The 115,343-nt window shown below is 70.5% G+C and carries 98 protein-coding genes, 2 tRNA genes and 2 pseudogenes (2 of these 102 cut by a window edge); 49 read left to right on the forward strand and 53 right to left on the reverse strand.

The window, feature by feature from the left end:
* Positions 1–312 carry the 3' portion of a hypothetical protein gene (locus tag JAV51_RS12520; protein WP_307845869.1) on the forward strand. It extends 108 nt beyond the left edge of the window, so 312 of the gene's 420 nt are visible here — the last part of the coding sequence; its start codon lies beyond the left edge, outside the window; the stop codon is at positions 310–312.
* Here the strand turns inward: JAV51_RS12520 and JAV51_RS20460 are convergent.
* Positions 270–1,622: an FAD-binding protein gene (locus JAV51_RS20460; RefSeq protein WP_197320876.1), complete on the reverse strand. Its 1,353-nt coding sequence runs from the start codon at positions 1,620–1,622 to the stop codon at positions 270–272. The genes JAV51_RS12520 and JAV51_RS20460 overlap by 43 nt on opposite strands.
* A 218-nt stretch (positions 1,623–1,840) precedes the next feature.
* Here JAV51_RS20460 and JAV51_RS12530 point away from each other — a divergent pair, with 218 nt between their 5' ends.
* The gene (locus JAV51_RS12530; protein WP_197320877.1) at positions 1,841–1,984 is read left to right on the forward strand and encodes a hypothetical protein; all 144 of its coding nucleotides are present in this window, start codon (positions 1,841–1,843) and stop codon (positions 1,982–1,984) included.
* Between the two features lie 83 nt (positions 1,985–2,067).
* Here JAV51_RS12530 and JAV51_RS12535 read toward each other — a convergent pair whose 3' ends face one another.
* Complete coding sequence (locus JAV51_RS12535) at positions 2,068–2,286, reverse strand: hypothetical protein (RefSeq protein ID WP_197320878.1); 219 nt, start codon at positions 2,284–2,286, stop codon at positions 2,068–2,070.
* A 123-nt stretch (positions 2,287–2,409) separates the two neighbouring features.
* On the opposite strand from JAV51_RS12535, the gene JAV51_RS12540 reads away from it, so the two are divergent.
* The 3 genes and pseudogenes from JAV51_RS12540 to JAV51_RS12550 form a co-directional block, all read left to right on the forward strand.
* On the forward strand, positions 2,410–2,643 hold the full coding sequence (locus JAV51_RS12540) for a DUF6480 family protein (protein WP_197320879.1): 234 nt from the start codon (positions 2,410–2,412) through the stop codon (positions 2,641–2,643).
* 31 nt (positions 2,644–2,674) lie between these two features.
* Positions 2,675–3,967: an NAD(P)/FAD-dependent oxidoreductase gene (locus JAV51_RS12545; protein WP_197320880.1), complete on the forward strand. Its 1,293-nt coding sequence runs from the start codon at positions 2,675–2,677 to the stop codon at positions 3,965–3,967.
* Between the two features lie 159 nt (positions 3,968–4,126).
* Positions 4,127–4,330 (forward strand): annotated as a pseudogene (locus JAV51_RS12550) (DUF664 domain-containing protein); the annotation flags it as partial.
* Positions 4,331–4,616: 286 nt separating this feature from the next.
* Here the strand turns inward: JAV51_RS12550 and JAV51_RS12555 are convergent.
* On the reverse strand, positions 4,617–5,081 hold the full coding sequence (locus JAV51_RS12555) for a GreA/GreB family elongation factor (protein WP_197320881.1): 465 nt from the start codon (positions 5,079–5,081) through the stop codon (positions 4,617–4,619).
* A gap of 142 nt (positions 5,082–5,223) precedes the next feature.
* Positions 5,224–7,569: a Tex family protein gene (locus tag JAV51_RS12560; RefSeq protein ID WP_197320882.1), complete on the reverse strand. Its 2,346-nt coding sequence runs from the start codon at positions 7,567–7,569 to the stop codon at positions 5,224–5,226.
* Between the two features lie 44 nt (positions 7,570–7,613).
* Between JAV51_RS12560 and ilvD (JAV51_RS12565) the strand changes: the two genes are divergently transcribed.
* Positions 7,614–9,302 (forward strand): dihydroxy-acid dehydratase, encoded by a 1,689-nt coding sequence (gene ilvD / locus JAV51_RS12565; protein ID WP_197320883.1) that lies wholly within the window; start codon positions 7,614–7,616, stop codon positions 9,300–9,302.
* A 6-nt stretch (positions 9,303–9,308) separates the two neighbouring features.
* Here the strand turns inward: ilvD (JAV51_RS12565) and aac(3) are convergent, their stop codons facing one another.
* On the reverse strand, positions 9,309–10,157 hold the full coding sequence (gene aac(3) / locus JAV51_RS12570; RefSeq protein ID WP_197320884.1) for an aminoglycoside 3-N-acetyltransferase: 849 nt from the start codon (positions 10,155–10,157) through the stop codon (positions 9,309–9,311).
* Positions 10,158–10,295: 138 nt separating this feature from the next.
* Between aac(3) and JAV51_RS12575 the strand changes: the two genes are divergently transcribed.
* Positions 10,296–10,682 carry a hypothetical protein gene (locus JAV51_RS12575; protein ID WP_197320885.1) on the forward strand — a complete coding sequence of 129 codons (387 nt, stop codon included), beginning with the start codon at positions 10,296–10,298 and terminating at the stop codon, positions 10,680–10,682.
* A gap of 37 nt (positions 10,683–10,719) precedes the next feature.
* On the opposite strand, the gene JAV51_RS12580 is transcribed toward JAV51_RS12575, so the two are convergent.
* The 6 genes from JAV51_RS12580 to gltB form a co-directional block, all read right to left on the reverse strand.
* On the reverse strand, positions 10,720–13,800 hold the full coding sequence (locus JAV51_RS12580; RefSeq protein ID WP_197320886.1) for an arabinosyltransferase domain-containing protein: 3,081 nt from the start codon (positions 13,798–13,800) through the stop codon (positions 10,720–10,722).
* Positions 13,801–13,861: 61 nt separating this feature from the next.
* A complete protein-coding gene (locus JAV51_RS12585; RefSeq protein WP_307845870.1) occupies positions 13,862–14,635 on the reverse strand; it encodes an adenosylcobinamide-GDP ribazoletransferase in 774 nt (257 codons plus the stop codon).
* On the reverse strand, positions 14,632–15,687 hold the full coding sequence (gene cobT / locus JAV51_RS12590; RefSeq protein WP_374059034.1) for a nicotinate-nucleotide--dimethylbenzimidazole phosphoribosyltransferase: 1,056 nt from the start codon (positions 15,685–15,687) through the stop codon (positions 14,632–14,634). The genes JAV51_RS12585 and cobT overlap by 4 nt, the downstream gene beginning before the upstream one ends.
* Complete coding sequence (locus JAV51_RS12595) at positions 15,684–16,310, reverse strand: bifunctional adenosylcobinamide kinase/adenosylcobinamide-phosphate guanylyltransferase (RefSeq protein ID WP_197320887.1); 627 nt, start codon at positions 16,308–16,310, stop codon at positions 15,684–15,686. The genes cobT and JAV51_RS12595 overlap by 4 nt, the downstream gene beginning before the upstream one ends.
* A gap of 98 nt (positions 16,311–16,408) precedes the next feature.
* Positions 16,409–17,860, reverse strand: coding sequence for a glutamate synthase subunit beta (locus JAV51_RS12600; protein WP_197320888.1), 1,452 nt, complete (start codon positions 17,858–17,860; stop codon positions 16,409–16,411).
* Positions 17,861–17,925: 65 nt separating this feature from the next.
* Positions 17,926–22,458 carry a glutamate synthase large subunit gene (gene gltB, locus JAV51_RS12605; protein WP_197320889.1) on the reverse strand — a complete coding sequence of 1,511 codons (4,533 nt, stop codon included), beginning with the start codon at positions 22,456–22,458 and terminating at the stop codon, positions 17,926–17,928.
* A gap of 426 nt (positions 22,459–22,884) precedes the next feature.
* On the opposite strand from gltB, the gene JAV51_RS12610 reads away from it, so the two are divergent.
* Positions 22,885–24,063: an acyl-CoA dehydrogenase family protein gene (locus tag JAV51_RS12610; protein WP_197320890.1), complete on the forward strand. Its 1,179-nt coding sequence runs from the start codon at positions 22,885–22,887 to the stop codon at positions 24,061–24,063.
* A gap of 98 nt (positions 24,064–24,161) precedes the next feature.
* On the opposite strand, the gene JAV51_RS12615 is transcribed toward JAV51_RS12610, so the two are convergent.
* The 6 genes from JAV51_RS12615 to JAV51_RS12640 form a co-directional block, all read right to left on the reverse strand.
* Positions 24,162–24,734, reverse strand: coding sequence for a DUF3558 family protein (locus JAV51_RS12615; RefSeq protein ID WP_197320891.1), 573 nt, complete (start codon positions 24,732–24,734; stop codon positions 24,162–24,164).
* Between the two features lie 18 nt (positions 24,735–24,752).
* Positions 24,753–25,133, reverse strand: coding sequence for a hypothetical protein (locus JAV51_RS12620; protein ID WP_197320892.1), 381 nt, complete (start codon positions 25,131–25,133; stop codon positions 24,753–24,755).
* 239 nt (positions 25,134–25,372) lie between these two features.
* Positions 25,373–25,648 carry a hypothetical protein gene (locus JAV51_RS12625; protein ID WP_197320893.1) on the reverse strand — a complete coding sequence of 92 codons (276 nt, stop codon included), beginning with the start codon at positions 25,646–25,648 and terminating at the stop codon, positions 25,373–25,375.
* A 174-nt stretch (positions 25,649–25,822) separates the two neighbouring features.
* A complete protein-coding gene (locus JAV51_RS12630) occupies positions 25,823–28,657 on the reverse strand; it encodes an FAD-binding and (Fe-S)-binding domain-containing protein (RefSeq protein WP_197320894.1) in 2,835 nt (944 codons plus the stop codon).
* Positions 28,654–29,931 (reverse strand): hydroxyacid-oxoacid transhydrogenase, encoded by a 1,278-nt coding sequence (locus JAV51_RS12635; RefSeq protein ID WP_197320895.1) that lies wholly within the window; start codon positions 29,929–29,931, stop codon positions 28,654–28,656. The genes JAV51_RS12630 and JAV51_RS12635 overlap by 4 nt, the downstream gene beginning before the upstream one ends.
* A gap of 118 nt (positions 29,932–30,049) precedes the next feature.
* The gene (locus JAV51_RS12640; RefSeq protein ID WP_197320896.1) at positions 30,050–30,754 is read right to left on the reverse strand and encodes a GntR family transcriptional regulator; all 705 of its coding nucleotides are present in this window, start codon (positions 30,752–30,754) and stop codon (positions 30,050–30,052) included.
* Positions 30,755–30,892: 138 nt separating this feature from the next.
* Between JAV51_RS12640 and JAV51_RS12645 the strand changes: the two genes are divergently transcribed.
* From JAV51_RS12645 to mnmA, 3 genes are read left to right on the forward strand one after another with little or no spacing between them, the layout of a single operon-like run.
* Positions 30,893–32,269: an MFS transporter gene (locus JAV51_RS12645; protein ID WP_197320897.1), complete on the forward strand. Its 1,377-nt coding sequence runs from the start codon at positions 30,893–30,895 to the stop codon at positions 32,267–32,269.
* Positions 32,270–32,326: 57 nt separating this feature from the next.
* Positions 32,327–33,532, forward strand: a complete 1,206-nt coding sequence (locus tag JAV51_RS12650; protein ID WP_197320898.1) for a cysteine desulfurase family protein — start codon at positions 32,327–32,329, stop codon at positions 33,530–33,532.
* A 2-nt stretch (positions 33,533–33,534) separates the two neighbouring features.
* Positions 33,535–34,626, forward strand: coding sequence for a tRNA 2-thiouridine(34) synthase MnmA (gene mnmA / locus JAV51_RS12655; protein ID WP_197320899.1), 1,092 nt, complete (start codon positions 33,535–33,537; stop codon positions 34,624–34,626).
* A 12-nt stretch (positions 34,627–34,638) separates the two neighbouring features.
* Here the strand turns inward: mnmA and JAV51_RS12660 are convergent, their stop codons facing one another.
* Together JAV51_RS12660 and JAV51_RS12665 are read right to left on the reverse strand one after the other, a co-directional pair.
* On the reverse strand, positions 34,639–34,848 hold the full coding sequence (locus tag JAV51_RS12660; RefSeq protein ID WP_197320900.1) for a hypothetical protein: 210 nt from the start codon (positions 34,846–34,848) through the stop codon (positions 34,639–34,641).
* Positions 34,849–34,996: 148 nt separating this feature from the next.
* On the reverse strand, positions 34,997–36,097 hold the full coding sequence (locus tag JAV51_RS12665) for a helix-turn-helix domain-containing protein (RefSeq protein WP_307845871.1): 1,101 nt from the start codon (positions 36,095–36,097) through the stop codon (positions 34,997–34,999).
* 160 nt (positions 36,098–36,257) lie between these two features.
* On the opposite strand from JAV51_RS12665, the gene JAV51_RS12670 reads away from it, so the two are divergent.
* A complete protein-coding gene (locus JAV51_RS12670) occupies positions 36,258–37,772 on the forward strand; it encodes an acyl-CoA synthetase (protein WP_197320901.1) in 1,515 nt (504 codons plus the stop codon).
* 7 nt (positions 37,773–37,779) lie between these two features.
* Here the strand turns inward: JAV51_RS12670 and JAV51_RS12675 are convergent, their stop codons facing one another.
* Positions 37,780–38,811, reverse strand: coding sequence for an MBL fold metallo-hydrolase (locus JAV51_RS12675; protein ID WP_197320902.1), 1,032 nt, complete (start codon positions 38,809–38,811; stop codon positions 37,780–37,782).
* 67 nt (positions 38,812–38,878) lie between these two features.
* On the reverse strand, positions 38,879–39,712 hold the full coding sequence (locus JAV51_RS12680) for a nitrilase-related carbon-nitrogen hydrolase (RefSeq protein ID WP_197320903.1): 834 nt from the start codon (positions 39,710–39,712) through the stop codon (positions 38,879–38,881).
* 189 nt (positions 39,713–39,901) lie between these two features.
* Here JAV51_RS12680 and JAV51_RS12685 point away from each other — a divergent pair, with 189 nt between their 5' ends.
* The 4 genes from JAV51_RS12685 (at position 39,902) to JAV51_RS12700 (ending at position 44,779) form a co-directional block, all read left to right on the forward strand.
* On the forward strand, positions 39,902–40,987 hold the full coding sequence (locus tag JAV51_RS12685; protein ID WP_197321041.1) for a methionine synthase: 1,086 nt from the start codon (positions 39,902–39,904) through the stop codon (positions 40,985–40,987).
* 11 nt (positions 40,988–40,998) lie between these two features.
* On the forward strand, positions 40,999–41,709 hold the full coding sequence (locus JAV51_RS12690) for a hypothetical protein (RefSeq protein ID WP_231642052.1): 711 nt from the start codon (positions 40,999–41,001) through the stop codon (positions 41,707–41,709).
* Positions 41,710–41,718: 9 nt separating this feature from the next.
* Positions 41,719–43,893 carry an NAD-dependent DNA ligase LigA gene (ligA, locus tag JAV51_RS12695; RefSeq protein ID WP_197320905.1) on the forward strand — a complete coding sequence of 725 codons (2,175 nt, stop codon included), beginning with the start codon at positions 41,719–41,721 and terminating at the stop codon, positions 43,891–43,893.
* 385 nt (positions 43,894–44,278) lie between these two features.
* Complete coding sequence (locus tag JAV51_RS12700) at positions 44,279–44,779, forward strand: GNAT family N-acetyltransferase (RefSeq protein WP_197320906.1); 501 nt, start codon at positions 44,279–44,281, stop codon at positions 44,777–44,779.
* Between the two features lie 241 nt (positions 44,780–45,020).
* Here JAV51_RS12700 and JAV51_RS12705 read toward each other — a convergent pair whose 3' ends face one another.
* Both JAV51_RS12705 and JAV51_RS12710 read right to left on the reverse strand, forming a co-directional pair.
* A complete protein-coding gene (locus JAV51_RS12705; RefSeq protein WP_197320907.1) occupies positions 45,021–45,638 on the reverse strand; it encodes a hypothetical protein in 618 nt (205 codons plus the stop codon).
* A gap of 299 nt (positions 45,639–45,937) precedes the next feature.
* Positions 45,938–46,591: an amino acid-binding protein gene (locus JAV51_RS12710; RefSeq protein WP_197320908.1), complete on the reverse strand. Its 654-nt coding sequence runs from the start codon at positions 46,589–46,591 to the stop codon at positions 45,938–45,940.
* 203 nt (positions 46,592–46,794) lie between these two features.
* Between JAV51_RS12710 and gatC the strand changes: the two genes are divergently transcribed.
* The 4 genes from gatC to JAV51_RS12730 are packed head-to-tail and all read left to right on the forward strand — an operon-like array spanning position 46,795 to position 50,646.
* Positions 46,795–47,094, forward strand: a complete 300-nt coding sequence (gene gatC, locus JAV51_RS12715) for an Asp-tRNA(Asn)/Glu-tRNA(Gln) amidotransferase subunit GatC (protein ID WP_197320909.1) — start codon at positions 46,795–46,797, stop codon at positions 47,092–47,094.
* Complete coding sequence (gene gatA, locus JAV51_RS12720) at positions 47,091–48,599, forward strand: Asp-tRNA(Asn)/Glu-tRNA(Gln) amidotransferase subunit GatA (protein ID WP_197320910.1); 1,509 nt, start codon at positions 47,091–47,093, stop codon at positions 48,597–48,599. Before gatC ends, gatA begins: the two co-directional genes overlap by 4 nt.
* On the forward strand, positions 48,596–50,101 hold the full coding sequence (gene gatB / locus JAV51_RS12725) for an Asp-tRNA(Asn)/Glu-tRNA(Gln) amidotransferase subunit GatB (protein WP_197320911.1): 1,506 nt from the start codon (positions 48,596–48,598) through the stop codon (positions 50,099–50,101). Before gatA ends, gatB begins: the two co-directional genes overlap by 4 nt.
* Before the next feature lie 2 nt (positions 50,102–50,103).
* Positions 50,104–50,646, forward strand: a complete 543-nt coding sequence (locus tag JAV51_RS12730; RefSeq protein ID WP_197320912.1) for a hypothetical protein — start codon at positions 50,104–50,106, stop codon at positions 50,644–50,646.
* On the opposite strand, the gene JAV51_RS12735 is transcribed toward JAV51_RS12730, so the two are convergent.
* Entirely contained in the window at positions 50,606–51,793 is a 1,188-nt protein-coding gene (locus JAV51_RS12735) for a sorbosone dehydrogenase family protein (protein WP_197320913.1), read from the reverse strand. The two genes, JAV51_RS12730 and JAV51_RS12735, sit on opposite strands and share 41 nt — an antisense overlap.
* 71 nt (positions 51,794–51,864) lie before the next feature.
* On the opposite strand from JAV51_RS12735, the gene JAV51_RS12740 reads away from it, so the two are divergent.
* Positions 51,865–52,785 carry a 2-hydroxyacid dehydrogenase gene (locus JAV51_RS12740; protein WP_197320914.1) on the forward strand — a complete coding sequence of 307 codons (921 nt, stop codon included), beginning with the start codon at positions 51,865–51,867 and terminating at the stop codon, positions 52,783–52,785.
* A 36-nt stretch (positions 52,786–52,821) separates the two neighbouring features.
* On the opposite strand, the gene JAV51_RS12745 is transcribed toward JAV51_RS12740, so the two are convergent.
* From JAV51_RS12745 to JAV51_RS12760, 4 genes are all read right to left on the reverse strand, one after another.
* Positions 52,822–53,304 (reverse strand): hypothetical protein, encoded by a 483-nt coding sequence (locus JAV51_RS12745; protein WP_197320915.1) that lies wholly within the window; start codon positions 53,302–53,304, stop codon positions 52,822–52,824.
* A 73-nt stretch (positions 53,305–53,377) separates the two neighbouring features.
* Positions 53,378–53,851 (reverse strand): hypothetical protein, encoded by a 474-nt coding sequence (locus JAV51_RS12750; protein WP_197320916.1) that lies wholly within the window; start codon positions 53,849–53,851, stop codon positions 53,378–53,380.
* A gap of 20 nt (positions 53,852–53,871) precedes the next feature.
* The gene (locus JAV51_RS12755; RefSeq protein WP_197320917.1) at positions 53,872–58,398 is read right to left on the reverse strand and encodes a DUF6531 domain-containing protein; all 4,527 of its coding nucleotides are present in this window, start codon (positions 58,396–58,398) and stop codon (positions 53,872–53,874) included.
* Positions 58,398–58,751 carry a type VII secretion target gene (locus JAV51_RS12760; protein WP_197320918.1) on the reverse strand — a complete coding sequence of 118 codons (354 nt, stop codon included), beginning with the start codon at positions 58,749–58,751 and terminating at the stop codon, positions 58,398–58,400. The genes JAV51_RS12755 and JAV51_RS12760 overlap by 1 nt, the downstream gene beginning before the upstream one ends.
* A gap of 111 nt (positions 58,752–58,862) precedes the next feature.
* On the opposite strand from JAV51_RS12760, the gene JAV51_RS12765 reads away from it, so the two are divergent.
* On the forward strand, positions 58,863–59,486 hold the full coding sequence (locus JAV51_RS12765) for a DoxX family protein (RefSeq protein ID WP_197320919.1): 624 nt from the start codon (positions 58,863–58,865) through the stop codon (positions 59,484–59,486).
* Between the two features lie 45 nt (positions 59,487–59,531).
* On the opposite strand, the gene ilvD (JAV51_RS12770) is transcribed toward JAV51_RS12765, so the two are convergent.
* Together ilvD (JAV51_RS12770) and JAV51_RS12775 are read right to left on the reverse strand one after the other, a co-directional pair.
* Positions 59,532–61,376, reverse strand: a complete 1,845-nt coding sequence (gene ilvD / locus JAV51_RS12770; RefSeq protein ID WP_197320920.1) for a dihydroxy-acid dehydratase — start codon at positions 61,374–61,376, stop codon at positions 59,532–59,534.
* A gap of 49 nt (positions 61,377–61,425) precedes the next feature.
* On the reverse strand, positions 61,426–61,989 hold the full coding sequence (locus tag JAV51_RS12775; protein WP_197320921.1) for a PH domain-containing protein: 564 nt from the start codon (positions 61,987–61,989) through the stop codon (positions 61,426–61,428).
* A 372-nt stretch (positions 61,990–62,361) separates the two neighbouring features.
* Between JAV51_RS12775 and JAV51_RS12780 the strand changes: the two genes are divergently transcribed.
* From JAV51_RS12780 to JAV51_RS12810, 7 genes are all read left to right on the forward strand, one after another.
* Positions 62,362–64,215 (forward strand): acetolactate synthase large subunit, encoded by a 1,854-nt coding sequence (locus JAV51_RS12780; RefSeq protein WP_197320922.1) that lies wholly within the window; start codon positions 62,362–62,364, stop codon positions 64,213–64,215.
* A 40-nt stretch (positions 64,216–64,255) separates the two neighbouring features.
* Complete coding sequence (gene ilvN / locus JAV51_RS12785; RefSeq protein ID WP_197320923.1) at positions 64,256–64,762, forward strand: acetolactate synthase small subunit; 507 nt, start codon at positions 64,256–64,258, stop codon at positions 64,760–64,762.
* Between the two features lie 42 nt (positions 64,763–64,804).
* Positions 64,805–65,818: a ketol-acid reductoisomerase gene (ilvC, locus tag JAV51_RS12790; protein ID WP_197320924.1), complete on the forward strand. Its 1,014-nt coding sequence runs from the start codon at positions 64,805–64,807 to the stop codon at positions 65,816–65,818.
* Positions 65,819–65,932: 114 nt separating this feature from the next.
* The gene (locus JAV51_RS12795; RefSeq protein ID WP_197320925.1) at positions 65,933–66,211 is read left to right on the forward strand and encodes a DUF397 domain-containing protein; all 279 of its coding nucleotides are present in this window, start codon (positions 65,933–65,935) and stop codon (positions 66,209–66,211) included.
* Between the two features lie 254 nt (positions 66,212–66,465).
* On the forward strand, positions 66,466–68,061 hold the full coding sequence (serA, locus tag JAV51_RS12800) for a phosphoglycerate dehydrogenase (protein ID WP_197320926.1): 1,596 nt from the start codon (positions 66,466–66,468) through the stop codon (positions 68,059–68,061).
* 369 nt (positions 68,062–68,430) lie between these two features.
* Positions 68,431–69,474, forward strand: coding sequence for a 3-isopropylmalate dehydrogenase (locus JAV51_RS12805; protein ID WP_197320927.1), 1,044 nt, complete (start codon positions 68,431–68,433; stop codon positions 69,472–69,474).
* A gap of 43 nt (positions 69,475–69,517) precedes the next feature.
* On the forward strand, positions 69,518–69,766 hold the full coding sequence (locus tag JAV51_RS12810; RefSeq protein WP_197320928.1) for a hypothetical protein: 249 nt from the start codon (positions 69,518–69,520) through the stop codon (positions 69,764–69,766).
* Positions 69,767–69,778: 12 nt separating this feature from the next.
* Here JAV51_RS12810 and JAV51_RS12815 read toward each other — a convergent pair whose 3' ends face one another.
* Complete coding sequence (locus tag JAV51_RS12815; protein WP_307845872.1) at positions 69,779–70,552, reverse strand: GNAT family N-acetyltransferase; 774 nt, start codon at positions 70,550–70,552, stop codon at positions 69,779–69,781.
* 219 nt (positions 70,553–70,771) lie between these two features.
* On the opposite strand from JAV51_RS12815, the gene cimA reads away from it, so the two are divergent.
* Both cimA and JAV51_RS12825 read left to right on the forward strand, forming a co-directional pair.
* Complete coding sequence (gene cimA / locus JAV51_RS12820) at positions 70,772–72,376, forward strand: citramalate synthase (RefSeq protein ID WP_197320929.1); 1,605 nt, start codon at positions 70,772–70,774, stop codon at positions 72,374–72,376.
* Positions 72,377–72,683: 307 nt separating this feature from the next.
* Positions 72,684–73,469, forward strand: coding sequence for a fumarylacetoacetate hydrolase family protein (locus tag JAV51_RS12825; RefSeq protein ID WP_197320930.1), 786 nt, complete (start codon positions 72,684–72,686; stop codon positions 73,467–73,469).
* Between the two features lie 9 nt (positions 73,470–73,478).
* Here the strand turns inward: JAV51_RS12825 and JAV51_RS12830 are convergent, their stop codons facing one another.
* The gene (locus tag JAV51_RS12830; RefSeq protein WP_197320931.1) at positions 73,479–74,711 is read right to left on the reverse strand and encodes an FAD-dependent oxidoreductase; all 1,233 of its coding nucleotides are present in this window, start codon (positions 74,709–74,711) and stop codon (positions 73,479–73,481) included.
* 86 nt (positions 74,712–74,797) lie between these two features.
* Here JAV51_RS12830 and gltX point away from each other — a divergent pair, with 86 nt between their 5' ends.
* The 4 genes from gltX to JAV51_RS12850 all read left to right on the forward strand — a co-directional run bounded on the left by gltX (position 74,798) and on the right by JAV51_RS12850 (position 77,435).
* Positions 74,798–76,279 carry a glutamate--tRNA ligase gene (gene gltX / locus JAV51_RS12835; protein WP_197320932.1) on the forward strand — a complete coding sequence of 494 codons (1,482 nt, stop codon included), beginning with the start codon at positions 74,798–74,800 and terminating at the stop codon, positions 76,277–76,279.
* Between the two features lie 175 nt (positions 76,280–76,454).
* A complete protein-coding gene (locus JAV51_RS12840) occupies positions 76,455–77,147 on the forward strand; it encodes an HAD family hydrolase (protein WP_197321043.1) in 693 nt (230 codons plus the stop codon).
* A 90-nt stretch (positions 77,148–77,237) separates the two neighbouring features.
* Positions 77,238–77,309: transfer RNA gene (locus JAV51_RS12845), tRNA-Gln, on the forward strand.
* 53 nt (positions 77,310–77,362) lie between these two features.
* Positions 77,363–77,435: transfer RNA gene (locus tag JAV51_RS12850), tRNA-Glu, on the forward strand.
* A gap of 302 nt (positions 77,436–77,737) precedes the next feature.
* Here the strand turns inward: JAV51_RS12850 and JAV51_RS12855 are convergent.
* On the reverse strand, positions 77,738–78,475 hold the full coding sequence (locus JAV51_RS12855; protein WP_197320933.1) for an IclR family transcriptional regulator: 738 nt from the start codon (positions 78,473–78,475) through the stop codon (positions 77,738–77,740).
* 94 nt (positions 78,476–78,569) lie between these two features.
* On the opposite strand from JAV51_RS12855, the gene leuC reads away from it, so the two are divergent.
* The 3 genes from leuC to JAV51_RS12870 all read left to right on the forward strand — a co-directional run bounded on the left by leuC (position 78,570) and on the right by JAV51_RS12870 (position 81,893).
* Complete coding sequence (gene leuC, locus JAV51_RS12860; protein ID WP_197320934.1) at positions 78,570–79,985, forward strand: 3-isopropylmalate dehydratase large subunit; 1,416 nt, start codon at positions 78,570–78,572, stop codon at positions 79,983–79,985.
* 40 nt (positions 79,986–80,025) lie between these two features.
* Positions 80,026–80,619, forward strand: a complete 594-nt coding sequence (gene leuD, locus JAV51_RS12865) for a 3-isopropylmalate dehydratase small subunit (RefSeq protein ID WP_197320935.1) — start codon at positions 80,026–80,028, stop codon at positions 80,617–80,619.
* 260 nt (positions 80,620–80,879) lie between these two features.
* Positions 80,880–81,893, forward strand: coding sequence for an HU family DNA-binding protein (locus JAV51_RS12870; protein WP_197320936.1), 1,014 nt, complete (start codon positions 80,880–80,882; stop codon positions 81,891–81,893).
* Positions 81,894–81,948: 55 nt separating this feature from the next.
* On the opposite strand, the gene JAV51_RS12875 is transcribed toward JAV51_RS12870, so the two are convergent.
* From JAV51_RS12875 to cofC, 3 genes are all read right to left on the reverse strand, one after another.
* A complete protein-coding gene (locus JAV51_RS12875; RefSeq protein ID WP_197320937.1) occupies positions 81,949–82,869 on the reverse strand; it encodes an NUDIX hydrolase in 921 nt (306 codons plus the stop codon).
* The gene (locus JAV51_RS12880) at positions 82,866–85,151 is read right to left on the reverse strand and encodes an RNA degradosome polyphosphate kinase (RefSeq protein ID WP_197320938.1); all 2,286 of its coding nucleotides are present in this window, start codon (positions 85,149–85,151) and stop codon (positions 82,866–82,868) included. Before JAV51_RS12880 ends, JAV51_RS12875 begins: the two co-directional genes overlap by 4 nt.
* A 153-nt stretch (positions 85,152–85,304) precedes the next feature.
* Positions 85,305–85,991 carry a 2-phospho-L-lactate guanylyltransferase gene (gene cofC / locus JAV51_RS12885; RefSeq protein ID WP_197320939.1) on the reverse strand — a complete coding sequence of 229 codons (687 nt, stop codon included), beginning with the start codon at positions 85,989–85,991 and terminating at the stop codon, positions 85,305–85,307.
* A gap of 85 nt (positions 85,992–86,076) precedes the next feature.
* On the opposite strand from cofC, the gene JAV51_RS12890 reads away from it, so the two are divergent.
* From JAV51_RS12890 to JAV51_RS12900, 3 genes are all read left to right on the forward strand, one after another.
* Positions 86,077–86,784 carry a 1-acyl-sn-glycerol-3-phosphate acyltransferase gene (locus JAV51_RS12890; RefSeq protein ID WP_197320940.1) on the forward strand — a complete coding sequence of 236 codons (708 nt, stop codon included), beginning with the start codon at positions 86,077–86,079 and terminating at the stop codon, positions 86,782–86,784.
* Between the two features lie 2 nt (positions 86,785–86,786).
* Positions 86,787–87,797, forward strand: coding sequence for an NAD(P)H-dependent glycerol-3-phosphate dehydrogenase (locus JAV51_RS12895; RefSeq protein WP_197320941.1), 1,011 nt, complete (start codon positions 86,787–86,789; stop codon positions 87,795–87,797).
* A gap of 275 nt (positions 87,798–88,072) precedes the next feature.
* Complete coding sequence (locus JAV51_RS12900; protein ID WP_197320942.1) at positions 88,073–88,528, forward strand: cysteine dioxygenase family protein; 456 nt, start codon at positions 88,073–88,075, stop codon at positions 88,526–88,528.
* Here the strand turns inward: JAV51_RS12900 and JAV51_RS12905 are convergent.
* Positions 88,473–89,196 (reverse strand): annotated as a pseudogene (locus tag JAV51_RS12905) (pyridoxamine 5'-phosphate oxidase family protein). The gene JAV51_RS12900 and the pseudogene JAV51_RS12905 overlap by 56 nt on opposite strands.
* Before the next feature lie 82 nt (positions 89,197–89,278).
* Between JAV51_RS12905 and JAV51_RS12910 the strand changes: the two are divergent.
* Together JAV51_RS12910 and JAV51_RS12915 are read left to right on the forward strand one after the other, a co-directional pair.
* A complete protein-coding gene (locus JAV51_RS12910) occupies positions 89,279–90,664 on the forward strand; it encodes a PLP-dependent aminotransferase family protein (RefSeq protein WP_197320943.1) in 1,386 nt (461 codons plus the stop codon).
* 10 nt (positions 90,665–90,674) lie between these two features.
* Positions 90,675–91,772, forward strand: coding sequence for a D-alanine--D-alanine ligase family protein (locus JAV51_RS12915; protein WP_197320944.1), 1,098 nt, complete (start codon positions 90,675–90,677; stop codon positions 91,770–91,772).
* 18 nt (positions 91,773–91,790) lie between these two features.
* Here JAV51_RS12915 and JAV51_RS12920 read toward each other — a convergent pair whose 3' ends face one another.
* Together JAV51_RS12920 and JAV51_RS12925 are read right to left on the reverse strand one after the other, a co-directional pair.
* A complete protein-coding gene (locus tag JAV51_RS12920; protein ID WP_197320945.1) occupies positions 91,791–92,357 on the reverse strand; it encodes a DUF3515 domain-containing protein in 567 nt (188 codons plus the stop codon).
* A gap of 19 nt (positions 92,358–92,376) precedes the next feature.
* Positions 92,377–92,610 carry an Lrp/AsnC ligand binding domain-containing protein gene (locus JAV51_RS12925; protein ID WP_197320946.1) on the reverse strand — a complete coding sequence of 78 codons (234 nt, stop codon included), beginning with the start codon at positions 92,608–92,610 and terminating at the stop codon, positions 92,377–92,379.
* Positions 92,611–92,740: 130 nt separating this feature from the next.
* Here JAV51_RS12925 and JAV51_RS12930 point away from each other — a divergent pair, with 130 nt between their 5' ends.
* From JAV51_RS12930 to JAV51_RS12940, 3 genes are all read left to right on the forward strand, one after another.
* A complete protein-coding gene (locus JAV51_RS12930; RefSeq protein ID WP_197320947.1) occupies positions 92,741–93,709 on the forward strand; it encodes a thiamine-phosphate kinase in 969 nt (322 codons plus the stop codon).
* 94 nt (positions 93,710–93,803) lie between these two features.
* Positions 93,804–94,274 carry a GNAT family N-acetyltransferase gene (locus tag JAV51_RS12935; RefSeq protein WP_197320948.1) on the forward strand — a complete coding sequence of 157 codons (471 nt, stop codon included), beginning with the start codon at positions 93,804–93,806 and terminating at the stop codon, positions 94,272–94,274.
* A 132-nt stretch (positions 94,275–94,406) separates the two neighbouring features.
* Complete coding sequence (locus tag JAV51_RS12940) at positions 94,407–95,084, forward strand: uracil-DNA glycosylase (RefSeq protein ID WP_197320949.1); 678 nt, start codon at positions 94,407–94,409, stop codon at positions 95,082–95,084.
* Positions 95,085–95,150: 66 nt separating this feature from the next.
* Here the strand turns inward: JAV51_RS12940 and rpmB are convergent, their stop codons facing one another.
* On the reverse strand, positions 95,151–95,342 hold the full coding sequence (gene rpmB / locus JAV51_RS12945; protein ID WP_005444116.1) for a 50S ribosomal protein L28: 192 nt from the start codon (positions 95,340–95,342) through the stop codon (positions 95,151–95,153).
* A gap of 116 nt (positions 95,343–95,458) precedes the next feature.
* Here rpmB and JAV51_RS12950 point away from each other — a divergent pair, with 116 nt between their 5' ends.
* The 3 genes from JAV51_RS12950 (at position 95,459) to JAV51_RS12960 (ending at position 102,888) form a co-directional block, all read left to right on the forward strand.
* Entirely contained in the window at positions 95,459–97,102 is a 1,644-nt protein-coding gene (locus JAV51_RS12950; RefSeq protein ID WP_197320950.1) for a DAK2 domain-containing protein, read from the forward strand.
* Between the two features lies 1 nt (position 97,103).
* Positions 97,104–99,257, forward strand: coding sequence for an ATP-dependent DNA helicase RecG (recG, locus tag JAV51_RS12955; RefSeq protein ID WP_197320951.1), 2,154 nt, complete (start codon positions 97,104–97,106; stop codon positions 99,255–99,257).
* Positions 99,258–99,504: 247 nt separating this feature from the next.
* Positions 99,505–102,888, forward strand: coding sequence for a pyruvate carboxylase (locus JAV51_RS12960; RefSeq protein ID WP_197320952.1), 3,384 nt, complete (start codon positions 99,505–99,507; stop codon positions 102,886–102,888).
* 382 nt (positions 102,889–103,270) lie between these two features.
* Here the strand turns inward: JAV51_RS12960 and JAV51_RS12965 are convergent, their stop codons facing one another.
* The 13 genes from JAV51_RS12965 to JAV51_RS13025 form a co-directional block, all read right to left on the reverse strand.
* Positions 103,271–104,503 carry a CdaR family transcriptional regulator gene (locus tag JAV51_RS12965; protein WP_197320953.1) on the reverse strand — a complete coding sequence of 411 codons (1,233 nt, stop codon included), beginning with the start codon at positions 104,501–104,503 and terminating at the stop codon, positions 103,271–103,273.
* Positions 104,504–104,659: 156 nt separating this feature from the next.
* Entirely contained in the window at positions 104,660–105,487 is an 828-nt protein-coding gene (locus JAV51_RS12970) for an arginase family protein (protein ID WP_197320954.1), read from the reverse strand.
* A 90-nt stretch (positions 105,488–105,577) separates the two neighbouring features.
* Positions 105,578–106,363 carry an arginase family protein gene (locus JAV51_RS12975; RefSeq protein WP_197320955.1) on the reverse strand — a complete coding sequence of 262 codons (786 nt, stop codon included), beginning with the start codon at positions 106,361–106,363 and terminating at the stop codon, positions 105,578–105,580.
* A 224-nt stretch (positions 106,364–106,587) separates the two neighbouring features.
* Positions 106,588–107,088 carry a hypothetical protein gene (locus JAV51_RS12980; protein WP_197320956.1) on the reverse strand — a complete coding sequence of 167 codons (501 nt, stop codon included), beginning with the start codon at positions 107,086–107,088 and terminating at the stop codon, positions 106,588–106,590.
* Positions 107,089–107,098: 10 nt separating this feature from the next.
* The gene (locus JAV51_RS12985; RefSeq protein WP_307845874.1) at positions 107,099–107,623 is read right to left on the reverse strand and encodes a hypothetical protein; all 525 of its coding nucleotides are present in this window, start codon (positions 107,621–107,623) and stop codon (positions 107,099–107,101) included.
* Positions 107,605–108,789 carry an MCE family protein gene (locus JAV51_RS12990; protein ID WP_197320957.1) on the reverse strand — a complete coding sequence of 395 codons (1,185 nt, stop codon included), beginning with the start codon at positions 108,787–108,789 and terminating at the stop codon, positions 107,605–107,607. The genes JAV51_RS12985 and JAV51_RS12990 overlap by 19 nt, the downstream gene beginning before the upstream one ends.
* Positions 108,789–109,844, reverse strand: coding sequence for an MCE family protein (locus tag JAV51_RS12995; RefSeq protein ID WP_197320958.1), 1,056 nt, complete (start codon positions 109,842–109,844; stop codon positions 108,789–108,791). The genes JAV51_RS12990 and JAV51_RS12995 overlap by 1 nt, the downstream gene beginning before the upstream one ends.
* On the reverse strand, positions 109,841–110,827 hold the full coding sequence (locus JAV51_RS13000; RefSeq protein WP_197320959.1) for an MCE family protein: 987 nt from the start codon (positions 110,825–110,827) through the stop codon (positions 109,841–109,843). Before JAV51_RS13000 ends, JAV51_RS12995 begins: the two co-directional genes overlap by 4 nt.
* A 5-nt stretch (positions 110,828–110,832) precedes the next feature.
* Positions 110,833–111,813 carry an MCE family protein gene (locus JAV51_RS13005; RefSeq protein ID WP_197320960.1) on the reverse strand — a complete coding sequence of 327 codons (981 nt, stop codon included), beginning with the start codon at positions 111,811–111,813 and terminating at the stop codon, positions 110,833–110,835.
* Positions 111,810–112,820 carry an MCE family protein gene (locus tag JAV51_RS13010; protein ID WP_197320961.1) on the reverse strand — a complete coding sequence of 337 codons (1,011 nt, stop codon included), beginning with the start codon at positions 112,818–112,820 and terminating at the stop codon, positions 111,810–111,812. The genes JAV51_RS13005 and JAV51_RS13010 overlap by 4 nt, the downstream gene beginning before the upstream one ends.
* A complete protein-coding gene (locus JAV51_RS13015) occupies positions 112,817–114,103 on the reverse strand; it encodes an MCE family protein (RefSeq protein ID WP_197320962.1) in 1,287 nt (428 codons plus the stop codon). The genes JAV51_RS13010 and JAV51_RS13015 overlap by 4 nt, the downstream gene beginning before the upstream one ends.
* Entirely contained in the window at positions 114,100–114,954 is an 855-nt protein-coding gene (locus JAV51_RS13020) for an ABC transporter permease (RefSeq protein WP_197320963.1), read from the reverse strand. The genes JAV51_RS13015 and JAV51_RS13020 overlap by 4 nt, the downstream gene beginning before the upstream one ends.
* A 4-nt stretch (positions 114,955–114,958) precedes the next feature.
* Positions 114,959–115,343, reverse strand: partial view of an ABC transporter permease gene (locus tag JAV51_RS13025; RefSeq protein ID WP_231642138.1) — the 3' portion only. It continues 347 nt past the right edge of the window; only the last 385 of its 732 coding nucleotides appear in the window; its start codon lies off the right edge, out of view — the gene reads right to left on this strand; it ends in the stop codon at positions 114,959–114,961.

Raw genomic sequence — 115,343 nt, forward strand, 5'->3', positions numbered from 1 at the left:
TCCGCGCTCGCGCGGCGCACCGACGACGTGCAGGCTCTCCGGGACGCCGTGCGCAGCGCCGCCCGACTCACCCGCGCGCTGGCCACGGCCGTGGACGGCATCGCCGAGCATGCCCGTGACATCGGGGAGCCGACCGCCACCGACGACCTCGTGGCCGACCTCGCGGCGCTTCGCAACTGTCTCGCCACGGGTGCTGCCGTGGTGGACCCGGCGCTCGATGATCTCCGCGAATGGACCACCCCCGACGCCGACCGCGAGTTCGCGCGGCGCTACCAGGAGTGGGCGGCCGCGAGCACCCCCGCCGGGTCGTAGCGCCGACGCGCGGTCTCCAGCGCCGACCCGGCGTCCCCGAGCTGACGCGCCCAGTCGACGCAGCCCTTCGGCACCGCACTGCCGGGATACACCGTTCCTCCGGCCGCCGTGACGAGGTCGGCCAGCATCGCGTTGCGTTCGAGTCGGCGCGCCAGATCGATCGGGTCGTGCGGGTCGGCGACGGTCAACAGCCCGAACAACCACACCGGTTCCCCCGACGTCGAGGTCGGCAGGCGCAGCAGGGGAGTGGTGACGCGGTCGGGTCGCAGCGGGTAGAGCAGCACCGTGTCCGAATCGGACACCTTCCACGTGTCGCGCACCTGCCCGACGATCTCGGCCACCTCGGTGCCGGGCAGGAACACCGTGAGCCACGGGTGCGGCCGGTACCACTCGCCGTTGTCCCGCAGTCGACGTTCCCCGTCGGCCATCCGGTCGCAGAACTCGCCGTAGCCGTACTCGGTCACCTCGGTGAGTGACGGGTCGAACGACAGGTCGGCCAACAGCTTCTCGTCGTCCACATCGGACGGCAACAGGTAGTACGTGGTCGCGTCGAGCCGGTACAGCCACGACCCGTCCACTCGGAGCACGCGGCCCTCCACGTGATCGAACCGGTCCTGCTCGACCACCGTGCGTTGGTCGGCGAGGAACGTGTCGAGCTCGCGGTAGTACAGCTTGCGGCGGCGAGCGCTGCGAGCCGCGGTGCCGAGTGACACCGTCGCGCGGGTGATCACTCCACACCGGCCCGAACCCGCCCGGACCGCGTCGAAGAGGTCGCGGTTCTGCTCCGCCGAACACCGCACGACCTCGCCGGCGCCGGTCACCACCTCCAGCTCCCGGACGGTGTCCGTCTGAGCCCCGTGCCGGTGGCTCGCCCCGCCGAGCCCGCCGACCGAGAGCGTGCCGCCCACCGAGAGACCGAGATGGTCGGGCAGCACTCTCGGCGTCAGACCGCGTGCGAGCGCCGATTCCGTGACTCGCCGCCAGGAAGCGCCCGCGTCGGCCACCACTTCCCGGCCGACCCCGGGATGAACCCGGGCCAGGCCGCTCAGGTCCATCACCAGGCCACCCTCGACGAGACTCTGGCCGAAGCACGAGTGGCCGGTGCCACGCAGCGCCACGGGAGTGCCGGTGTCCGACGCGAAGGTGAGCACAGCGGCGACCTCGGACGCGTGGGCCGGGCGGACCACCGTGCCAGGCCGGGCGTGCACGAGCCCGCCCCAGTCGCGGGAGAACCGGGCAAGGGTTGCGTCGTCGTCGACGACGTGGAGGTGGCCGGGGACAGTGCGGGAAAGGTGAGCGGCGAGCGACACGGCGTGACTGTAGCGGCCCCTGCCCGGGCGGCCCCGGGACGTGCCCGGGAACGCCGCATGGCTCGATCCGACGTCCTGGCGCGCATTCACACGGATGCAGGCTGAAACCCCGGCGGAGGCGAACCGATCTTCACCAGATCAGGACGTCCGGTCGGTGTGTTTTTCCTCTCTCCGGCCGGGTATCTCCTGCAAGATCAACCGTGCGAGAGGAGCGAGCGATGCGCGACGTCGACCCCCACCGGACCGATTCCACCGAATCCTCGGACAACGCGGCGACCGGGCAGTCCAGCGGCGGAGTCGTTGCCACCGCCGGGTTCGACGACGACGACCTGGAGCCGACCATCGTGCGAGGCCGCGAGTAACGACACATCGGCCCACCAGCGTGCCACCGCTCGCGGTGTCCGTGGTGGGCCGAACGGCGACGTTTCCGAACGTGCTCGCTCAGTCAGGCTCCCGACTCGCCGGAGGGTTCGTCGCCGACGCTCTCGACCGGTTCCTCGACGGAGCTGCCGAAGGGCGGAGCCGCGGGGTCGTCGTCGGCGGGTGGTTCCGGGTCCCGCCACTCCTCGGCGCGGGTCGGCCGGTTGCCCTTGAGCATCCCCTGCATTTCGGCCTTCAGTTCCTCGTCCTCCCGCGGACCGTGGGTGTCGCTCTCACGGTGCATGTGCGCCTCCCTTCGGTCTCTCGACTTCCCGTGCCACGCCGACGGGAAACGCCGGGTTGATCTCGGCGCCCTCGGGTATCCGGTGGCCGTCCGCCGACGATCCGCGAGGAGGGACACGGGCAGATGACGTCGCAAAACCCGGACCCCGATCCGCGCAGCACTCCCGGACTCGAACCCGGTGGTGGTGTCAGCCCCGGCGACACGCCGCCCGACTCCGGTCAGACCTCCGGTCTCTCCCATCCGCAGCCGCGTCCCAGCCGGAAGATGTCGATCGCGTGGCTCGTCACGATCGTCGTGGTCGTGGCGCTCATCGCCGGGTTCTTCCTGACCTACCTGATCGTCTACCTGACGCGGTGACCCGTTCACGCCGACCGGCGAGGAGGTCCGTGTGCCCACACGCATTCTGATCATCGGGGGCGGCTACGTCGGCCTCTACACCGCGCTCAAGCTCCAGCGGGGACTACGGTCCGGCGAGGCCGAGGTCACGGTGGTCAATCCCGAGAACTACATGATCTACCGACCGCTGCTGCCCGAGGTGGCGTCCGGCACGCTCGAACCCCGACACGCGGTCGTGCCCCTGCGGGCGGTGCTGCGGAAGGCGCGCTTCGTCTCCGGTGCCCTGACCGGGCTCGACACCGCCGCGAGGACCGCCACCGTGCAGCCCATCGCCGGACCGGACCTGACGCTGGGCTACGACGAACTCGTGCTCGCGTTGGGCGCCAGATCCAAGCTGCTGCCGGTGCCCGGGCTCGTCGAGAACGGCATCGGGTTCAACTCGCTGGAAGAGGCCGCCCACCTGCGCGACCACGTGCTGCGGCAGTTGGAGATCGCGTCGGCGACCACCGATCACGAGCTACGGCGACGCGCGTTGACCTTCGTGTTCGTCGGTGGCGGCTACACCGGTGTCGAGGCGATCGCCGAGCTGCAGGACATGGCAGTCGACGTGCTGGAGGGTTACCCGGAACTCGACCGATCGGAGATGCGCTGGATCCTCGTCGAGGCGATGGACCGCATCCTCGGCACCGTCAGCGCCGACCTCGCCGACCTCGCGACCACCGAACTCACCGGGCGCGGCATCGACATCCGCACCGGGACGCTGTTGGAGTCGGCGGAGAACGGCGTGCTGCAGTTGTCCGACGGCACGAAACTCGCGTCCGACACGCTGGTGTGGGTCGCCGGCACCCGACCCCAACCGATCCTCGGCGAGCTGGGGCTGCCCGTGGACGACCGAGGCAGACTCGTCGTCGACGGCACCATGCGGGTCGACGGGTACGCCGACATCTGGTCGGCGGGCGACTGCGCGGCTGTGCCCGACCCGGAGCAGGGCGGCACCTGCCCGCCCACGGCCCAGCACGCGGTGCGGCAGGCACAACAGCTCGGCGAGAACCTGCTGCTGACGTTGCGAGGGCACGCCCCCAAGCCGTTCCAGTACAACAGCCGGGGCGAGTTCGTGACGCTCGGCAAGAACAAGGCCGTGGGCGAGGTGGGCGGTCACAAGGTGAACGGCACGTTGGCGTGGACACTGCGCCGCGCGTACTACGCCACGCAGATCCCGACGTGGAACCGCACGGCGCGGGTGCTGTGCGACTGGGCGGTCGGCATGCCCTTCGGCCACGACGTCGTGAACTTCGGCTCCCGTGAAGAACCCCGAGGAGCCTTCCGGCAAGCCGCGAAAAAGTAACCGTGTCCGCGAGTTGCGCGCGCGTGTCCGCACTTCCCGCACACGTGTCCGCGAGTTGCGTACTCGTGTCCTCGCTTGACGCACGCGTGTCCGGTCTCCCCGGACGCGAGATCGCACGTCCCGGACCCGTCTCAACGGCGTGCGTCGCGCCCGGTGTGTGCGTTCGCGGCGTGGGAGGCGGAGGTCGAGCACTCACGGCGCCTCGAGCGTGAGGCACCGTCGCTCGACGTCACCGGGTACGACTCACGCTCGGGCGAGCAGGTGTCGCTGCGGCTCGTGCTGCACCTGATCCACGAGTACGCGCGTCACAACGGGCACGCCGACTTCCTGCGGGAGGGCCTCGACGGCACCGTTGGCGCCTGACAACGGTGTCGAACGGCGCCGGTCTCGACCTCGGGGCTGCGCGTTGAGGCTGCGTGGCCTGTTCCGGTTCTGGGGAACGGGCACGCGGGTGGGCCGATCTTCGGCAGAGGTGCCTCTCATCTGGCACGTGCAGATGTGCGCGCGAGGTGGGGACATCCGTGCGCAGCTCGCGGACACGCGTACAGGAGATGGGGACACGGCGGCGCGAGGTGCCGACTCGGGTGCACAAACTGCGGACACGCGTGCCGGAATTGGGGACACGCGTGCGCAGCTCGCGGACACGGCGTCAGTTGGGGAGAGTGAGTTTCACCAGTTGGGCCGTGGCTTCGCCTCGCGGGGTGCGGTAGGTGACGGTGTCGCCCTCCGACGCGCCCGCGAGCGCGTGGCCCAGCGGGCTGTCCGCCGTCAACGACGACGTGTCGTCGTCCTCCGCCTCGTCGGCGAAGCCGACCACCACCATGTCCTCGGTGCTGCCGTCGTCGAAGCGCAACGTGACCCGCGTTCCCGACGGCAGCCCCTGCTCCTGCTCGGCGCTCGGTCCGCCGTACAGCAGGTCGGTGATCTCGGCGATGCGTCGGTCGAGCCGCGACACCACTTCGGCGCGCTCCAGCAGGTCGGCCTGGTCGGCGCTGTCGCCGAGCGGGTCCTCACCGAGCTTCGGCGCCAGGGACTCGCGTTGCGTGCGCAGCGAGTCGAGCTCGCGCTCCAGACGGGCGCGGGTGGCCTGGCTCAAACCTGGGGTCGACGTCATGGACCCCATTGTCCGGCCAGGCCGCCCGCCTCGCCACGCGTCTGCGATCAAACGCCCGCGACCGGCTTCGTGCTGTCCTCCTGCCGTGGAGTCGGTCGAACGCCGCGACCGGCCCCGCGCCGTCCTCCTGCCGTGGGGCCGATCAGACGCCGTAACCGGCCTTCCGCAGTGCCTCCGCCATGGCGCCGCCGCCGGACTGCCTGCCCTGCCTGCCTTGCCGACCCTGCTTGCCGCGTTGCGTGTTCCGGCCGTCCTTGCGGCCCTGCCCTCGGTCGGCCTGCTTGCCCTGCCTGCGCCCGTCCTGGCCCGCCGTGGGTTCGTCGTCGAGTCGGAGGGTCAGCGAGATGCGCTTGCGGGCGACGTCCACGTCGAGCACCTTCACCGTCACCACGTCGCCCGACTTGACCACGTCGCGCGGGTCGGAGACGTACTGGTGCGACATGGCCGACACGTGGACGAGACCGTCCTGGTGGACGCCGATGTCGACGAACGCGCCGAACGCGGCCACGTTGGTGACGACGCCTTCCAGCCGCATCCCCGGCTTGAGGTCCGCCATCGTGTCGACGCCGTCGGCGAAGGTCGCCGTCTTGAACTCCGGCCGCGGGTCACGCCCGGGCTTCTCCAGTTCGGCGAGGATGTCGGTGACCGTCGGGACACCGAACTTGTCGTCGGCGAACGTCTCGGGCTTCAGCGACCGCAGGGTGCGGGACGCGCCGATGAGTTCGCGGATTCCCACGCCCGCGTGGTCGAGGATGCGCCGCACCACCGGGTAGGACTCGGGGTGCACGGCGGAGGCGTCGAGGGGGTCGTCGCCGTCGGGGATGCGGAGGAACCCGGCGCACTGTTCGAACGCCTTGGGGCCGAGTCGGGCGACGTCCTTGAGCGCGGTGCGGGTCCGGAAGGGACCGTGGGCGTCGCGGTGGGCGACGATGTTCTCCGCCAGGCCCGTGCCGATGCCCGACACCCGTGCGAGCAGGGGAGCGGACGCGGTGTTGAGGTCGACTCCCACCGCGTTGACGCAGTCCTCGACGACGGCGTCGAGCGAGCGCGACAGCTTGGTCTCGGCGACGTCGTGCTGGTACTGGCCGACGCCGATGGACTTCGGGTCGATCTTGACCAGTTCGGCCAGCGGGTCCTGGAGCCGTCGTGCGATGGACACGGCCCCACGCAGTGACACGTCGAGGTCGGGCAGTTCCTGCGCCGCGTAGGCGGACGCCGAGTACACCGAGGCGCCGGCCTCCGACACGACGATCTTCGTGACGCCGAGGTCGGAGAGCCGCTTGGTGAGTTCACCGGCGAGCTTGTCCGTCTCGCGCGAGGCGGTGCCGTTGCCGATGGCGATCAGTTCGACGCCGTGCGCGCGGACGAGCCGTTCGAGCGTGGCCAGGGCTTCGTCCCAGCGGGCCTGCGGCTTGTGCGGGTAGACGGTGTCGGTGGCGACCACCTTGCCCGTGCCGTCCACGACCGCCACCTTCACGCCGGTGCGGTAGCCGGGGTCGAGGCCCATGGTCGGGCGGGTGCCTGCCGGGGCGGCGAGCAGCAGGTCGCGCAGGTTGGCGGCGAAGACGCGCACGGCCTCGTCCTCGGCGGCCTGGCGCAGCCGCATACGCAGGTCGATGCCCAGGTGCAGCAGGATCTTCGTCCGCCACGCCCACCGCACGGTGTCGCGCAGCCAGCGGTCGGCGGGGCGGCCCTGGTCGGCGATGCCGTGACGTTCGGCGATGCGGGTCTCGTAGTGGTCGGCGTCGGCGCCCGGTTCGACGGGTTCGGTGGTGAGGTCGAGGATCTCCTCCTTCTCACCGCGGAACAGCGCCAGGATGCGGTGCGAGGGCAGCTTCGAGAGCGGTTCGGCGAACTCGAAGTAGTCGGCGAACTTCGCGCCCTCGGTCTCCTTGCCCTCGCGGACCTTGGAGGTGAGCCACCCCTGCTTCCACATGGTCTCGCGCAGTTCGCCGATGAGGTCGGCGTCCTCGGCGAAGCGCTCCACGAGGATCGCGCGGGCACCCGCGAGCGCGGCGGCGGCGTCGGCGACGCCCGCGTCGGCGTTCACGTACGCCTCGGCCGTCGTGGTCGGGTCCTGGGTGGGGTCGGCGAGCAGGCCGTCAGCCAGCGGTTCGAGGCCGGCCTCGCGCGCGATCTGGGCCTTGGTGCGCCGCTTGGGCTTGTAGGGGAGGTAGATGTCTTCGAGGCGGGCCTTCTCCTCGGCGGCCATGATCCGGGCTTCGAGCTCCTCGGTGAGCTTGCCCTGGGAACGAATGGATTCGAGGATCACCGTGCGCCGGTCCTCGAGCTCCCGCAGGTACCGCAGGCGCTCCTCGAGGGTGCGGAGCTGGGTGTCGTCGAGGCCGCCCGTCACCTCCTTGCGGTAACGCGCGATGAACGGCACCGTCGAGCCGTCGTCCAGCAGGGCCACGGCGGCGTGGACCTGCTCGGGGCGGACGCCGAGCTCGTCGGCGATCTTGTCGTGTAGGGACGTCCTGTCAGCCACGAGACCGAATTGTGCCTGCTGCGCTCCGCGCTCATGATGGCCCCATGACCGAAACCGGCGCGGTCGGCCGGGTCGATCCGAAGCCGCGCAGCCGCGACGTCACCGACGGACTGGAGCGCACGGCCGCGAGAGCGATGTTGCGGGCCGTGGGCATGGGTGACGCGGACTTCGCGAAGCCCCAGGTCGGCATCGCCTCGTCGTGGAACGAGATCACCCCGTGCAACCTGTCGCTGCGCAGGCTGGCGGAAGCGAGCAAGCAGGGCGTGCACGCGGGAGGCGGGTATCCGCTGGAGTTCGGCACGTTGTCGGTGTCGGACGGGATCAGCATGGGGCACCGGGGCATGCACTTCTCGTTGGTGTCGCGGGAGGTCATCGCCGACTCGGTGGAGACGGTGCTGGAGGCGGAACGGCTCGACGGCGCCGTGTTGCTGGCCGGGTGTGACAAGAGCCTGCCCGGCATGCTGATGGCCGCCGCGCGCACCGACGTGGCCGCCGTGTTCGTGTACGCGGGGTCGACGCTGCCGGGCCGACTCGACGGCCGCGAGGTCACCATCATCGACGCGTTCGAGGCGGTGGGGGCGTGTCGGCGTGGGTTGATCGGCGAGGACGACGTCGACCGGGTCGAACGTGCCGTGTGTCCCGGGGAGGGAGCGTGCGGCGGCATGTACACGGCCAACACGATGGCGTGCGCGGCCGAGGCGTTGGGGATGTCGTTGCCCGGGTCGGCCAGCCCGCCGTCGGTGGACCGCCGTCGCGACGGGTTCGCGCGCGCGAGCGGGGAGGCGGTGGTGGGGATGTTGCGTCGCGGCCTCACCGCGCGCGACGTCCTCACCCGGGAGGCGTTCGAGAACGCCATCGCGGTGGTGATGGCGCTCGGTGGCTCGACCAACGCGGTACTGCACCTGCTGGCCATCGCCCACGAGGCCGAGGTGCCGTTGGAGTTGGACGACTTCGCGCGGGTGGGCGACCGGGTCCCGCACCTCGCGGACGTCAAACCGTTCGGCGAGTACGTGATGACGGCCGTCGACCGCGTGGGTGGCGTGCCGGTGGTGATGCAGGCGTTGCTGGACGCGGGACTCGTGCACGGCGACTGCCTGACGGTCACCGGGCGGACGGTGGCGGAGAACCTGGCCGAGCTGCGGCCGGGGGAGCTGGACGGCACGGTGGTGCGCTCCCTGGCCGACCCGATCCACGCCTCGGGCGGCATCACGATCCTGCACGGCAGCCTCGCGCCGGAGGGCGCGGTGGTGAAGAGCGCGGGATTCGACCGGCCCCGCTTCGAGGGGCGGGCCCGGGTGTTCGACGGCGAGCAGGCGGCGATGGCGGCGTTGCCGGAGCTCGTGGCGGGCGACGTCGTGGTCATCCGTCACGAGGGGCCGCGTGGTGGCCCGGGCATGCGGGAGATGCTGGCCGTCACGGGGGCGATCAAGGGTGCGGGGCTGGGGCGTGACGTCCTGCTGCTCACCGACGGTCGGTTCTCGGGCGGCACTACCGGCCTGTGCATCGGGCACGTCGCGCCCGAGGCCGCGCACGGCGGTCCGATCGCGTTCGTCCGGGACGGTGACCGGATCGTCGTCGACCTGGAGAGCCGGACGTTGGACCTGCTCGTCGACGACGCCGAGCTCGCCCGGCGCCGGGAGGGCTGGCGGGCGCCGGAGGTGGAGCACCGAGGCGTGCTGGGCAAGTACGCGCGGCTCGTGGGGTCGGCGTCGCGGGGAGCGGTGTGCTCGTGAGGGCCGTCAGCGGCCCAGCTTGTCCTCGATCCAGCTCACCCCGAACTCGACCACGTCGGCCGCCTCGAACAGGTGGCTCGGCGCGGCGCCGACCCGGCGGCTGTGTCCGACGCCCGCCGCCAGCAGGTCACGGCCGATGACGCCGAACGGGTCGTCGTCCGGTCCGACGACGGGCGAGTAGTCGAACGCCCCGTTCTCGGAGTCGATGTCGGTGAACGTGCGCCACACGCGTTCGCCGTCCACCCGGATCGGCATCTCGTACGAGATGTGGATCTTGCCGGGTGCGTCGGCGATGGCCTCCGCGTGGTGCAGCAACGTGAGGGTGTCCAGCGGCGCGCCGAGCAACAGCACCCGACCACCGACCTCGGTCAGTCGAGCGAGCGGGCTGCCCGGCCCGTGCGGGTCGTCCCAGGGGTGGTCGGCCATCAGCTCCTCGGCGCGACGGCCGAGCGCGGCGAAGCTGACGTCGGGGTGCCTGCTGCGGACGGCACCGGGCCAGCGACGCAACGCCTCGGGCAGCCGACCGTTGTCGTGGTCGGCCTCGCTGAGCTGCGGGTCGAAGGCGGGATGCTCCGCCCGCACCCGCTCCTGCCATTCCGGCGGCCACGTGACGAAGTCGTACGGTGGAGCGTCGTTCCAGCCACACGTGACCATGAGCGTCCCACGTGGACCGACCACGTCCTGCAGCGCCTGGATGAGCGTGGTGGGGCCGCCCGCGACGTAGCCGATCGCGGACATCCGGGTGTGGAACATGACCGTGTCGCCCTCCCGCAGCCCGAGCGCGGTGAGGTCGGCGCGAAGCCTGCTGCGGGTGACGGGACCGTCGCTGCGTCGCAGCAGCGCGAAGGTGTCCATGGCTCGAAGTCTAGGTCCGCTGCCCCGACCGGATGAATCCGAAATCGGAGTTTCGGACACGCCCTCACGGAGCCCGATTCTGTCGGCGCCCGCTGATAGTCAAAAGAGATATCGAGCATGACCCCGGGGAGGCGGCACATGGTGAAGGCACTGGTGGCCACATCGGCGACGCAGGGCTATCGCGACAACGATTACCACTGGTGTGTCGAGGGCGAGTTGGTGTGGATCGCGCCGACGTGTGCGCAGGACCGCTACGACCCGGACGGCGGATGCGGTTGCGGGCGGGGCTTCGCCGGGTTGTCGTCGCACCGTGCCACCACCACCGCCATGGTGCGCACCCTGCACGGCATCACCCGCGCGGACTACATCATGGTGCTGCGGTCCAGTGTGGAGGAACAGGGCTACGAGATCGACGACGTGGAGGCACTGGCCGACTCGTTGCTCGACCTCGTGGCCGACCTGCCCGACGGTGCGGTGCTGGAACACCGCCTCGACTACGTGCAGGTGCGGCAGCGCGTGCCGTGACGGCAGGTCGAGGGTGGCCGGGAGCGAGGGCTCTCGCTCAGGGTTGCGGGCCGGGGCCGGGGGACCACCAGCCGGGTCGGACGTCGCGTTCCCGCTGGATCGTGGGCGGGTCTCCCGCCTCGTACGGTTCGACGGCGTACAGCGCGCCCCACGGCTGGTCCACCTCACCCGCGAGGTAGCTCGGGATCTCGGGCTTCGCGGCGACCTCGTCGAGGTTGCCCAGCATGCCTCCCGCGGTGGCGCTCGCCCAGCCCGCTTCGTCGGCGAGTGATCCCGCCGTGAGGTGGTAGCCGGGCAGGCGCAGAACGCCGTCGGCGATGGTCGTGGGGGTGAGACACGGGTAGACGAACGACGCGGGCCAGTCGACGTAGACGGGAGTGTCGCCGACCGCTTCCGTGAGGGTTGTGAACGTCGGTGCGCGGGGCGCGGTCGCGGCCACCCAGCCGTCGGTGGTGAGGTCGTCGTCGACGAGAACGAGCCGGACCGCGTCGGCGTCGGCCGGGACGTCGGCCGCCCACAGGCGCGCGTCCTCCCACTCTCCGGTGCCCGCGCCCGGAGCCAACGCCGTGCGGGTGCCGAGCGCCTGCACGCCGTCCGGGGTCCGGCGTCCGAACTCGACGTCCACATGGGTGGCGGTGCCCGACGGCGATGCGACCGAGACGACGACGCGTGGGGCGTCCTGTGCGCCGTCGTCGCCCGCGTCGGCGGGCAGCACGTGCCACGGGGTGTCGACCCGACCGGTGGTCGGAGTCCTCGCGTCGTGGCTGCTCCACATCGGGACGGTGTCGGCGTCGAAGCCGTGCGGTGGGCCGTCGAGCGGGTCGGTGACCGAGGTCGGGGCGGTGTGGAAGCCGGTACCGCTGCCCGGGTCGGTCGACAGCGGTGACAGGACGTGGTTCGCCGGGTCGCGCTCGACCATGACGTGGTCGCCGAGGCCACAGTGACTGCCGGTGAGGTGGGCGAGGTTCGCGGTCCCGAGACTGTAGGTGCCGCGCTGCTCCACCATGGCCTTGACCATGCTGCCGACGGTGAACAGCACCACGAACCCGCACACCGCGACGATCGCCACCGACCCGCGCCACAGCGCGAGGCGGTGGACCTGCGGGGTGGGCGGCCCGGTTCCTCGTGCGCGCACGTTCTCCGAGAACGCCACGACTCCCGCGACGGCGGCGGCCAGGGTCAGCACCGTGGACAGCGCGACGCCCCCGACCTCGGGCGGCAGGTCGAACCAGGGGACACCCACCTGCGAGACGAACCAGTAGTCGTTGGGTGCGGTCACCGAGACGGCCGCGACCAGCAGCAGGCCCGCCACGAACGCGGCGTGGTTGCGTCGGGAGCGCAGCACCGACCCGCTGGTGGCGAGTGCCGTGAGCGCCGCCATGGCCGCGCCCACGGCCGCGAACGCCCCGAAGTGGTGGGTCCACTTCGTCGGCGTCAGCGCCAGCAGGACGAAGAACAGGGCCACGGTGCCGATGAGCCGACGGCTCGGGCCGAGCGCGGCACCGGGGATGCGCCCGCGACGCAGCAGCACGGCGAGACACGCGGCCGTGCACAGCACGAGCAACAGCACCGGGAATCGCCGGGTCAGCGACCCGTCGGGTGCCTGGCTGAACAGCAGTTCGTAGCGCGCCAGCTCCTCGTACCATGACATGCTCGGGCCCACGACGTCGCGCACGCGGATCGCCTCGGCCACGCTCGCGGCCGTCTGATCGGCGAACACCGCGAAGAGCACCAGACACCCGGAGGCGAACACCGGGGCGAGGGTCGCCGTCCCGGAGTCGCGGGAGTGCTCGCGCAGCAGCCGGAACAGCGGGCGGGCCGCCACCAGGAACGGGGCGATGGCGATCAACCCGGTGGGCGTGGCGGCGACGGTGAAGGCAGCGGCGCCGACGCCGAGACACACGGGCAGCAACCGGCGTGTGGCGAGGGCGCGCTCCACCGCCCACAGCGACAGCAGCGACCCCAACACGGCCACCGGCTCGGGGCGGACACCGTTGTCGTAGGGAAGCCACCACACGCAGAACACCGTCGCGGCCGCCCACCCGGCCGCTCGGCTGAGTCGGACCGCCGCGCCGAGCCTCGGCAGCACGTGACGGCTCAGAATCAGCCAGCTCGTCACCCCGAGCACGAACGAGGGCAGCCGGATCCACGGCACGCTCGCGCTGACCTGCGCCATCACCGTGTACACGTGGTAGAACCAGCCGAACGGAGCCTCCGCCACCCCGAACCAGCGGTGGTAGTTGGTCAGGTAGCCGGCCTCGTCGGCGACCCTGGCCATGGTGAGGATGTAGCCGTCGTCCGAGGTGACCGGTCCGATGAGGACCCACGCGGCCAGCACGCCGACCACGGCGGCGTCCCGGCCGGTGAGGCGGGGCCGACGGCGCACGGGTGGGGCTCGGCGGCCGAGGACGCGGTCGCGCCGGGCAACGGCGGTCAGACACCCGAGCGCGGCGACGACGCCCAGGGCGGCCACGGCGAGTTTGCCCGCCGTGGGTGACGATTCGTACCGCGTGTCGGGGGTGATCGACACGGTGAGGCCGTCGACGGGATCCCGCGTGCCGTCGAGATCCGAGTAGATCCCCACGATGCGGGGTCGGACGTCGCCGTCGACCTCGTACACGGTGGCAGTGCCGACCGTCAGCGTGGTGCGGTGCGGCGTGGAGTGAACGGCGACCGAACAGTCCGAACCGGACAGCGGCGTACGCGCGACCTGCTCGCCTCGATGCACCGCCACGAGTTCGCCGTCCTGCACGGTCAGGCGCAGTCCGATGCCGCTGTCGTCCCGCGCCGGTGGGACCGTGGCCAGCAGCAACGCCGAGCCGGACGTGCGCGCGTCGAGGGAGCGCACCGTCGCGCAGGGCACGGTCGCCGCGGTGTCCAGAGCCCAGTAGGACACCAGGGGAGCGTTGACCGCCGTGGTGTCACCGGCCACCGGCCAGACGATGCGGGCGGAGGACTGGATCACCGGCAGGAACGGGAACACGAGCGCGCAGAACACCGTCACCAGTCCCAGCGCCGCCGCCACGCGTCGCCCCGGCACGGGGGTGGCCGACCGGCGTGGCGAGTGCCGTGGAAGGTCCTCCGGCAGGCCCGGACGCGGCGAGGTGATGGAGTCCATCAGTCCTCACGCTAACGGCGCGCGGCGGACTCGCCCGGCCGTCGTGTCACTCACGCGGGGCTCAGACCGCGGACAGCACCACCAGCGTCACCGTGGTGGCGACCTCGGTGCCCGCGCCCAGGACGTCACCGGTGATTCCGCCGAAGCGGCGCACGGCACGCGCGAGCAGCGTTGCCGCGCCCGCCCAGCCGAGGGCCACCGCGAGGACGCCGTGCCACCACGGGAAGCCGGGCACCACGCCGCTGACCGCCAGCACGATCGCGGCGAGTGCGGCGGCCACACCGGGCGGCACCGTGCCCGCGACGGCCGCGCCCAGTCCGTCCGGGCGCGCCGACGGCACCGCCCGCACGCAGAACAACGGCAGCACCACGCGTCCGGTGAGCACGGCGGTCGCCACCGCCGCCGCACCCACGCCCGCCGACACCGCGCCCGCGAGGGCTGCCACCTGCGCGAGCAGGAGCAGGACCACGGTCGCGACCCCACTCGGCCCGACGTCGCCCCGGCGCATCACCGCCAACGCGCGCTCCCGGTCGTAGGAGGCGGCGAGTCCGTCCGCGACGTCGGCGAGACCGTCGAGATGCAGGCCGCGGTTGCCGAGCGCCACGGCGGCGAGCGCCGCGACGGCGGTGACGAGATCCGGCAGGCCGAGCCACGTTCCGCCGACGACGACCAGGGCGGCCACCACGGCCAACGGCAGCGCCGCCAGCGGCGCGGCGACCATGGCGACGGCGGCGACGTGGCGGTTGACCGCAGCCGGGGGTGTCACGGGCAGCACGGTGAGCGTGCCGACGGCCAGGCGCAGGCCGTCGCGCAGCACCGTCGCGGTGCGGTTCACGTCAGGTCGGCCAGGCGGCCCATGTCGGTGAGCACCGCCCGCGCCGCGCGCAACACCGGCACCGCCTGCACCGCACCGCTGCCCTCACCGAGCCGTAGCCCCAGGTCGAGAATCGGGTCCAGCCCGAGCGCGGCCAACGCGGCGTGCTGGGCGGGTTCGGTCGAGCGGTGACCGGCGAGCCACCACCGCGCCGCGTCGGGAGCCACGTCCCGTGCCACGAGCGCGGCTGCCAGCGAGAACACGCCGTCGAGCACGACCGGGGTCGACCGCACCGCCGCCTGCACCAGGAACCCGGCCGTGGCTGCGGCGCACGCGCTGCCGAGGGCGGTGAGCCGCTCGAACGGGTCCGCCACCCGCGCCGCTGCCCGGTGCAGGGCCCGGTCGACCACCACGACCTTGCGTGCGTGCCCGCTCTCGTCCACGCCGGTGCCGGTTCCGACCACCCGGTGAGCGGGCAGGCCCAGCGACGCGCCGACCAACGCGGCAGCGACGGTGCTGTTGCCGATGCCCATGTCTCCGGGGACGAGCAGGTCGGCGCCCGCGTCCACCTCCTCGTCGGCCACGGCCCGCCCCGCCGCGAAGGCCCGTTCCGCCTCGCCCGGGGCGAGGGCGTCCTCCACGTCGATGGCCCCGGACCCCCGGCGTACCTTGCGAGCCACGACGTCGCGCGGCAGGTCGTCGAGATCGGCGTCCACGGCGATGTCGAGCACCCGCACCCGCGCGCCGACCTGCCGGGCCAACACCGTGACCCCGCTCGTTCCCGCCACGAACACCCGCACCATCGCGGCGGTGATCTCACGCGGGTACGCCGACACGCCGGGCGTGCCCGAGGACGCGGCGGACACACCGTGGTCGCCCGCGAAGACCACCACCCGCACATCGTCCAACGGGCGCGGTGGCACCGTGCCGTGCACGCCGCACAGCCACGCGGCGAGCTCCTCAAGCCTGCCGAGTGAACCGACAGGTTTGACCAGCTCGTCGAGTCGCCGTCTGGCCTGGCACGTCGCCGTCGCGTGGGGCAGCGGGACGACGAGGGACTGCGTCGTCGTCACAGATGCATCACCCGGCCCGCCACGACCAGTCGCACCGAGTGCGAGCCCGCCGCGACCGCCGTGTTGAACGCCCCCAGCACGTCGCGGAACACGCGCCCCGCGTGCGTGCCGGGCACGACACCCGAACCGACCTCGTTGCTCACCGCCACCGCGGGGACCTTCAGCTCGTGCCAGGCGTCCACGAAGTCCTGCAGGCGTTCGTCCACGGCCCGCTGCCACCCGGGACGGCGCTCCCACGCGCCCGCCTCGTCGAGCACCCGGGTCAGCCAGGTGCCGAGACAGTCCACGAGCAGGGGAGCCGTGGTGGTCCGCAGGACCTCCGGAATGTCCATGGTCTCGACCGTGCGCCAATGCGCGGGCCTGCGGTCGCGGTGCGCGGCCACCCGGGCCGCCCATTCGGGGTCGTCGTCGCTCGGCGGCGCGCTGCCCGCCACGTAGACGACGTACCGGTAGGGCGTCATGAGCTGCTCGGCGTGCCGCGACTTGCCCGACCGGACACCGCCCAGAACGAGGGTGCGCTGCCCGCCTCGGGCACGACGGCCGTAGTTGCGCAGGAGGGTCGCCCCCGCCTCCAGCCGCTCGGCCACGAACTCGGTGACCCGCCGTTTCGGATCAGTCATCATGGTCGGTCATTCTTGCCCACAACGGGCCTTTCGCGCTGCGGTCGCGGGGGATACGGGACGAACGTGTCGTCCGCCCGCGTCCCCCGCGACCGCGACTCTCACGCGATGGGACGGTCGGTGGGCGCGATCGGCGCCGGCAACACGTCGCGTCCGGTGAGGTAGGCGTCGACCCCGGCCGCCGCCGACCGGCCCTCCGCGATCGCCCACACGATCAGCGACTGACCGCGGCCCATGTCACCGGCGACGAACACCTTGTCCACGCTCGTGGCGAACGAGGCGTCGCGCGCCACGTTGCCGCGGGCGTCGAGCTCGACCCCGAGCTGCTCCAACAGGCCCTCCCGCTGCGGGCCGACGAAGCCCATCGCGAGCAGCACCAGTTGGGCGGGCAGATCGCGCTCGGTGCCCTCGACCGGAACGAACCGGCCGTCCTCACGCCGCACCTCGACGAGCTTCAGCGCCCGCAGGTTGCCCTCGTCGTCGGCGAGGAACTCCTGCGTGTTCACCGAGTAGAGGCGTTCGCCGCCCTCCTCGTGCGCCGACGACACCCGGTAGATCATCGGGTACGTCGGCCACGGGTGCGCCTCCGAACGCGACAGCGGCGGCTTCGGCATGATTTCGAGCTGCGTCACCGAGCGCGCGCCCTGCCGGTGCGCGGTGCCGACGCAGTCGGCGCCCGTGTCGCCGCCACCGATGACGACGACGTCCTTGCCCGCCGCGTCGATCGGCGAGGTCGCCAGCGCCCCGCTCGCGACCCGGTTGGCGAACGGCAGGTACTCCATCGCCTGGTGCACGCCCGGCAGCTCACGACCCGGCACCGGCAGATCCCGCGCCGCTGTCGCACCACCGGCGAGCACCACGGCGTCGTGGCCGTCGACCAGCTCGGCCGCCGTCACGTCCACCCCGACGTTCACCCCGGTGCGGAACTCGGTGCCCTCGGCCCGCATCTGCTCCAGCCGACGGTCCAGCCGGAACTTCTCCATCTTGAACTCGGGAATGCCGTACCGCAGCAGGCCGCCGATCGCGTCCGCCCGCTCGTACACCACGACGTCGTGGCCTGCGCGCGTCAACTGCTGCGCCGCCGCCAGACCCGACGGACCGGACCCCACGACGGCGACCCGCTTGCCGGTCTTCGTGGCCGGAGGCTGCGGCGTCACCCAACCCTCGTCCCACGCCCGGTCGATGATCGAGACCTCGACCCGCTTGATGGTCACGGGATCGTTGTTGATGCCCAGCACACAGGCCGCCTCGCACGGAGCCGGACACAACGTCCCCGTGAACTCGGGGAAGTTGTTCGTCGCGTGCAACCGCTCGATCGCGTCGCGCCAGTCGTCACGCCACGTCAGCGTGTTCCACTCCGGGATCAGGTTGCCCAGCGGACAGCCCTGGTGACAGAACGGGATACCGCAGTCCATGCAGCGCCCGGCCTGCTTGGTGAGCTTCGAGGTCTCGAACTCCTCGTAGACCTCGCGCCAGTCACGCAGCCGCAGGTCGACGGGCCGGGACTTCGGAACCTCACGCTTGGTGGTGAGAAAACCCTTGGGGTCAGCCATTGGCCACCTCCGGTACTTTGCGGGACACCCGCACCCGGTCGGTGGCAATAGCTGCACGAGGAGTCTCAGCCATTGGCCACCTCCATGATCGCGGCGTTGACGTCCCGTCCCTCGCGCTCCGCCTCCGCGCGCGCACGCAGGACTCGCTTGTAGTCCTTCGGCATGACCTTCGTGAATCGGCCCAGCGCGGACTCCCAGTCGGTGAGCACCGCGTGCGCCACCGTCGATTCGGTCTCCACGTAGTGCCGCTCGATCGCGTCGCGGAGGAACTCCTCGTCCTCGTCGTCCAGCGGATCGAGGTCCACCATGTCGGCGTTGACGCGGGCGGGGTTCAGGTCGAGTACGTAGGCGATCCCGCCCGACATGCCGGCCGCGAAGTTGCGGCCCGTCCGCCCGAGCACCACGACGTGTCCGCCGGTCATGTACTCGCAGCCGTGGTCGCCGATGCCCTCGACGACGGCCAGCGCGCCCGAGTTGCGCACGCAGAACCGTTCGCCGACCCGGCCCCGCAGGAAGATCTCCCCGCTGGTGGCGCCGTAGCCGATGACGTTGCCGGCGATCACGTGGTCCTCGGCGGTCAAGCGGGACTCGCGCGGTGGCCGCACGACGATGCGTCCACCGGAGAGTCCCTTGCCGACGTAGTCGTTGCCGTCACCGAACAGCCGCAACGTGATGCCCTTCGGCACGAACGCCCCGAAGGACTGACCGGCGGTGCCCGTGAACGTCACGTCGATCGTGTCGTCCGGCAGGCCCTTGCCGCCCCAGCGCCGCGTGACCTCGGAACCGAGCATCGTGCCGACGGTGCGGTTGACGTTGCGCACCGGCAATTCCAGCTTCACCGGCTCGCCCGAGGCCAGCGCCCCTTCGGCGAGCTGGATCAACGTGTTGTCCAGCGCGGCGTCGAGGCCGTGGTCCTGGGCCACCACCCGGTGTCGTGCCGCGCCCGGCTCCAGCTCGGGCACATGGAAGATCGGCGAGAGGTCCAGCCCGGCGGCCTTCCAGTGGTCCACGGCCTTGCGCGTGTCGAGCAGCTCGGCGTGTCCCACGGCCTCGGCGATCGAACGGAAACCGAGCTTCGCGAGGTACTCCCGCACCTCCTGGGCGATGAACTCGAAGAAGTTCACCACGTACTCGGCCTTGCCGCTGAACTTCGCGCGCAGCTCCGGGTTCTGTGTCGCCACGCCCACCGGACAGGTGTCGAGGTGACAGACGCGCATCATGATGCAGCCCGACACGACGAGGGGAGCGGTGGCGAACCCGAACTCCTCCGCGCCCAGCAGCGCGGCGACGACGACGTCGCGGCCCGTCTTGAGCTGTCCGTCGGTCTGCACCACGATCCGGTCGCGCAGCTTGTTCGCGAGCAGCGTCTGCTGGGTCTCGGCCAGCCCGAGCTCCCACGGCCCACCCGCGTGCTTGATCGACGACAGCGGCGACGCCCCCGTGCCACCGTCGTGGCCGGAGATCAGCACCACGTCGGCGTGTGCCTTCGACACCCCGGCGGCGACCGTGCCCACGCCCACCTCGGACACGAGCTTCACGTGGATGCGCGCGGCCGGATTGGCGTTCTTCAGGTCGTGGATGAGCTGGGCGAGGTCCTCGATCGAGTAGATGTCGTGGTGCGGAGGCGGCGAGATGAGCCCCACGCCCGGCGTCGAGTGCCGGGTCTTCGCGATCCACGGGTACACCTTCCCGCCGGGAAGCTGCCCGCCCTCGCCGGGCTTGGCGCCCTGCGCCATCTTGATCTGGATGTCGTCGGCGTTCACGAGGTACTCGCTCGTGACCCCGAACCGACCGCTCGCGACCTGCTTGACGGCGCTGCGCCGCTCGGGGTCGTAGAGCCGCTCCGGGTCCTCGCCGCCCTCACCGGTGTTCGACTTGCCGCCGAGCCGGTTCATGGCGATGGCCAGCGTCTCGTGCATCTCCTGCGAGATCGAGCCGTAGGAGATGGCGCCGGTCGCGAACCGCTTGACGATCTCGGAGACCGGTTCGACCTCCTCGATCGGCACCGGTGGGCGCACGCCCTCCTTCAGCTCGAACAGCCCGCGCAACGTCATGAGCTGCTTCGACTGGTCGTCGACCGCGCGCGTGTACTCCTTGAAGATCTCGTACTTGCCGCTGCGCGTGGAGTGCTGGAGCTTGAACACCGTGTGCGGGTTGAACAGGTGCGGCTCGCCTTCGCGCCGCCACTGGTAGTCGCCACCGGTCTCCAGCTCGCGGTGCGACGCGCGCACGCCGTCGGCGGGGAAGGCACGACGGTGCCGCTCGATCACCTCGCGGGCCAGCAGGTCGAAGCCCACGCCGCCGAGCCGGGACGTCGTCCCGGTGAAGCACGTGTCGATGACCTCCGAGCCGAGGCCGATGGCCTCGAAGATCTGCGCACCCGTGTAGGAGGCGACCGTCGAGACACCCATCTTCGACATCGTCTTGCGCACGCCCTTGCCGAGCGCGGCGATGAGGTTGCGGGTCGCCCGCTTGGGCGTGACGTCGCCCAGCCTGCCCTGCTCGGCCAGCTCCTCGACCGTGGCCATCGCCAGGTACGGGTTGACGGCCGCCGCGCCGTAGCCGATGAGCAGCGCGATGTGGTGCACTTCGCGTGCGTCGCCCGACTCGACGACGAGCCCCACCTGCGTGCGGGTCTTCTCGCGTACCAGGTGGTGGTGCACGGCGCCCGTGAGCAGCAGCGAGGGGATCGGTGCGTGCTCGGCGTCCACACCACGGTCGGACAGCACGATCAGCCGCGCCCCGCCCGCGATGGCCTCGCTGACCTCGGCGCGGATCTCGTCCAGTCGGCGCACCAGCGCCTCGCCGCCGCCCGCGACCTCGAACGTGCCGCGCACGGTGTACGAGGTGAACTCGGGCAGCTCGCCGTCGTCGTTGGCGTGGACCAGCTTCGCCAGGTCGTCGTTGTCGAGCACCGGGAACGGCAGCACGATCTTGCGACAGTGCTCGGGGCCGCCGTCCAACAGGTTCGGCTCCGACCCGAGCTGGGTGCCCAGCGCGGTCACCAGCTCCTCGCGGATCGCGTCCAACGGCGGGTTGGTGACCTGGGCGAACAACTGGGTGAAGTAGTCGAACAACTGCCGGGGCCTGCTGGTCAACGGCGCGAGCGGCGAGTCGTTGCCCATCGAGCCGATCGGCTCCGCGCCCTGGCGGGCCATCGGTTCGAGCAGCACACCGAGTTCCTCGGAGGTGTAGCCGAACGCCTGCTGGCTGCGGACCAGCGACGCGTGCGACGGCACCTCGCGCTCACGCTCGGGCAGCTCTCCCAGCCGCAGCAGACCGTTGTCGAGCCACTCCGCGTACGGGTGTTCGGCTGCGAGCTCGTCCTTGATCTCGTCGTCGTCGATGATGCGGCCCTGGGCGGTGTCGACCAGGAACATCCGGCCCGGTTCGAGCCGACCCTTGCGGACGATGGAGGACTGGTCCAGCTCCAGGACGCCGACCTCGCTGGCGAGCACGACGAGCCCGTCCTCGGTCACCCAGTAGCGGGCGGGCCGCAGACCGTTGCGGTCGAGCACCGCACCGATCTGCGTGCCGTCGGTGAACGACACCAGCGCGGGGCCGTCCCACGGCTCCATCAGCGTCGAGTGGTACTCGTAGAACGCCCGGCGCGCGGGGTCCATCTCCTGGTGGTTCTCCCACGCCTCCGGGATCATCATCAGCACCGCGTGCGGCAGCGACCGGCCACCGAGGTGCAGCAGCTCCAGCACCTCGTCGAACGACGCCGAGTCGCTCGCACCGCGTGTGATCACCGGGAACAGCCGGGACAGGTCGCCGGAGAACAACCCGGACGCCAGCTGCGACTCCCGCGCGTCCATCCAGTTGCGGTTGCCCCGGAGCGTGTTGATCTCGCCGTTGTGGGCGATGTAGCGGTAGGGGTGCGCGAGCGGCCACGACGGGAACGTGTTCGTGGAGAACCGCGAGTGCACCAGGCCGATGGCGCTGACGACGCGCTCGTCGGCGAGGTCGAGGAAGAACTTCTCGACCTGCGGCTCGGTGAGCATGCCCTTGTAGACGATGGTGCGCGACGACAGGCTCGGGAAGTAGACGTCCTGCTCGGCCAGTTCGCGTTCGACCCGCTTGCGCACACAGAACGCCGCGCGTTCGAGGTCGAGGCCGGTCACGTCGTCGCGGCTCGGCGCGACGAAGAGCTGCGAGAAGTGGGGCATGGTGGTGGCGGCGATGGCGCCCACGTGGTCGGTGTCCACGGGCAGCTCACGCCAGCCCAGTACCCGCATGCCCTCCTCGGCGGCGATGCGCTCGATCGTGGAGGTGGCGCGTCCGCGCACGACCGGGTCGTGCGGCAGGAACGCGATGCCCGCGGCGTAGTGGCCGGGATCGGGCAGGTCGAAGTCGGTGACCTCGCGGAAGAACGCGTGGGGGAGCTGGATGAGGATGCCCGCGCCGTCGCCCGTGTCGGGTTCGGCGCCACGAGCGCCGCGGTGCTCCAGGTTGCGCAGCGCCACCAGGGCCTTTGCGACGATGTCGTGGTTGGCGCGGCCAGCGAGGTCGGCGACGAACGCCACGCCACAGGCGTCGTGCTCGTACTGGCTGTCGTACAAGCCCGCTGAGGGTTCACGTGGTGCGGGGCGGCTCACGGCTGGTGGCCCTCCTCTTGTCCGGCACCACCGGGCCACGAGCGACCGGTGTCACGTGACGTGACACACGGCCTGCTAACGATTTGGCCCGACGTTGCGATGATCAGGTCAGGAAAGGTCGATGTCGCCACTCACGCTTCGTCGCGGAGGACAGGAACTACATCGGGTGACCACACGGCACTGTGCGGCGGGCAGAGCATTACGCATTCTGGATCTGCCAACGACGCCGTCGGCGGATCCGGCGCACGAATGGTTCTCCGGGATCGCCGGTCTTAGAACAGTAATGTGAACGGCCGGTACACCAAATACTTCCGTTGTGTTACATGGACAACAGCACAAAGCCATTGACGATCGTGGCACTCGTGTGCTTTCGCGCGCCCGCGGCGCTCTGACCTGCGGGAACGGGTGAGGCGGTAGGGTCGCGACATGACCCGTTCGGATCCTCATGACTTCCTCGGCATCGACGCCGAACTGACGGCGGACGAGCGCGACATCCGCGACACGGTGCGACAGTTCGCGAAGACGGAACTCGCCCCGCACGTGGCGGATTGGTATGACAATGCCACGCTTCCGGCGCGAGATCTGGCGAAAGCTTTCGGTCGACTCGGCGTACTGGGAATGCATCTTTCCGGTTACGGCTGCGCCGGATCGTCCGCCGTCGCCTACGGGATCGCCTGCCGGGAACTGGAGGCGATCGACTCGGGACTGCGGAGCTTCGTCTCCGTTCAGGGGTCGCTCGCCATGTTCGCCCTCCACCGGTACGGCAGCGAGGAACAGAAGCAGCGGTGGCTGCCGTCGCTCGCCTCCGGCGACGCCGTCGGCTGCTTCGGGCTCACCGAACCCGACGCGGGAAGCGACCCGGCCTCCATGCGCACGCGTGCGCGTCGCGACGGGGACGACTGGGTGCTCGACGGCACCAAGATGTGGATCACCAACGGAACGGTGGCCGACGTCGCCGTGGTGTGGGCGCAGACCGACGAGGGCATCCGCGGGTTCGTCGTCCCCACGGACACGCCGGGCTTCTCGGCGAACGAGATCACGCGCAAACTGTCACTGCGGGCGTCGTTGACGGCGGAACTCGTGTTCGACGGTGTGCGCCTGCCCGCCGATGCCGTGCTGCCCGGCGTGACCGGCTTGCGCGGGCCGCTGTCGTGCCTCAACGAGGCCCGGTTCGGCATCGTCTTCGGCGCGGTGGGTGCCGCGCGCACGTGTTACGAGACCGCGCTGGAGTACACCACCACGCGCACCCAGTTCGGTGCGCCGCTGGCGGCTTACCAACTCACGCAGCGCAAACTGGCCGACCTGGTGGTGGAGGTCAACCGCGCCGGGCTGGTGGCGCTGCGACTCGGCCGCCTGAAGGACGCCGGGGAGCTGCACCACAGCCAGGTGAGCTTCGGGAAACTCGCGAACGTGAGGGCCGCGCTCGACGTCGCCCGCACCGCGCGGTCGATGCTCGGCGCCAACGGCATCTCGCTGGAGTACCCGGTGATGCGGCACGCCGCGAACCTGGAGACCGTGCTCACCTACGAAGGCACGGAGGAGATGCACGCCCTGTCCGTGGGCCAAGCGGTGACGGGAATCCCGGCATTCAGGGTGAACACCTGACCGATGAACACCGTGTCCGCAGCCTGCGCACACGTGTCCGCACCTCGCGCACGCGTGTCCGCGGGCTGCGCGCCGGTGCCCGCACTTCCCGTACGGCGTCAAGCCTCCGGAAGGCGAGGCTCGACGAGGTAAGCCACCTCCCGAGCCACGTCGCAGGCGGCATTGACGTCGTCCATACCCGAGACGACGACGTCGATACGCGAACCGGCGTCGAGCTCCATGGCGAGCGTGCAGTCGTGGAACTGCGGGTTGGGAGCCTCGGCGGCGGCGCGGCCGTTGACCTCTCCCTTGTTGACTCCACCGCCGACGTCGTTCACCGTCTCGACACTCTGTGCGCCACGGACCACCAGGCCGACGACGAGGCTCTCGTCGAGAGCGTCGTCCCGCTGCTTCTGCCAGGAGCAGATCTTCTCGCTGGCGCCCTCGTCGTTCGAGTCCGGCTTGCTCGTGAAGCGTCCGTACTCGCTCAGGTCTTCCGCGGGGTCGAGCAGGGAACACGGCTCGAGGGACGAGCCGGTCCCGTTGGTGTCTGTGCTGCTGGGCGGCGATGTAGAGAGAGACGTCGAGTACTCGGGCTGAGGATCGGCGATACCTGGTTCTTCGTTGGTGCACCCGCTCGCGGCAAATGCGACAGCCGCCAGAACGGGCAACAGGAGTACGGACCGAGTCATCGTTTCCTTCGAATCTGGCTAGATGGTCTTGCTAGTTCGGTTGAGTGTGTCGACAACAGTCGCCTCGGTTTCCTCGTACTGCCCTGAAGCTCGTTGAAGCGCTTCGATGCTCAGTCTCAGCACCTCCTTCAGTTGCCTTACCACCATGCGTGCCGAATTTGGGCCGTTAGCAGACTCGTGCATGTGTTGGGCAACCAACTGACCGTACTCGTGGCCCCCGAGTTGAGGTCGCTGGTCGAATGCAGCCAGTGTGAAATCCATCGCGTCGATCTCGTCGACGAACTTCGACAACGTGTTGATCAGTTCGTCGGCGCTCTCCTTGGTGACCGTGAAGCCGCCGTTCTTCGCCGAGTCGACCAGGTTGCTGGCGGCTGATTTGGCGGCGGCCATGTTGGCCATGTTGGTCGCGGCACCGAACACCGCGGCGGCGACGCTCCCGAAGCCCTTACTGGCACCCGGGTCGTACGCCGCTCCTTGTTCACTGAATTCCTGTGCCTAGGCCGAGCCCCCCAGTCGGTTGTCGTCGCGGAACCGTTCGGCCTCGGAGTGTAACGAGAACGGTCGGGTCGTGAGGGGAGTCGGCGATGTCATGACCAGACAAGACGGACGCCCGCCCCGAGGGGCGGGCGTCCGTTGTGTCAGCGACCGGCCAGGGCGGGAGTGTGGGAGAGTGCGCGTTCGCCGGCCTCGGTGAGGACTGCCGGGACGCGCTGGCCGGGTTCGCTGGGGCGGGCGGGGGAGATGAAGCCGGCTCGGACGAGCCGGTGCGCCGTGGCTTGGTCGGAGCAGGCGAGTCCGTCGATGAAGAGGCTCGTCCCGCATCCGATGGCGATCTCGGCGTCACCCTGCGCCACGGCTTGCAGGGTCGCTCGCTCGCGGTGGTTCAAATCTCTGTCATAGCCGTCCTGAGGCACCTCTGCCTCCTTGCTTCCAACGACCGGGGTCCTTTACCGGTCCCTTGTGACTGATTCAACCCCGAACCACCCACTTGTCGCAAAGCTGTGAGGCTCATCTCATGCTTTTGGGGGCGTCGCGTGAGGATTTGTCCCAAGGTTCGGACAAGTCGGACATGCTCGCGGCACGGGTCGTCACTCAGGGTGCGGGCGGGCTCGGTCTAGGATTTGTGCGAGGTGCAGGGAACGACGTCCGGTGAGTTCGGTGATCTGGGTGCGGCAGCTGAAGCCGTCGGCCAGCACCAACTCGTCGGGATCGGCGGCCTCGACGGCGGGCACGAGCACCCGGTTGGCAGCGGCCACCGACACGTCGTAGTGACCACGCTCCACACCGAAGTTGCCTGCCAGTCCACAGCAGCCGGAGTCGAGCGTGCGGTTGTCGACGCCGGCTCGACGCAGGAGTCGTTCGTCGGCGTCGTGGCCGAGGACCGCGTGCTGGTGGCAGTGCTGTTGGGTGAGGGCGCGTGCGCCGAGCGGAGCGAACTCCACGTCGGGCGCGTGTCGGTCGAGGAACTCGGCGAGCGTCAGTGCGGGCACGGGCGGGGTGTCCAGCAGCTCGTGCACGTCGTGGCGCAGCACGGCGAGGCAGCTCGGTTCGAGTCCGACGATGGGCGTGCCCGCCTCGATGTCGTCGCGCAACACGTCCAGGCTGTGTCGGAGCACGCGCCGGGCGATGCCGAGCTGTCCCGTCGAGATCCACGTCAGTCCACAGCAGACCGAACTGCGGGGGAGGACGACGTCGAACCCCGCGTGTTCCAGCACTCGGGTGGCTGCCGCGCCGATCTCCGGTGCGAAGTGGTCGGTGAACGTGTCCGGCCAGAGCACCACCCGGGGGCGGTCTCCACCACCGGTGCGGGGCTTGCGTCGCCAGGCGCGGCGCAGTGTCGTGGGTGCGAACGTCGGGAGTTGCCGTTCCTCCGCGATGCCCCCGAGGCGTTTCGCGAGCGCGGCCAGCGGGCGGGAGCGCAACGCGGCGTTCACGACACCGGGCGCCCGGGAGGCCAGGCGTGCCCACAGCGGCAGGAACCCGAGCGAGTAGTGGCTCGCGGGTCGCACCTTGCCCGCGTAGTGGTGATGCAGAAACTCGGCCTTGTAGGAGGCCATGTCGACGTCGACGGGGCAGTCGGACAGACACCCCTTGCACGCCAGGCACAGGTCGAGGGCGTCGCGCACCTCCGTGGAGTCCCAGCCGTCGGTGATCGTCTCGCCGCGCAGCATCTCGAACAGCAGGCGCGCGCGACCACGGGTGGAGTGCTCCTCCTGCCGGGTCACCATGTAGCTGGGGCACATCACGCCGGTGCTGGTGTCGACGCACTTGCCGACGCCGACGCAGCGACGCGCGGCCGTGGCGAGGCTGCCGCCGTCGTGCGGGTAGCGGAGGGTCAGGGGGAGCTGCTTCGTCGGGCCGGAGAAGCGCAGGTCGGCGTCCAGCGGGCGCGGGCGCACGAGGTTGCCCGGGTTGAGGACGTCGTCGGGGTCCCAGATCGCCTTGAACGCCTCGAACAGCCGCAGCAGCTCCGGCGAGTACATGCGGGGCAGGAGTTCCGCGCGGGCCTGCCCGTCGCCGTGTTCGCCGGACAGCGATCCGCCGTGGGCGACCACGAGGTCGGCGGCGTCGGTGAGGAACCTCCGGAACGTCCCCACCCCGTCGTCGGTGAGCAGGTCGAAGTCGATGCGCACGTGCACGCAGCCCTCGCCGAAGTGCCCGTACGGGATGCCGCGCAGCCCGTACGAGGCGAGCAGTTCGCGGAACGAGCGCAGGTAGGAGCCGAGGTGTTCGGGCGGGACGGCGGCGTCCTCCCAGCCCGGCCACGCCTCCGATCCGTCGGCCATGCGGGTGGCGGTGCCCGCGGCGGACTCGCGGATGCCCCAGAGCTGCCGTTGGCGTGCCGGGTCGGTGGTGACGGACGTCGTGGCTCCGGTCTCGCGCGCCAACGCCGCCGCCAGCGCTTCGGCGTTGTGGCGGGCCTCGTCGGGGTCGTCGCCGCCGACCTCGACGAACAGCCAGCCGCGGCCGTCGGGCAGCGAGTCGAGCGCCGCGGGACGTCGGCCGCGTGCGAGGAGGATGTCGACGAGGTCGGCGCCCATGCCCTCCACGGTGAGGGGACGGTGGGAGAGGACCTGCGGGGCGGCGTCGGCGGCGGCGATGTCGTCGGCGAACCCGGCCACGACGAGGGCCCGCGCGCGGGGCGAGGGCACGAGGCGCACCGTGGCCTCGGTGATCAGCACGCACGTGCCTTCCGTGCCCACGAGTGCCCTGGCGAGGTCGGTGCCGTTCTCGGGGAGCAGCGCGTCGAGGGCGTAGCCGGACACCCGGCGCGGCAGCGTGGGGAAGCCGGTGCGCAAAACGGCGAGGTTGCCGTGGGCGAGGTCGTGCAGCGCCTCGCGGATCGCGTTCGCGCGTTCGGTGGGCTCGCCCACGACGCGGTCGCCGGGGCCGACGGTGAGCCGGGCGCCGTCGCCGGTGACGACGTCGAGCGACACGACGTTGTCGGCGGTGCGGCCCCAGGCCACGGAGTGCGAGCCGCACGCGTCGTTGCCGAGCATGCCGCCGAGCGTGCAGCGGCTGTGGGTCGAGGGGTCGGGCCCGAAGGTCAGTCCGTGTTCCGCGGCGGCGGCGCGCAACGTGTCGAGGACGACCCCGGGCTGCACGCGCGCCACACGCCGATCGGGGTCGATCTCCAGGATGCGGTTCAGGTGGCGGCTGTAGTCGAGGACGACGCCCTCGCCGAGCGCCTGCCCGCCGATGCCGGTGCCCGCGCCCCGCGCCGTGACGCCGACCCCGTGCGCGCGGGCGACCCGCAGCACCGCCGCCACGTCGTCGGCGTCGCGCGGGAACACGACGGCGCGCGGGACGTGCCGGTAGTTCGACGCGTCCATGCTGAACATCGCTCGGGCGGTGGGGCCGGCGTCCACCTCGCCCGTGACGACGCGGGTCAGGTCCTCGACGAGGGTCGGCACGGTGGTCACCAGTTCCGGAGGGACTCGGTGAGCACGGTGGTGAGGTCGGCCTCGCCGACGTCGCGGGGCGCGACGGCGAGCAGGCGTTGCTGTTGCAGCGCACCCTCGACGAGCGCGGGGACGTCCGACTCGGCGTAGCCGACCGCCGAGAGCCCGTTGGGGATGCCGATGTCGCGCATCAACGCGGTCAACGCGGCCGGGAGCGCCTCCCGGGGATCACGTTGGGCGGGCGCGTTCGGGGCGAGGATGCGGGCGGCGTGCAGGTGGCGCTCCGGGTCGGTGGGGAAGGTGAACCGGAACGCGGCGGGAGCGGTGAGCGAGACGGACTCGCCGTGGGGAACGAGCGGCTCGTCCTGCGGGTAGTCGGCCGGGCGGTAGCCGCGCACGCGGCCGGCGATCGGGTACGCGCAGGCGTGGGGGACGTGCACGCCCGCGTTGCCGAAGCCCATCCCCGCGTACGTGGCGGCGAGCATCATGTCCGTGCGCGCGTCGAGGTCGCCGCCGTTGAGCACCGCCCTGCGGAACGACCGCGCGAGCAGGTGCAGGGCCTTCTCCGTCCAGGCGTCGGAGATGGGGTTCGCGCCGTTGTAGGCGACGCGGGTCTGCGGCGTGTGCCGGGGGAAGGAGTGGAACGGCCGCGCGGTGTAGGACTCCAGGGCATGGCAGAGCACGTCCATGCCGCTGGCGGCGGTCACGCGCGGGGGCATGGACAGCGTGACCAGCGGGTCGACGATCGCCGTGGTCGGCCGCAGGTAGGGGTGGCTGATGCCGGACTTCACCTTCAGGTCGACGAAGTCCATGATGCAGACGGGCGTGGTCTCCGACCCCGTTCCGGCCGTCGTCGGCACGGCGACCAGCGGCTTGAGAGGTCCCGGCGGGGCCTTGGCGGCGCCGATCGGCTTGTTGACGTAGTCGAACAGGTCGGCGGGGTGCGTGGTGAGCAGGTTGACGGCCTTCGCGGTGTCGATGGCCGACCCGCCGCCGACGGCCACGAAGCCGTCCCACGTCGACTGCCGGGCGAACTCGACGGCTTCCAGCACGCTGACGTCGGTGGGCTCGACGCGGACGCCGTCGTAGACCTCGGCGGTCAGCCCGGCGGCGCGGGCCGCCTCGGCGACGCGGTCGGCGATGCCCGTGGCCGCGACGCCGGGGTCGGTGACGATCAGTACCCGCTGCGCACCCTGTTGAGCGAGGTCGTGACCGATTTCGTCGATCGCGCCGGCGCCGAACTTCAACGGCGTCGCGCCCCACGTGAACACGGTTTCGTGTCGGTAGTCGACCATGGCCCCTCCCCGGTGAGCGACTGGGAGACCCGAGAGTGGCATGTGGCATGCCACTCGTCAAGACTCCTGGTCAGGTGCCTCGTACCGTCGGGGAGTACCCCGTTCGGTCGGTCGGTGCTCAGTCGGTCAGTCGCGTCCAGTCGTAGGAGACGTGCACGGACTCGCCGGACTCGGCCGACTCCTGCGCGATGATGAGCCGCGCCGTGGTGAGCAGGTGCTCCCGCATGGCCTCCGCGGCCTCGCCGGGCTTGCCCGCCGCCACGAGATCGGCGATGGCCTCGTGCTCGGCGAGGATGTCGGCCAGGCTCCGACTCCGGTCCACAGTGGAAGAGCCGCGCAGGAACACCATGTCGCGCAACGAGTCGACGTAGCGGGCGAGGCGCAGGTTGCCGGAGGCGACGTTGATGGCCTCGTGGAACTTCCGGTCGGCCGCCATGAACGCCGACTCGTCGCGTTCCCGCTCGGCGCGGCGCATGGCGTCGAGGTGGGTGGCCAACTGCTCGGCGAGACCGGGCGTGCGCTGGCTCGTGGCGCGGAACGTCGCGGGCACCTCCAGCAGCAGCCGCATCGCGAAGACCTCCTCCAGGTCGTGCAGCGAGGTCTGCAACACGCGGATGCCCCGATTGCGTTCGAAGCGCACCATTCCGCGTTCGGCGAGCTGGATCAACGCCTCGCGCACGGGAGTGCGGGACACCCCGAGCCGGGCGGCCAGATCGTGCACCGAGTACAGCGTCCCGGGCACGAGTTCACCGCTGACGATGGCCCCGCGCAGCTCGTCGAGGATCGTCCTGGCGAGGTTCCGGTCGGTGTCGATCTGCCGCATTCGCCCATCGTCCCATGTGCTCGACGCCGGTGAGGACGACTTCGTGGCGCTGGTGCCGACGTGCTCGGACAGGCCCCCGAACGGCTTCGTCACATTCCGCTGGAGGTCCACCTAGCTGGAGATTGCAGGCTGTGGGCCATGACACGGACCGAACCACGGCGGGGTGTGCTCTGGACTCCCGAACACCGGCTGACGACCGCCGGGTTGCTGCTGGTGATCACCCTGCTCGCGTTCGAGAGCATGGGCGTGGCCACGGCGATGCCCACCATGGTCGCCGACCTCGACGGCGGCGAGCTGTATTCGTGGCCGTTCACCGCCTTCCTCGTCGCGAGCGTCGCGGCCACGGTGCTGTCCGGTCGGGTGTGCGACCGGCGCGGCCCGACGCTGTCGCTGCTCGCCGGTCCGTGGCTCTTCCTGGTCGGTCTCGTGACGGCGGGGGCCGCGCCGAGCATGGAAGTGCTACTGGCGGGGCGCGCCCTCCAGGGATTCGGAGCCGGGGTGCTCATGGTGGCGACGTCACTGCTCGTCGCGCTCACCTACGACGACCGGGAACGTCCGGTGATGTACGCGGCGAACGCGGCGGCGTGGGTGTTGCCTGCCGTCGTCGGCCCGTCGATCGCCGGGGTCGTGACGGAGACCGTGGGGTGGCGCTGGGTCTACCTCGGGCTGGTGCCGCTGATGCTGGTGGGCATCGCGCTGCTCGTGCCGGTGGTGCGCCGCCTGCCCGCACACGTGCCCGACCCGGCGGCGCGGCGGGCGGGAATCGTCGCGGCGGTGGTCGTGGCGCTCGCGGTGGCCGTCCTGATGTGGGCGGCACAGCATCCCTCGCCGGTCGCGTTCGGCTACGGCGGTGTCGCGCTCGTCGTCGCCGTGATGTGCCTGCGCACGTTGTTGCCCACCGGCACACTGCGGGCCCGTGCGGGACTGCCGACCGTGGTCGCGAGCCGGGCGCTGCTCGGCGGTGCGTTCGCGGGGATGGAGGCCTACCTGCCGTTGACCATGTCGCAGGTGCACGGCTACAACGCCGCACTCGCCGGACTCCCGTTGACGGTGAGCGCGGTGAGCTGGTCGGCGGCGTCGGCGGTCCAGGGCAGGCACCCCGACTGGAGCCGAGCCGCCCTGCTCCGGGCGGGGTTCGCGTTCGTGGGGGCGGGCCTCGTGCTGTTCGCGCTGGTGGCCTGGGGCGGTGCGCCGGCGTGGGTGGCGTTCGCCGCGGCGGCCTGCGGAGGTGCGGGCATGGGCATCGGCCTGCCGTCGATCTCGGTGCTGCTGTTGCGGCTGTCGCCGGTGGCGGAACGTGGCTTCAACACCTCGGCCGTGCAGCTCGGTGACTGGATCTCGTCCGCGCTGACGATCGGCGCGGGCGGCGTGCTGCTCGGTGTGTTCGGCAGCACGCACGACCCGTCGCTGCCTGTCGCCGTGCTGGCGCTGGTGCTGGCGTCGGTGGCGGTGCTGGGAGCCGGGCTCGCCGCGCGAGGACTCGGGGTGGAGGGGGCGGAACCGGAGCGGGTCTGATGTGATGCGCGGCCATGCCGTCAGCGTGATCCGGACGCGCGACTACCCTGGACGGTGATGACGTACCTCGACCACGCGGCCACCACGCCCATGGTGCCGGAGGCCCTCGCGGCCATGACCGACGCGCTGTCCACGTTGGGCAACGCCTCGTCACTGCACTCCTCGGGCCGTCGGGCTCGCCGAGTGGTCGAGGAGGCCAGGGAAGCGATCGCCGAGGCCGTCGGCGCGCGCCCCTCGGAGGTGCTGTTCACCGCCGGAGGCACCGAGAGCGACAACCTCGCCGTCAAGGGCATCTTCTGGGCCCGGCGCCGCAGCGACCCGCGCCGCCGCCGGGTGTTGGCGAGCGCCGTCGAACACCACGCCGTGCTCGACGCCGTGCAGTGGCTCGCCGACCACGAGGGCGCCGAGGTGACGTGGTTGGAGGTCGACCAGCACGCGCGGGTGCGGCCCGACTCGCTGCGGGCCGCACTCGACGAGAACCCCGACGACGTGGCGCTGGCCACCGTGATGTGGGCGAACAACGAGGTCGGCACCATCAACCCGGTGCCGGAGCTGGCGGCCGTGTGCGCGGAGTACGGCGTGCCCCTGCACACCGACGCCGTGCAGGCGATGAGTGCCGTGGAGGTGGACTTCGCCGCGAGCGGTGCCGCCGCCCTCACGCTCACCGGGCACAAGCTCGGCGGCCCGTACGGGGTCGGCGTGCTGCTGCTGCGGCGGGACACCCCGGCCACGCCACTGCTGCACGGTGGTGGTCAGGAGCGTGAGGTGCGGTCGGGAACGCTGGACGTCCCCGGCATCCACGCGCTCGCCACGGCCGTGACCGTTGCGGTGGAACGCAGGGCCGAGCACGCCGCCCGCCTCGTGAAGCTGCGGGACGATCTCGTGGCCGGGGTGCGGGCCGAGGTGCCCGACGTGGTGCTCAACGGTCCGCCGCAGGACGCGCCCGACCGGCTGCCGGGCATCGTGCACCTGACCTTCCCCGGCTGCGCCGGCGACAGCCTGCTGATGCTGCTCGACGCGAAGGGCATCGAGTGCTCGACGGGCTCGGCGTGCACGGCGGGGGTGGCCGAGCCGAGTCACGTGCTGCTGGCGATGGGCGCGGACGCCGCGTCGGCACGCAGTTCGTTGCGGTTCTCGCTGGGGCACACGTCGACCGAGGCCGACGTCGACGCGCTCGCAGCCGAGATCGGCGGTGTGGTGGTCAGGGCCCGCCAGGCCGGGTTGTCCGGCATGCGCAGGACGCGAAGCGATCAGGAGGTGTAGCGGTGCGGGTACTGGCCGCGATGAGCGGGGGAGTGGACTCGGCGGTCGCCGCGGCGCGGGCCGTCGAGGCGGGACACGACGTGGTCGGTGTCCACCTGGCGCTGTCGGCGAAGCCCGGCACGCTGCGGACGGGGTCGCGCGGGTGCTGCACGATCGAGGATGCGCACGACGCCCGGCGGGCCGCCGACATCCTCGACATCCCGTTCTACGTCTGGGACTTCGCCGAGCGGTTCACCGAGGAGGTCGTGGAGACCTTCGTCGGCGAGTACGCCGCGGGTCGCACGCCGAACCCGTGCGTGACGTGCAACGAGAAGATCAAGTTCGAGGCCCTGCTGGAGAAGGCGATGGCGCTGGGCTTCGATGCCGTGTGCACCGGGCACTACGCGCGGCTGTCCGTCGTGGACGGTGTGCCGGAGTTGCGGCGCAGCGCCGACGAGGGCAAGGACCAGTCGTACGTGCTCGCGTCGCTCACCCCCGAACAGCTCCGCCACGCCATGTTCCCGCTCGGCGACTCGGTGAAGGCGGACGTGCGGGTCGAGGCCGAGCGGCGGGGACTGCCGGTGGCGCGTAAGCCCGACAGCCACGACATCTGCTTCATTCCCGACGGCGACACGAGGTCGTTCCTGGAGAAGCGACTCGGGCAGCGTCCCGGGGATCTCGTCGACGCCGAGACCGGCGCAGTCCTGGGACGACACACCGGGGTGCACGGCTTCACCGTCGGGCAGCGCAAGGGGCTCGGCATCGACGCGCCCGCGCCCGACGGCAGGCCTCGGTACGTGCTGGCGCTGGAACCGGTGTCGGGCACGGTGAAGGTCGGGTCGGCCAAGGACCTCGCCGTGAGCCGTATCGAGGCCGACCGCCCGATCTGGCCGAGCGAGACCCCGCTCGACGGCCCCACCGAGTGCGTCGCCCAGGTCCGGGCCCACGGCGGCACCGCGTCGGCCGTGGCCGAGGTGGTCGACGGCCGCGTGGTCGTGGAGCTGCGGGAGCCGCTGCGCGGTGTCGCACCCGGTCAGGTCGTGGTGCTCTACCGGCCGGACGCCGACGCGGGCGACGTGGTGCTGGGCAGCGCGAAGATCGCCGCCACGGCCTGAACCCGGCGCGACTCAGCGCGGCGGGACGACCGTCGACTCGATCTCGTCGGCGCGGCTGATGAGGTCGTCGGCGAGGGCGCGCAGCGCGAGCCCGATCTCGCGAAGTGGCTGCGGCGGTAGTTCGCCGTCGCGTTGCTGCGCCATCGCCTCGGCCGCCACGAGCCCGAGACAGCGGTTCACCCTCGACATGCGCACCAACAGTTCACGGTCGCGTTCGATCACCGCTCGCCGTCCTCCGTGGAGTCGTCGTACCCGGCCGATCGTCGAACCGCAGTCCGCTCCCACGGCCCGCCGTCGTCCAGCTCATGAGGACACCATCGGAACGGCGGCGTTCGCACGAGAGGGTATGCGCCATGCGCATGGGCTCGCATCAGGCGAGTGCGTCGAGTCGCGCTTCCAACCGAGCGCTCTCCGTCCGTGGCACCTCGGCGAGCAGCCGCCGCGCCTCGGTCACGTCACCGGCGGCGACCAGCGCTTGCGCGAGGTAGGTCGTGTAGAGGCCGCGTTCCCGCGCTCGCGTGGGGTCGTACCGGCTGAGCGGTTCACTGAGCAGCTCGATCGCCACGGACGGCCGATGCAACTCGACCATGCATCGACCGCGCATGACGGTGATCTCGTCCCGGTCGAGCCAGTACGCCCAGGAGGGTGCGGGGTCACGGACCTCGTCGAACACCTCGTCCACCTCGTCGAGGACCCGCAACGCGGCAGTGGTGTCGCCGATGCGTGCGTGCGCCCACGCCAGTCGTTCGAGCAGCAGTGCCCGTCCCGCGCCGTCCGCCCGGTCGGCGACGGCGGAGGCGAGCAGCACCGCTTCCGCCCGGTCGGTGAGGGCCGACGAGTTGGCGAGTTGGTAGGCGAGGCTCGACAACGCCGAGGCGACCAGGTCGAGCCGTCCTGCCGTCTCGCCCGCCTCCGCCGCGGTGAGGTAGAGCCGCGTGGCGTCCGCCGTGCGGCCCGCGTCCGAGGCGACCCATCCCGCGACCTGGCCGAGCTCGGACAGCCCTGGCAGCGCCGTGGTGTCGTTCCGGCAGGCGTGGGAGGCGGCGTCGAAGCAGCGACGTACCGACGGATACAGCGCGCGTCCACCCACGACGTCGTCGAGCCGACGGAACCGGGCCGTGTGATCCGCGACGAGCCCCGCCAGATCGGACGTGTGCTCGAAGGCGGCCAGGACGGCCGCGTCCAGCACGCCCGTGTCCACCGCATCGCCCGCCGCGTCGGGTCGGGGCAGCCGGGCACGCAGAGTGCCGCCCGCGTGGAGCAGGTCGTCGAGCCGGGCGGCGAGGTCGGGTGTCACGGTCTGCCGGTCGGACTCGTAGCGCGACAGACTCGACTGCGAGATCGGCACCAGGCGGGCGAGTTGGGACTGCGAGAGGCCCGCCCGCTCGCGCAACCGACGCAGCCGCCTGCCGAACGTGTCCATCTGACCACCGTCCTCGCCCCGACCCGGCAACGACACTCGTGCGGACACGCGCAGCGTAGCGCTCACAACACGGTCGGGAGTCGCCATCTCGGATTCGTCGCCGCCGGCGTGAGACGTCGGGTCGGTCGGTGCCGCGATCGCCTCTCGACATCCTCGGCCGCGTCACGTGTAATGACGGGCACATCGCCCGCTTCCCGGGAGGACGCCGATGACGCCCGTCCGTTCCAGCACCGTCGCCGACCTCGTCCGTCGTAGTGCCGCGCGGCATCCGGATCGACTCGCCCTCCGGTTCGCCGATCGACGGTGGACGTACGCGGAGTTGGACGCGGCCGTGAGCCGAGCCGCCGCTCACCTGCTGTCCCTCGGCCTGGAACGTGGCGACCGGGTGGCCGCGTACGGCAAGAACTCCGACGCGTTCGTCATCGGCTTCCTCGCGTGTGCGCGGGCGGGTCTCGTGCACGTGCCCGTGAACTACAACCTCACCGGCGCCGAACTCGCCTACCTGGTGGAGCAGTCGGGCAGCAGGGCCGTGCTCACCGATCCCGCGCTCGCCGACACGCTGTCGGCCGCCACGACCGCGCCGGAGACGGTGCTGGCGTTGCGCGACGCCGACGGCAGCCTGCTCGACGTCGCCCGCGAGGGCGATCCGGTGGAGGTGGACGTGGAGGTGGCCGACACCGATCTCGTCCAGTTGCTCTACACCTCGGGCACCACGTCACGGCCCAAGGGCGCGATGATGACCCACCGCGCACTGGTGCACGAGTACCTGTCCTGCATCACCGCGCTCGACCTGACCGCCGACGACGAGCCCCTGCACGTCATGCCGCTCTACCACAGCGCGCAGTTGCACGTGTTCCTCATGCCGTGGCTGGCCGTGGGCGCGACCAACACCGTGTTGGAGACCCCCGACCCCACCGAGATCCTGCGTCGGCTCGACGCCGATCGGCACGGTGCCTTCTTCGCCGCGCCCACGTTGTGGGTGGCGCTGGCCAACCACGCCGACTTCGCCCGGCGCGACCTGTCCGCGCTGCGCAAGGCCTACTACGGCGCCTCGATCATGCCGGTGCCCGTGCTCGAACGGCTTCGCGCGGCGATGCCGGGGCTCGGCTTCTACAACTGCTTCGGACAGTCGGAGATCGGCCCGTTGGCCACGGTGCTGCGGCCCGAGGAACACGACGCCCGACCGGACTCCGCGGGCAGGCCGGTGTTGTTCGTGGAGGCGCGGGTCGTGACCCCGGACGGCGACGACGTCGCTCCCGGGGAACTCGGCGAGGTCGTGTACCGGTCGCCGCAGCTCGCCACGGGGTACTGGGACAAGCCCGAGGAGACGAAGGACGCCTTCCGCGACGGGTGGTTCCACTCGGGCGACCTGGTGCGCGTCGACGAGGAGGGCTACCTCTACGTCGTCGACCGCATCAAGGACGTCATCAACACCGGCGGCGTGCTCGTCGCCTCGCGCGAGGTGGAGGACGCCCTCTACACGCACCCCGGGGTGGCCGAGGTCGCGGTCGTGGGACTGCCGGACGACCGCTGGATCGAGGCGATCACCGCCGTCGTCGTCCCGAAGGGCGACGTCAGCGCCGACGAGCTGTTGGCCCACGCGAAGGCGGCGCTGTCGAACTTCAAGGTGCCGAAAGCCGTGCACTTCGTGACCGACCTGCCGCGCAACGCCTCCGGCAAGATCCTGAAGCGGGAACTGCGTCAGCAGCTCGCCCCGCGGTGAGCGTCGCTCACCGGAACCGGCGCACCCCGTCGTCGTCCGTGGTGACGGTCAACGCCTTCCGGGCCACCAGCACGTCCAGGTGGGCGGCCACCTCGAGCACCGCGAGCATCCGGTTGAACGGGTCGAGTTCGTCGAGGGTGCGGCCGCGCCGGGTCCACGTCATCCGGCTCGCCACCTCGTAGGCGGTGTGCGCGCCGTCGGCCACCGTGGCGGCGATGCGGTCGAAGCGGCGTTCGTGGTGCTGCAGCAACTCGTCCACGCGCGCGTGCACGCTGTCCGAGACCGGCCCGTGGGCGGGCAGCATCCGCCGGTCCGGTCGGGAGCGCACGGTGCTCAGCGACGCGAGGAAGTCCCGCAATGGCAACGGCGGCGGTGCGGCGTGCAGGCCGATCGACGGGGTGATGTGCGGCAGCACGTGGTCGCCGGTGAACAGCAGGCCCGCGTCGGCGTCGTCGAAGACGACGTGCCCGGCCGTGTGTCCCGGGGTGGGCACGACGTCGAGCGTGCGGCTCCCGACCGACGGAACCGGGCCTGGGGTGAGCCAGTGGTCAGGCTGCTCCCAGAGGTCGTCCTGCGTGGGTGCGGTGCCGAACAACGCCGCGAGCGCGGCCACCACGGGCGCGCCGCCCGCCTGTTGCAGCAACGCGACCTGGTCGGCCATGGGCATCCGCCCCGGCTGGGACACCGCGTCGAGCGTCGTGCGTTCGCCCGCCCCGAGGGCGATCGGCGTGCCGTACGTGCGGCGCAACGCGACGGCGAGCGAGTAGTGGTCGCGGTGGATGTGGGTGATCAGGAACCGGTCGATGTCCGCGAAACCCGCGCCCAGGCCCGACAGGGCGGACTCCAGCCGGTCGCGGGCCTCGTCGAGGGCCCAGCCGGAGTCCACCAGGGTCAGCGTGTCGCCGTCGGTGATCGCGTAGACGTTGACGGCGCGGAGCCCGTCGTTCGGCATCGGGAGCGGAATCCGGTACACGCCGTCGGCCACGGAGTAGAGGCCCGGTTCGGTCCACGGCCGCGTGCCGTCGTCGAGCGGTTGCATCCCGTCATGAGATCAGCGCGCGCCGTGGACCGGGAGGTCCGTGAGACCCACCTCACTGAGCGATCGCTCAGTCGTCGCCGCTCTCCAGCATGAGCCGTTCCAGCTCTCGCCGTAGCAGGCCCATGCGCGCGTCCGCGAGCAGCGGGATCTCCCGCCTGCGTCGGCGAACGGCGGTGAGGTCGATGTCGATGACGGTCAACGACTCCTCCCACGTCGGGGCCGTCGCCACGGCCGAACCCCACGGGTCGACGACCCGCGAGCCGCCCCAGAACCGCACGCCCGCCTCGTCGCCGACCCGGTTCACGAACACCACCCAGCACTGCTGCATGCGTGCCGTGAACGTCAGCAGGTCGTGCCAGTACTCGGCGGGGTCGAACGAGCCCGCCGTCAGCTTCGCCGCGCTGTTGGCGGGCACGATGAGCAGCTCGGCGCCGTCCTGGGCCGCCAGCCACGGCAGCATCGGCTGCCACGCGTCGTTGCAGATCAACGTCGCGAACCGGCCGAGCGACGTGTCGAACGCACGCAGATGCTGGCCGGGGTTGGCGTGCTTGCGCTCCTCCCAGATCAGGTAGTTCGGCAGGTACAGCTTGCGATGGTTGTGCACCAGGCGGCCGTCGGAGAGGTAGAGCGCCGAGTTGTGTCTGCGGATCCGCCCGTCCTCCAACAGTCCGATCACGACGTCCGGACCGTGCTTCGACAGCGTGGCGAGACGCGGATCGTCGGGCCACAACGAGATGTCGTCCGCCAACTGTCCCAACGCGTACCCGGTGAGTGACAGCTCCGGGAACACGACCAGATCGACGTGCTGGGCCGCCGCGTCCTTGATGATCCGCTCGGCATCCGCGAGGTTTCCCTCCACGTCGCCGAGCCGGCAGTCGGTCTGAGCCAGTGCCACTCTCATGCGTCTCACCTCCCCTTTCCGTCACCGTGTCCGCCCGTGCCCGGGTTGTGTCCTCGTCGACGTTTCTCGACGACGTTTCTCGTCGACGTTTCTCGACGGCCGGGACAGGGACGGACACCGCCGACGGTACGGCATCGGACACGCGGTTCGGTGCCGGTGATTCGGGTGGTGAGCGGGGCCGACCCGACGATGGCGGCGCGTGGGTGCGGCGGCACAATCGGTGGCGTGAGCAGCGGTGAGACGAGTGCGCCCCGACCGTGGCCCGCGGGCACGGCGACCGGAGTGGGATCGATGCCCGGAGCCGACGTCAGCGAGTCGGCCGCCGTGGTGTTCGGTGAGCTACCGACACTGCCGCACCTGCCCGAGCTGCCCGCGCGTGGGCTCGGCGCGGACCTCCTCGGCCGGGCGGCAGCCCTGCTGGTCGACCTCGCCGTCGAGGTGGTCCCCTCCGGCTACCGGGTCACCGCCCGGCCGGGCCGCGACCACCGGCGCGCGGTCGACCTGCTGCGGTGGGACGTCGACGCGGTCACCGACGCCGCGGAGTCGACCCGGCCCGCCGTGGTGAAGACGCAGGTCGCCGGACCGTGGACCCTCGCAGCCGGGGTGGAGTTGCCGCGCGGACACCGAGTGCTCACCGATCCCGGCGCGGTGCGTGACTTCACCGACTCGCTCGTGGAGGGTCTCACCGCACACGTGGCGACCCTGGCCGACCGCACCGGCGCGCGGGTGGTGGTGCAGCTCGACGAACCGACGCTTCCCGCCGTGCTCGCCGGTGAGCTGTCCACGCCCTCCGGCTACGGCACCGTGCCCGCCGTGCCGGAACCGCAGGCCCGTGAGCTCCTCGCCACGGTGATCGAGCGAGTCAAGGCCGCCACGGCGGGACCGGTGCTCGTGCACTGCTGCGACCGGCGTCCGCCCGTGGGCCTGCTGCACTCGGCGGGGGCCGACGCGATCTCGCTCGACGCGACCCTGCTGAGCGATGCTCCCGGCGCGCTGCTGGACGAGATCGGGCAGGCGTGGGACGACGAGGTGACCTTCCTGCTGGGACTGGTGCCGAGCGTGGCGCCGACGACCCGCCCCGCGCTGCGGGAGCTGGCGCGCCCGGCGTTCGACCTGGTGGACCGACTGGGCTTCGCGCGCCCGACGTTGGCCGACCGGGCGGTGCCCACCCCCACCTGCGGTCTCGCGGGTGCGACGCCGGAGTGGGCGCGGCGGGCGCTGACGTTGGCGACGGATCTGGGCAAAGCCTTCGTCGAGCCGGTCGAGGGCTGGTAGTAGTGGCGGGCATGCGACTGTTCCGCCGTCGACCGCGAACCCACCACGGTGACAGTGCCGACGAGGGGCCCGACCCTCGCACCCCGTGGCCGGAGCCGCCCCCACCGGCCGAGCCGACGGAGGCAGCGGCGGAGTTCTGGCGCCACTGGCACTCCGTGCTGCCCGACCTCAGCGCCGCCCTCGGCGAGGGACATCTCCCGGCGGCCGAGACGCTGCTGTGCGACGCCGTCGCGCGCATGCACCCGGACCTCCAGCTCTCGCTCGAACGGGGGCAGCGGGCGTTGTACGCCCTCGTGGTCAGCGGCCGGGAGGACCCCGCCCTGCGTCCCTTCACCGACGCGTGGAAGGCGGCCGCGCCGCCCGACGACGCGATCTGGGAGTTCCACGACTCGGTGCCGCCCGTGCCCGATCCGGCGGGCGTGACCGTCAATCTCGCCGGGCACCGGATCGCTCTGGCCGACGTGCGCGTGGTCGCCCAGGTCGACGAGCCCGAGGGCGTCGTCGACGTCGCCGTGCACCACCCCGCGTTCGCCGACCTCGGCGAGGCCGAACGCGCCGCGATGACGTTCCTGCCGTTGGAGGCCACGCTCGGCGAACGGGTGGCCGCGCAGCGCCTGCGTCGCGTCGAGACCGCCGTCGCGCCACCGGAGGGCACCATCAGCCTCGGTGAACTCCGCGACCTCGTGCTCGGGCTGCCCGGCATTGTCGGTGGTGCTGACTAGGCTTCAGGTGTGAGCACTGAGGACCTGGCGACCAACGAGGAGCTGGCGGAGTCGGGCGTCGTCGCGGGCGACGCCGAGGTGACGCGCGAGGCGGACGACATCACCGACGTCCCCGCCGAGGTGCGGGAACGGCACGCCGAGCTGGTGGAGGAGATCCGCGGCCACCAGTTCCGCTACTACGTTCTCGACGCGCCCACGATCTCCGACGCCGAGTTCGACCGGTTGCTGCGCGAGCTGGAGACCATCGAGGCCGAACACGCGGCGCTGTCCTCACCGGACTCACCGACCCAGCAGGTCGGGGGCACGTTCTCCACCGAGTTCAATGCCGTCGACCACCTCGAACGCATGCTGAGTCTCGACAACGCGTTCGAGATCGACGAGCTGTCGGCGTGGCTCGACCGCGTCGAGAAGGAGATCGGCGGCAGCACCCGGTACCTCTGCGAGCTCAAGGTCGACGGGCTCGCCGTCAACCTGCTCTACGAGAACGGCAAGCTCGTCAGGGCGGCCACGCGCGGCGACGGCCGGACGGGCGAGGACGTCACGCTCAACGTCCGCACGATGAACGACGTGCCCGACCGGCTCACGCCCACCGACGAGTTCCCTGTGCCGCGCCTCGTCGAAGTGCGGGGAGAGGTGTACTTCCGCGTCGAGGAGTTCGCCGACCTGAACGCCCAGCTCGTCGAGGTGGGCAAGTCGCCGTTCGCCAACCCACGCAACGCCGCCGCCGGGTCGCTGCGGCAGAAGGACCCGAAGGTCACCCGCACCCGGCCCCTCCGCCTCATCTGCCACGGACTCGGCAAACGCGAGGGGTTCGACCCCAAGCACCAGTCCGAGGCGTACGACGCGCTGGCGGCGTGGGGGCTGCCCGTGTCGCCGTACAGCAAGGTGATCGACTCCCGTGAGGGGCTCTTCGAGCACATCCGTTACTGGGGCGAGCACCGGCACGACGCCTCCCACGAGATCGACGGCGTGGTGCTGAAAGTCGACGACGTGTCGCTCCAGCGGCGCCTCGGCGCCACCTCGCGTGCGCCGCGATGGGCGATCGCGTACAAGTACCCGCCGGAGGAGGCCAACACGACGTTGCTCGACATCCGCGTCAACGTCGGCCGCACCGGCCGGGTCACGCCGTACGCCGTCATGGAGCCGGTGAAGGTCGCCGGGTCCACGGTGTCGATGGCGACCTTGCACAACGCCGAGGAGGTCAAGCGCAAGGGCGTCCTCATCGGCGACCGCGTCGTGATCCGCAAGGCGGGCGACGTGATTCCCGAGGTGCTCGGCCCCGTGGTCGACGTGCGTACCGGCGACGAGCGCGAGTTCGTCATGCCCACCCGCTGCCCGGAGTGCGGCACGCAGCTCCGGCACGAGAAGGAGGGCGACGTCGACATCCGGTGCCCCAACGCCCGGTCGTGTCCGGCGCAGCTCCGGGAGCGGTTGTTCCATCTCGCGGGCCGGGGCGCGTTCGACATCGAGGTGCTCGGGTACGAGGCGGCCGGTGCCCTGCTCTCCGCCGGTGTGATCACCGACGAGGGCGACGTGTTCGACCTCGACGAGGAGAAACTGCTGCGCGTCGACCTCTTCGTCACCAAGGCCGGTGCGCTCTCCGCCAACGGCAGGCGGCTGTTGGACAACCTCGACTCGGCCAAGGACCGTCCCTTGTGGAAGGTGCTGGTGGCGTTGTCGATCCGGCACGTCGGTCCCACGGCCGCGCAGGCGCTCGCCCGGGAGTTCGGGTCGATCGACGCCATCGACACGGCCGACGAGGAACGGCTCGCCGAAGTCGACGGCGTGGGCCCCACCATCGCGCGCGCCGTACGTGAGTGGTTCGCGGTCGACTGGCATCGCGCGATAGTGGAGAAGTGGCGTCGCGCCGGCGTGCGGATGGAGGCCGAGCGCGACACGTCGGTGCCCCGCAATCTCGAAGGACTGTCCATCGTGGTCACCGGCTCGCTGGCCGAGTTCTCCCGCGACGAGGCCAAGGAAGCCATCATGGCGCGCGGCGGCAAGGCGGCGGGCTCGGTGTCGAAGAAGACCGCGTTCGTGGTCGTGGGCGACGCGCCGGGGTCGAAGTACGACAAGGCGGTCCAGTTGAAGGTGCCCGTGCTGAACGAGGACGGCTTCCGCGTGCTGCTCGAACACGGTCCCGACCGGGCCCTGGAGGTCGCCGAGCGCGCCGACGCCGAGTGAGCGGTCCTCCCGGTGGGCGGTGCCGTCATTTCAGGCGCCGTCGGGTCGGTGTCGCGTGAACGGCGGGTTTCCGTCAGCGGATGGATGCTGCGTGAGTGGGTTCCCTCGTCAGCGGACGGATGCTGTGAGCGGAAACCTCGTCAGCGGGTCGGTACCGGGTGCGCGCGGGCGTCGTCAGCGGGTCGATGCCGAGCGCACTGCCCGGTACCGCCTCCACCGAGCCCGAAGGGGACCGGGCCGGCCACCGGACTACCCTCCGTCGTCCACCTCGCCGACCTCATCGGCGCGGGACTCGACGGACGCTTGTCCCGACTCCGGCCTCCGCTTTCCGGTCTGGTCGCTGCCGCTCGTCCCGCATCGTCGTCCGAGGAAGGAAGTCTGATTCGTGAGTGACTTCGAGGTTCGTGTGGCCCGCCCCGAGGAGTGGGCTGCCGCCGGGGACGTGACCGTCGAGGCCTACCGCGTGAACGGCTACCTCGACCATCCCGACGGCAGGGCCTACGCGGCGTCGTTGCGCAACGCGGCGCGACGCGCGGAGCACGGAGTGCTGTGGGTGGCGGTCGACGTCGACGGACGGGTCGTGGGCACGGCCACGGTCGCGTTGCCGGGGTCGACGCTGACCCAGATGTGCCGGGAGGGCGAGGCCGAACTGCGTATGGTCGCCGTGGCTCCCCACGCGCGGGGACGCGGTGTGGGGGAGGCGTTGACGCGCGCGAGCCTCGACCTGGCGGTCGAGCGTGGCGCGAAGCGCATGGTGCTCGCGAGCCTCGAAGCCATGACCGCGGCCCACCGCCTGTACGAGCGGCTCGGTTTCTCCCGCGCTCCCGAGCGCGATTGGCACACCGACGGCGGCCTCCTCCTCATGGCCTTCACGAGGGACCTCTGACCCCAAGCCCCCGCCCCGGCGTGTCCCGACCCCACGCCCGCGTGTCCGCACTTCCCGTACGTGTGTCCGCACTTCCCGTACGTATGGCTGCAGCCGGTGTACGGCTGCCCGCGTCCTGCGCACTCGTGTCGCCGTCCTGTGCACGCATGACGGTGACGCAGGGTGCGAACATGCGGGCATACGGCGCGAACGTGCGTGCGTGGGATGCGGACACGCGCGAGTGCGGTGCGGAGACACCGAATCACGGCCAGCCGCGGGTGTCGCGGCGCAGCAGCACGGTGACGCACAGGCCGACGGTCACGAGGCCCAGCACCAGCAACGCCGTTCCCCCGACACCCATGTGGTCGATCACCCGATCGAGTAGTTGTCGGCTACGTGACTCCGGGTTTGACAACACCACGGCGGAGAAGACGAGAGAGAGTGCGACGGCTGCCGCGAGAACCCACCGGCCACGCTGTCCGTCCAAACCGGTCCGATGGACGACGATCCGACCGGCGCGCAGGATACGTCGCACCCGCAGGATGCGGAACGTGCCGAGCGCCAGCATGAGCCGTAGCACTTGGAACGGCCCGACGACGAACACCACCGCCGGCACGGCGATGCCCACCACGATCAGCTGCGAACGGTACCGGCGGAGGTAGGTCCGCAGATTGCCGCTCGTCCACAGCAGCGCCACCGACTCGCCGAGGAGGACGGCGAGGGACAACCAGTTCAGCACGGTACCGACGACGCCGAGCGGTCCCGGCGTGGTCGCGAGGAACACCGCCGGGACAGACACGACACTCGCGGTGAGGACGGGAACGGCGAGGCGCTGTTGCACGCGGTACGCACGGTCGTCGTCGCGGGCCGGTCCGAGCATGTCAGGAGCCCCGGAGGGTGGTTCGACGACCGTGCCGACCGGTGTACCGGGATGCGAGCGGTACCGAGCTTGACGTGCCGAGCCCAGGCCGCACCCCACGATGAGCGGCGATCGTGTGGGCCGATGCTGCCGACCTGCGTTCGTGGAGCGACGGGCGTACCCGGCGTGCCGCCGAGCGTGCCGTCGACACACGCGCACGAGACGGGGACATGCGTGTAAGGAGCGCGGACACGCGTGCACATGGTGCGAACACACGGCCGTAGCGCGAGGACACGCGTGCAGGAGGTGCGGACACGCCGTCAGGAGTCCAGGACCACTGCCACGATGCCGGACAAGTGGGCGAGGCGGGCGACTTCGGCCGCGCGGAACATCGGGCCGCCGGGGCGACCGACCAGCAGCGCCCGGTCGGGCTTGCCCACGGGCGTGGCCGCCAACTCGGTGCCGAGTTCGCGCCACATCTCGGGCACCCACGAGGCTTCGGCGTCGAGCACCGTGGCGCGCTCCAACGGCAGCCACGGCAGTTCACCCAACGGTGCCTCCGGTGCCGCCGTGGACGAGGCGAGGCGGGTGATCTCGCCGTCGTCGTAGCGGACCACGATCGACCACCCGGCGCGCACGATCCGTGGCACACCGTCGGCGAACAGGCGGAGTCCCTCACGTGGGTCGGCGGCGATCTCCTCGACGAGTTCGAGTTCCCGATGGGTGTCGAGCACGCCCGCGTAGGGGCGGACCGCGTCGACCTCGACACCTTCCACGCTCTCGGCCGCGGTGATGAGCGTGTCCGGGAGCCGCCCGGACGGCAGTTCGACGACCAGGTCGTCGATCGCCACGCCGTTGCCCCGTTCGACGACGTCGACGCTCAGGATGTCGGCGCCCGCCAGACCCAGAGCGCTCGCCACGGCGCCGAGGGTGCCGGGGCTGTCCGGGAGTTGGACCCGGATCAGGAAAGACAACGTGGACCCCTTTCCTCGGCCGACCTGTCCGCTACTCGCATTCGCCGACCGATGATTGTGACAGTTCCGTCCCCGCATGGGTAGTCGCCATGGCCCGGACCCGAGGCGAGCGATCGGGGCCGCACGCCATAGACTGCCCTGGGAAACACCCGAAATCGACAATCACTCGTGTCGAGAACGAGAACCCCCCGGGAGTCGCCCGCGTGTCGAACATTTCCCGCGACGAGGTCGCGCATTTGGCCAGATTGGCGAGGATGGCCGTCACCGAGGAGGAACTGGACGTCTTCGCGGGCCAGCTCGATCAGATCCTGGACTCGGTGGCGAAGGTGTCGGAGGTCGCGTCCGACGACGTCCCGCCCATGTCGCACGCCGTGCCGTTGACGAACACCTTCCGCGACGACGAGGTGCGTCCTGGCCTGAGCCAGGAGCAGGCGCTGGCCGGTGCGCCGGCGGCGGAGGACGGACGGTTCCGGGTGCCGCGCATTCTTGGGGAAGAGCAGTGACCGATCTGACGAGGCTGTCCGCCGCCGAACTGGCGGAGAAGATTCATTCCCGTGAGGTGTCGTCCGAAGAGGTGACCCGGGCCCATCTGGACCGGATCTCCGAGGTGGACTCCGACATCCACGCGTTTCTCCACGTCGACGCCGAGGGTGCGGTCGCGTCCGCTCGCGCGGTGGACGAGTCGTTGGCGAAGGGCGAGCAGCCCGCGTCGGCCGTCGCGGGTGTGCCGCTGGCGCTGAAGGACGTCTTCACGACGCGCGACATGCCCACCACGTGTGGCTCGCGCACGCTGGAGAACTGGGTTCCGCCGTACGACGCCACGGTGACGCGCAAGCTGCGCGAGGCGGGTGTGCCGATCCTCGGCAAGACCAACATGGACGAATTCGCGATGGGGTCGTCGACCGAGAACTCGGCGTTCGGTCCCACCCGCAACCCGTGGGACCGGGAGCGGGTGCCCGGCGGCTCCGGTGGTGGTTCGTCGGCCTCCATCGCCGCGTTCGAGGCTCCGCTGGCCATCGGTACCGACACGGGTGGCTCGATCCGGCAGCCCGCGTCCGTGACCGGAACCGTGGGCGTCAAGCCGACCTACGGCGGTGTCTCGCGGTACGGCCTCGTGGCGTTCTCGTCGTCGCTCGACCAGGGCGGTCCGTGTGCGCGGTCGGTGCTCGACGCCGCGTTGCTGCACGAGGTGATCGCGGGCCACGACCCGCTCGACTCCACCTCGATCGACGCGCCGGTGCCGCCCGTCGTGCAGGCCGCGCGCGAGGGTGCCGCAGGCGACCTCGCCGGGGTGAAGGTCGGCGTGGTGCGCGAGCTGTCCGGCGAGGGCTACCAGCCGGGTGTGCTGGCCTCGTTCGAGGCCGCGGTCGCGCAGCTTCGCGAGCTGGGTGCGGAGATCGTCGAGGTCTCGTGCCCGCACTTCTCCTACGCGCTGCCCGCGTACTACCTGATCGCGCCGAGCGAGTGCTCGTCCAACCTGGCTCGCTTCGACGCGATGCGGTACGGCCTGCGGGTCTCCGACGACGGCGAGCACAGCGCCGAGGAGGTCATGTCGGCCTCGCGGGAGGCGGGCTTCGGCCCCGAGGTGAAGCGCCGCATCATGCTCGGCACCTACGCGCTGTCGTCGGGGTACTACGACGCCTACTACGGCTCGGCGCAGAAGGTGCGCACGTTGATCGCGCGTGACTTCACGGCCGCGTTCGAGAAGGTGGACGTGCTCGTGTCGCCGACGACGCCCACCACGGCGTTCAAGCTCGGCGAGCGCGTGGACGACCCGATGGCGATGTACCTCGCGGACCTCGCCACGATCCCGGCGAACCTCGCGGGCAACGCGGCGATGAGCGTCCCGAGCGGGCTTTCCGCCGACGACGGTCTGCCGGTCGGCCTCCAGATCATGGCTCCGGCCCTCGCCGACGATCGGCTCTACCGGGTCGGTGCGGCGTACGAGACCGCCCGTGGCCCGGTGCTGGACAAGATGCCTGAGCTGAAGGGAGCGCCGACGCCGTGACTGCGGTTGCCGACCTGATGGACTACGCCGAGGTCGTCGAGTCGTACGACCCGGTGCTCGGGCTCGAGGTGCACGTCGAGCTCAACACGAAGACCAAGATGTTCTGCGGCTGCCCGAACCAGTTCGGGGGCGAGCCGAACACCCACGTGTGCCCCACGTGCCTGGGGCTGCCCGGTGCGCTGCCGGTGGTCAACGGCAAGGCGGTGGAGTCGGCGATCCGGATCGGCCTCGCGCTGAACTGCCAGATCGCCGAGTGGTGCCGGTTCGCCCGGAAGAACTACTTCTATCCGGACATGCCGAAGAACTTCCAGACCTCGCAGTACGACGAGCCGATCGCGTTCGACGGCTACCTCGACGTGGTGCTCGACGACGGCGAGGTGGTGCGCGTGGACATCGAGCGCGCGCACATGGAGGAGGACACCGGCAAGTCGCTGCACGTCGGTGGCGCGACGGGCCGCATCCACGGTGCCGAGCACTCGCTGTTGGACTACAACCGCGCGGGTGTCCCGCTCATCGAGATCGTCACCAAGCCGATCGTGGGCATGGGCGAGCGCGCACCGGAGGTGGCGCGGGCGTACGTGACGGCACTGCGTGACCTGCTGCGGGCCATGGACGTCTCGGACGTCCGCATGGACCAGGGTTCACTGCGGTGCGACGCGAACGTCTCGCTGATGCCGAAGGGGACGACGGAGTTCGGCACGCGGACCGAGACGAAGAACGTCAACTCGCTGCGCAGTGTCGAGCGCGCGGTGCGTTACGAGATGACGCGGCAGGCGGCCGTGCTCGCCTCGGGTGGCAGCGTTCGGCAGGAGACCCGGCACTTCCAGGAGGCCGACGGCACCACCGCGCCCGGCCGCGCCAAGGAGACCGCCGAGGACTACCGGTACTTCCCGGAGCCCGATCTGGTGCCCATCGCGCCGTCGCGCGAGTGGGTCGAGGAGCTGCGGACGACGCTGCCGGAGCTGCCGTGGGAGCGCCGCAAGCGCATCAAGGAGGAGTGGAACCTCACCGACGAGGAACTGCGTGACCTCATCAACACGGGCGCGGCCGACCTGGTGGCGGCCACGGTCGAGGCCGGTGCCAAGCCGAACGAGGCGCGGAGCTGGTGGGTCCAGTACCTGACCCAGCAGGCCAACGCCCGCGAGGTGGAGCTGGCCGACCTGCCGATCACGCCGAAGCAGGTGGCCAGGGTCATCGAGCTGGTGAACTCCGGCGAGCTGACCAACAAGCTCGCCCGTGAGGTCGTGCAGGGCGTGCTGGCCGGTGAGGGCGAGCCCGACGACGTCGTGGAGAAGCGCGGCCTGAAGGTCGTGTCGGACGACTCCGCCCTGATCGCGGCCGTCGACGAGGCGCTGGCCGCGCAGCCGGACGTGGCGGACAAGATCCGCGGCGGCAAGGTGCAGGCTGCGGGTGCCATCGTCGGTGCGGTGATGAAGGCGACGAAGGGACAGGCCGACGCCAAGCGCGTCCGTGAGCTGGTCCTGGAGAGGGTCGGCGCCTGACCGTGTCGACGCGCGACCGTCGGGAACCGGGATGGTCGCTCGCTCGGGTGTCGTGGCGGGAGTGGCTCGGCCTCGTGGCCGGGCTGCTCGCCGTCGGTTCGTTGTTCCTGCCGTGGACGAACCTGGGCGCCGAGCATCCCGAGGTGAGTGCCGCGCTGGCGGAGTTGCCGTCCGAGGACGTGCACCGCTCGGTGTGGCGGGCGACGTTCTTCGGCTGGCTTGCGCCGCTGCTCGTGGTGGTCGCCGGGGCGTGTGTGGTGCCGTTCGGGCAGCGTCGCTCCCTGCGCACGGCAGGGTTGCCGCAGTTGTGGCTGGTGACGGCGTCGGTCGCGGCGTGTGCCACGGTGCTGGCCTGGGTGTTCGTCGGCTGGCAGTTCGGCTCGGAGCAACGGGACTTCCTCACCGAGAGCGGCGTGACGTTCGACGCGGGGCCGGGTCGGTACCTCGGTGCCGCGGCGGTGCTCGTCTCGCTCGTGGCGGCCGTGTTGGACGTGCGGGCGGGGGTCAGTCGCGGCCCGAGCCGGAGGACGGCTCGCGCACGATGATGACGACGCGGTCGTCGCTGGACACCGGCTTGCCGCCGTCCTTGTTGACCGTGCCCGCGACGGCGACGTCGCCGGTCACCTGCGTGAGGCTGCCGATGCGGCCGTAGGACGTGCCGTTCTCGCCGTCGAGGGTCAGTTGGGGGTCGCCGCCGATCGATCCGTCCTCCGTCAACGGCAGGTTCTGCAGGTTGCCCGCCTCGTCGGTGGCGACGGCGAGTGTGTCGGTCCAGTCGGCGCACCCGGTGACACCGGGGCGGTCCTTCCAGGTCCACGCGGGCACCGAGAGCGGTTCCCCCGCTTCCACCCGGTAGACGGCGTCGTGCTGCTCCGCTCGGTCGGTCACCCACAGCCGCGCGCCGTCGGAGGTGCCGCACAGGCCGCCGGGAGCACGCAGGCCCCGCGCGTACACGGGGGAGTCGGCGGTGGGATTCCCCTTCGCCGGTCTGCCCGAGGTGTCGATCCGGAGCACCTTGCCCGCGAGCGAGGCGGGATCGCTGCTCGCGGTCGATTTCCCCGCGTCGCCGGTGGCGACCAGCAACGTGCCGTCGGCGCCGGGAAGCAGGGCGCCACGGTTGCGGGTCGACCCCTTCGGGATGCCGGTGAGCACCGGCTTGGGCGCCTGCCCCTGGGAGAACCGCACCACCCGGTTGTCGTCGGACGTGGTGATGTAGGCGTAGACGAGGCCGTCCTCCGCGTACGTCGGGGACAACGCGAGCCCGGTGAGTCCGCCGTCGCCCGTGGCGTCGACGTCCAGCTTCGCGATCTCCTGCGGTTCGCCGCCGGTGCCGACGAGAAACACCCGCCCGCTGCGGCGCTCGCCCGCCAGCGCGCTGATCGACGAGCCGTCCGACGGCAGCGGAGCCACGGCGGACACGGTGTCGAGGCACGTGGCGATGACGGCCTGGTCGTAGTCGGTGCACCCCTCGGGCGGCGGGACGGACGTCTCGGAGCTGGGTGGCCTTCCGGGGCCGGAGCTCTCGCCCATTTCGGGGAGTTGAGGTTGAGGCGCCGCTTCCGCGGTGAGTTCCGGGGCGTCGCGCCAGTCGGTGGCGGCGGTCGAGTCGTCGAACTCGGCACATCCCGCGGGCACGACGGCGACGGCCGCCAGGACCACGGCCGACCATGAGCGTCTCGGACCCCTGCGCACGACAGCCAGCCTAAGGCGGGGGAGGTGAACCTCGGGTAAGTGGGTGCGGACACATCGGTCACGATGGTGGGGTGACCATCACCGTGCTGATTCCCCACGACGACGGCATGACCGCTCTGTCGGAGGTGCCGGACGTGCGAGCCGTGCGCTACGACGTCGACTCCCTCGGCGACGGGTTGCCCGCCGAGGCCGCCGAGGCGGAGGTGCTCGTGCCGGGTGCCTCACCGGCCACGTTGCAGCCTCTGCTCGACGGCATGCCGAAGCTCCGGTTGATCCAACTGCTCTCCGCGGGCGCCGAGGAGTGGACCACGTGCGTGCCGGACGGGGTCCTGCTCTCCACCTGCCGAGGGGCACACGGTGGCAGTACCGCCGAGTGGGTCATGGCGGTCCTGCTGTCCCACTATCGGGGGTTGTCCGGTTTCGTCGACGCCCAACGTCGTCGCGAGTGGAGCCCGCGGACCATGCCGACGTTGCAGGGCAGCCGGGTGCTCGTGGTCGGTGCGGGCGACCTCGGGCAGCAGTTGCGGCGCAGGCTCCTGCCGTTCGACGCCTGGGTCACGATGGTCGGCTCGACCCCGCGTGAGGGCGTGCACGGGGTCGACGAGCTGCCGGAGTTGTTGCCCGACGCCGACGTCGTGGTGCTGATGACCCCGCTGACGTCCCGGACTCGCGGGTTGGTGGACGCGCAGTTCCTCGCCGCGATGCCCGACGGCGCTCTGCTCGTCAACGCCGCGCGCGGGCCGGTGGTGGACACCGACGCGTTGCTGGCCGAGCTCACGGCGGGTCGGTTGAGCGCCGCGCTCGACGTCACCGACCCGGAGCCGCTACCCGAGGACCATCCCTTGTGGACAGCCCCGAACGTGATGATCACCCCGCACGTCGGCGGCGCGGTCCGTGGCTTCCGCCGCCGCTCGTACCAGGTGGCGGCTGCCGAGATCGCGCGGTACGTCCGTGGGGAACTGCCGAACAACCTCGTGCAGGGCGAGTACTGACCTCGGTGCGGTGCCGACCTCGCGCGGCCCGCACCGCTATCGCATCACGGAGCCGCCGAAGTAGTCGTCGTCGTCCGGGTCGCCGTCCTCGTTCGCGGGTCGGGACGTCGAACCGGAGCCCGGCGTGGTCGCCGACGGCGGGCCGCCGGGCTCGATGATGTCGTCGAGCTCGTGACCCTCCTGGATCATCACGTAGGCCTGCCGCATGCCCTCGACGCCGCCCGCCAGTGCGCTGCGGACCTGCGGATCGTCGAGGAAGCGTCCCGCGGCGATGTCGTTCCACGACAGGTCGCCCTTGTCGATACGGGCCTGCAGCTCACGCAGTTCCTTGGGGGCGTCCTTGCTGCGGGCGTGCTCGGCGATCTGCTCGATGTCCTCCGGTGAGAGGCTGGACTTGGCCATCGTCGCGTCGAGCTGTTTCGCGCTGCTGATGGTGCGGTCGAGGCCGAGCTCCGCTTGTTCGAGCTGTGCCATCGCCGCGGCGATACGAGGGTCGCGGGTGAGGTCGGGGCCGGTCATCAACACGCTCCGGGGTCGGTGGGCGGACCTGGAATGCTGGGTGTCGTCGGTGTCGTACGGCGTCGTCGTGACGTCAGCGGTCGTCCACCGACGTCACGACGATCCAGTGTTCGTCTTCCTCTTCGGACACCGCGACGATCGGGCTGCCCGTCGGTGACGCGGCGACGAACTCGAATGTCGTCGTGCGCTCCTGGAAGACGGGGAGGAAACCTCCTCGCTCGGGCGGGCGGGCGAGCAGCCACGGCAGGGTCGAGGCGCCGGGGCCGGTGAGGCAGATCAGGCACGCGCCGTCATCGTCGAACAGGCCGACGTCGCGGCCCGTGTCCCGCCACGCCTGCTCGGTCCGGTCCAAGACGTCGTCGTCCGCGTCGTCGTCCGAGTCGTCGGCCGAGGCGATCCGGACCCGAGGAACCACGCCACCCGAGGCCGCGGCCTTGATCGCCGCCAGCGGCGTGACGCCGGAGGCTTCCTCGACCTCTCCGAGCACCGTGAACCCCGCGGCCTCCAGGATCGCGATCCGGTCGGCCTGGGTCATCCTGCCCGCCATGCTGTCGTCCCCCTGCTCGATCAGGACGGCGGTGTGACGCCGTAGAAGATGTGGTGGCTTCCGCCGATCTGACTGTAACGCTCGATGTCGCTGTTCGGCGCGGTGCTCCAGCCGAAGTCGACGCCTTCCCGGGACGGGTCGACCTTCGGTTGACCCGCGTGGAAGTGCGGCCCCGGTGCGTTGGGATCGCTGGTGTGTTCGGCGATCACCCGGGAGCCGTTCTCGGTCTCGAACTGCATGTAACGGCCGTGGGTGCCGAGATCGTCGGAGTGCCGGTAGTTCGGTTCGCCGTAGCGGTTGTAGTCGTTGCCGACCTCCCACACCGCGTCGGGTTCCGTGCCCCGCGGGATACCGGCCCGGTCGTAGGCGGCGTTCAACGCCTCCTCACGGGTCTGGTAGTAGGTGTTGCACGCCGCGAGCCCCCACGGGTCGAGCCACAGCGTGGGGTTCGGAACGTACGCGCTCGGGTTGGCCGCCGGGGCGAGCCCCAACGGGTCGTTGCTGACGTAGCGCCCCGTTTCCGGGTCGTAGTGCCGCTGGTGGTTGTAGTGCAGCCCGCTCTCGGGGTCGTGGTACTGGCCCGGGAAGCGCAGCGGCATGGAGACCGCCGGGCCCGGAGCAGAGGGGTCCGCCACCGTGTCGCCCCAGACCGAGCGCGTCGCGTGCCAGGCGAGCCTGCCGTGGGCGTCGACGAGCTCGGTCGGTGTTCCCACCAGGTCGGTGACGATCGAGTAGAACTGCTGGTCGATCCACTCCCGGGAAGCGGTGTTCGCCCGCACCCGCGTCACCTGGGTGAGCGGCCGGAACGAGCCGGGAGCCCAGTTCCACGTCGTCGCGTGGCCGGTCGAGTGCGCCTGTTCGGCGAGCAGGGTGCCGTCCCAGGTGAACGCGATCTCCTCGGCGACACTGCCGTCCGGTGCAAGACGCTGTTTGGCGATCCGTCGGCCGAGCGCGTCGTAGCGGTACCGCCAGCGCACGCCGTCCGGCGTGGTGACTCCCACGAGCCGGTCCTCGGCGTTCCAGGTGTAGTGCCAGATCTCCGGTTTGCGGGACAGCCGCGTCTTCTCCCGCCGCACCAGTCGGCCCTGTGCGTCGTAGTGGTAGCGGACGGAACCGGCCGTCTGCATGCGGTTGCCCGCGTACTGCCGGGGCCCTGCGGCGTCGGTGCCCGGCCACGAGGCGGCCGTGATGTTGCCGAGCGCGTCGTAGGAGTAGTGCTCACGCCAGTTCTGCCCGGTGACGCCGGTGATGCGCCCGACCGGGTCGAGGGTGAACCGCCGGGAACCCGCGAGCCGGTCGTCGACCGCCGTGAGGTGCCCGTCCGGCTGGTAGTGGAAGGTGCGCTCCTGCAAGACCCTGGCCATCGGGGCGGCCGGTCCGGGACGGCCTGGCGTGGGCAGCGCGGAGATCGTCTGGGACAGCAGCCGGTGGCCGGGTGTCCACGACTGGGCCAGCACTGTCCCGGTGTCGACGACGCGCTCGATCTCACGACCGGCGGCGTCGTAGCCGAACGTCACGGACCGGCCTGCGGTGTGCAGTGTCGTCGGCCGGTGGTTGACGTCGTAGGCCCAGCTCGTCTCATTGCCGGTCGGTGTCAGCCGGTAGGTCCGGCGACCGGCCGCGTCGTAGGCGTACCGGCTGATGCGGCCGTTGACCGTCTCGCTGAGCACCCGGCCGAGCACGTCGCGCCGCAGCGTGACGTCGGCGTCGTCGTTGACGGCCCGCAGCAGCCGACCCATCGGGTCGAACTCGAAGCGCGACACCGTCCCCGCCGCGTCGCGCTCACGGACGCGGTCGCGCTCGTCGTAGGAGAACGTCGTGACTTCGCCCGCACCGTTTGTCCGGGAGGTCAGCCTGCCCGCGGCGTCGTAGGTGTAGCGCAGGACGCGGCCGTCGAAGTCCCGCTCCTCGACGACCCGCCCCGCCGCGTCGTAGGTGTAGGTCCACACCAGACCGGTCGACGTGCGCACCCGGATCGGGCGCAGCGCGGTGTCGTAGTCGTACTCCAGCCAGGAGCCGTCGGGCAGCACCTGGCGTCGCGGCAGGTCGAAGTGGGTCGTCTCGTAGCGTGTCGTGCGGCCCATCGCGTCGACGTAGGACACGTTGTTGCCCTCGCCGTCGTAGTGCCACTGCTCGGTGGCGCCGTGCGGGTCGGTGCGCGCCACCACCTTGCCCTCGACGTTGTAGCGGAAGCGGGTGCGCCCGCCGAGCGGGTCGATGGTCTCCACGATGCGGCCGAACAGGTCACGCACGTGTTGCAGGCTCGCGCCGGTCGGGTCCGTGATCACGAGTGGGAGACCGGCGTCGTTGGTGCGTACTGTGCGCGTGCCACCGACCTCGTCGACGGTCTCGACGAGGTGCCCCCGCTCGTTGTAGGTGTGCCGCTTGACCGCGCCTGCCGGATTCGTGACGGCGACGAGATTGCCCCGCTCGTCGTAGGAGTGGCGCCAGACGGCTCCGTCGGGTTCGGTGACCACCACGGGACGCCCGAACTCGTTGTACTCCGCCGTGGCCTGGCTGCCGTCGGGATGCGTGACGGAGATCAGGTTGCCGTCGGCGTCGTAGGAGTAGCGCGTGGTGCGGCCCAGCGGATCGGTGCGGGAGAGCAGCCGGTTGTGCTCGTCCCACTCCGACACCGTCGTCGCCCCGAGCGGATCGGTGCGCACGGCCACGTTGTTGCGTTCGTCGAGCTGATACGTGGTGATGTTGCCGAGAGAGTCGGTGAAGCGGGTCGTCCGCTGCTCGGTGTCGTAGGAGAACGTGCCGTTGAGGAAGCCGTCCGCGCCCTGGTTGGCGATGCAGCGTCCTTGGGCGTCGTAGAGGTACCGGTACCACTCGCCGTTGCGGTCGGTCCACTGGACGATCCGGCCCTCGTCGTCGTACTGGAAGCGCATGGCGCGGTTCGACGAGTTCACCACGTCGGACAACCGGCCCTCGGCGTCGTAGCCGTAGCGCATGACCGTCACGGGACCGCCCTGGCCCTCGTGGGCGCCGCGCAGGCGCAGTGCCGCCACCCGGCCGTCGGCCGTCTCGACGTCGACGTGATAGCCCCCGTTGTGCCGCACCGCGGTGAGGAGCCCGGCGGCGTCCCGGTCGAGTTCGATGCGGTTGTCGTTGTGGTCGCCGATCGCGGTGAGCGGCACGACCGGGCCGGACGTCGTCGAGGCGTCGAAGTGGAGCACGCGCGCCGGGTCTCGGCGGGTGATGGTGTAACCCGTGTCGGTGCGCTCCAGCGGCCAGCGCGGCCCCGTCTGTGGCATCACTCGCGCGCCCGGGTCGGGCAGCGGGTAGACGAGGATCACGCCGTCGTCGGCGACGTACACCACACCCTCGGCGTCGATCTCCAGCCGCTGGTCCAGTGTGGACGCCCAGTTGCGGCCGAACAGTCGCCCGGCGCGGTAACCCGAGATGTGGGTCCTGCGCAGCACCAGCGGGAGCACACCGGGCAGTTGCAGGTCCGTCTGGCCGAGCACGACCTCGCCGCTGGCGATGTCCACCGGGTCGTTCTCGCACACGCGGAAGTCCTCCGGAGTGCGGGTCGTCTCCGGGTTCTGGGGCCGCGCCGAGGTGTCGTTGCCGTTGCCGGACTGGTTGCCGTTGTTGCCGCCACCGTTGCCGGTGGTGCCGGAGGTGGAGGCGTCACCAGTGTTGCTGTTGCTGTTGCTGTTGCTGCTGGAGTTCGTGTTCTGGTCGCGATGCGCGGCGCGTTCGTCGGCGAGCCCCCGTGCGTTCTCCGACGCGCTGGAAGCCGAGGTGCGGAGGTCGCCGGCTGCGTTCGACGCCTGGGTGGCGCCGTCCTTGACCTGACTCGCGCCGTCCTTGACCTGGTTGACCCCGTCGCGGACACCGCTGGCGACGGTGAGGACGTCGCTGATGCTGTTGGCGTCGCCGAGGTCCGACAGCGCCGTGCCGACCGCCATGATGCCCTGGACGACCTGAGTGGCACCCTCGATGATCGCCTTGATGCCCTCGATGAGGTCCATGATGGCGTTGTAGATCTGGATGCCGTCGTAGACGAGCTTGACGGCGCGGCCCCAGCCGACCACCGGGATCGGCAGCATCGCCGCCGCCTCGATCAGCTTGTTGACCAGCTTCTCGATCAACGCCAGCGCCTGGTCGCACGCCCGCTTGGACCCGTCGGCGACCTTGTTGAGCGCCATCCCGATCAGCTTCGCGGCCTGGGCGTCGGCCTCCAACCCCACGGTCCACGTGACGTTGATCAGGGTGGAGAAGCTTTCCGCCGCCGGACCGGACCAGGAGGGCCTCAGCTCCTCCGCCCCGGCGTTGATGTTCTGCCGGACCGCCTGCAACGCCTTGCAGACGTTGTCCCACTCGGCCGCGGCGTTGCCGATCTTCTCGAAATCACCGGTGATCGGCGTGATGATCGAGGACACGAGGTCCTGGCCCACGACCTTCTGCCAGACCCAGTTGACGGCCTGCACCTGGATGCCGGCGTCCGCGATCGCCTGCTCGATGGCGGAACCGTCCAACGAGGTGTCGCCGCCGAGGAACTCCCGAGGAGACGCGACCTCTCCGTACGCCGCCATCACGCGCTCCCCACCGAGAAGTCACCGGAACCGTCGACCAGGCTGTTCAGCCGGTCCATCTCCGCGCGCGAGGCCTCGTCACGGGCCTCGTACTGGTCGGCCGCGGTGAGGAGGTTGTCGCGAACCTCGCCCATCTTGCCGCTCGCGAAGTCCAACGTGTCGGCGTACAGCCCGACCACCCCGGTCACCACGGGCGCGAGCAGCGCCAACAGGCCGGTGTAGCCGCTCGTGTCGCCGCCCTTCTCGGTGGCGTGACGGCTGATGGCCGACAGGTGGTCGGCCTGCTGGCTCAGCAGCTCAGCGCAACCGCGTAGCTCCGAGGGTTCGACGTGATGACCCCCACCGTTCGGCATGGTGCTTCCCCCAGTGACGTCGCCGAATCTTCGATGTGACGTGCTCTCGGGGCCGAGGCTTCGCGCGAATGAGCCACAACGAGAGCGCGCGTTACTCTACGCTGCCCGCCCATGACGGTTCACAACAACGACGGATTCGACGCTCCGACCACGGCATTTTCCACCGACGCCTTCGATGACAGTGGATTCACCACACCGGACGACCTCGCCGGAGGTGAGCAGGAGACCGAGCGCCCCGCCGAGTCGCTGCACGGGGGGATCGACTTCGGGCTCTTCGTCGTCCGGCTCATGCTCGGTGGGTTGATGATCGCCCACGGCCTGCAGAAGTTCGGGCTGTTCGACGGTCCCGGAATCGACGGCTTCGCGCAGATGCTCACGCAGCTCGGGTTCAAGGACCAGACGACGGTGCTGGCGTGGGTCACCGCGGTGTCCGAAGTGGGCGGTGGTGCACTGCTCGTGCTGGGACTGTTCACGCCGTTCGGCGCGGCGGCGGTGCTGGGTGTGCTCGCCAACGCCGTCTACGTCAAGTTCGAGAACGGATTCTTCGCTGCGGCGGGCGGGTTCGAGTTCGACCTGCTGATCGCCGTCGTCGCGTTCGCATTGCTCTTCACCGGCGCGGGACGCGTGTCGATCGACAAGAACACGCCGTGGCGGCGCAAGCCGTGGCCGCTCGGGCTGGTCTCGCTGGTGATCGCCGCCGGGTTGACAGCGGCCCTCATCGTGATGTTCCGGTGACGACGTGGGGGCGAGCGGCGAACCGGATCGCCCCCACGCCGCCGATCACTTGTCCGGGTTGCGGACGGCGCCGGTGTCGGCCGACGTCGCCATCCGGGCGTAGGCGCGCAGCGCGGCGGTGACCGGACGCTCCCGGTTGACCGGCTGCCACGGCTTCTCGGACGCCTCCATCTTGGCGCGGCGCTCGGCGAGCACGTCGGCGTCGACGAGCAGTTCGAGCTTCCGCTCGTGCACGTCGATGAGGATCTCGTCGCCGTTCTCCACGAGGCCGATGGTGCCGCCCGCGGCGGCCTCGGGGGAGATGTGGCCGACGGAGATGCCCGACGAGCCGCCGGAGAACCGGCCGTCGGTGATGAGCGCGCACACCTTGCCGAGGCCCGCGCCCTTGAGGAACGCCGTCGGGTGCAGCATCTCCTGCATGCCCGGTCCGCCCGCGGGGCCCTCGTAGCGCACGACGACGACCTCGCCCGGCTGCACCTCCTTGTTGAGGATGGCCGACACGGCCTCCTCCTGGCTCTCCACGACCCGAGCCGGGCCGCGGAAGTGCCACAGTTCCTCGTCGATGCCCGCGGACTTGATCACGGCGCCGTTCTCGGCGAGGTTGCCCCGCAGGACCGTGAGGCCGCCACTGGCGGTGTAGGCGTGGGCGACGTCGCGGATGCAGCCGTTCTCGGCGTCGGTGTCGAGCGACGACCACCGGTTGGTCGTCGAGAACGCCTCCGTGGTGCGCACCCCGCCCGGTGCGGCGTGGAAGAGGTCGAGCGCGCGTTCCGACGGCGACTCGCTCCGAATGTCCCACGTGGACAGCCATTCGTCGAGCGAGGACGCGTGGACGGCGTGGACGTCGGTGTTGAGGAAACCGCCCCGGTACAGCTCGCCGAGGATGGCCGGGATTCCGCCTGCCCGGTGCACGTCCTCCATGTGGTAGTCGGAGTTCGGCGACACCTTGGACAGACAGGGCACCTCACGGCCGATCCGGTCGATGTCGTCGAGCGTGAAGTCGATCTCGCCCTCCTGCGCGGCGGCGAGGATGTGCAGCACCGTGTTGGTGGACCCGCCCATGGCCATGTCGAGCGCCATGGCGTTCTCGAACGCCGCCTTGGTGGCGATCGAACGGGGGAGCGCGGACTCGTCGTCCTCGCCGTACCACCGCTTCGCCAGCTCGACGACCGTCCGGCCCGCCTCGACGAAGAGGTCCCGCCGCGCGGCGTGGGTGGCGAGCGTCGAACCGTTGCCGGGCAGGGAGAGGCCGAGCGCCTCGGTGAGGCAGTTCATCGAGTTGGCGGTGAACATGCCGGAGCAGGACCCGCACGTCGGACACGCCGACTGCTCCACGACGGACAACCCGGCGTCGTCGACGGACGAGTTGGCCGACGCCGAGATCGCGGTGATGAGGTCGGTGGGCGCGTGCGCGACACCGTCGACGACCACGGCCTTGCCCGCCTCCATCGGCCCGCCGGAGACGAAGACCGTGGGGATGTTGAGCCGCATGGCGGCGTTCAGCATGCCCGGGGTGATCTTGTCGCAGTTCGAGATGCACACCAGCGCGTCGGCCTGGTGGGCGTTGGCCATGTACTCCACCGAGTCGGCGATGATCTCGCGCGAGGGCAGCGAGTAGAGCATGCCGCTGTGTCCCATCGCGATGCCGTCGTCGACGGCGATCGTGTGGAACTCCCGGGGAACGCCACCGGCCTCGCGGACGGCCTCGGCGACGACTTCGCCGAGGTCCTTGAGATGTACGTGTCCCGGCACGAACTGGGTGTAGGAGTTGGCGATCGCCACGATGGGCTTGCCGAAGTCGTTGTCGGTCATGCCGGTGGCGCGCCACAGGGAGCGAGCTCCCGCGGCGTTGCGGCCGTGGGTCGTGGTTCGGGAACGCAGAGCAGGCATGGCCGCACTCTACGCCCGTCCACTGAATGGGAAGGCGCCGGTGGGAGCTCTAGCGACCGTCTCGGTCCTCGGACGCGGGGTCGTCGGCGCGATCGGCCCCCGTCGCATCGGTGTCGGTGCTCTTCTCCCGGGCCGCCGCGTCCGCGGGGGCGTCACCGGAGGTCTCGCCGTCGTCGGAGAGCAGGCCCGACGGGTCGGGCACGCGACCCTCGCTGACGAGGGAGAGCACCGGGAGGTGCCGGGTGCGCACGGACGGCAGGGCCACCTTCGTGTCGTCGGTCAGCACCGCGACGACCGACGCCTTCGGCGTGATCGCGAAGCCCTTGAGCGCGTCCCACGGCAACGTCCGGGTGCCGAGCATCGTCCGCACCTCGAGGCCGTCGCGCGTGGCGACCGTGCGGGTGCGCACGATCCACACCGCCACGAGGATGGGCACGACGAGCAGCACCAGCAGGTAGGGCAGGGTCGCGGCGAAGGGGAACATGCACATGAAGAGCATCAGCACGCCGATCAGCGCGGTTCCCGGGATGCGGAAGACGGCGCGGTGGCCCTTCTCCGGAGTGCCCTCGTTTGTCGCGCCGCCGTCGGTCGTGCCGCGCTCGTCCGTCGTCATGGTCGTGTCCTGCTCTCGTTCCGCCACACTGTGATGGTGCACCGCAGCTCAGCGGCGTTGCCATTCGGGGCAGTCCGATAGTCGGGAGGTCCAGTATCCGGGATCACTGTCTCGCAGAGTTGACACTTTCCGAGCGGTCCCGATAACGTCGCACCCGTGACATCGCAGCTTGTTCTCGTACTTCCCCCGCGCGTCGGCGCGTAGGGGACGGTACCTCTGCGTCGACGCGCGACCCTCGTGCGACCACACCTGGTCGGCGAGGGTTTTTTGTTGCTCGGACGGCGTCGAGGGACCTGCGTCTTCGCACGAGAACGGCAGCCCCGACCGAAGAACACACGACCCATACCGGACACACCCACGAGGCGAGAACCGATGACAAGCGCCACCTCGCGATCGGACACGAGCGCCGGGACGAAGCCCACCGCGTCGCCCGGTCACCCCCGCCCCAAGCCGACCCCGCCCGCAGGAACACCCATTCGGGTGACGGGCGCGCAGTCGCTCGTACGGTCCCTCGAGGCCGTCGGTGTCGAGGTCGTCTTCGGGATTCCCGGTGGCACGATTCTTCCCGCCTACGACCCGCTGCTCGACTCCACCAAGGTGCGGCACGTCCTCGTGCGGCACGAGCAGGGCGCGGGGCATGCCGCGACCGGCTACGCGCAGGCCACCGGCAAGGTCGGCGTGTGCATGGCCACCTCCGGGCCCGGTGCGACGAACCTGGTGACGCCGCTGGCGGACGCGTACATGGACTCCGTTCCCGTGGTCGCCGTCACGGGTCAGCAGACGCGCGGCCTCATCGGCACGGACGCCTTCCAGGAAGCCGACATCTGCGGCATCACCATGCCGATCACGAAGCACAACTTCCTGGTCACCGAGCCCGCCGACATCCCGAGGGTGATCGCCGAGGCCTTCCACCTCGCGAGCACCGGACGTCCCGGCCCCGTCCTCGTGGACATCCCCAAGGACGTGCTGCAGGAGACGACGTCGTTCGCGTGGCCGCCGGAGATGAACCTGCCCGGGTACCGGCCCACGCTGCGTCCTCACGGCAAGCAGGTCCGGGAGGCCGCTCGGCTGATCACCCGCGCGAAGCGCCCCGTGTTCTACGTCGGGGGCGGCGTGCTCAAGGCCGGCGCGTCGGCGCAGCTTCGCGAGCTGGCCGAGCTGACCGGCATCCCGGTGGTCACGACGCTGATGGCGCGGGGCGCGTTCCCCGACTCCCACCGGCAGCACCTCGGGATGCCCGGCATGCACGGGTCGGTGGCAGCCGTCGCAGCCATGCAGCGGGCGGACCTGCTCGTGGCGCTGGGCGCCCGCTTCGACGACCGGGTGACGGGCAAGCTGGAGTCCTTCGCGCCCGATGCCCAGGTGGTGCACGCCGACATCGACCCGGCGGAGATCTCCAAGAACCGCAAGGCCGACGTGCCGATCGTGGGCGACTGCGCCGAGATCATCACCGAGCTGGTCGACGCGGTGAAGGCCGAGACCGCGAACAGCGGCACGGCCGACCTGTCCGCGTGGTGGTTGCAGCTCGACTCGTGGCGCGACACGTTCCCCGCCGGATACGAGTGGCCCGCGGACGGCACGCTGGCGCCGCAGTACGTCATCGAGCGCATCGGCGCGCTCGTGGGTCCCGACGCCATCTACACGGCCGGGGTCGGGCAGCACCAGATGTGGGCGGCGCAGTTCGTCAAGTACGAGCAGCCCCGGACGTGGATCAACTCCGGCGGCCTTGGCACCATGGGCTTCGCCGTTCCCGCCGCCATGGGCGCCCAGTTCGGCAGGCCCGACAAGCAGGTGTGGGCCATCGACGGCGACGGCTGCTTCCAGATGACGAACCAGGAACTCGCCACGTGTGCCATCGAGGGCGCGCCCATCAAGGTGGCCGTCATCAACAACGGCAACCTCGGCATGGTGCGGCAGTGGCAGAACCTCTTCTACTCGGAGCGGTACTCCAACACCGACCTGGGCACGCACAAGCACCGCATCCCGGACTTCGCGTTGCTCGCCGAGGCGCTGGGATGCGCTGGACTGCGGTGCGACACGAAGGACAAGGTCGACGACACGATCCGCCGGGCCATGGAGATCAACGACCGGCCGGTCGTCATCGACTTCGTGGTCGGCAAGGACGCCCAGGTCTGGCCGATGGTGGCCGCGGGCACCAGCAACGACGAGATCATGGCGGCGCGGGGCATCCGACCGCTGTTCGACGAGGACGAGGTGTCGCAGTGACGACCCCTCACCCCGGAGCGCGAAAGGAACACAGGCGCGCATGAGTCAGCACACGTTGAGCGTCCTGGTCGAGAACGTGCCGGGCGTGCTCGCCCGGGTCTCGGGACTGTTCTCCCGCCGTGGCTTCAACATCGAATCACTTGCCGTGGGACCCACGGAGAATCCCGAGGTGTCCCGGATGACGATCGTGGTCGCCGTCGAGGAACAACCACTCGAACAGGTGACCAAGCAGCTCAACAAGCTCGTCAACGTCATCAAGATCGTGGAGCTGAACCCGGCCGCGTCGGTGCAGCGCGAACTGCTGCTCGTCAAGGTGCGGGCCGACGCCACGGTGCGGAGTCAGGTCCTCGAAACCGTCCAGTTGTTCCGCGCGAAGGTCGTCGACGTGTCGCCGGAGGCACTGACGATCGAGGCCACCGGAACCGCGGACAAGATCAACGCATTGCTCCGCATGCTGGAGCCGTACGGCGTGCGTGAGCTCGTGAAGTCGGGCATGGTCGCGGTGGGCCGGGGCGCCCGCTCGATCACGGCGACGGCGACCCGCTGACGCCCCACCGCCCAACCGAAGTGAAAGGAAGTACCACCCCTCATGTCAGTTGAGATCTTCTACGACGCCGACGCCGACCTCGGCATCATCCAGGGGCGCAAGGTCGCCGTGATCGGCTACGGCAGCCAGGGCCACGCGCACGCGCTCAGCCTGCGCGACTCGGGTGTCGACGTCCGCATCGGGCTCGCCGAGGGGTCGAAGTCGCGGGCCAAGGCCGAGGAGGAGGGCCTGCGCGTCCTCACGACGGCCGAGGCCGCGGCCGAAGCCGACGTGATCATGATCCTCACCCCGGACACGAAGCAGCGGGCCATCTACGAGCAGGACATCGCGCCGAACCTCAAGGACGGCGACGCCCTGTTCTTCGGCCACGGCTTCAACATCCGGTACGGCCTCATCAAGCCCCCGGCCGACGTGGCCGTGGCCATGGTGGCGCCCAAGGGCCCGGGGCACCTCGTGCGCAGGCAGTTCGTGGACGGCAAGGGCGTGCCCTGTCTCATCGCCGTCGAGCAGGACCCCACCGGTGACACGCAGGCGCTGGCGCTGTCGTACGCGGCGGCCATCGGCGGTGCCAGGGCGGGCGTCATCAAGACGACGTTCACCGAGGAGACCGAGACCGACCTCTTCGGTGAGCAGGCCGTGCTGTGCGGTGGCGCGTCGGCCCTCGTGCAGACCGGTTTCGAGGTGCTGACCGAGGCCGGGTACGCGCCGGAGATCGCCTACTTCGAGGTGCTGCACGAGCTGAAGCTGATCGTCGACCTCATGTACGAGGGCGGCATCGCGCGCATGCGGTACTCGATCTCGGACACCGCGGAGTACGGCGACCTCACCCGCGGCCCGCGGGTCATCACGCCCGAGGTCAAGGAGAACATGAAGGCCATCCTGCGCGAGATCCAGGACGGCACGTTCGCCAACGAGTGGGTCTCCGAGGACGAGCAGGGGCGTCCCAACTTCGCGAAGCTCCAGCAGTCCGGCGAGCAGCACCCGATCGAGGAGACCGGTCGCAAGCTGCGTGGCCTGATGTCGTGGGTGGACCGTCCCATCACCGAGACGGCCTGAGTCGACGTCGCCGTCGGGGCCCGGCACCTCGGGTGCGCGGGCCTCGACGGGCGTCGCCCGCGCGGAGCGTCTCCGAGTGTCCGTGCTGGAAGGTATGTCCTACCGTGGCGCTCCATGACGAACGATTCCGTTGTGGTCGACGACAAGGTCGACGTGCGCGAGGAACTCGATCTCTCGACCGCGCAGTGGAGGCGTCTTCCCGGTCCGGACCCCGACTCCGCCGACGGGCCCGACATCGTGGAGTACGCCTTCGTCACTCACAGCGACGCGGTGACCTACGTGGCGCTGCGTCAGGGGAGCGGCACGGACGGCACTGTGCTGGTCTTCACGCCGTCCGAATGGGACGCCTTCCTCCTGGGTACCAGGGCGGGGGAGTTCGATCGGCCGGCCTGAGAGACGGATGTGACGCTGTGTCCGCGGCTGCGCGGACACACGTCGTCGGGCGCGTGCGCGCCTCGCCTGGCCCAGGCCGTCGAGCGGGCCCGGCGCACATCGTGGGAAACGGTGTCCCGATGTGCCTTTTCGGTTCCGACGTATTGCGGCGGTCCGGTCGTCCAGGACTAGACTCCGGGCTTCGAGGACACAGTGTCGTGGCCTGCCATTGAGCGTCTGTGAATAACCCCGATTCTTGAGACGAAAGGCGCATCGTGAGCAATTCCAGCCAGCCCGTCGTTCTCCTCGCCGAGAAACTCGCACCGTCCGTGGTCGAGGTGTTCGGTGACGAGGTCGAGGTCCGGCATGTGGACGGTACCGACCGTCCCGCGCTGTTGCAGGCGGTGAAGGAGGCCGACGCGCTGCTGGTGCGATCCGCCACCAAGGTCGACAAAGAGGTGCTCTCCGAGGCGAGCAAGCTGAAGGTCGTCGCGCGCGCCGGTGTGGGGCTCGACAACGTCGACGTTCCCGCCGCCACCGAGCGCGGTGTGCTCGTGGTCAACGCGCCGACCTCCAACATCGTCTCCGCCGCGGAGCACGCCGTCGCGCTGCTGCTGGCCGTCGCTCGCCGCGTACCCGCCGCCGACCAGAGCCTGCGTAGTGGGGAGTGGAAGCGCAGCGCCTACACCGGCGTCGAGCTGTCCGGCAAGACCGTGGGTGTCGTCGGCTTCGGCAAGATCGGGCAGCTCGTGGCCGCCCGGCTCGCCGCGTTCGACACCAAACTGATCGCCTACGACCCCTACGTCTCGCCCGCGCGTGCGGCGCAGCTCGGGGTCGAGATCGTCTCGCTCGACGAACTGCTGGAGCGCTCCGACGCCATCTCCATCCACCTGCCGAAGACGCCCGAGACCAAGGGACTCATCGACGCCGCCGCGCTCGCCAAGGTCAAGCCCGGCGTGCTCGTGGTCAACGCCGCCCGTGGTGGGCTGATCGACGAGAACGCGCTCGCGGACGCGCTGCGTGAGGGCCGGGTCGGTGGCGCGGGCATCGACGTGTTCGCCGAGGAGCCCACGACGTCGAGCCCGCTGTTCGAACTGCCCAACGTCGTGGTGACGCCGCACCTCGGCGCGTCCACGCGGGAGGCGCAGGACCGCGCGGGCACCGACGTCGCGAAGTCGACACTGCTCGCGCTGCGCGGCGACTTCGTGCCCGACGCCGTCAACGTGGCGAGCGGCACCGTCGACGAGGAGGTGCGCCCGTACCTGTCGCTGACGCAGAAGCTCGGCACCGTGTTGGCCGCTTTCACCACCAAGGCACCCACCTCGGTGTCGGTGACGGCCGCGGGTGAACTCGCCAGCCACGACGTCAGCGTGCTGCAGCTCGCGGCCCTGCGCGGGGTCTTCTCCGGTGTGGTGGACAGCCAGGTGACGTTCGTCAACGCGCCTCGCCTCGCCGAGGAACTCGGCGTGGAGGTGGGCGTGTCCACCGAACCCGAGAGCCAGAACTACCGCAGCCAGGTCACCGTCCGCGTCGTGCACCCCGACGGCAGCTCGCACTCGGTGTCCGGCGCGGTGACGGGCAAGGACGAGGTGCCCAAGCTGATCGCCGTGAACGGCAGGCACTTCGACATCCGCGCCGAGGGCAACATGCTGCTGCTGGAATACCCCGACCGGCCGGGCGTCATGGGCCGCGTCGGAACGCTGCTCGGCGAGGCCGGCATCAACATCGAGGCCGCGCAGATCAGCCAGACCACCGACCGGTCCGACGCCGTGATGTTGCTGCGGGTCGACCGCGCCGTCGGCGGCCACATGCTCGACCCGATCGGCGCGACGGTCGACGCGCGCATGATCCGGGCGCTGAACTTCGACTGATCACCGTCGAGATCGATCTCGGGAACCCCGTCGGGGCCACGGCTCCGGCGGGGTTCCCGCGTCGAGGGGGACCGGTGGGTCGGCGAGCGTTCCCGGCACCGATGATTCTCAGCATCCGAGAATGATCGGACGTCCGTGCAATTTCCACTATGGATCGACGGAGCGCGCGAGCGTGTCGCACCGCACCGCTTTCGAGTGCCTTTCGACGCGTTCTTTATGACACGATTGAGTGACGGATGTTTGTGTGGCTGCGGCGTTTGGGTGGTCGTGCTTCGTCCGAATGGAGACGAACGGTAACCTGCCGTCGCTGGAGTTCGATCGCGGATGGGCTTCCGGAGCGCCGGGTGCCTGACTGACGGAGGTGTGTGGATGCGGCTTGCTGTGATCCCCGGCGACGGGATCGGGCCCGAGGTCGTGGCGGAGGCGTTGAAGGTACTCGCCGAGGTGGCCCCGGGAGCCGAGATCACCAAGTACGACCTCGGTGCATCCCGCTGGCACTCCACGGGCGAGCTGCTGCCCGAGTCGGTCCTGACCGAGCTGCGTCAGCACGACGCCATCCTGCTCGGTGCCGTCGGCGACCCGAGCGTGCCGAGCGGCATCCTCGAACGCGGCCTGCTGCTGCGTCTGCGCTTCGAACTCGACCACCACGTGAACCTCCGCCCCGGTCGGCTCTACCCCGGTGTGCGCGGTCCGTTGACGGACCCCGGCGAGGTCGACATGGTCGTGGTGCGTGAGGGCACCGAGGGCCCGTACGCGGGCAACGGTGGTCTGCTGCGCAAGGACACCGAGCAGGAGGTCGCCACCGAGGTCAGCGTCAACACCGCCTTCGGCATCCGCCGGGTCGTGGCCGACGCCTTCGCCCGCGCCGAGCAGCGTCCGCGCAAGCACCTCACGCTCGTCCACAAGACCAACGTCCTCGAACACGCCGGGTCGCTGTGGTCGCGGATCGTGGAGGAGGAGTCGCTCGCGCACCCCGACGTCACCGTGGCGTACTCCCACGTCGACGCCGCGACGATCCACCTCGTCACCGACCCGAGCCGGTTCGACGTCATCGTGACCGACAACCTCTTCGGCGACATCATCACCGACCTCGTCGCCGCGGTCACGGGCGGAATCGGGCTCGCGGCGAGCGGGAACCTCGACATCACGCGTCGCAACCCCAGCATGTTCGAGCCGGTTCACGGCAGTGCCCCCGACATCGCAGGCCAGAGTCTCGCCGACCCGACGGCGGCCGTGCTGTCGGTGGCGTTGCTGCTCGACCACCTCGGCGAGCGCGAGTCCGCACGTCGTATCGAGGCGTCCGTGGCGTTCGACCTCGCGACCCGCGACCAGAACAACCCGGGCAGCACGCAGGCCATCGGCGACCGACTCGCCGCGCTCGTGTCGTCGAACTCTCGGAGCCAGGCGAGCTGACGACTCGCCGTTTCCGCGCCCGGCCGCGGGGTACTCGGCGCCCATGCTCACGTGGTTGAAGAACCTGTTGGGGCGCCGGGAACCCGCGTCGTCCACCGCACCGGAGTCGGACGTCGCCGACGACCCCGCGGTGTCGCGGGCCCGCCCGAGCGGAGGGCGGCCCGGCGACGAGCGGGGCGACAACGCGTCGTCCACCGGGCCCGGGCACAACGACCCGGTAGTGGGGCGTATCAGCGGCGACGACCTCGGTTACGCGGGCGAGACCGGAGCCGAGCGGCGCAGCGAAGACTGATCGCGCGTCCGGTCACGGCGCCGTGCGGTAGTGGTAGTCGCACAGCGTCGTGAACCCGGCCCGGTCGTAGAGTCGGCGCGCCGGGACGTTGTCGTGCTCCACCTGCAGGTAAAGGTGTTCGGCGCGCCTGCTGCGTGCCCAACGCGCCAGCGCCGACACCACGGCGGTCGCGGCGCCGCGCCCCCGAGCGGCCGGGAGCGTCGCGATCCCGAACAGCCCGGCCCAGCCGCCGTCGACCACGACCCGTCCCACGGCGACGACCTGTCCGTCGACGCTCAGCTCGGCGAATCCCGACGGCAGGGTGACGCGACGCAGCAACGCCCACTCGGCGGGCGTGTCGCCGGAGTGTCCCGACGCCGTGAACCAAGCGTCGAACCAAGTCCGAGTTGGACGGTCGGCCACGGTGACCGACATGGCGGGCGGCACCAGATCGAGGACGCGGTCGACCGCCGCGGTTTGCAGCGACAGCGGGCTCTCCGCGCGGTAGCCACGTCCGGCCAACACCGCGTCGAGGGTGGCCGGACAAGCGCCCGGTGTGACCTGGAATCGCGTGGGGGAGTGTCGTCGCGCGTAGAACTCCTCCACGGCCGTCACACGCCGCCCCAGGTCGTCGTCCGAGACAGTGTCGTCCGGGGAGTGCGGAAGCACCGACTGCACCCACCACGCGACACCCGGTGAGTGGCGCAGCCACCAGCCGTCCGAGCGCCGGATCGTCTCGGCGGGCAGCGCGCGCGAGGTGCGCTCCTGCAACAGGCGGGGCAGCTCCGACACGGCGACCTCTTCCACGACCTTGATCCACTCTTTCCCGTGTGACGTGCCGAGCGACGTCACAGGCGATACGCGCCGCCCACTGTGGCAGGATGGGCGACGTGACCACCGCTCACGTGATCATTATCGGCAGGCGCGCCGGGTAGTGCTGCGACGAACCAGCACCCGGCGCGCGGACCTCTCGCATTCAGCGAGGGGTCTTTTTTGTTGGTCCACTCATCGTCACAAGGAGATCCCGTGAACCGCACGGAGCCCGCGAACACCCCGCTCGGAGACCAGTTCCACCTCTACGACACGACGTTGCGCGACGGAGCCCAGCGGGAGGGCATCTCCTACTCGATCACCGACAAGCTGGCCGTGGCGCGACTGCTCGACGACCTGGGCGTCGGGTTCATCGAGGGCGGGTGGCCCGGCGCGCTGCCGAAGGACACCGAGTTCTTCGCGCGGGCCGCGGCGGGCGAGTTGACCTTGCGGCACGCGGTGCTCGTCGCGTTCGGCTCGACGCGGCGGGCGGGAACAGCCGTCACCGCCGACCCGCAGGTGCGCGCGCTGCTGGACTCCCAAGCGCCCGTCGTGACGCTCGTGGCGAAGGCGGATGCCCGCCACATCGAGCGGGCGCTGCGGGTGGACGTCGACGAGGCGTGCGCGATGGTGCGCGACACCGTGTCGTTCCTCGTGAGCGAGGGCAGGCGTGTGTTCGTCGACGCCGAGCACTTCTTCGACGGCTACGCCCACGATCCCGACACCGCGCTGCGGGTACTCGACGCCGCAGGGCAGTCCGGGGCCGACGTGGTCGTGCTGTGCGACACCAACGGCGGGCAGCTCCCGTTGGGTATCGCCGACACCGTGCGGGAGGTCGCCGACCGCACCGGACTGCGACTGGGCATCCACTGCCAGGACGACACCGCGTGCGCCGTGGCCAACAGCGTCGCCGCGGTGCAGGCAGGCGCGACCCACGTCCAGTGCACCGCCAACGGCTACGGCGAACGCGCAGGCAACGCCGACCTGTTCGCGGTGGTGGGCAACCTCGTGACGAAGCTCGGGATGCCGGTGCTGCCCGAAGGGCGCGTCGCGGACCTGACGCGTACGGCACATGCCCTCGCCGAACTCGCCAACCTCGCTCCCGAGGAACACCAGGCGTACGTCGGTGCGTCGGCGTTCGCGCACAAGGCCGGTCTGCACGCGAGTGCGATCAAGGTGGACCCATTGCTCTACAACCACATCGACCCGGCGACGGTCGGCAACGACATGCGGGTGCTCGTGACCGAGATGGCGGGGCGCGCGAGCCTGGAGCTGAAGGGCAGGCAGCTCGGCGTGGATCTCGCGGACAAGCCGGAGGCGCTGTCGAGTGCGTTGAAGAAGGTGAAGACGCTGGAGGCGGAGGGGTGGTCGTTCGAGGCCGCCGACGCGTCGTTGGAGCTGCTGCTGCGGGCCGAGGCCGACGAGACGGCCACCGAGGCGCCGTTCCGGTTGGAGTCCTACCGCGTCGTGCTCGAACACCGCGCCGACGGCGACGTGGTGGCCGAGGCCACGGTGAGGGTGCACGTGGGCGGAGAGCGGGTCATCGCGACCGCCGAGGGCAACGGCCCCGTGCACGCCCTCGACGCGGCACTGCGCCAGGCGCTGCGGGGTCACCTGTCCTGGTTGGACACCGTGGAGCTGGCCGATTACAAGGTGCGCATCCTCGTGGGCAAGCCGGGGACCGACGCCGTCACGCGCGTGCTCGTCGAATCGACCGACGGCGACCGGACGTGGACGACCGTGGGCGTGCACCCGAACATCGTGGAGGCGAGTTGGCTGGCCCTGTGCGACGCCTTGGTGCACAAGTCCCTGAGGCCCTGACCCCAAGGCGTGTCCGCACCCCATGACGTCGTGTCGCGACTCTGTGACGCCGTGTCCGCGCCCTGTGACGTCGTGTCCGCGAGTTGCGCACGGGTGTCGGCGGTTTGCGCACGGGTGTCGGCGTCGCATGACCGCAACACGCATGCGAAAGATCGCAACACGAGTGCGGGAGGTGCGGACACGCGTGCGGGAGGTGCGGACACGCGTGCGGGAGGTGCGGACACGCGTGCGGGAGGTGCGGACACGCGTGCGGGAGTCGAGGACACGCCCGGGTTGGGGCGGCGGGGGGCGGAGTTAGGATGACGTCGTGCGTTTGGCTCGGATCGCTCACCCGGAAGGCGTCGCGTTCGGCTCCATCGAGGCCGACGGCGACAACGACAACGACGACGCGGCGCAGGTGCTGGAGATCGCGGATCACCCGTTCGGCAAGCCGAACTACACCGGGCGGCGGTGGCCGCTCGCGGACGTCCGGCTGCTGGCTCCCATCCTCCCGTCGAAGGTCATCGCGGTGGGGCGCAACTACGCCAAGCATGCCGCGGAGCTGGGCAACGAGGTGCCCGGCGAGCCGATGATCTTCCTCAAGCCCTCCACGAGCGTCATCGGCCCTCACGCGCCCATCAAGCTGCCGCCGGCGTCGTCGCAGGTCGACTTCGAGGGCGAGCTGGCCGTGGTCATCGGCCAGCCGGTGAAGAACGTCCGCGCGGAGCAGGCTCGGGCCGCGATCCTCGGCTACACGGTCGCCAACGACGTCAGCGCCCGCGACCTGCAGGCTTCCGACGGACAGTGGGGTCGAGCCAAGGGCTTCGACACGTTCTGCCCGATCGGTCCCTGGATCGAGACGTCGGTGGACCCGTCGGACCTGCGGCTCACCACCGAGGTCGACGGCGAGCTCAAGCAGGACTCGCGGACGTCGGCGATGGTGCACAAGGTGGAGGACCTCGTCGAGTTCGTGTCGTCGGTGATGACGTTGCTGCCCGGCGACATGATCATCACGGGCACGCCGGAGGGCGTGGGACGGCTCGACGATGGGCAGCAGGTCTCGGTGACCATCGAGGGCATCGGCACGCTGACCAACCCGGTGCAGTCGGCCTGAGTCGCGCCGTCAGCGGCGCGCGAACACGGGCGCCCGTTCCGGTCGTGGTCCGACTCCGATGATGACGGCGGGCACCGTCGACAACCACGGTGCTCGACGCATGAGCGCCGTGAACGGCTTCGGGGGTCCCGAACGTCGCCCGTCCATGACGGGAGCGACGACCACCCGGTGCAACAGTCGTTGCAGTCCCTGGACGACGATGGTCGGCATGATGCGTCGCCTGCGCACCGCCGCGAGCGCGCGTTCGTCGACCTGGCCCCGACGCAGCGGGCCTGCCAGCAACCGGGCCGCTGCGACGGCGTCCTGCACGGCGAGATTGATGCCGACTCCGCCCACCGGTGACATGGCGTGCGCGGCGTCGCCGATGCACAGCAGACCGGCGGTGTGCCAGCGTTCGAGCCGGTTCAGCCGGACGTCGAGGTGTTTGACGTCGTCCATCGTGGTCAGTTCGTGGACACGGTCGGCGAGGTGGGGGAGCAGTTCGGCGACGTCACGCCGGAAGGCCTCGATGCCGCGTTCGCGCAGTTCCGTGTCCATGCCCTTCCGAGCGAGGTAGGCGACCTGGTAGAAGTCGCGCCGCGGGATCGTGAGCGCGAAGCGTGAGCCCCGGATGTGGGGTTGCAGCCGGTCGGGGCCTTCGCCGGGATTGCGGCCGAGCCGGAACCACCACACGTCCATCGGCACGGGAGCCTCCTTGGGGCGTAGGCCCGCCTGGGCGCGCGCGAGTGACCAGCGGCCGTCGCAGGCCACGGTCAGATCGGCCAGCAGCGTGTGCGTGGCCCCGTCCTCGGTGCGGTAGCGCACGCCGCGCACCTGACCGCGGTCTTTGACGAGTTCGGTGACCTCGGAGCGCATCCGCAGTGTGAAGCACGGTTCTTCGGCTGCCGCGTCGGCCAGCAGTCGCAGGAGGTCCCACTGCGGTGTGATGGCGATGTACGGGTGGGGATGGCCGAACCGTGCGAGTCGTTTGAGGTCGCCGACGACGACCCGGCCACCGTCGGATGCGGGGAACGCGACCTCGGTCAGTCGGGTCTGGGGTAGCAGCGCGAATCGATCGCCGAGTCCCAGGTCGTCGAGGAGTCGGATCGTGGAGGGGTGCACGGTGTCGCCCCGGAAGTCCCGGAGGAAGTCGGCGTGCTTCTCCAGGACGGTCACCTCGACTCCCGCTCTGGCGAGCAGCAGGCCGAGAACCAGCCCCGCCGGACCGCCGCCGATGACGACGCAGGTCGTCCGCTCGTTCATCTCGACCCCCGTTTTCAATGACTGTTGAATAAATCGACCATGCACGAAGTCGCGATGCCCGTCAAGGGCGATACGCTGACAGGGCTATGAGTGAGACGAAGGCTGTACGTGCCCGCTTCTGTCCGTCGCCCACTGGAACCCCGCACGTCGGACTGATCCGAACGGCGCTGTTCAACTGGGCGTTCGCGCGCCACCACGGCGGCTCGCTGGTGTTCCGGATCGAGGACACCGACGCCGCGCGCGACAGTGAGGAGTCCTATCAGGCGCTGCTCGACGCGCTGCGCTGGCTGGGGCTCGACTGGGACGAGGGGCCCGAGGTCGGTGGCGAGTACGGGCCGTACCGCCAGAGCGAGCGGCGTGACATCTACGCCGACGTCGCGAAGAAGTTGCTCGACGCGGGCGAGCTGTACGAGGCGTTCTCGACCAACGAGGAGGTCGAGCAGCGTCGCCGCGAGGCCGGTCAGGACCCGAAGCTGGGGTACGACAACTTCGACCGCGACCTCACCGAGGAGCAGAAGCAGCGGTTCCGCGACGAGGGGCGCGTTCCCGTGCTGCGGCTGCGCATGCCCGACGAGGACCTGACCTGGAACGACCTCGTCCGTGGCGAGATCACGTTCAAGGCGGGCACGATCCCCGACCCGGTGCTCGTGCGGGCCAACGGCCAGCCGCTCTACACGCTCACCAACCCGGTGGACGACGCGCTCATGCGGATCACCCACGTGCTGCGGGGCGAGGACCTGCTGCCCTCGACGCCTCGTCAGCTCGCGCTGTACGCGGCGCTGCGCCGGATCGGCGTCACCGACTTCACGCCGGAGTTCGGCCACTTGCCCTACGTCATGGGCGAGGGCAACAAGAAGCTGTCCAAACGCGACCCGAAGTCGAACCTGTTCAACTACCGCGAGCAGGGTTTCATCCCCGAGGGGTTGCTCAACTACCTCGCTCTGCTCGGTTGGTCGATCGCCGACGACCGCGATGTCTTCACCGTCGACGAACTCGTCGAGGCGTTCCAGATCACGAAGGTGAGCGCCAACCCGGCCCGGTTCGACGCCAAGAAGGCCGAGGCCATCAACGGCACTCACGTGCGTGCGTTGCCGGCGGAGGAGTTCGTTCGGCGCACGGTGCCGTACCTCGTCGACGCCGGAGTACTGCCCGAGCAGCCGAGTGACGAGCAGCTCGACACGTTGCGCGCCATCGGCCCGCTCGTGCAGGAGCGTGTCACCGTCCTGTCCGACGCCGTGAACCTCGTGCGTTTCCTGTTCGTGTCGGAGGAGGAGTTCGCGCCCGAGGAGGCTGCCGCCACCAAGGCGCTCGGCGCCGATGCCGAACCGGTTCTGCGGGCCGCTGTGGACGCACTCGACGCGATCGACGAGTGGCGTACCGACGCGATCGAGGCCGCGCTGAAGGAAGCGCTCGTCGACGGGCTGGGTCTCAAGCCCCGCAAGGCGTTCGCTCCCGTGCGTGTCGCTGTGACCGGGCGCACCGTGTCGCCGCCGTTGTACGAGTCGATGGAACTGCTCGGTCGCGAGATTTCACTCGGGCGGTTGCGTCGCGCGCTGGCAAGCCACTGAGCGTAGACGTCCTGGACCGAAACAGAACCGCTTTATCACCTACTCAGCAGAGTTGGTGGCGCGAAATCTGCCCTAGCCTCGCGGGGTGGCTTCCGCGCTTGGCTTTCCTTCGGCATCGCACTCTGCCTCCGAACTCGACGGTGCTCCTCCGTGGGCACCGCCCGAGTTGCGGTTGGTGTGCCTGGACATCGACGACACGCTGATCGACTTCACGGCGGCGGGTCGGCACTCGTTGGCGACCCTGATCGGCAGGGCCGACATCTGGCCGCTGTGGGAGCGCATCACGGACGAGCACGTCGCCCGGGTCGTCGCGGGTGAGTTGGCCTACGCCGACATGCACACCGTGCGGACCCGGGCGTTCCTCGCCGAACTCGGCATCGTCGTGAACGCCGACCAGGCCGTCGAATTCGAACTGCGGCGCAAGGAACTGCTGCGTCGCTCCTGGCGCTTGTTCGACGACGTTCTTCCCTGTCTGGAATGGCTCACCGCCGCGGGCGTCACGCTCGCGGCGGTGACCAACGCGTCGGGTGCGCATCAGAGAGACAAACTCGGCAGACTCGGCCTCGCCCGCTTTTTCGACCACGTCGCCATCGCAGGGGAAATGGGAGTGGCCAAACCGGACCCCGTGATGTTCCACAAAGTGTGCTCCGCCGCCGGATGTGACCCGGCTCATGCGGTGCACGTCGGCGACAAACTCACCACCGACGCCGTGGGCGCGCGCGACGCGGGCCTCATGGGCGTCTGGCTCGACCGGCACGGCCACGACGTCGAGGTTCCGGCCGGTGTGCACGTGCTCCCCAGCCTCGGCGACCTCCCTGAGCTGCTGGTTTCCGAGTTCGCCCGGGTGGGTGTACCCGCTCAACGCTGACTAGGGGACCCCCGTGCAAGGCCGTTTTCCGCATGGTCTATATTTATTTCCAGCGGAGCCGAGCCGGAGAGATCCGGGGAGGGACCGCGATGGGGTATGGTGTAATTGGCAGCACGACTGATTCTGGTTCAGTTAGTCTAGGTTCGAGTCCTGGTACCCCAGCGCGAAGCGAGAAAACCGGTCTGGTACGATCACTTCGCAACGGAAAACGGCAAGCCCCCGTCGTCTAGCGGCCTAGGACGCCGGCCTCTCACGCCGGTAGCGTGGGTTCGAATCCCATCGGGGGTACGGAAAGAGCGAGAGAGCCCTCTCTGCGGAAAGCGCAGAGAGGGCTCTTTCCTTTTGTGTCCTGTGGGGGCCCAGCCCCCACACCCCAGCCGGGGGCACGCCCCCGGCCCCCCGGCCGGGCACTTCGGGTGGTGAGGTCGCCTTCGCTGGGGTTCCCGGCTTCGGGGGTGGGAGCCGAGCAACGGTCCCGGGTCTCGGGCCATTGGCTTCGCTTCGCTCGCCTCGGCCCTCGGCGGCTTCGCTTCGCTCGCCGCTTCGGACGGTCCGGCGGGGCGTGGCCGGCGTCGTTGCCTGTTTGGGCTTCAGAGGCGGTCTTGGAGGGCTTGCGCGGCTTGTAGAAGATCACTTGCCCACTTCGCGCCCGGGCGGCGGCCGATGCGCTCCACAGGGCCCGAGACGGACACCGCGGCGACCACGTTGCCCGCGCTGTCCCGCACCGGCGCCGAGACACTCGCCACGCCCGGCTCCCGCTCGGCCACACTCTGCGCCCAACCGCGGCGACGCACCTCCAACAGCGTGCGTTCGCCGAACACCGCGTCCGCCAACACCGCCTGCCGTGTGTGCGCGTCCGCCCACGCCGCCAGAACCTTCGCGCCCGACCCCGCCGTCATCGGCAAGCGCGCGCCCACCGGCACCGTGTCCCGCAGGCCGCTCGGCGGTTCGGCCGCCGCGACGCACACGCGCACGATCCCGTCCCGGCGATACAGTTGCACGCTCTCGCCGGTCAGATCCCGCAGCTTCGGCAGCACCACGCCCGCCGCGTCCAACAGTGGATCGACCGTTCCGCCCGCCAGCTCCGCCAGCGCGGGCCCCGGCCGCCACCGGCCGTCCGCGCCACGCCGCAACAGGCGGTGCACCTCCAGTCCCACCGCCAAGCGGTGAGCCGTGGCACGCGGAAGTCCGGTCCGTGAGCATAGCTCCGCCAGTCCGCACGGTTGGTCAGCCACCGCGTGAAGCACGGACACGGCCTTGTCGAGCACGCCGATCCCGCTCTGCTGGACCTGCGGCGCGTCATTGTTGCTAACATCGGGTTGTCCCACGAGGCGATACTACAATCTCGCAATATGGGAAGTCCATGATCGGCGAAGTGAGTCCGCTCGCTTTTGCAGACACACGCTCAACGGAGGAGCCCTGATGACCGAACGGCGGGGCCGCACACTGGCGGAAAAGGTGTGGGACGCACACACGGTGCGTCGAGGCGAGGGTGCCGAACCCGACCTGCTTTACATCGACCTTCATCTCGTCCACGAGGTGACCAGTCCGCAGGCGTTCGACGGACTTCGGCTCGCCGGGCGGAAGGTGCGGCGTCCCGACCTCACCATCGCCACCGAGGACCACAACGTCCCCACCGTCGGCCTCGACCTCCCCATTGCGGACCCGGTGTCGCGGACCCAGGTGGAGACGCTTCGGCGCAACTGCGAGGAGTTCGGTATCCGGCTGCACCCGATGGGTGACGACGAGCAGGGCATCGTCCACGTGATCGGCCCGCAGCTCGGTCTCACGCAGCCCGGCATGACGGTCGTCTGCGGCGACAGCCATACCTCGACCCACGGTGCGTTCGGCGCGATGGCGTTCGGCATCGGCACCTCCGAGGTGGAGCACGTGCTCGCCACCCAGACGCTGCCGCTGCGGCCGTTCAAGACCATGGCCGTCAACGTGGACGGGGAACTCCGTCCCGGTGTCACGGCGAAGGACATCATCCTCGCCGTCATCGCGAAGATCGGCACCGGTGGCGGTCAGGGATATGTGCTGGAGTACCGGGGCAGCGCCATCGAATCGCTGTCGATGGAAGCGCGGATGACCATCTGCAACATGTCCATCGAGGCGGGGGCGCGCGCGGGCATGATCGCCCCGGACGAGACGACCTTCGCGTATTTGAAGGACCGGCCGCATGCCCCGAAGGGAGCCGACTGGGACGCCGCCGTCGCCGAGTGGCGGCAACTGCGGACCGACGACGACGCCGAGTTCGACGCCGAGGTGCACCTGGACGCCTCGGAACTGACCCCGTTCGTCACCTGGGGCACCAACCCGGGCCAGGGGCTGCCGCTGGGCGAGTCGGTGCCCGACCCGGCTCGAATGACCGACGAGAACGAGCGACTGGCCGCCGAGAAGGCCCTGTCCTATATGGATCTGAAGCCCGGCACGCCGCTGCGTGACATCGCCGTGGACACCGTGTTCCTCGGCTCGTGCACCAACGGCAGGTTGGAGGATCTCAGGGCCGCTGCCGAGGTGCTCCGGGGCCGCAAGGTCGCCGACGGTGTGCGGATGCTCGTCGTTCCCGGCTCCATGCGGGTACGGCAGGCCGCCGAGGCGGAGGGCTTGCACGAGATCTTCACCGAGGCGGGGGCCGAATGGCGGGCCGCCGGGTGCTCGATGTGTCTGGGCATGAACCCGGACCAGCTGTCGCCCGGTGAACGCAGCGCCTCGACCTCCAACCGCAATTTCGAGGGCAGGCAGGGCAAGGGCGGACGGACCCACCTGGTGTCGCCGCTCGTGGCCGCCGCCACGGCCGTCCGAGGCACCTTGTCCTCGCCCGAGGACCTCTCGTAGCAGTCCCCGACTACCGAGCCACCGACGAGGAGCACACGTCATGGAAGCCTTCACCACGCACACCGGGGTCGGGGTGCCCCTGCGCAGGTCTAACGTGGACACCGATCAGATCATCCCCGCCGTCTACCTCAAGCGGGTGTCCCGAACCGGGTTCGAGGACGGCCTGTTCGCCGCCTGGCGCACCGACGAGGAGTTCGTGCTGAACGCGGAACCCTACAAGCGGGGATCCGTCCTCGTGGCCGGTCCCGACTTCGGCACCGGGTCGTCGCGTGAGCACGCGGTGTGGGCGTTGATGGACTACGGATTCCGCGTCGTCATCTCGTCCCGCTTCGCCGACATCTTCCGCGGCAACTCCGGCAAGCAGGGACTGCTCGCGGCCCAGTGCGAGCAGTCGGACGTCGAACGGTTGTGGACGCTGCTGGAGAGCGAACCGGGCACCGAGGTGACCGTCGATCTGCGTGAGAAGACCGTCCGCGCAAAGGACTTCGTCGCGAGCTTCGTCATCGACGACTACACCCGCTGGCGTTTGCTGGAGGGGTTGGACGACATCGCGCTGACCCTGCGCAACGCCGACGCCATCGAGGAGTTCGAGAAGCGGCGTCCCGCGCACAAACCCGTCACCACTCCGAGGTAGAGCCGTGTCCCGCCGGTTCCGGAAATCCCACGCTCCCGCAACGGATATCCGGGACCGGCACCCGGTCTCGACGAACCGGTCCGACACCACACCGAACGGCACGCGGAAACACGCCCCGAAGGGCTTCTGAAGACGTAACCGCGCACACGATAAGGAAAAATTCCGCGTGCCGTTTGGAATTTGCGCTGCGATGGTAATACCGTGTGCGCATGTCGGCCGGTGTGGCCGGGTAACACGTAGTTCTTCTTGGAGGGACTGTAATGGCCAACAAGGCCCAACTCATCGAAGCGCTCTCAGAGCGCTTGGGAGACAAGAAGGTCGCGGCTGCGGCTGTCGACAACCTCGTCGACATCATCATCCGCACCGTCAACAAGGGCGAGAAGGTGAACATCACCGGCTTCGGGGTGTTCGAGAAGCGCGCTCGTGCCGCTCGTACCGCCCGTAATCCGCGCACCGGCGAAACCGTCCGGGTGAAGAAGACGAACGTTCCGGCGTTCCGTGCGGGCACCACGTTCAAGGACGTCGTCAGTGGCGCCAAGAAGCTGCCGAAGGCCACGACCGCCAAGCGCGGCACCACCGCCACGTCGCGGAGCACCTCCGGCACGAAGACCGCCGCGACCCGTCCGACCTCGACGCGCACCACCACCAGCCGGACGCGCGCCACCACGGGAACCACCACGCGGGCCACCTCGACGCGTGCGACGAAGACCTCGCCGACCCGGAGCACGTCGACCCGCAGCAAGACGACGGCCACGAAGGCGACGCCGACGCGTTCCACCGCGACGAAGAGCACGGCCGGCAAGGCCGCCCCGAAGACCACGACGAGCAGGACCACGAAGTCGAGCACCACGAAGGCCGCGCCGAAGACGGCCGCCAAGACCACGGCCAAGTCGACGACCAGGTCCACAGCGGCCAAGTCGGCGACCAAGACGACCGCCGCGCGTTCCACCAAGGCCGGCACGGCGAAGGCCGGCACCACGAAGTTGAGCACCACCAAGGCCGCGCCGAAGACGGCCGCCAAGACCACGACCCGGTCGACCGCCGCGAAGTCCGCGCCGAAGACGACCACCAAGTCGGCCACGAAGTCGACCGCAGGCAAGTCGACCGCGAAGTCCGCACCGAAGACCACCAAGACCACCGCCACGCGGTCCACCGCGAAGAAGACCCCGGCCAAGACCACGAAGGCGGCTGCCAAGACCACGACGAGGACCACCGCGAGGGCGACCGCGCGTGCCACCTCGCCGGCGAAGAAGACCACGAAGAAGGCGAAGTAGTTCAGGCGTCTTCTCGTAGGGCTCCCGTGACGACCACGGGAGCCCTACTGCGTTCTCAGGACGGTGCGGGCAGCGCGCTGGGCAGGTAGTGCGCGGCGACGAGCCGAGGGTCCTCGGCGTCGTGCGTGTCGAAGGACAACACCCACACCGAGCCCTTCTTGCTCGGCACCTCGCCGGTGAGCTTGCGCGTGAGCGAGATTCCGTCGCGTTCGGCGAGCATGTCCAGCAGGTGGGGGATGACGCCGCCCTGGCTGCACACCACGGCGGTGTCGTGCGCTCCGGCGATCGAGAGCAGCGACTTCAGCCCCGCCTCGGGGTCGGCCGCGAACGTCTGTTCCGACAGCGGTTCGTCGAGCTGCACCTCGGCGCCGACGTCGGAGGCCAAGGCCCGCACCGTCTGCACGCACCGCAGCCGCGGCGCCGAGTACACGGCTTCCGGGCGGAACGTGCGCAGGAGCGGGCGCAACGCCGCTGCCTGCCGCTGACCGGCGTCCGACAGGGGACGCAGGTCGTCGTCGCCCGCCCAGTCACTGCGATTGCCTGCCTTGGCGTGGCGGACCAGCAGCACGGTCGTGGTGTCCACGGGCAGTTGTTGGGCTCGCGAGCACACGTCCCGGTCGCTGTCGTAGGTCAACAACGCCTGCGCCTCGGCGAACGGCAGCCAGCGGAGCTCGTCCACTTCGTCATTGGGGGTGAACTCACCGGAAACCGGCTTCGCCGTGAAGTAGTCCACGGTTTTCGCCGCCCCGTTCACGCTGTATTCGACGGTGGTGAGAAAGCGTCCCAGAACGGCGTCGTATCCCGTTTCCTCCGTGAGCTCCCGCACCGCGGCGATCGGGGCGGTCTCTCCGGGGTCCAGTTTCCCCTTCGGCAGCGACCAGTCGTCGTAGTGCGGTCGGTGCACGACGGCGATCTCACTGCCCGCGGAGCTGTGGCGCCACAGCACCGCCCCCGCGGCTTTCACGATGTTGCTCACCCTGTGGCTCCGTGCTTGCGCAGCATTTCCATCTGGTGGTCGCGGACCTGGCCGCTGCCCGTCGGAGAGGGTACCCACTCGCCCGTGGGGTGCAGGACCCAGCACCGCGTCATCGGGTGCAGCGCGGAATCCAACACGTCGTCGAGCTGTGCGGTCAGCCGCGGGTCCGACACCCGCACGAGCGCCTCGATGCGACGGTCCAGGTTGCGGTGCATGATGTCGGCGCTGCCGATCCAGTGCGTGTCCGCGCCGCGGAAGTGGAAGATGCGCGAGTGTTCGAGGAACCGGCCGAGGATCGAGCGGACGCGGATGTTCTCGCTCAACCCCGGCACCCCGGGCTTGAGCGAGCAGATTCCGCGCACCACCACGTCGACGTCCACTCCCGCCTGCGACGCGCGGTAGAGGCCGTCGATGACCTGCTCGTCGACGAGCGAGTTGCACTTGATTCGAATCCCGGCGGGTTTGCCCGCCTTGGCGAGCCGGATCTCCTCCTCGATGAACTCCAGCAGTCCGCGCCGGATGCCGTTGGGCGAGGTGAGGATGTTGCGGTAGGTCTGTTGCCGGGAGTACCCGGTGAGCACGTTGAACAGGTCGGTCAGGTCGGCGCCGACGGAGGCGTCGGCGGTGAACAGACCGAGGTCCTCGTACAGTCGCGCGGTCTTCGGGTTGTAGTTGCCCGTGCCGACGTGGCAGTAGCGGCGGATCGTGCCGCCTTCCTCCCTCACCACCAGGGCGATCTTGCAGTGGGTCTTCAACCCGACGAGGCCGTACACGACGTGCACGCCCGCGCGTTCCAGCGTGCGTGCCCAGGTGATGTTGGCCTGCTCGTCGAACCGCGCCTTGATCTCGACGAGCGCGACGACCTGCTTGCCCCGCTCGGCGGCGTCGATGAGCGCGTCGACGATGGGGGACTCGCCGGACGTCCCCGAGGTGCGGTAGAGCGTCTGCTTGATGGCCAACACCTTGTCGTCGGCGGCGGCCTGCTCGATGAACCGTTGGACGCTGGTGGAGAACGAGTGGTACGGGTGCTGCACCAGGACGTCGCTCTCGCGGAGAGCCGCGAACACGCTCTTGGGCGTCTCGCGTTCCCCGAAGGCCGGGTGGGTGGCCGGGACGAACGGCGGGTCCTTGAGGTCCTTGCGGTTGAGCGAGTGAAGCTGTTGCAGGCAGCTCAGGTCGAGCAGGCCGGGGACCTCCACGACGTCCTGCGGGTCGACCTCCAGCTCGCGCAGCAGCAGTTCGAGCACGTGCTCGCTCATGTCACTGGCGACTTCCAGCCGGACGGGAGGGCCGAACCGGCGTTGCGCCAGTTCCCGCTCCAACGCCTGCAACAGGTCCTCGTCGCGGTCCTCCTCGACCTCGAAGTCGGCGTTGCGCGTGACCCGGAACACGTGGTGCTCGCTGACCTGCATGCCGCTGAACAACTCGTCGAGGTGGGCGGCGATGAGTTCCTCCAGGGGAAGGAACGTCGCGGTCCGGGAGTCACGGCTCTTCTCGATCCGCACGAGTCGGGGCACGTTGTTCGGCACCTTCACCCTGGCGAAACGCTCGGTGCCGTCGCTGGAGTCGCGCACGGTGACGGCGAGGTTCAGCGACAGGCCCGAGATGTACGGGAACGGGTGGGCCGGGTCCACGGCAAGCGGAGTGAGCACGGGGAAGATGTGCTTGGTGAAGTACTCCGACATCCGCGCCCGGTCGTCGGTGTCGAGTTCCGACCAGGAGACGATGCGGATGCCGACCTCGCTGAGCGCGGGCCGCAGCTCGTTCTCGAAGACCATGGCATGCCGCTCGACCAGCTCGGCGTTGCGTGCGGCCACGTAGGTGAGCTGCTCGCTCGGGGTGAGGCCGTCGGCGCTGCGGACCGACAGCCCGGTCTGCTCGCGCCGCTTCAGGCCCGCGACCCGGACCATGTAGAACTCGTCCAAGTTGGACGCGAAGATGGACAGGAACTTCGCCCGCTCCAGCAGCGGCTGTGACGGGTCCTCGGCGAGGGCGAGCACGCGGGCGTTGAAGTCCTGCCAGGAGAGCTCGCGGTTGAAGTAGCGGTCGTCGGGCAGCTCGTCCGGGGCGTCCTGGTCGTGCGTGGCGGCCGGGGGCGGGGACACGGAGCTGAAGTCGCGGGTCCGGCCGTCACCGGTCCGGGGCGGGGGAGCGGTCTCGGCGCTGCGGAGGCCCGGGTCCTCGGTCACGTCGCCCTCGCCGGCGGGCAGGCCCTCGGTCGCGTCGGGCGTGCGGGCCGCGAGGGGGCGGGTCTCGTCGCTCACCTCGCCATTGTCCCCCACACGAGGCGGTGGCGACGGTTTCTGAGACCGCCGCCTCGCCGTCGGGTGGGGCGTGACACGGCCGGTCGACCGACGTCGGAAGGGGCGGCAGGCGGGGAAGGGGTGCACGTCGGGTCGCCCCCGGCGGCCAGGTCGGACGCTGCGTGGCTGTCGTCAGGATCGGGAACAGGCGCGGTCGAGGACGGCACGCGTGCGTTCGCCCAACCCGAGCAGCCGCGCGTGGTCGAGATCACCCGGGGTGTCGACGTCCCCGCGCAGGGACGGAAGCGGCGCGGTGATCGCCGTGGCGCCCGTGAGCGCGTGGGCGCGGGCGGAGCCGGGACCGAAGCGGGGGCGCAACGCGGCGCCGGGTGCGGAGAGCAGGAGCGTGGTTCCCGTGCCGGGGCGGTCGGCCACGAACGCCCGTTCCCCGCCCGCCTGGGTGAGGGCGGTGTCGAGTTCGTCCGGGCGCAACGCGGGCAGATCCGCCTGGAGCGCCCCGACGACGGAGTCCGGGTCCTTCGCCCGCAGCAGGCGTTCGCCGGCGCGCAGCGCCGCGTTCAGGCCGTCCGTTCCGCCCGGCCCCGACGGTTCGCCGACGACTTCGACGTCGAGTTCCCGCAGCAGGGCGAGCGCGGCGGGGTCGGACCCGACGACGAGCACGCGTCGTACCCCGGGGGTGGAGACGGCGGCGTGCAGCGTGTCGTAGGCCAGCGCGAGCACGAGTTCGGTGTGCCGGGCCGGGTCACCGGGGTGGGCGAGGTCGTCGACGTGCTCGGCCCCGACGTGCCCGAGGACACCCCGCAGCCGGGACTTTCCCGTGCTCGGTCGCTTCAGCGGCACGATGAGGTCGACAGCCACGCCACCATCTTTACCGCAAAGCCCGCCCCGTGGGGCCTGTGGCAGGATCGGGCGCACACGGCAACGACTCACCGGAGGAACGGCGTTGGCAGAGCGCGAGAAGGGCGGTTTCTGGGTAGGCGCGGCCGCGGTCCTGTTCTACCCGCTGACCGCGATTGGCCGCAGCGTCTACCGCAACGCGGACCGCATCCCGCGACGTGGCCCCGCGCTGCTCGTGATGAACCACATCTCGCACCTCGACCCCGCCGTCGACGCGGTCTTCGTGCACCGCAACAAGCGGGTGCCCCGGTTCATGGCGAAGGACAGCCTCTTCCGGGTGCCGATCTTCGGCAAGATCCTCGCCGGGTCCGGCGGTATCCCCGTGTACCGCGGTTCCAAGGACGCGAATGAGAGCCTGCGGGCCGCGCACCAGACGCTGCGGGACGACAAGATCGTGCTCATCTACCCCGAGGGCACCATCACGAAGGACCCGGACGGCTGGCCCAAGCGGTCCTACACCGGGGTGGCCCGGCTCGCGCTGGAGAACGACGTGCCGGTGATCCCCATCGCGCGGTGGGGCACGCAGCAGATCTGGAACGGCTACACCAAGAAGTTCCGCCCCTTCCCCCGCAAGACCGTGGTGCACTCCGTCGGCGAGCCGATCGATCTGTCCGCGTACCGGGAGAAGGAACGCTCGCAGGCACTGCTGCGCGAGGTCACCGAACTGATCATGGACCGTGTGCTGGAGCAGCTCGTCGAGATTCGCGGTGAGCAGCCGCCCGCGCGGAGCGACGGTGCGGAGGGGCGCGCCTGACCATGTCGGTGCAGCGTGTGGCCGTGCTCGGGGCGGGCTCGTGGGGGACGACGTTCGCGAAGATCCTCGCGGACGCGGGACGCGACGTGACGATGTGGGCCCGTCGAGCGGAGATCGCCGACGAGATCCGCGACCGGCACACCAACTCCTCGTACCTCCCCGGCATCGAGCTGCCCGAACGGCTCACCGCGACGACCGACCCCGCGGTCGCGCTCGACGGTGCCGACGCGGTCGTGCTCGCGGTGCCGAGCCAGCGACTGCGGGAGAACCTTCAGGCGTGGCGGGATCTGCTGCCGAAGGACGCGATCCTCGTCAGCCTCGCCAAGGGCGTGGAACTCGGGACCCTCAAGCGGATGAGCGAGGTCGTCTCCGACGTCACGGGCGTGGCTCCGGGCGACGTCGTGGTGGTGTCCGGCCCGAACCTCGCGAAGGAGATCGCCCGGCGGCAGCCCGCGGCGGCCGTCATGGCGTGCGCCGACCACGACCGGGCGGTGGCCGTCCAGAAGGCGAGCTTCACGTCGTACTTCCGCCCGTACACCAACACCGACGTCGTCGGGTGCGAACTCGGTGGTGCGTGCAAGAACGTGATCGCCCTCAGTTGCGGGGTGGCGGCGGGACTCGGCTTCGGCGCCAACACGATGGCGACGCTGATCACGCGTGGGCTCGCCGAGACGGCCCGGCTCGGCGCGGCACTCGGGGCGGACCCGTTGACGTTCGCCGGGTTGGCCGGGGTCGGTGACCTCGTGGCGACCTGTTCGTCGCCGTTGTCGCGCAACCGCACCTTCGGTGAGCGCATCGGACGCGGGGAGACCATGGAGGCGGCCAGGGCCGCTCAGGGCGGTCAGGTGGCCGAGGGCGTCAGCTCGTGTCGCTCGATCCGGGAGCTGGCCGAGCGACTCGACGTCGACATGCCCATCACCGACGCCATGTACCGCATCTGCCACGAAGGAGCCGACCCGGCCGCGATCGGTGCCGAACTGCTGGGACGGCGGCAAAAGCACGAGTGGTCCTAGTGTGACGGACGCCATCGCGACAGTGGCGTCCGTCGATCTGTCAAGTGCGTCCGCCTGGCGGATTCCGGTTTGACTCCCTCACCGTCGTCTGCTTGCCTTGACGGCATGTCGGTTCTCGGTGCGTCGACCCCCACCTCGCGGTGGTGTCGTGCGTCGCGCGCCGTACCGGGCTGTTGTCGCCGGTGACCGTGCGCCCCTGCTGATCGGGCGCCTCACGCGACCAGCCTTCGACGTCTTCCCTTTTCTTCTTTTTCTCCTGACGAGGTCTTCTTCCCATGTTTGCCGTGCCCGACAACACCGTCGCGCTTCCGCCCGCCGATCTGCTGACCCGACACCCGGTTCGGACCGCTTTGGAGTTCGCCGCCGACCGCAACCGGTGGCGCAACCTCCTGCGCTACGACCCCGAGAAGCGGTTCGCCGCCCTGCTGGACACGGTGGGCGGGCACGAGGTGTGGCTGTTGAGCTGGTTGCCCGGCCAGCGAACCGGGCGGCACGACCACGGCGTCACCTCGGGGGCGTTCACCGTGGTGAGCGGACGACTCGTGGAGGAGGTGCATCGGGACGTCGCCGGAGCACCGGAGGGGCCCGAGTCGCACGTCGTGGAGGCGGGCCAGTCGCGAGTCTTCGGTCCCGGCTACTCCCACGACGTGCACAATCCCGGGCCCGATCCGGTGATCAGCGTGCACGTCTATCAGGACGGGAGTCGCACGGTGCGGCCGGTGAGGTGGTGACGTCGACGCCGACGCGGGCCTGCACGTGCGCGGGTGGTGCGACGTCGGCGGGGACGAAGCTCGCGGTCACGGGGGCGCCGAAGACCGTGTGTACCGGCAGAACGCCCGCCCAGACGGACGTCTCGTCGTGGTCGAGTTCGCCGAGCGAGGGTTCGCCGGTGCGAATCTTCACCGACGCCTCGGTCAGGTCGAGTGCGAGCACCTGGGTGGCGGCGAGTTCGCGGCGGTTCGGGGTGCGCGTAGTCCCACGAACCGGGGCTGAGGCGTTCACTGAGCACGCGCAGGGCGTGGACCTTGCGGTCGTCGTCGGTGATCGGTGTGGCGCGGCCGTACACGACCGCGCTGCGGTAGTTCATCGAGTGGTCGTTCAGGGAGCGCGCGTACACGATGCCGTCGAGCACCGTGGCGGTGAGGCACAGGTCGACACCGGCCGCGGCGGCCCTGACGTTGCCCGAACCGGTGGAGCCGTGCAGGAACACCGTGTCGCCGGCCCTGGCGTGTGCGGTGGGCACCACCAGGGGACGGCCGTCCTTCACCAGACCCACGTGGCAGACGAGCGTGGCGTCGAGAACGGCGTGCAAGGCGGCGCGATCGGTCTCGTAGCGCTGCGGTTTGCGGGTCGGAGTGGTTCGGGCGGTGGACGACAGCGGAGTCTCGGACGTGGTCATGACCTATGCTCGTCCGCCGTAATGGCATCGTGGAACAGCCACAGAGCCGGTTTTTCCAAATGCCACTCACGAAGGAGAGGTCGTGGCGCGCACCGACATCACGTTGCCCCTGACGCTCGACCGTGACTCCGCCGTGCCGTTGGCGGTCCAGCTCGCCGACGCGCTGCGGGAGGCCGCTTCCGGGGGACATCTGCGAGGCGGCGACCGGCTGCCCTCCACCCGCGCGCTGGCGCGGGACCTCGGCGTGAGTCGGACCGTCACGTCGGCCGCCTACGACCAGCTCCACGCGGAGGGCTGGATCGTGGGCAGGCACGGTTCGGGCACCTACGTGACGACCTCGCCGCCGACGCCGGTCGCGGCCCACCGGCCGGTCGCCGGTCCCGACCACGCGCCCTCGCCCGACCTCGTCGCGCTGTTGCCCGGGTTGCCGTGGGCCGACGGGCTCGACCGTGCCGCCTGGCGACGTGCCTGGAGGGCGGCGGCCGACACCCCGCCGCTCGTGGTGGCCGAACGCGCGGGACTCGTCGAGTACCGGACGGCCATCGCCGAACACCTGCTCCGCCACCGTGGACTCGACGTGGCTCCGAACTCGGTGCTCGCGACCGCGGGCACCACGGCGGGAGTCGTCGAGCTGGCGGCGGCGTTGCTCGGCCCCGGTGATGTCGTGGGGGTGGAGGAACCCGGGTACCAGCGGGCCGTGGAGGCGTTCCGGCGAGCCGGGGTACGGGTGGTACCGCTGGCGGTCGACGCCGAAGGGCTGCGTCCGGACTCCGTCCCGGAAGGCGTGCGTGCCGTGTACTGCTCGCCCGCCCACCAGTACCCGCTGGGCAGCCGCATAAGTGCCGCCCGCCGGGTCGAGCTCGTCGAGCGCGCCCGCGCGGAGGGCTTCCTCGTCGTCGAGGACGACTACGACGGTGAGCTTCGTTACGACGTCGCTCCGTTGCCGGTGCTCGCCTCGCTCGCTCCCGACGTGGTGGTGCACCTCGGCACCACGAGCAAGATCCTCACGCCCACCCTCGGCGTGGGCTGGATGGTGGCACCTCCCGCCGTGACCGCCGCGGTGCTCGAGTACCGCGACGAGGCGGGCACGAGGGCCTCGCCCGCGGGACAACAGGTGTTCGTCGAACTCGCCCGGCACGGCGACCTCGGCCGTCACCTCCGCAGGTTGCGCCGGGAGTTGTCCGAGCGACGGTCGTTGCTCGTCACGGCGTTGACCGACGCCGGGGTCACGGTGCTGGGCGACGACGCCGGAGCCCACCTCGTGGTGCCCCTGGGCTCGGCCGAGGAGGAGCGGCGGCGGTTGGCGCTCGCCCGCGAACGCGGTCTGCTGCTCGACGGGTTGGCGCGGCACTTCGCGGGCATTCCCACGCGAGCGGGCATCACCGTCGGATACGCGGGTTGCTCGCGCGAGACGCTGCAGGACGTCCTCGGGGTGCTCGTCGACGTGCTCCGGGAGACCCGAAGGTAGGGTGCCGCCCATGGAAAGCCGCAAGACCCGAGTGGCCGTCGTGTTCGGCGGTCGAAGCACCGAACACACCATCTCCTGTGTGTCGGCGGGCAGCATTCTCGCGCACCTCGATCCCGACCGGTTCGAGATCATTCCCATCGGTGTCACCCCGGCCGGTGGCTGGGTCCTCGGCACGAGCGACCCCCAGACGCTGCGTATCCGGGGCAGGGAGTTGCCTGCCGTCGAGGACGGCAAGGCGCTGGTGCTGGCCGGTGATCCCACGACCGGTGGTGTCGTGAGTCTCGAACCGGGGGAGCACGCCGAGGTGCTGTCCGCGGTGGACGTGGTGTTCCCGGTGCTGCACGGGGCTTTCGGTGAGGACGGCACCATTCAGGGCCTGCTCGAGCTGGCCGACCTGCCGTACGTCGGTGCGGGCGTGTTCGCCAGCGCGGCCGCGATGGACAAGGAGTACGCCAAGAAGCTGCTCGCCGCCGAAGGGCTGGAGGTCGGACGGTTCGCGGTCGTGCGACGAGGTCAGGACACCCTGCCCGAGGAGGAGCGGGAGCGGCTCGGTCTGCCCGTCTTCGTCAAGCCGGCGCGCGCGGGCTCGTCCATCGGCATCTCTCGCGTCACCGACTGGTCGCAACTGGACGATGCGATCGCGCTCGCCAGGGAGACCGACCCCAAGGTGCTGGTCGAGGCCGAGACCGTGGGACGCGAGGTCGAGTGCGGCGTGCTGGAGTTCCCCGACGGTCGGGTCGAGGCCTCGTTGCCCGCGGAGATCCGGGTGCTCTCCGACGACGAGGACGCCTGGTACGACTTCGAGACCAAGTACCTCGGCGAGGACGCCGAGCTGGACATCCCCGCGAAGCTCGACGACAGCGTCACCGAACGCCTCCGCGAGGCCGCGGTCCGGGCGTTCGGCGCGCTCGACTGCCAGGGACTGGCGAGGGTGGACTTCTTCGTCGGCGCGGACGGCACGTTGACCGTCAACGAGGTCAACACGATGCCCGGCTTCACCGCGACGTCGGCCTTCCCGAAGATGTGGGAGGTCACCGGTGTCGACTACCCGTCGCTGCTGACGACGCTCGTCGAGACCGCGTTGGCGCGGGGGACGGGCCTGAGGTGAGGTGCGCGCCCGCCCGCGTCACTCGAAGTCGAGCGGCACGGCGGGCAGCACGTCGGCGATGGTGCGGGACACCGTCTGCAACGGTCCCGTGCCCGCCGTGTCCGGCACGGTCAACGCGACGTAGACCTCGCGGTCGACCGCGTACCACGTGGTGCTGCCGTCCCCGGGCACGGGAAGCCACTGGACCTCGTCGATCGCCCGCAACGTCGACGACCGCGTGAGCTCGGGCGGCCGGTCGAGACCGCAGCGCAGCACGATCGGATCGCCGCCCCAGGCCAGGGTCGCCGGAGGCGCCGGTTCGGCGAGTTCGCGTCGCGAGAGCTGTTCGCCGGACGACTTGAGTCGCTCCGGTGCCGCGCCGACGAGGTCACGGCACGCCGCCGAGTCCGCGTCCGGCGCGGGAATCGTGACCAGCGCGAGCGGTCCGGTCGGATCGTCGCCCGACCCGTCGCGCTCCGGCTCACTGCGCTCGGACTCGCCGGGCGAGAGGACGAGACCCAGCACGGCGACCGTCGCGGCCAGCGCCGTGGCCAACACGGCGGCGACGACGAGAAGACTCCGAGGTGGGGCGCCGGTTTCGCTCACCGCCCCACTACACCACAGCTCAGAGGCGCACGACGGGGCAGGTGAGGGTGCGCGTGATGCCCTCCACGCTCTGCACGCGGGCGACCACCAGTTGTCCGAGCTCGTCCACGTCGTTGGCCTGCGCCCGCACGATGACGTCGTAGGGCCCCGTCACGTCCTCCGACGTCGTGACGCCGGGAATGGTCGAGATTTCGGAGGCCACGGCGGCGGCCTTGCCGACCTCGGTCTGGATGAGGATGTATGCGTAGACCACGGCGCTGCTCCCCTTCGAGTACGACGGTGACGCGTAAAGGTAGGAATGTAGGCAGCAACGTACCGCAGACCTGCGACGATCGGGCATCCGACAATCGGGCCTGCGGGCAACGCAACAACCGGAGGTACGTGTGGGAGACAGTCCCGCGTCCGGGGCGGACACCGTCGCGGCGATCGGTGAGTTCGGCCTGATTCGCCAGGTCACGGAAGGGAAGGACCAGCCGTCGACCACGCTGCTCGGGCCCGGTGACGACACCGCCGTCGTGGCGGCGCCGGACGGACGTGTGGCCGTCACCACCGACGCGCTCGTCGAGGGGGTGCACTTCCGGCTGGACTGGTCGACCCCCACACAGGTGGGGCGCAAGGCGGTCGCGGTGAATCTGGCCGACGTCGCGGCGATGGGGGCCGTTCCGACGTCCGTCGTCGTGACGCTCGCGTGCCCGGCCGACACGCCCGCGTCGGTGGCGAGGGAGCTGCTGGACGGCGTGGCCACCGAGGCCCGGCGGGTACACGTCGGCGTCGTCGGGGGCGACATGGTGCGCGCGGAGAACATCGTGGTGAGCGTCACCGCGCTCGGCGATCTCGGCGGTCGCCCGCCCGTCACGCGCGCAGGCGCGCGGCCCGGCGACGTCGTGGCCGTGTGCGGCAGGCTCGGCTGGGCGGCGGCCGGACTCGCCGTGCTGAGCCGCGGGTTCCGGTCGCCGGTGAGCGTGGTGAACGCCCAGCGCTGCCCCGACCCGCCGTACGCGGCCGGTCCCGCGGCGGCGTTGGCCGGGGCCACCGCGATGATCGACGTCTCGGACGGCCTGCTGGCCGACCTCGGCCACGTCGCCGAGGCGTCCGGCGTGGGAATCGACGTGGCGAGCGACCGACTCGTCGTCCCCGACCGGCTCGTGGACGTGGGGACCGCGCTCGGTGCCGACCCGATGCACTGGGTGCTCACCGGCGGGGAGGACCATGCTCTCGTCGCCACGTTCCCCTCGCCGTCCGACCTGCCCGAGGGCTGGTGCCCGATCGGCTCGGTCACTGCGCCGGAGGCGGGCGTCACCGTGGACGGCAGGGCGTACGAGCACGAACCCGGATGGCGGCACTGGAGCTGAGGGCACGGCCGCCGATCGAGCGCCCATACTGGGGAAGCGACGGCCGAGACATCGAGACGCGGCAACGGCGCCGACGAGGGGGAGAGGACTTTTCGTGGACATCCGCACGGTGCCGTTCGACCATCCGGACGCGGTGAAGCTGATCGAGGCGGTGCAGCAGGAGTACGTCACGCGCTACGGCGACCCGGACCTCACGCCGACCGACCCGGCGGAGTTCACCCCGCCGTCCGGGCTGTTCCTCGTCGGGTACCTCGACGACGTCCCGGTGGCCTGTGGCGGTTGGCGCGCGCACGACGAGGCCGACCCGCCGCTTCGCGCGGGTGACGCGGAGATGAAGCGGCTGTACGTGGTGCCCGCGATGCGGGGGCACGGGCTGGCGCGCACCATGCTCGCGGCGCTCGAACGCTCTGCCGTCGAGGCGGGCCGCACCCGGATCGTGCTGGAGACCGGTCAGAAGCAGCCCGAGGCCATCGCGCTCTACCGCTCCTCCGGCTACGAGGAGATGCCGGGCTTCGGCATCTACGCGGGCGACCCGCTGAGCCTCTGCCTCTGCAAGCCCCTCTGACATCGTGTCCTCGCTTCTCGCACGCGTGTCCGCGCCTCCCGCACACGTGTCCTCGCTTCTCGCGCGCGTGTCCGCGCCTCCCGCACGCCTCGGACGCGGCGGGACCACCCTGCTGGGCTAGGCTGCGCTGGCGTGACCGCACGACCACTGCACGAGATCATGGACCCCGGCTGGGCGAAGGCACTGGAGCCGGTCGCCGACCGCATCGCCGCGATGGGCGACTTCCTGCGCGCCGAAGTCGCGGCCGGACGGACCTACCTCCCCGCGGGCGACAACATCCTGCGCGCGTTCCGCCAGCCGTTCGACGAGGTGCGCGCGCTGATCGTCGGTCAGGACCCGTACCCCACGCCGGGCCACCCGATCGGGTTGTCCTTCGCCGTGGCGCCCGACGTCCGACCGCTGCCGAAGAGCCTTATCAACATCTTCCGCGAGTACTGCGACGACCTCGGCCACCCGCAACCGTCCACTGGGGACCTCACGCCGTGGGCCGAGCAGGGTGTGCTGTTGCTCAACCGCGCACTGACCGTGCGGCCCGGCAAGCCGAACTCCCACCAGGGCAAGGGCTGGGAGGAGATCACCGAGCGGGCGATCGTGGCTCTGGCCGAACGCGACAAGCCGCTCGTGGCGATCCTGTGGGGCAGCAACGCGCGCAAGCTGAAGCCGTTGCTGGGCCGGGTCCCGTGCGTGGAGTCCGTGCACCCGAGTCCGCTGTCGGCACGCAACGGATTCTTCGGGTCGCGGCCGTTCAGCCGAGCCAACGCGTTGCTCGAACAGCAGGGTGCGGCGCCGATCGACTGGAAGCTTCCGTAGGAGCACACACGACGACGGCTCGGCGACCGTGTGGTCACCGAGCCGTCGTCGGAGAAAATCTGGGCGTCAGGCCCGAACGACCTTGCCCGCCTTGAGGCAGGAGGTGCACACGTTCAGGCGCTTCTTCTGGGAAAGCCCGACCCTGGCGTGCACGGTCTGGATGTTCGGGTTCCACCGGCGGTTGGTGCGCCGGTGAGAGTGTGAGACCGACTTGCCGAAGCCCGGCCCCTTGCCACAGACGTCGCACACGGCAGCCACGTCGAACACTCCTCGAAATGATCGGTAAACGAACTACCCGGGTTACCGGGCAACTCGAACAGGGTAACCGGTGCGCCAGCCAGCGGCACAACGGGGTCGTTACCCTCGCATCTGGCATGCCTCGACGGGTGCTTCGACGACCGGCTACGGAGGGTGCGCGGGTGCGGGCCTCAGACGCTCTGGACGCGGACGCGGTGCGGCGTTGGATCGACGTCTGCGTACGCGATCTACGCGCACTGCGGGCCGAGATCGACGACATCAACGTCTACCCGGTGGCCGACTCCGACACCGGCTCGAACCTCCTGCACACCATGACCGCCGCGCGGGACGGCCTCGACGGGATCGACGGGACGCACGCCGGAGAGGCGCTGGGGGCGGCGGCCACCGCGGCGGTGCGCGCGGCCCGGGGGAACTCCGGCACGATCCTGTCGCAGGTGCTGCGCGGGATGGCGGCGTCGGCGGCCGAGACCCCGGTGCTCACCGGTGCGGACCTCGTCGCGGCGTTGCGTGCCGCCGACACCGCTGCCACGAAGGCGGTGGCCCGGCCGGTCGCGGGCACGATGCTGAGCGTCCTGCACGCCGTCTGCACGGCCCTGGGAGACGGGGAGCACCCCGACGTCACCGACGTCGCCGTGCTCGCTGCCAAGGAAGCGGCCCGCGCGCTGGCCGACACACCGCGACAGCTCGCTCCGTTGGCCGCTGCCGGTGTGGTCGACGCGGGCGGTCGTGGTCTGGTGGCCGTGTTCGACGCCCTCGTGGAGGTCCTCACCGGCGCGCGGACGACGGTCCCGACCTGCGCCACGGACCGGGCCGGTGTGGACGGCGCCGCCTCACCACGGACGTGGGAGGTGATGTACCTGCTGTCCGGTGTCGACACCGACGCGGCCGCCGGGCTCCGTAGGGCGTTGTCTGCGCTCGGGGACAGCGTGACCGTGGCCGAGGCGGGAGCGGGCGAGTACGCCGTCCACGTGCACTGCGCCGACATCGGCGCCGCGTTGGAGGCCGGGTTGGAGCACGGCAGGCCCCACCGCGTGCGGGTGGAGCCTCTGCTCACGCCGAGCCCCGCCGAACCCGCCGTGCCGGCCGACCGCGCCGTGGTGGCGGTGGTGCATGGCGAGGAGCTGGCCGCGTTCGTCGCCGAGGAGGGCACGCCGGTGCTCGCCGTGCCCGCCCACGCCGAACCGCGGGAGGAGGACCTGCTCGACCTGGTGACGGCCACGGCGGCCGGTCACGTCACCGTGCTGGCGGGCGGTGTGGGCCTGACCGCGGCGGCCGAGCGGGTCACGAGTCGACCCGAACTGGAGGGACGCGACGTCGTCGTCGTGCCCAGCGCCTCGCCGGTGCAGGTGTTGGCGGCCCTGGCCGTTCACGACCCGAACCGTCGTGCGGGCTCTGACGTCGTCGCCATGGCCGAGGCCGCGGCGGCCACGCGCCGCGCCGAGATCGTGGTGGCCGCCGAGGACGCCATCACGTGGGTGGGCAGGGTCGCCGCCGGTGACGTCGTGGGCTTCATCGACGGCGAGGTCGTGCTCATCGAGTCCGGCGAGACCGGGGAGGCGACCGTCCGCGCCGCCACGGGCGTGCTCGACCGGATGCTCGCCGTGGGAGGCGAACTCGTCACCGTCCTCACCGGCGCCGACGCGCCCGACGGCGTCGTCGACGTCCTCACCGATCACCTGCGTGCCGAACGGCCCGACGTCGAACTGGTGTGCTATCCCGGTGGGCAGACCGATGCGGTGCTGCTGATGGGTGTGGAGTGACATGGCGGTGTTGGCGGACAGGCTCACGGACGTCGTGGGCGCACGGACGGCCGACGCCCTGGCCTCCGCGCTCGACCTGCACACCGTCGGCGACCTGCTCCGGCACTACCCCCGGCGCTATGCGCAGCGAGGTGAACTCACCGACATCGCGGGACTGGAGATCGGGGAGCACGTCACCGTCCTCGCGCGCGTCGAGAGCACCACGAAGCGGCCGATGCGCTCGCGCAAGGGATCGATCCTCGACGTCACCATCACCGACGGGCAGCGGCGCCTGTCGTGCGCGTTCTTCGGCAACCAGACGTGGCGGGAACGGGAGCTTCGGCCGGGTCGGACGGGCCTGTTCGCGGGGAAGGTGACCGCGTTCCGGCGGTCGCTGCAACTCGCCAATCCCGAGTACGAACTCGTGGACTCCGCCGACGAGCTGTCGAGTGTGGACGACTTCCTCTCCCGGATCATCCCCGTGTACCCGGCGGCACAGGGCCTGCCGTCGTGGCGGATCTCCAAAGCCGTGCACCAGACGCTGGAGATGCTCGACGAGGAGCCCGACCCGCTGCCGGAGAGCCTGCGCCGGGAACACGACCTGCTGTCGCTGTTCGAGGCGTTGCACGCGATCCACCGACCGCGCAGCGACGCCGAACTCACCGCCGCCAGGACCCGGCTCAAGTGGGACGAGGCGTTGGCCGTGCAACTGGTGTTGGCGCAGCGTCGACAGTCCTCGGTGGCACGTCCGGCGCCCGCGTGTCCGCCGAAGTCCGGTGGCATCGCGGAGGCGTTCGACGCGCGGCTGCCCTTCGACCTGACCCCGGGGCAGCGCGAGATCGGGGAGGAGCTGCGCGCCGACCTCGCGAGCGAGCACCCGATGAACCGGTTGTTGCAGGGAGAGGTCGGCAGCGGCAAGACCGTCGTCGCGCTGCGGGCGATGTTGCAGGTGATCGACGCGGGCAGGCAGGCGGCCCTGCTCGCGCCCACCGAGGTGCTGGCCGCGCAACACGCCCGGTCGCTGCGGGACCTGCTCGGCGACCTCGCGCAGGCGGGCGAACTCGGGGCCGCCGAGCACGCCACCCGGGTCACTCTGCTCACCGGGTCGATGCCCGCGAAGCAGCGCAAGCAGGCGTTGCTCGACGCGGCGAGCGGAGCGGCGGGCATCGTCGTCGGCACCCACGCCCTGCTCGGGGAGCACGTGTCCTTCGCCGACCTGGCGTTCGTGGTCGTCGACGAGCAGCACCGGTTCGGCGTCGAACAGCGGGACGCGTTGCGCACCCGTGCGGGCGACGGCGTCAGCCCCCACGTGCTGGTGATGACCGCGACGCCCATCCCGCGCACGGTCGCCATGACCGTGTACGGCGACCTGGAGACGTCGTCGCTGCGGCAACTGCCGTCGGGACGGTCGCCGATCGCGACCACCGTGGTGCCCGCAGCCGAGAAACCCGCGTGGCTCGACCGGGCGTGGCAGCGACTGCGCGAGGAGGTCGGCAAGGGGCACCAGGCGTACGTCGTGTGTCCCCGCATCGGGGACGAGCCGCCCTCGGACAAGACCGAGCGACCGGCCGTCGCCGTGCTCGACGTCGCACCCGAGTTGGAGAACGGGCCGCTGGCAGGGCTGCGGATCGGCGTCCTGCACGGGAGGCTTCCCAGCGACGACAAGGACGCCGTGATGCGCGCGTTCGCCGAGGGCGAGCTGGACGTGCTCGTGGCGACGACCGTGATCGAGGTCGGCGTCAACGTCCCGAACGCCACCCTGATGGTGATCATGGACGCGGACCGGTTCGGGGTCAGTCAGCTCCACCAGCTTCGGGGCCGGGTGGGCCGGGGCGACGTGCCCGGGCTGTGTCTGCTGGTCACCGAGGCGTTGGACGGCACCGCCGCCCGAGCGCGGCTCGCGGCCGTCGAGTCGACCACCGACGGGTTCGAGCTGTCGAAGCTGGACCTGGAGCTGCGCCGGGAGGGGGACATCCTCGGCGCGGCGCAGTCGGGCAAGCGGTCCGGGTTGAAGCTGCTCTCCCTGCTGCGCGACGAGGAACTGATCGCGCAGTCCCGGCGGGTGGCCGCGCAGGTGGTGTCGGCCGACCCCGACCTCGCCGAGCACCCCGGACTCGCCGCGTTGGCCGCCCAGACCATCGACGATGAGCGAGCGGAGTACCTGGAGAAATCCTGACGTCGTGTCCGCGAGTTGCGTCGTCGTGTCCGCGAGTTGTGCACAGGTGTCGGCGTCACAGGGCGCGGACATGCGTGCAGGGGACGGCGACACGCGTGCGTGAGGTGCGGACACGGTGTTCGGGGTACTCCCGACCGGGGATGCGGCCCCCGCGGGCATGAGGCCCGTCACGAGTCGTTGATCTCCCTTCGAGCACGGGAACCGAGGTAACGTGCTCGCGACCGCTCCATACGAGGAAGGAACGGGCATGTTCCGCAAGGTACTCGTCGCCAACCGTGGTGAGATCGCCATTCGAGCGTTTCGCGCAGCGTACGAGCTGGGCGCGGGAACGGTCGCCGTGTTCCCGCACGAGGACCGAAACTCCGTCCATCGGCTGAAGGCCGACGAGGCGTACGAGATCGGGGAGCCGGGCCACCCGGTGCGGGCGTACCTGTCGGTCGACGAGATCGTGTCCGCCGCGCAGCGGGCGGGGGCCGACGCGATCTATCCCGGATACGGCTTCCTGTCGGAGAACCCCGACCTCGCCCGCGCGTGCGCCGACGCCGGGATCACGTTCGTCGGTCCCAGCGCCGAGGTCCTGGAGCTGACGGGCAACAAGGCGCGGGCCGTGGCCGCCGCGCGCGCGGCAGGCGTCCCGGTACTCGGCTCGTCCGAGCCGTCTTCCGATGTGGACACTCTGGTCGAGGCGGCCGAGGAACTCGGTTTCCCTGTGTTCGTCAAGGCGGTCGCGGGTGGCGGCGGTCGTGGCATGCGGCTCGTGCAGGACCGCGCTTCGCTGCGGGAGTCGATCGAGGCCGCGGCCCGTGAGGCGGAGTCGGCTTTCGGCGACCCGACGGTGTTTCTGGAGAAGGCGGTCGTGCGGCCGCGCCACATCGAGGTGCAGATCCTCAGCGACGGCACCGGCGACGAGAACGGCGTCATCCACCTCTTCGAGCGGGACTGCTCGGTGCAGCGGCGCCACCAGAAGGTGATCGAACTCGCGCCCGCGCCCAACCTCGACCCGGAGCTTCGGGAGCGGATCTGCTCCGACGCCGTGCGGTTCGCCAGGCAGATCGGCTACCGCAACGCGGGCACGGTGGAGTTCCTCGTCGACGAGAACGGCAACCACGTCTTCATCGAGATGAACCCGCGCATCCAGGTCGAGCACACGGTGACCGAGGAGGTCACCGACGTCGACCTGGTGCAGGCCCAGTTGCGCATCGCGGCGGGCGAGACGTTGGCCGACCTCGGTCTGTCGCAGGACACGGTGTACCTGCGGGGTGCGGCCTTGCAGTGCCGCATCACCACCGAGGACCCTGCCAACGGGTTCCGCCCGGACACGGGCATGATCAGCGCCTACCGGTCGCCGGGCGGGTCGGGGATCCGCCTCGACGGCGGCACCACCTTCGCGGGCACGGAGATCAGCGCGCACTTCGACTCGATGCTCGTGAAGCTCACCTGCCGGGGGCGGACCTTCGCTGCGGCGGTGGGCAAGGCACAGCGTGCGGTGGCGGAGTTCCGCATCCGCGGTGTGGCGACGAACATCCCGTTCCTGCAGGCGGTCCTCGACGACCCGGACTTCGTGGCGGGCCGCGTCACGACCGCGTTCATCGAGGAACGTCCCCATCTGTTGACGGCACGGCACTCCGCCGACCGTGGCACCCGGTTGCTCACCTACCTCGCCGACGTGACGGTCAACAAGCCGCACGGGGAGCGTCCTCGGTCGATCGATCCGGTGAAGAAGCTGCCGTCCGTCCCGACCGGTGCGCCACCGGCCGGGTCGAAGCAGAAACTCACCGAACTCGGCCCCGAGGGGTTCGCTCGGTGGATGCGGTCGTCGCCACGGCTCGGGGTCACCGACACCACCTTCCGCGACGCGCATCAGTCGTTGCTGGCCACCCGGGTGCGGACCAAGGACCTGCTCGCCGTCGCGCCGGTGGTGGCACACACGATGCCGGAGCTGCTGTCGGTGGAGTGCTGGGGTGGCGCCACCTACGACGTCGCGTTGCGCTTCCTCGCCGAGGACCCGTGGGAGCGGCTCGCGGCGTTGCGTGAGGCGATGCCCAACATCTGCCTCCAGATGCTGCTGCGGGGCCGCAACACCGTCGGGTACACGCCGTACCCGACCGAGGTGACCGAGGCGTTCGTCCAGGAGGCCACCAACACCGGTATCGACATCTTCCGCATCTTCGACGCCCTCAACGACGTCGAACAGATGCGGCCCGCGATCGAGGCCGTCCGCGCGACGGGCACGGCGGTGGCCGAGGTCGCCCTCTGCTACACCTCCGACCTGTCGAACCCCGACGAGAAGCTCTACACGCTCGACTACTACCTCAAGCTCGCCGAGCAGATCGTGGGTGCGGGCGCACACGTTCTGGCGATCAAGGACATGGCGGGTCTGCTGCGGGCTCCCGCTGCGGCGCGACTGGTGAGCGCGCTGCGCAAGGAGTTCGACCTCCCCGTGCACATCCACACGCACGACACCGCGGGCGGGCAGCTCGCCACGTACCTGGCCGCCGTCAACGCGGGCGCCGACGCCGTGGACGGGGCGGTGGCGTCGATGGCGGGGACGACCTCGCAGCCGTCGTTGTCGGCCATCGTGGCCGCCTTCGACCACTCCGAGCGGCCGACCGGTCTGGACCTCGGCGCGGTGGGCGAGCTGGAGCCGTATTGGGAGATCGTGCGGAAGATCTACGCGCCGTTCGAGGCGGGGCTCGCGTCACCGACCGGGCGCGTGTACCACCACGAGATTCCCGGCGGGCAGTTGTCGAACCTGCGGACGCAGGCCGTGGCGCTCGGCCTCGGCGACCGGTTCGAGGAGATCGAGTCGATGTACGCCGCCGCCGACCGCATCCTCGGGCGTCTCGTCAAGGTGACGCCGTCGTCCAAGGTGGTCGGTGACCTCGCGCTGCACCTCGTGGGCGCCGGGGTGTCGCCCGAGGACTTCGAGGCCGAGCCGGGCAAGTACGACATCCCGGCGTCGGTCATCGGGTTCCTGCGTGGGGAACTGGGCGACCCGCCCGGCGGCTGGCCGGAGCCGTTCCGCACCAAGGCGTTGGAGGGGCGACCCGAGGCGACGTCCACCGTGGACCTCTCCGACGACGACCGCCAGGCACTCGCGACCGACCGGCGAGCGACCCTCAACCGCCTGCTGTTCCCCGGACCGACGAACGAGTTCGAGACCCACCGCCACGCCTTCGGGGACACGAGCGTGTTGCCGAGTAAGGACTTCTTCTACGGGCTGCGTCCCGGGGAGGAGTACTCGGTCGACCTCGAACCCGGGGTGCGGCTGCTCATCGAGCTGGAGGCCATCGGCGAGCCCGACGAACGCGGGATGCGGGTTGTCATGGCGTCCCTCAACGGGCAGCTCCGGCCGATCCAGGTCCGCGACCGTTCGGTGGCGGCCGACCTGCCGGCGAAGGAGAAGGCCGAGAAGGGCAACCCGAAGCACGTCGCGGCTCCGTTCGCCGGGGTGGTGACGGCGACGGTGTCCGAAGGCGACACCGTCGAGGCCGGGGACACGGTCGCCACCATCGAGGCGATGAAGATGGAGGCCGCCATCACCGCCCAGACGGGTGGCCGGGTGGCTCGGCTGGCCATCAACTCGGTGCAGCAGGTGGAGGGCGGCGACCTCCTGGTGGTCCTGGAGTAGCCGCGCGAAGAACGGGCGAGGCCACCGGCGCGGCTCCGGTGGCCTCGGCGTTGGTGCCGGACGAACAGGCGAGGCGTGTCCGCACCTCTCGCGCGCGTGTCCGCGCTTCTTGCACGCGTGTCCGCACTTCCGGCACGCGTGTTTGGTCGTCTGCGCGCGTGTCGGCGTCACCGGCACGCATGTTGCGGTCGCTCGTACGCGTGTTGCGGGCTCCTGCGGGCGTCTTGCGGTCACCTGCACGCATGTCTGCGTCACCTGCACGCATGTCGGCGTCGTGCGGCGCGGACACGCGTGCGTAACTCGCGGACACGACGTCGCGAGGCGCGGACACGACGTCGCAGCCGGCGGACACGACGTCGCAACTCGCGGACACGCCGGGCGTTCAGGGGCGACGGGCTCCGTTGGCGGCGCTGTGTTGCCACGGTGCCGACGGCAGCGTGCGCAACGCCAGTTCCAGCTCGAAGCGGGCGTCCGGGTCGTGCAGCCGGTCGCCGAACATCGCGTCGAGCTGCCGCATCCGGTAACGCACTGTCTGCGGGTGCACGGACAGCTTCTCGGCCATGGCCAGCACGTGTCCCTGCGCGTCCAGCCACGCCCGCAACGTCTCCAGCATCCGTTCCCGCTGCCGCGGCGTGAGTCCGTCGAGTTGTGTGAGCAGTCTGGTGCGCAGTTGCGCGGCCAACGCCTCGTCCGAGTGCAGCATCAGCACCGGCAGACACTCCTGCGCCCACACCACCCGCCGGGGCGGCAACACGCCCTCGTCGACCAACCCGAGCGCCTTCCGAGCCCAGCGCAGGGAGTCGGCGACCGCGTCCAACGACACACACGGCCCGATCGCGAAGCGACATCGGGGCAGGGCCTGTTCCAGCATGGCGAGCCGCTCACGGGTGACGATCCCGGGCACGAGCAGCCGGGGTTCGACGCCCGTCAACTCGGCGAGCACGTCGGCGTCGAGCGAGGTCCGATACCCGCCCTTGAGCGGCAGCAGGGGCCGCACCGCCACGGGGGTGGCGGTCTTGGGGGTCGCCCATCCGATCAACTGGGCGAGTTCCTCGATCGCCTCCGGCGGCACGGCGGGACGTTCGAGTATCAGTTGGAGCAGGCGCCGACGCCAGGTGTCGAGCGCGTCGGCCGAACCCGCTTTCGCCTCCAGGAACCCGTCGAGCGCCACGGATGCCAGCTCGTCCATGAACCCGAGCATCCGGTCGGCGAGCTGCGACATCACGGTCGACGAGAAACCGCTGTTGCGCCCGACCTCCATGATCCGCCGCCACGCCACTCTGGCGCCCACGCGGTAGGCGGCCTGCAACGTGTCGAGGCTGCGTCCCTCACGCATTTCGTATTGGCCGAGCCTGCGGTGCACCTCGTGCGCGTGGTGCTTGGACGCGGTCGGGTCGGCGATCTGGGCGAGGAACAACGACACCGCGTGCTGCACCCCGGCTCTGATGCTCTTGCCGTACGGGCCGTCGAGGGGCCTGCGATACTCCGGGATCAGGGCACGGATCTCGGCGACGATCTCGTCGGCCACGCTCTCCAGCTCGGGGCGCATGATCTGTGCGAGTTGTCCTGGGAGCACCACCGATTCGGCGGTCTCGTCCGATGATCCACCCGTCACACCGACAAGCTCCTTCCCACAACTCTGAGGGATTGCACTCGCGACGTCCCGGTCCGGCGATGATCGAGAAAGGTATCACCGGTCACACTCACTAAGTTGATCTTCGTGACGATCTGACGAAATTCGACCGGAGAGTTGTGCGTGAGTGACAACGAGTCACGATCGCGCCGTCAAGCGACGAGCCAGCGCTTCCACCACGGGGACCAACGTCGACACCGCCGTTCGGTCGCCCGCCGTGCACTCCGTGATCGCGCCGCCGACGACGTCGAACTCGGCGAGCGCGTCGAGGCAGGCGACGAGTCGCTCCACCGTGAGACCACCGGGCTCGTGGTAGTGCGTCCCCTGGTACGCCGTGGGGTCGAGCACGTCGACGTCGACGTGAACGTACACAGTCTCGGCGCCGGAGGCACGCAGTGTGGCGATCACCTGGTCGGGGTCCGCGGGTGGCGGCACGTGCCGCAGCAGCCCGGAACGCACGGCCTCCGCCTCGGAGCGGTCGAACGAGCGAGTGCCCACGAGCACGGCGCGTCCCGGGGCCAGCGCCGGGTTCGCGACGAAGTCGGCGTCGCCCTCGCCGAGCAGCGCCCTCAGCACCATGCCGTGGAAGGCGGCGGACGGTGAGGTGAGTGGGGTGTTGGCGTCGGCGTGCGCGTCGAACCACAGCACCCCGAGCGTCGGTCCGTATCGGTATCGGGCGACCCCGATCGGCACGAGGTCGGCACCGCAGTCCCCTCCGAGCGTGAGGACCGGGCCCTCGGGATTCTCCAACGCCGCAAGCTGCGCGGGGCGATTGGCGAGCAGCGCGGCGCGGTTGCGCACCCCTCGTTCGGTCGGCGACCCGGCGGCGTCGACGGGTACACGCACCACCGGGACGCCCAGGATTTCCTCGGCCAGCGAGGCGAGTTCGGCGCACCCGGTCGACAGCCGGGTCTCCGCGTCCGGCCAGCCCGCTCCCTGCCACTGCGCCACGGCGTGAACACGCATGGGGCCACGCTAGTGCGCGGCGCGGCAGTTGACCATGCTCGCCGAGCACCGATCGCTCGTCGGACGTCTGTCCTGGTCGCAGCGTGCCGGTCAGTGGGACAGTAGCCGGGCCAACGCCCGCAGCACGGGGGCCAGTGGTTCGGCGTCCCGTGCGTCGGTGGCGGTGCACTCGGTGACGGCCGCACCGACCACGTCGACGTCGGTGAGTGCGTCGAGGCACGCCACCACGCGTTCGACGGTGAGGCCACCCGGGTCGAGCACGTCTGCGTCCACGTGGACGTACACCGCGTCGACCTCGGCCCGCCGCAGCGCCGCGAGCACGTCGAGGGGATCGGCGGGAACGGGCACGTGTCGCAGCAGCCCCCGGTCGACGGCCGCGCGCTCGGCGGGATCGAAGAACCGCGTGCCCACCAGCACCGCGTTTCCGGGGGACACGGCGGGGTTCGCCACGAGGTCCGGATCTCCCGCACCGAGCAGGGCCCGCAACACCATGCCGTTGAACGCCCCGGACGGTGAGGCGTCGGGCGTGTTGGCGTCGGCGTGCGCGTCGAACCACAGCACTCCCAGACTCGGCCCGTGACGAAGCCTGGCGAGGGCGACCGGCGTGAGATCGCTCGCGCAGTCCCCTCCGAGGGTGAGCACCGGCCCTTCGGCCTGCTCCAGCGCCGTCCGGTGTGTGGCGGCGTTGGCCAGCAGTGCGGCGCGGTTGCCGATGCCTCGCTCGGTCGGCGAGGGGGCGTCACCGACCGGCACCCGCGACACCGGGGCGTCCAGCACCGTCTCGGCGAGTGAGGCGAGCGCCGCGTTGCCGCGCAGCCGTACCTCGGCTCCGTCCGGACCCGCTCCCTGCCACTGCGGCACGACCTGCACGCGCATGACGCTCACGCTAGCCGTGCAGGTGATGCAGGCATGCGTCCAGGTGATCACAACGCGCGTGCAGGGAGCGCCGACACACGTGCAGGGGGTGCGGACACGCGTGCAGGGGGTGCCGACATGCGTGCAGGGGGTGCGGACATGCGTGCAGGGGACGCCGACACGCGTGCAGGAGATGCAGGCATGCGTGCGGGTGGCGCGGACACGCCCGGGCGGGCGGGGTGGGGTCAGGACTGGGTCAGGTCCGAGACGTACCAGCGGCCGTCCTCGCGGGTCGCGGTGACGAGGAGGACCGCCGCCGACGACGTGGGTTCGGCGTCGTCGCCTCGCTCGGCGGTCTGGTCGAGAAACAGCAGGAGCTGCGCCCGCTCGTCGGTCAGCGACAGCACGGCGGAGTCCACCACACGGCTCGTGACCGACAGCCGTTGCTCCGGGGCGTTGCTGCTCACCTTGGTGAACAACTGCCGGTACTGCTCGCGCGCCGGACCCCGCAGCAGGTCCTCGGCGGCCCGTTCGGTGGCGTCGACGTCGTCGAAGTGGTACGTGAACACCTTGTTCACCACCCGGCCGACCGCCGAGCGCACCTCGCGGGTGGCGTCGGCGTCGACGTGGGCGAGGTTGGTGGCCGTCTCCGAGGTCCGCATCGATCGGGAGAGCACCGTGCCCACGGCGCCGAACCCGGCGAGCAGTGCCGCCACGACGAGCAGGGTGAGCACCCGCCGGTTCATGCCTCACCTCTCACTTCGCACCTCCGACGGGCACCGTCTCGAACGACTCGACCTTCCAGGCGTCGCCGGTGTGCCGTAGCTGGGCGCGGTAGCGGGTGCGCGTGTACGCCGGTTCGGCCCCGTCCCGGGCGGTGGTGATCTCCACCGAGGCCAGCAGCGTGGCGCGACCGTGGTCGGCGTCGAACTCGCTGAGCGCGGCGTGCAGCACGGTGCCGGTGGCCACCGTGCCCGCCTGCTCGACGGCGGTGAGGGTCGCCGGGTCGGTGTCCTCCAACTCGGCGTGCAGCTTCCCGGTGGTGGCGTCCAGCCAGCGGCGGACGCCCGCCTCGACGTCCGTGTGGTCCATGGTGGTCAGTTCTGCGACGCGGTCGCGCCCCTGTCGCAGGGCCTCGTCGCGGGCCTCGGCGGTGTGGAGGCCGTCGTCGGTGGCGGCGGAGAACCACGACACCGCGCCCCACCCGGCGAACACGGCCGCGGCGACCACCGCGGCCACGCCGAGCGCACCGAGTGCGCGCGTCATTCCTCGTCGAGCCACAGCAGATCCTTCAGCGAGGTCCGGGTGGCGTCGGCGCCGGAGAGGACGCCGGGCTGCGCCACGAGGGGAAGTCCGCCCTGGGGGACGTGTTGCGACGTCCGGGCGGGGGTGGAGCCCGAGGGCAGGGTGCAGCGGGCGTCGGTGTTGAACGGCGCGTCGCCGGTGTCCTCGCCGCTGCGGTAACGGGTGCCTTCGTAGCCGCGCACGCACGGCAGCGGGTCGAAGAACGACAGGGCGACGGAGAACTCGTCGCCGTCGAGGGCGGCGGACGTCGCGGCGGTGGCCTTGGGCAGCATCACGAGCAGGTGCTCCATACCGTCCACTCGGGCCGAGAAGAGCCGGGACGTCGTCAGCAGGTTCGCCACGAGCACCGACAGTCCGGGGTCGGTCTCGCGCAGCAGCTCGCTCACCTCCACGGCCGCGCCGGGCGCGCGGGCGATGAGCTCGCGCAGGTCGCCGTCGGCGTCGGCCAGTTCGGCGGCGAAGTCCTTGGCGTCGTGCGCGAACGAACGCCACGCCTCGGCCGACTCCGCCTGCGTGCGCAGCACCGTGGCCCCGTCCTGGATGAGCGAGGAGGTCTGCGGCAGGTACTCGGTGGCGGTCCGGGTGAACTCGCGCGACGAGTCGAGCAGCACCTGCAGATCGTCGCCGGTGCCCTGGAAGGCGGTGTAGAGCTCGTCCACCACCGTTTGCAGCGACTCGGTGGGCACCGACTCGGTGAACGCGGTGAGGTTGCCGAGCAGTGCGTCCACCCCGAGTGGCACCGTGGTGGAGCTCTCGGGGATCACGGAGCCGTCCGTCAGGTACGGCCCGAGTCCCGTGCGGGGTTGCAGGTCGACGTACTGCTCACCGACGGCCGACCGGTTCGCCACGACCGCCTGGGAGTTCGCGGGGATCGGCGGTGCGTCGTCGTGGAGCCGCAGGTCCGCCTCCATGCCGTCGTCGGTGAGTCGCAACCGGGTCACCTCGCCGACGGCCACCCCTCGGTAGGTCACCTCGCTGCCGCTGAAGAGGCCACCACCGTCGGCCAACTGCAGGCGCACGACGGGGCCGCCCGCACCGAAGAGGCGACCGAGGTCGGCATAGCTTGCGCCGACGAACGTGGTGACGGTGAGCGCCACGGCGACGAACGCGACGAGCTGGATCTTGATGCGCCGGGTGAGCATCAGCGGTCACCTGCCCTGGCGGGAGAGTCGGTGGTCGGCAACGGCAGCAGCGGGATGGGCGCCGTGTAGCCGTCGGCGGGGACGACCTCCACGAAGGTGTTCAGGTAATCGCCCTCGATGCCGTCGAGCACGGTGTCGGTGAAGGGGAACGTCGCGAGGATCTCCAGGGAGCGGGGCAGCGACTGCCCGGCCTCGGCGAGCCCGTCGAGCGTGGGCGCGAGGGCTTCGAGGTCGGCGACGAGGTCCTCGCGGGTCTTGTGGATGACGTCCACGGCGACATCGGAGAGCTCGTCCAGCGACTCCAACATCGTGACGAGCTGTTCGCGCTGGTCGCGCAGTTCCTCCAGGCCGGGGGTGAGGTCGTTGAGTGCTCCCCGGATGGCGTCCTCGCGTTCGGCGAGGGTGGTCGACAGGCGATTCAGCCCGTCGAGCGCGTCCACGATCTCGTCGCGGTGATCGTCCAGATCGGACACGAGGTGGTCGACGTGGCGGAGGAAGTCCTTGATCTCGGCTTCGTTGCCGGTCATGACCTCGTTGAGTTCGTGGTTGATGGTGCGCAGTTGCGCGATGCCGCCGCCGTTGAGCAGCAACGACAGCGCGCCGAAGACTTCCTCGACCTCGACGTGCCGGTTGGTGCGGGAGACGGGGATGAGGTCGCCGTCGGCGAGTCGGGCGCGGGGTTCGCCGTGATCGGGTGCGGCGAGTTCCACGAACTTCTCACCGAGCAGGCTCGACTGGCGGATGTTGGCGAGCGTGTCGGCGGGCAGCTCGACGTCGCCGTTGACGAGCAGGACGACTTCCGCCTGCCAGTCGTCGGTGTCGGCGAGCTCGATGGACGCGACCCGGCCGACGGGCACGTCGTTGACCTTCACGGCGGCGTGCGGCACGAGGTCGAGCACGTCGTCGAAGTACGCCGTGACGCGGTACGGCTCGTCGCCGAGGTCGGCGCCACCCGGCAGCGGGAGGTCCTGCACCCCGCCGAAGCTCGGGGCACATCCGGCGAGCACGAGGCCCGCGACGACGGCCACACTTCCGAACGCGGTTCGTCTGGTCACCGCGCACCTCCCGAACCGCCGGCCGCGTACTCCAGCGGATTGATCCTGCCCTGCAGCGTGCCGCTGCGGGGATCGAAGGTGTTGTAGGCGTTCTCGGCGGCGACGGGGGCGACGTCGAGTGCCTCGGCCAGCGAGGCGCGCCGGTCGACCACGAGCTGGGTGAGGTCGGCGAGGTCGTCGACGCCTGCTTTCAGCGCCTCCCGGTGTTCGGCGACGAAGTCCTGGACGTCGGCGAGCGCCTTGCCGAGGGTCGCGAGTGCCGCCGACAGTTCCTCCTTGTCGGTGGCGAGGATGTCGGCGACGTTCGACAGTTGCTCGGTCGCCTCGCGTACCTGCTTGTCGTTGCCCGCCAGCATGGCCGTGAAGGTGGCCAGCGACTCGACCGTGGAGAAGAGGTCGTCGTCGGAGTCGGCGAGGGTGCGGGTGAGATCGCCGAAGTTGCGCACGGTCTCGGCGAAGGACTGCCCGTTGCCGTCGAGCACGTCGGCGCCGGTGTCGAGGAGGTCGGACAGCGCGCCGTCGGCGTTGGCGCCGTCGGGGCCGAGCGCGGTGGCGAGGTCGTCGAGGCTCTCGTACAGCTCGTCGAGTTCCACGGGAACGGCGGTGCGCGACCGGGGGATCACGGCGCCGTCGAGGAGACGGGGGCCGCCTCGGGCGAGGTCGGAGAGCTGCACGTAGCGGTCGGCGACCACGCTCGGGGAGACGATGAGCGCGCGCGTGTCCCGCGCCACCGGCGCGTCGGCCTCCACGGACAAGGTGAGCCGCACGCGCGACGGTTCGGGCGTCACCTCGACGACCTCACCGACCCGTACCCCGAGCACCTTGACGTCCGAGCCGACGTAGACACCGACGGCGCGGTCGAAGTAGGCGGTCACGGTCTTCTCGCCGGACGCGCCGAAGACCCACCACAGTGCCCCGGCCGTCACGACGGCGGCGACGACGAGCACCGTGATGATCCGTGTGGTGCGAAGCCGAGTCCACACGGTCCTCACCTCCGATCCGGGGGTACGCAGGGGGCACGGTTGTCGGGAACGAGCCCGCACAGGTAGGCGTCGAGCCAGCGGCCGCTGCCCACGGCGTTGTTCACGACGCGGAAGTACGGCCCGGCGAGTTCGAGCGTGCGGTCGAGGTCGTCGCGGTGCCGCTGGAGGATGTCGGTGACCTCGTTGAGCGAGTCCAACGTGGGACCGAGCTGTTCGGTGTTGTCGGCGACGAGCCCGGAGATCTGTTCGGCGAGGTCGCGCGCGCCGGTGAGCAGCCGGTGGATGGCGTCGCGCCGCTGGTCCAGCTCGGTGAGCAGCAGGTTGCCGTCGTTGACGAGTTGCTCGAACTCGTCGCTGGACTCGGCCAGCACGTCGGCCACGGTGTGCGCGTTCTCCAGCAGCTCGAACAGTTCGTCGTCGCGGGACGCGATGGTCGTCGAGAGCGCGGTGAGGCCGTCGAGCGCGTCGCGGACGTGGTCCTCGGCTCCGTCGAAGGTCTCGCTGAGGGTGCGGAAGCTCTCGGCGAGCTGGTCGGTGTCGATGGCTCCCGCAGTGCTCGCGAGTCGTTCGAACGCGGTGGTGACGTCGTAGGGCGTGGTGGTGCGGCCCAAGGGGATCGGCTGGTCGGGGTCGAGCACCGCGTCGCCGGTGGGGTGCAGTGCGAGGTACTTCTGCCCCAGCAATGTCTTGATCTTGATCTCGGCCGTGGTCCGGTTGCCCACCCAGGCGTCGTCGACGCGGAAGGAGACGAGCACTCGGTCCTCGGCCAGTTCGACGTCGGTGACCTCACCCACCTTGATCCCGGCGACCCGCACCTCGTTGGAGGGCATGAGCCCGGCCGCCTCGGCGAACTCGGCTTGATAGGTGGTGCCGCCACCGATGAGCGGCAGGTACTCGTAGTTGAGTGTCGCGACCGTGACACCGGCGAGCAGCGCCGTGCCCACGATGCCGAGTGTCAGCGGGTTGCGTTCGCGGAAGGACGTCATCGGCCGCACCTCGCGGGCAGGGGTCCGTCGTTGATACCGGTGGGGGGATCGGTCAGCAGCACCGCTTCGCAGAGGTAGACGTTGAGGAACGAACCGTAGGAGGCGGTGCGGCCGATCGCTTCGAACTTCTCCGGGGTGGTGACGAGGAACCGCTCCAGGTCGTCCGAACCGGACACCAGGATCTGCGACACCTCGCCGAGTTCGGCGATGCTCTCCTTGAGCGGTCGCCGGGCCGTCTCGAAGAGGCCTGCTGTGGCGGTGGTGAGTTCGGCCATGCCCTCGACGGACTCGCCGATGGCGGTGCGGTCGGCGGCGAGCCCCGACACCAACTCCTGGAGCGTCGACACGAGCGTGGTGAGGGCGTCGCCCTCGGTGTTGATCGTGTCGAGCACCGCGTTGAGGTTCGTGATCACCTCGCCGATCACCTTGTCGCGGTCGGCGAGGGTCGCGGTCAGCGAGCCCGTGTGCGTGAGCAGGCTCTCCACGGTGCCGCTCTCGCCCTGCAACACCTGGATGATCTCGCCGGAGAGCTGGTTGACCTCCTCGGGGTCCAGCGCGGAGAACAACGGCTGGAAACCCTGGAACAGTTCGGTGAGGTCGAGCGCGGGGCGCGTGCGGTCCAGCGGGATCTCCGCGCCCGGTTCGAGGTGGTCGGGCTCGGGGTACTCGCCGCGTTCGAGGGCGATGTAGCGCTGTCCCAGCATGTTGCGGTAGCGGATGATCGCCGTGGTGTCGGCGGGCAGGCGGCGACCGGACTCCACCGAGAAGTGCACCAGCGCGAGGTGGCGGTCGACGATCTCCAGCTCGTCGACCTGCCCGACCCGCACACCCGCGATCCGCACGTCGTCACCCGGGTTGAGCGAGGTGACGTCGGTGAAACGCGCGGTGTAGGACGTGCGGTCGTCGACCCCGACACCGGAGATCGACAACGCGAGCACGGCGGTCGCCACCGTGGTGACCAGGACGAACGCGAGACCTTTCAGCAGGGGAGCGACGATGCTTCTCACTTGAGGGTCACCTCCGTGCCCCGGTAGACGGGTCCCACGAGGACACTGCTCCACTCGGGCACCTGGTCGACGCCGACGCCGAGGTCCCCGGCGAGCAGCGTGGAGAGCAGTTGGCGTTCCTGCGGGGAGTTGGGCAGGCCGAGATCCACGCCGTCACCGCTGCGGTCGGGGACCAGCGCCTCGGTGCCGCGTTGCGGGCGGGAGGGTGCCATGCCCTCGCGCGGAGTGACACCGCTCGGGTAGCAGCGGGGACCGGAATCAGCGGTGTAGGCGGGGTCGTCGGCGCCCGGCACGTACGCACCCCGCGGGTCGGTGACGAGGCTGCCCTGCATGCGCAGGCCGGGCTTGTTCGTGCCCTTGCCGAGCACGGCGTCCATGGCGGGCGTCAGCTCGTCGAGAGCGCGCAGGGTGCACGCGAAGCTGGGGGAGTAACGGGCGGCCACTTCCAGGGGCGCTCGGCTCTCGGCCGACAGCCGGATCAGGTTGTCGGCGTTGGCGCGCAGGAACGCGGTGACGTCGCCCGACGTCGTGGTGACCTGCGCGTACAGGCCACGCAGTTCGGGACCCTGCTCCTGCACGGTGCCGAGCGTCACGGCGGTGTCGGTGAGCGCGTCGAGCAGGTCGGGTGAGATGTCGCCGTAGAGTTGCGCGACCTCGCCGAGGTCGCGGATGTTCTCGTGCAACGCGGGCAGGTTCGGGTTGAACTCCTCCAGGTAGTTCGCCGCCTGCACCAGCGTGTCGCCCACCTGCTCGCCTCGCCCGTCGAGGGCGGTGGCCACGGCGCTGAGCGTGCTGGCCAGCTTCTGGGGCTGCACCGACTTCAGCACGGGCAGCAGCTCGTCGAACGCGCGCTCCAGCTCGACGGCGTTCTCCGAACGGTCCTGGGTGATCACGTCGCCGTCGGACAGCGGGGCGGCCGTCGAGTCGTCGGGAATGGACAGTTGCACGTACCGCTCGCCGAACAGCGTCTTCGGCACCAGCAGGGCGGTGACGTCCTTCGGCAGGCGGGACACGCTGGCAGGGTCGAGCGCCAGTTCGATCTCGGCGCCGTCGGGCCTGGCCTTGATCGACCGGACCTCGCCGACGAGGACCCCGCGGGCCTTGACGTCGGAGTACTGCCGGAGTTGGTTGCCCACCCGATCGGTCTGCAACGTGACCGACACCGACGTGGTGAACTCCTTGTCGTAGATGCGGACCGACAAGTCCACGAGCAACACGAGGACGAGGCAGAACGCGAGTCCCGTGAGCCGGACGCCGAGCTTGCGCAGTCGTGTCGTCTTCATCCCGCCACCCGTACCGTCGTCGTGGCGCCCCAGATCGCGAGGCTGGCGAAGAAGTCGAGCAGGGCCACCGCCACGATCGCGGTGCGGACCCCGCGCCCGACGGCGACTCCGACGCCCGCCGGGCCGCCGCTGGCGTGGTAGCCGTAGTAGCAGTGCGTCAGCACCACCACGACGCTGAAGATGAGCACCTTCACGAACGACCAGAGCACGTCCTCGGGTGGGAGGAACAGCGAGAAGTAGTGGTCGTAGGTGCCTTCGGACTGGCCGTAGAACCACACCGTGATCTGGCGCGACGCCACATACGAGGTCAGCAGGCCCACCGCGTAGAGCGGGATGATCGCGCAGAACCCGGCGATGATGCGGGTGGTGACGAGGTACGGGATGCTCGGCACCCCCATGACCTCCAGCGCGTCGACCTCCTCGGAGATCTGCATGGCCCCGAGCTGGGCGGTGAAGCCGCAGCCCACGGTCGCCGAGAGGGCGAGACCGGCGACGAGCGGGGCGATCTCCCGCGTGTTGAAGTACGCGGAGATGAAGCCCGCGAACGCCGCCGTGCCCACCTGGTTCATGGCCGTGTAGCCCTGGAGACCCACGACCACACCGGTGAACATGGTCATGCCGACCATGACGCCGACGGTGCCGCCGATCACCGCGAGTGCGCCGCTGCCGAAGCTCACCTCGGCAAGCAGTCGCATGATCTCGCGGGGATACCGCCGCAGTGCCCGGGGAATCCACGCCAGGGCACGCAGGCTGAAGAGCACCGCCTCGCCGACGGTGTCCAGAAAAGACAGTCTCCGGTCGAGGCTCGCCAGTCCTCGGGCGGCGCGCGGCCGGACAGGTGTGGTGGTCACGTGCTCACATCCCCTTCGGCGGCACGAGCTGGAGGTAGACGGTCGTCAGCACGAAGTTCACGAGGAACAGCAGCAGGAACGTGATGACCACGGACTGGTTCACGGCGTCCCCGACACCCTTCGGCCCCGGTGCGGGGTTCAGTCCTCGGTAGGCGGCCACGACGCCGGCGACGAACCCGAAGATCAACGCCTTCACCTCGCTGATCCACAGGTCGGGAAGCTGGGCCAACGCGGAGAAGCTCGCGAGGTAGGCGCCCGGGGTGCCGTCCTGCATGACGACGTTGAAGAAGTAACCGCCGCACACGCCGACGACGCTCACCATGCCGTTGAGGAAGACCGCCACGGCCATGGCGGCGAGCACCCGCGGCACGACGAGTCGCTGCACCGGG

The sequence above is a fragment of the Saccharomonospora sp. NB11 genome, from assembly GCF_015910535.1.
Lineage (GTDB): Bacteria > Actinomycetota > Actinomycetes > Mycobacteriales > Pseudonocardiaceae > Saccharomonospora.

Excerpts from the sequence above, each read along its gene's own strand:
- JAV51_RS12530 (WP_197320877.1), top strand. The coding sequence starts at position 1,841 with ATGCGCGACGTCGACCCCCACCGGACCGATTCCACCGAATCCTCGGAC.
- leuC (WP_197320934.1), top strand. The coding sequence starts at position 78,570 with ATGACCGAACGGCGGGGCCGCACACTGGCGGAAAAGGTGTGGGACGCA.
- JAV51_RS12645 (WP_197320897.1), top strand. The coding sequence starts at position 30,893 with ATGACACGGACCGAACCACGGCGGGGTGTGCTCTGGACTCCCGAACAC.
- JAV51_RS12765 (WP_197320919.1), top strand. The coding sequence starts at position 58,863 with ATGACGGTTCACAACAACGACGGATTCGACGCTCCGACCACGGCATTT.
- JAV51_RS12595 (WP_197320887.1), bottom strand. The coding sequence starts at position 16,310 with ATGATGACTGATCCGAAACGGCGGGTCACCGAGTTCGTGGCCGAGCGG.
- JAV51_RS12745 (WP_197320915.1), bottom strand. The coding sequence starts at position 53,304 with ATGACCGGCCCCGACCTCACCCGCGACCCTCGTATCGCCGCGGCGATG.
- ilvC (WP_197320924.1), top strand. The coding sequence starts at position 64,805 with ATGTCAGTTGAGATCTTCTACGACGCCGACGCCGACCTCGGCATCATC.
- JAV51_RS12830 (WP_197320931.1), bottom strand. The coding sequence starts at position 74,711 with ATGAACGAGCGGACGACCTGCGTCGTCATCGGCGGCGGTCCGGCGGGG.
- JAV51_RS12675 (WP_197320902.1), bottom strand. The coding sequence starts at position 38,811 with ATGCAACCGCTCGACGACGGCACGCGGCCGTGGACCGAACCGGGCCTC.
- JAV51_RS12950 (WP_197320950.1), top strand. The coding sequence starts at position 95,459 with ATGCCTCGACGGGTGCTTCGACGACCGGCTACGGAGGGTGCGCGGGTG.
- JAV51_RS12900 (WP_197320942.1), top strand. The coding sequence starts at position 88,073 with ATGTTTGCCGTGCCCGACAACACCGTCGCGCTTCCGCCCGCCGATCTG.
- JAV51_RS12980 (WP_197320956.1), bottom strand. The coding sequence starts at position 107,088 with ATGAACCGGCGGGTGCTCACCCTGCTCGTCGTGGCGGCACTGCTCGCC.
- JAV51_RS12975 (WP_197320955.1), bottom strand. The coding sequence starts at position 106,363 with ATGCGCGTGCAGGTCGTGCCGCAGTGGCAGGGAGCGGGTCCGGACGGA.
- JAV51_RS12775 (WP_197320921.1), bottom strand. The coding sequence starts at position 61,989 with ATGACGACGGACGAGCGCGGCACGACCGACGGCGGCGCGACAAACGAG.
- JAV51_RS12535 (WP_197320878.1), bottom strand. The coding sequence starts at position 2,286 with ATGCACCGTGAGAGCGACACCCACGGTCCGCGGGAGGACGAGGAACTG.
- ilvD (WP_197320920.1), bottom strand. The coding sequence starts at position 61,376 with ATGCCTGCTCTGCGTTCCCGAACCACGACCCACGGCCGCAACGCCGCG.
- recG (WP_197320951.1), top strand. The coding sequence starts at position 97,104 with ATGGCGGTGTTGGCGGACAGGCTCACGGACGTCGTGGGCGCACGGACG.
- JAV51_RS12540 (WP_197320879.1), top strand. The coding sequence starts at position 2,410 with ATGACGTCGCAAAACCCGGACCCCGATCCGCGCAGCACTCCCGGACTC.
- JAV51_RS12680 (WP_197320903.1), bottom strand. The coding sequence starts at position 39,712 with ATGAGAGTGGCACTGGCTCAGACCGACTGCCGGCTCGGCGACGTGGAG.
- JAV51_RS12915 (WP_197320944.1), top strand. The coding sequence starts at position 90,675 with ATGGAAAGCCGCAAGACCCGAGTGGCCGTCGTGTTCGGCGGTCGAAGC.
- gltX (WP_197320932.1), top strand. The coding sequence starts at position 74,798 with ATGAGTGAGACGAAGGCTGTACGTGCCCGCTTCTGTCCGTCGCCCACT.
- JAV51_RS12870 (WP_197320936.1), top strand. The coding sequence starts at position 80,880 with ATGGCCAACAAGGCCCAACTCATCGAAGCGCTCTCAGAGCGCTTGGGA.
- JAV51_RS12670 (WP_197320901.1), top strand. The coding sequence starts at position 36,258 with ATGACGCCCGTCCGTTCCAGCACCGTCGCCGACCTCGTCCGTCGTAGT.
- JAV51_RS12895 (WP_197320941.1), top strand. The coding sequence starts at position 86,787 with ATGTCGGTGCAGCGTGTGGCCGTGCTCGGGGCGGGCTCGTGGGGGACG.
- JAV51_RS12640 (WP_197320896.1), bottom strand. The coding sequence starts at position 30,754 with ATGCGGCAGATCGACACCGACCGGAACCTCGCCAGGACGATCCTCGAC.
- JAV51_RS12795 (WP_197320925.1), top strand. The coding sequence starts at position 65,933 with ATGACGAACGATTCCGTTGTGGTCGACGACAAGGTCGACGTGCGCGAG.
- JAV51_RS12970 (WP_197320954.1), bottom strand. The coding sequence starts at position 105,487 with ATGCGTGTTCACGCCGTGGCGCAGTGGCAGGGAGCGGGCTGGCCGGAC.
- JAV51_RS12705 (WP_197320907.1), bottom strand. The coding sequence starts at position 45,638 with ATGCTCGGACCGGCCCGCGACGACGACCGTGCGTACCGCGTGCAACAG.
- JAV51_RS12690 (WP_231642052.1), top strand. The coding sequence starts at position 40,999 with ATGCGACTGTTCCGCCGTCGACCGCGAACCCACCACGGTGACAGTGCC.
- JAV51_RS12685 (WP_197321041.1), top strand. The coding sequence starts at position 39,902 with ATGGCGGCGCGTGGGTGCGGCGGCACAATCGGTGGCGTGAGCAGCGGT.
- leuD (WP_197320935.1), top strand. The coding sequence starts at position 80,026 with ATGGAAGCCTTCACCACGCACACCGGGGTCGGGGTGCCCCTGCGCAGG.
- JAV51_RS12580 (WP_197320886.1), bottom strand. The coding sequence starts at position 13,800 with ATGGACTCCATCACCTCGCCGCGTCCGGGCCTGCCGGAGGACCTTCCA.
- JAV51_RS12760 (WP_197320918.1), bottom strand. The coding sequence starts at position 58,751 with ATGCCGAACGGTGGGGGTCATCACGTCGAACCCTCGGAGCTACGCGGT.
- JAV51_RS12750 (WP_197320916.1), bottom strand. The coding sequence starts at position 53,851 with ATGGCGGGCAGGATGACCCAGGCCGACCGGATCGCGATCCTGGAGGCC.
- JAV51_RS12780 (WP_197320922.1), top strand. The coding sequence starts at position 62,362 with ATGACAAGCGCCACCTCGCGATCGGACACGAGCGCCGGGACGAAGCCC.
- JAV51_RS12635 (WP_197320895.1), bottom strand. The coding sequence starts at position 29,931 with ATGGTCGACTACCGACACGAAACCGTGTTCACGTGGGGCGCGACGCCG.
- JAV51_RS12990 (WP_197320957.1), bottom strand. The coding sequence starts at position 108,789 with ATGCTCACCCGGCGCATCAAGATCCAGCTCGTCGCGTTCGTCGCCGTG.
- ilvN (WP_197320923.1), top strand. The coding sequence starts at position 64,256 with ATGAGTCAGCACACGTTGAGCGTCCTGGTCGAGAACGTGCCGGGCGTG.
- JAV51_RS12960 (WP_197320952.1), top strand. The coding sequence starts at position 99,505 with ATGTTCCGCAAGGTACTCGTCGCCAACCGTGGTGAGATCGCCATTCGA.
- JAV51_RS12755 (WP_197320917.1), bottom strand. The coding sequence starts at position 58,398 with ATGGCGGCGTACGGAGAGGTCGCGTCTCCTCGGGAGTTCCTCGGCGGC.
- JAV51_RS12810 (WP_197320928.1), top strand. The coding sequence starts at position 69,518 with ATGCTCACGTGGTTGAAGAACCTGTTGGGGCGCCGGGAACCCGCGTCG.
- JAV51_RS13005 (WP_197320960.1), bottom strand. The coding sequence starts at position 111,813 with ATGACGTCCTTCCGCGAACGCAACCCGCTGACACTCGGCATCGTGGGC.
- JAV51_RS12600 (WP_197320888.1), bottom strand. The coding sequence starts at position 17,860 with ATGGCTGACCCCAAGGGTTTTCTCACCACCAAGCGTGAGGTTCCGAAG.
- ilvD (WP_197320883.1), top strand. The coding sequence starts at position 7,614 with ATGACCGAAACCGGCGCGGTCGGCCGGGTCGATCCGAAGCCGCGCAGC.
- JAV51_RS12620 (WP_197320892.1), bottom strand. The coding sequence starts at position 25,133 with ATGGCCAACATGGCCGCCGCCAAATCAGCCGCCAGCAACCTGGTCGAC.
- JAV51_RS12615 (WP_197320891.1), bottom strand. The coding sequence starts at position 24,734 with ATGACTCGGTCCGTACTCCTGTTGCCCGTTCTGGCGGCTGTCGCATTT.
- JAV51_RS12555 (WP_197320881.1), bottom strand. The coding sequence starts at position 5,081 with ATGACGTCGACCCCAGGTTTGAGCCAGGCCACCCGCGCCCGTCTGGAG.
- JAV51_RS12575 (WP_197320885.1), top strand. The coding sequence starts at position 10,296 with ATGGTGAAGGCACTGGTGGCCACATCGGCGACGCAGGGCTATCGCGAC.
- JAV51_RS12805 (WP_197320927.1), top strand. The coding sequence starts at position 68,431 with ATGCGGCTTGCTGTGATCCCCGGCGACGGGATCGGGCCCGAGGTCGTG.
- JAV51_RS12610 (WP_197320890.1), top strand. The coding sequence starts at position 22,885 with ATGACCCGTTCGGATCCTCATGACTTCCTCGGCATCGACGCCGAACTG.
- JAV51_RS12650 (WP_197320898.1), top strand. The coding sequence starts at position 32,327 with ATGACGTACCTCGACCACGCGGCCACCACGCCCATGGTGCCGGAGGCC.
- JAV51_RS13015 (WP_197320962.1), bottom strand. The coding sequence starts at position 114,103 with ATGAAGACGACACGACTGCGCAAGCTCGGCGTCCGGCTCACGGGACTC.